Genomic DNA, 115,343 nt, shown 5'->3' on the forward strand with positions numbered 1-115,343 from the left:
ATACGCTTTGTAGCGCGTATGAACACTGAAAAGTGCGCATAACAAGAAAGCGTCTTTTCCAATGGCATCAGGAGATGACCGACAATGACTGTAGATCACCAAACGTTATGACGTCGTCGTAGTTGGCGGCGGCGTAAATGGTACAGGCATCGCAATGGACGCCGCCGGCCGAGGCTTGAAAGTACTGCTTTGCGAAATGAATGATTTAGCTTCGGCAACGTCATCCAGCAGCAGCAAGCTTATTCACGGCGGACTGCGTTATCTGGAACACTATGAATTTCGCCTGGTGCAAAAAGCACTGGCCGAGCGCGAGTCTCTTTTGCGCAATTCTCCTCACATCATGTGGCCCATGCGCTTCCGCTTGCCACACCGGTCGCACTTACGCCCCGCGTGGATGATTCGCGCAGGTTTGTTTCTTTATGACCATTTGGCCAAGCGGGAAATTTTGCCCGGCTCCAAGTCAATCCGTTTTGACGAGTCCGGTCCGTTAAAACCGGATATTACCCGCGGCTTTGAATATTCTGATGGCTGGGTAGACGACGCACGGCTGGTGATACTGACCGCTAAAAAAGCCCAGCAGTCCGGCGCCACCATTTTGACTCGCACCAAGTGCGTAAACGCTGAACGCGGTCGCGACGAATGGCAAATTACCCTTCGTGACACCGACACAAACGCAGATCAGATAATTTCTGCCAAGTGCATCGTGAACGCCTCTGGCCCCTGGGTAAGCTCGTTGTTTGGCGAGAGCCTGTCGATGCCGGCACCGAAGATGATCCGCATGGTAAAAGGCAGCCACATTGTTGTACCCCGCCTGAACCAGGAAGAAGAAGCCTATATTCTTCAAAACGAAGACGACCGCATTGTGTTCGTGATTCCTTACGAAGATAACTTCTCGCTGATTGGCACCACTGACGTGGAATACGAAGGCGACCCGAAGAAGGCCAAAATCTCACCGGAAGAAACCACCTATTTGCTAAAAATTGTGAACGAGCACTTCAAGCGACAGCTGAAACCTTCTGACGTGGTCTGGTCTTATTCGGGCGTGCGCCCGCTGATGGACGGCGAAGAAGAGAACGCACAGAAAGCCTCCGCGACTACACCTTTGAAGTCAGCGAAGAGAAAAACAAAGCGCCGTTGATTTCGGTGTTTGGTGGCAAAATCACCACCTATCGCAAACTGGCGGAAGCGGCCACCGATAAAATTTGCCACTTCTTCAAAAACAACCGGGGCCATTGGACAAAGACTGCCGTACTTCCGGGTGGCGACTTTGATAACCAGATTAATCTGGCCGCTGCGCTCAATGAGACCTATCCCTGGTTGCCAGAAAACCTGGTCAGCCGCTACGTGCGCACCTACGGCACAACCTCACGGGATATTCTGAGCAACTGCGCTAGCGTAGACGATCTTGGCAAGCACTTCGTGGGCACGCTCTATGAGAAAGAAGTAGAGCACCTGATCAACAACGAATGGGCCATGACCTCCGAAGACATCCTCTGGCGCCGCACCAAGCAAGGACTCTACGCATCAGACAGCGAAGTTGAGGCATTGGACAGCTACCTGGCAGACAGGGCAGCAGCTTAAAGCAGTAAACCTTCTCCACCACAGTGCCTGGTATTCTTTCAGGCACTTTTCTCCGGCCGGATTGTTCCGCCCGGAGCTTTTTTTTGCCTGATATTCAGACAAAATTCAGGCAAAAAAAAAGACTGAGAACCCCACTCAGTCTTTTTCCACTTCTTTGAAGGGTTCTGATAACAGAACCCTTCCTTCTTCAAACCATCGGCATTAGAACGTTAGCTGTGAGCCAAAGATGATGGCGTTGTATTCGCCTTCACCGTTTCCTGTGCCAAGAGTCGTGTACTCAGCCAACAAAGTGAAGTTGTCCGTAGCTGCGTAGCGAGCGAACAACATGGTCAGATCCGTGTCGTTACCGTTGCCGGCTACGATGTCATCTTCACCTTCACCGTAGCTTACGCCCAGCGTGGTCTTGTTGATCTTATACGTTGTCTCAACGTACCACTGGCTCGCATCTTCTTCGTCAGGATCGAAGCGATTGGCAAATACCGCGTTACCTGTGCCTGAGGTCATCGAGTAGTTACCACGAACGGCCAGGTCCCCCAATGAAACAGAACCACCAAAGTCAATACCGGACATGGTGTAGTCTTTACCACCGGCTCTAAAGTCTATGTCTTGAGTAAAACCGCTAGACCATAACGAGAAGTTGTCTGCAGTGTAAACCACATTGGCCTCAATACGCGGCATGGTGTATTCAGCACTGTTAAACCCATCAATAGCAGCCTGCTCAGCTGGTGTCAGATTATTTGCGTCAAGAGCTGCCGGAACATCCTTATCACCTAACTTCGACGGGCTGAATAAGCCCACTTTAAATTGCAGGCCACCAAAATCATTCGATGTGTAGATCACTCGCGGCGTAAAGTTCGCATAGAAATAGCCGTTACCGATGCGCCCAGCAGTGGCTGTATCTGTGTCCGGGCCACCGATCAAACCGACACCCAAACCGCTGCCGTTATCACCGATAGCTGGTGTTCCGAAAATACCAAAACCCTTACCGATGTTAACGGTACCAAAGTTACCAGCTACAGCAATTTCAGACACCCGGCTACGGAAATCGTCGTCCGCATCACCCGGCGCTAGGTTAGCATTCATCTGGAAGTGGCCAGACACCTGAAGACCGTTCATCTCCGGAGCGTAAATGTTGGTTTGCAGTGTTGCCGGATTAAAACCTGTGGTGATAGTAAATGAATCTTCGTCAGTCGGTTCGTCATAATTGCCAAAAACAGCAAAAACCGGCAAGTGGCCATTAACACCCACTTTCCAACCGTTATCAGATTCAAATGAAACCTCCGCCATTGCCGGTGAGGCCATCCCTGCTACCATAAGTGACAGCGCAGCCGCCAAAGGCGCCTTGCGTAGTGGACGACGGCTGGGAGTATCCGCAAATGCGTTTTTATCGATCATGTCAGCTTCCTGTTGTTATTAGTGCCAGATCTCAAGCTGCTGTACCGTTGCAGCGCCGGCGGCGCTCCCTTGGGTGCAAGCACAACAGCCCGATTCGTGAACGAATATTGTGCTTTCGTTTTTAATCAGAATATTCGGACACAACAAATCTAACCCCTCGAATGACAAAATGGAAAGTTTTTGATCGAAGTTATTTCGCTTTGCGTGACTTTAGATGCGCTAACTGCCCATTGAAATCACATTAAAATATTGTTCTATAAGTACTTATCGAAAACTAAAAAAATTGAAATAAATTCGTTAGCGAACTTACTAATAACGCGTTTTAAATAGTTTTGTGCGAAAACAAACATAGCCGCAGCGCATCCAACCAAACAGTTCACGGGTCATGGCCGTGATGAGATGCTGCCAGGTTCATTTTGATTATTTCGGCTATGAACGTAGTTTTACGTTCGATTTCTAACATTTTACGGGTTTCAGTGTTCATTTTTTTGCGTTTTGTTGATACATTTACTACATCAGGTATATTTCCGAATAAAAACCATCCGTTCAGGAGTAAGAATATGACCATCCGAATCGCAATTAACGGGTTTGGCCGCATTGGCCGCAACACGCTTCGCGCTCTTTACGAGAACAATTATCGCGAGCAGATGCAGGTGGTCGCTATTAATGACCTGGGCGATGCCGAAACCAACGCTCACCTGCTCAAGTATGACAGTGTTCACGGGCGCTTTGCTGCCGACGTAAGCCACGATGCCGACTCCCTCAGCGTAAACGGCGACCGCATTGCCATCAGCGCAATCCGCAACCCCGCCGACCTGCCGTGGAAAGAACTGGGCGTAGACGTAGTACTGGAATGCACGGGGCTGTTCACCCACGAGGAAAAAAGCCGCAAAAGCATTTACAAGCTGGCGCCCGCAAGGTGATTATTTCTGCACCCAGCCAGACGCCGACGCTATGGTGGTTTTCGGTGTAAACGACCAGATTCTGAACGCCGACCATCACATTATTTCCAACGCCTCCTGCACCACTAACTGCCTGGCACCCATCGCCGAAGCTTTGAACAGCGCGGTCGGAATTGAAAGCGGATTGATGACCACCATTCACTCCTACACCAACGACCAGAATCTGAGCGACGTGTACCATTCAGACCTGTACCGCGCGCGCTCGGCCACCCAGTCGATGATCCCTACCAAAACCGGTGCGGCCGCCGCGATGGTAAAATCATTCCGGCACTGAACGGCAAGCTGGACGGCCTGGCGATTCGTGTGCCGACCATTAATGTATCGCTGGTCGACTTTGGTTTTATCGCGAACCGCGACACCTCCGTAGAGGAAGTCAACGCAGCGGTAAAATCCGCGGCTGACAAAAACAGCGTACTGGGGTATAACCAGGAAAAACTGGTCAGCGTTGATTTTAACCACGACGCGCGTTCGAGTATTTTTGATGCCAACCACACGCGCGTGATCGGGCGTCATGTAAAAGTCATGGCTTGGTATGATAATGAGTGGGGTTTCTCGAACCGAATGCTGGATAATGCTGCTGCACTGATCAAAGCCAGCCAGTGAAGCCACAAGCCGACAACCAGCCTGATCGCGGAAGCGAAACACCTTCACATACTAATAGGACACCCACTATGCTCCGGCGTACAAAAATTGTTGCCACCCTTGGTCCCGCTACCGACAGCCCCGAATCTTTGGGCGCTATTATTGCTGCAGGTGTCGACGTTACCCGCCTGAACTTTTCCCACGGCACGGCGGAAGATCATGAAAGCGCGCGCGCCTGGTGCGCGACACCGCCAAGGCCCAGGGCCGTTTTGTCGCTATCATGGCCGACCTGCAAGGGCCAAAATTGCGCATTGCCCGCTTTCGCGACAATAAAGTCACCCTGACCGCCGGCCAAACCTTTGTGCTGGATGCCACCATGGACAAAGACGCTGGCACCTCCGATTGCGTCGGCATCGATTACGAACAGCTGATTCGCGATGTAAAACCCGGTGACATTCTGGTGTTGGACGACGGCCGCATCGAAATGCAAATAGACGCGGTAGACGATCACAGCATCACTTCCACGGTTCTGATCGGTGGGCCCCTATCTAACAACAAGGGTCTGAACAAGCGCGGTGGCGGCCTGTCAGCTGAGGCCCTGACCGAGAAAGACAAGCAAGACATCGTTACCGCCGCCAAACTGGGCGCGGATTATGTTGCTGTTTCTTTCGTTCGCAACGCCGAAGACATGCACACGGCCCGTCGTTTGCTGAAAGAAGTCGGCTCTGAAGCGGGGCTGGTGGCAAAAAATTGAACGCGCCGAGCTGGCCCACGATGACGCCGCACTGGATGCGGTCATCGAAGCGTCTGACGTGGTCATGGTTGCCCGCGCGATCTGGCAGTGGAAATCGGCGATGCCGAACTGGTCGGTGTGCAAAAGCACATTATCAGCGCGCGCGGATTCTTAACCGCGCGGTGATTACCGCCACCCAGATGATGGAGTCGATGATCACCAACCCCATGCCCACCCGCGCCGAAGTGTCGGATGTGGCTAACGCGGTGATGGATTACACAGACGCCGTGATGTTGTCGGCAGAAACCGCTGTGGAGATTATCCGGTGGAAGCGGTATCCGCCATGGTACGAATTTGTATTGGTGCGGAGAAACACCCTTCCATGCACCAGTCCAAACACCGGATGCACGAATCCATGGGTCGGGTAGATGAAGCCATTGCTCTTTCTACTATGTACGCGGCCAATCACCTGAACGGTATAGCCGCGATCATCTGCCTGACCGAAACCGGTGCAACCCCGCGACTGATGTCTCGCATCAAGTCCAGCCTGCCGATTTACGCGTTTTCACGCCATCACAACCACCCAGCACCGGGTAGTAATGTACCGTGGCGTGCAAACCGTGCCCTTTGATGCCGCCAACTTTGCGGCGGAAGACACCATAACCAGGCGGTTGAGGAACTGGTGAAGCAAAGCGTGGTGAAAGGACGGCGATCTGGTTATCATCACCAAAGGCAACTTTACCAATGCCCAAGGCGGCACCAACTCCATGCAAATTCTGCGGGTAGGTGAACACCTGCATTAAAAAATGCGGGTTATTCAGAATTAAAAAACGCCAGCTTGCTGGCGTTTTTAGCGTTTCAAAGTCTTGCCGCGTGAACTTTAAGCGTGAGCTGAGCCTAGTCCGAATTTCTCGGCAATGGGGACACGAGGTTATCCACACACGCCCGATATCCTAAACACCTAATAGCTTCATGAAATACTGTTTCCCAGCGATTGACGCCTACTTATAGAAGAACTATCGTTTGGAATTGAGTAATTTCCCGATTACATTAAATAATGTCTAAAAACGTCAAAAATCGGACCTAAGAGGAAACTCATGAGTGAGTCAACTAATTGCAAGTCCGTGTTGGCCTCCACTGTCAGGCACCCCGCAGTGACGCTGCCACCCCTGAGGGCTCGGTTTGTAGCATTGTTGACAGTGCTAGTATTGGCGACTTTTCCCGCGATCACCTTTGCGCAATCATCGTGCCCTGGCATTCACGTGAAGATTCTGGACATCAGGAACAGCACTGGAGCAGTAGCTTGCGCGCTTTTCAAAACGTCAGAGGGCTTTCCTACTGAGTTTCTGCAGTCAGCGACCAATATCATAATGACGAAGGTGCAGGATACGGAGGCGCGTTGCGATTTGTAGACATACCGCCGGGGACTTATTCCCTTGCCGTCATTCAATGATGAAAATATGGACGGCAAGCTTGGCACCAACGGCATAGGAATCCCCACGGAAGGCTACGGGTTTCAAACGGTGCAAGCGCCTTCATGGGTGCGCCTTCGTTCGAAGCAGCCCGCTTTCCGTACGAAGGGGGAAACTTAGATCTGACCATCAGCTGAATTACTGAGTTACACCTATCGTGTTCCGTGAAATGTGGGGTCTGACCCATTCTCACGTGATGCCCGATCCGACGCTCGCCTCATCAGAGCCCGCGATGGCTGCAGGGAAACTACAGTGCAGACTCCAGCGGCGGTACTTGCTGGTGCAAAAACCACTTTCGGTCACCACTTTGCGTGTAAACCACTGGGACCGCATCAGGCCGCTGGCCAGGGGCAGCTTTACCCAGTCGGGGATTTGCCAGCTGGATTGATCGTTCAGGGCGCGGGTGCCAAAGCGCTCGGAAATCGCCTCGCCGTATCGCTCCAGATTGCGGGCTGATACATCAGACACTTGCCGGATCACGTTTGCGGCTATTAATGCCGATTCAATGGCGGGACGAATACCTTCGCCACTTTGGGTATACGCGAGGCCAGCGGCATCGCCAATCAACATTACGCCGTCATCTACCAACGGCCGCTCTGCGTGCGCATACAACAGGTAGGCATGACCCTTGAACCGCCCTGGGAGGTCTGCGGGAACGCGACCCTGGGCTTTCATGTCGTCAACAAAGTCATTGAGGTGATCCGTCAGCTTGTGACTGTCCTCACGACCAAGGCCGATATTCAGAAAGTTGCCCTTGCGGAATACCCAGGCATAGCCTTTCAGGTCACGGCAGAACCAGAGTTCCGGTGTATCGCCCCGGGCCTGGCAGGCGCTGGCCTGGGCGGGGGTCATTTCGAACTCGATTTCTTTTGCGGCTACCACGGTTTCATGGCTGCCGGGGCCGTGTCCCAGTTTTTTGGCGACGGGACAGAAATGACCGCCCGCTCCAATCAATAGTGGGGCTTCAAAGGTGTCGTTGATCACCCAGTTGCGGCCTTTCTGCTCGATGGATTTAACCGGAGTGTTCAACTGCTTGCTGGCGCTCACCCGGTCCAACAGATAGGCATCGAACTCACAGCGGCGAATACCGTAACTGACCGTTTCACCATGATCGTTGTCGACAGGAGCCTGACCCATCATACCGATTCGGAAAGCACTGATGGGCTGTAAGGTTCGCCCTCGGGCGTAATCGTCCTGATCGATTTCCAGCGTATCCATCACGGCCGGCGTCACCCAGCCAGCACAGGTTTTATCCCGCGGAAAATTCTGCTTGTCGATTATCAGCACCCGTTTACCGCTTTTTTCCAGCGACCAGGCCAGGGTTGATCCCGCAGGGCCGCCGCCAATAACGATGATGTCATAGTGATCCATGGATGGGCTCCATATCTGCTAGGCCTCCGGCGCAGCGGGAAAGCTGTAGAGATGTTTGCGGGTCGGGAGCAGGTTGTTGTTATCCCCGTGGGTGAACACAACCTGGAACAGTTGCAGAGAGCCCGCCCGGAAGGCCGCAGTAGAGCCCGCCAGATACATGTGCCACGCCCTGGTGAAGTGCGCGTCATACAGCTCGGTGACCTGGTCCTGAACACTTTCAAATCGTTTCATCCAGTGCTCCAGGGTGGCGGCGTAGTGCAACCGCAGGTTCTCTACGTCCAGCACCGAGAAATCGCCGCTCTCACAAATGCTCATGAACTCGCCGATGCTGGGTGGGTAGGCGCCGGGGAAAATACGCTTCTCAATCCAGGCATTCATCAACATCGGGCGGTTTCGACGATACTGTGCAGCAGCGCCATACCCTCTGGTTTAAGGGAACGACGAATCACCCGGGCCATCTCGCCGTAATGGTCCTTGCCCACATGCTCCAGCATGCCGATAGAAACAAACGCGTCGTACTGGCCCTCGATGTTACGGTAGTCGTCCTCAATGTATTCGATCAGATGGCTCAGGCCTTGTTTTTCAGCCTCCGCGCGCGCAAAGGCCAATTGCTCCCGAGAGATGTTGTAGGCGTGGACTTTGACACCGTATTGGCGGGCCATATACCGTGCCAGGCCGCCCCATCCACAGCCAGCCTCGACCACGGTCTGGCCGGGTTGGAGCCGCAACTTCCGGCAAACGTGTTCCAGCTTTGCCAGCTGTGCCTGCTCCAGGGACAGGTCCGGGCTTTCGTAGTAGGCGCAGGTGTACTGCATTTCGGCGTGGTCGAGCCAGAGCTTATAAAACTCGTTGCCAAGGTCGTAGTGGTGGTGAATGTTCTCCCTGGCATCTGAAACGCTGGTAGAGCGGGGGTTATGGTTGCGCCATGCAGCTTCAAGCCATTTTGGCCACTTTTCCCTGGCTTTGTGCACAGTTCGATACAGCGCTGTCATCAGGTCTGACAGATCCCCTTCAACTTTTAACCGCCCGGAGCTGTAGAGGTCACCGAAGGCGAGGTTGGGGTTGCTGACCAATTGATAGAGGGCTTTGGGATCGGCCAGCCGGAGGGTAAAACTGGCGATGATGAGGTCCGATTCAATGATTTCGTCATTCCAAAGCTGAAAGCGAACGGGCGGATTGCCTGCCATTCTCAACAACTTCGCGATCAGCCAGCGTTCGTAACTGTGGGGCTTGCGATCCGTGCCTTCCTCTGGAACCGCTATAGATAACTTATGGGGCCGGTTAGACGGTTGCTCCTGCAGGGTGTCTGCTTTCCTGGTGCTCTGGCTCATAGATCCTCTCGCTCCCTGATGCTTGCTGGCATTCACTTGTTCGGTACGTCTCACGTAAATGCGCCCAATATAGCCACTTCCCGAAACATACCGATGACACCCAGTGTCAGTATAGAAAACAGGCGGGTTTTGTCACGTAATTCCCCTTTTTCAGTTGCTAGGGAAAAGCGACCATTTTCCCCTGGCTTTCATCCCACAGCTTGAGCCCGAAAGCCGCCAGGCTCTGCCTGCTTATACTGTTCTACCGTTAACAACGTACCCGCACCTATAACAGCGTCAGGAAGCGCTTTGCGCAGAGCACGAATCGCATCCAGACCGTATTCACTGCGCAGAGTAATCTCAAACACCGTGAGACCACCCTGCATCAACGCCTCGCATAGGGGCACGGCGGTGCCTGGGTGATTAATGGTGATCACCGGCAGCAACGGCGACAGACGGACGAAGTCGTCTAGCCGTTGGCGCTGTGCGTGAGCTTGGGCATTCATCAATAAAGTCACTGTGCAGGACTCCAAAAAATGTGCAAACCCGACCGCAGAAACGCGCGGATTGGCATTTGCGCCCAGTTATCAGGTTCGGCCAGCGCCTTAGTCAGAGTGGCTAGCTTGTCGTCGCCCTGAATGTGCAGAAAGCAATCACAGGCGCCGGCAATGGCGCTTCGGGTCAGGGTGATTCGCGCCTGGGCTTGTTGGGGTGGTGTTATCGCGGCCAATTTGCTGCCGTTTTGCTCCGCCATGGCGGCGGCCAGTTCCGGCGCATCAGGAAACAAGGACGCAGTATGGCCGTCGTTGCCCATTCCCAGCACCACCACGTCCAGCGGCCAGCTCACGGCTTCAAGGCGTTGGCAAACTGCTCCCAGGCCAGCCGACGGGCTTGGGGCGTTATCATACAGTGGGTGAAAACGCGCCACCGCAGCCCTCCCCTGCAACATATGCTGGCGTATCTGGGCGCTGTTGCTGTCGGGGTGCGACGGCTCAACACAACGTTCGTCTACCTGCACGATGTCTATCCGCTGCCAGTCCAGTTCTTGCTGGGCCAAAGCCTTAAACAGCAAAACCGGTGTACTGCCGCCAGACAACGCCAAACTGGCCCGCGGCGCTGCGTGAAGACGTTGGCGAAGAAGCAACGCAATCTGCTCTGCCAGTTTCCGGGCAAGGTCGGCGGGCGTTGCCGCCGAATGCCAAAATACGCCATTGGGTAATAAGGGTTTAGACATCTTCATACCAGCTTCGTCCGTCACGGGTTATTAACGCTACCGACGCCACCGGCCCCCAACCACCTGCAGCGTAACGTTTTGGTGGCTCGCCACTGTCTTGCCAGTTGGTGATGATCTGGTCTATCCAGCGCCAGGCGTGTTCAACTTCGTCGCGGCGCACAAACAGGTACTGGTGGCCTTTCATGACTTCCCACAGCAGCCGCTCATAGGCTTCAGGGATACGAACCTTGGCAAACGTTTCGGCGAAGGTCAGTTCCAGCGGCCCTTGGCGCAGGCGCATGCCTTTATCAAGGCCCTGGTCTTTGGTCAATATTTTCAGCGCCATACCTTCGTCTGGCTGCAGGCGAATAATCAATTTATTGTTGGCCAGATGTTTCTGGTCCGGGTCAAATATGTAATGCGGTGCCGGTTTGAAATGAATCACAATCTGGGAAAATTTTTCCGGCAGCCGTTTACCGGTGCGGATATAAAATGGTACTCCGGACCAGCGCCAGTTATCGATTTCTACTTTCAAGGCGACAAAGGTTTCAGTGTCACTGGATTTATCGGCGCCTTGTTCATCAAGGTATCCCGGCACCGCTTTACCCTCGCTGGAGCCTGCGGTGTACTGCCCGCGCACCGCATAATGTTCCATCATGGCGGGCGTGATTTTGCGCAGGGCTTTCAGCACTTTCACTTTTTCATCGCGAATGCTGTCTGCTGACAAATCAGACGGCGGATCCATGGCAATCAGACACAGCAGCTGCAACAGATGGTTCTGAATCATGTCGCGCAGCTGCCCGGCCTTGTCAAAATAGCCCCAGCGCCCTTCAATACCCAGGCTTTCTGCCACGGTGATTTCCACGTGGGAAATGTGGTTCTGATCCCACTGGGAGGCAAAAAGATTGTTGGCGAAACGCAGGGCAATCAGATTTTGTACGGTCTCTTTGCCCAGATAATGGTCAATGCGGAACAGCTCGCTTTCAGAGTACACCTCGGCCAAGGCATCGTTAATGACCCGCGACGATTGCAAGTCATGGCCAATGGGCTTCTCAACCACCACCCGAATGTTCTCACTGCAACAGTCGGAATCTCGCAGATTGCGCGCAATCACCCCGTACAACGACGGTGGTGTAGCCATGTACACAATCAGATTGTTATTGACGCTGTCACGCCAACCGTTCAATTCCGGGTAACTCTCGCGGCAACTGAAATCAAGGCTGCGGTATTCCACCCGCTGTAACAGGCGCTCTACAATTGCCTGTTCAAACTCTTCATCCGGAACCCGCTGGCGCAAGTTATCGGCAATCTGCTGGCGTACGTCGGCGCTGCTGTGTTCGCGCCGGGCCAGTGCAAGAATACGACTCCCTTCAGCCAGTAATTCCGCGCGCTCAAGCTGGTAGAGCGCCGGAAACAGCTTGCGGTTGGCCAGGTCGCCCAGAGCACCAAAAATCATCAAGTCGCAGCGAGTAGGGTCTGATTTGGTCATTGTAGTAATTTTATCCAATAATCGTCGCTAAAATCGGAGCATCTGATCATTTAACCCCACTTCCGACACTTTTACTACACTACCATTCTGTCAAACAGGGTATAATTTTTAAAATTTGGCATCAAACATTTCGTATCAAACATTTCGCGTTAAACAACGTATTCAGGGAGCTTCAGGCATGGCTGCAACTACCCTCACCCATTCCCGCCGGGATGATAATCTGCTTGAGGATATTCAACAGAGGCTGGAGCAGCTCAACAAATCCGAGCGCAAGGTGGCCGAGGCCATCTTGCGCGACCCCAGCGCCGCAACCCGTTACAGCATTGCCGCGCTGGCGCGGGCGTCTGACGTCAGCGAACCGACGGTAAACCGTTTTTGCCGCGGGTTTTCCGCCACCGGTTTTCCCGACTTCAAGATTCGCTTGGCACAAAGCATTGCCACCGGCACGCCTTATGTTGGCCAGAACGTTGAGCCTGACGACACAGTGGCACAGTTTGCCGACAAGATCATACTCAGTACCATGGCGAGCCTGGATAAGGCGCGCCAGACGCTGGATGCCAAGGCGCTGGCCCAGGCCATCGATTCGCTGATTCAAGCCAAGCAGATCAGCTTTTTTGGTATGGGAGCCTCGGCGTCGGTGGCGATGGACGCCCAGCACAAGTTTTTCCGTTTCAACATACCCGTTACCACCTACGACGACGCCTTGATTCAGCGCATGGTGGCTGCAGGCTCCCACGTGGGCGATGTAATTGTGGCTATCTCTTACACCGGCCGCACCCGGGAAACCGTGGAAATAGCGCAAATTGCCCGGGATAACGGCGCCACGGTCATTGGCATCACCAACCCTCAATCGCCTCTGGCGGCAGTGTCCAGCGTGGTGTTGCCGGTGATTTCGCCGGAAGATACCGAAGTGTATATGCCCATGTCGTCCCGTATTATCCAGCTTACCGTCATCGACATTCTGGCCACCGGGGTGACCTTAAAGCGCGGCCCGGATTTTCTCAGCCACCTGAAAAAAATCAAGGAAAGCCTGCGCCCTACCCGCCTGCCCCTGACGCAACCCTGACCGCCCATGCCCTAAAGCTACTTTGACGTCAGAAACAAAAAAGCCCGAACCGGTTGTCCGGTTCGGGCTTTTTACTGGCCTTAGGCGTCATCCTGCCCTGGCTTTTTCCTGACGTTATTCTAGCTGTGCACTAAACCTGCACTACGGACGCTCCACCTCGGCGTTGTTCCGCAGCCACTGCTGGTAGGCCGTATATTCGCGCTGGCCGTCAAGCGAGGCCAGAAACTCCTGCAGTTGCACGTATTCGGTGCTGTCGGTGTCTACCTCGCCTTCATTCACCTTATCCAGAGCGATGACCACCGCATTGTTACCGCTAACAGTGTGGCCATAACTGACTGTGCCTTCCTGCGGGCGGGGCATCGCATAGACCGTCTGCATAACCCCACCACCCAGCTCCGGCGCACTGCGGGGCTGTTCGCTGTAGGCAGTCCAGCTATCGCCAGCGATATCCTGCAACGACTCACCAGCCTGAAGCTGCGCAGCTATTTCGCTGGCACGGGCAACAAGCGCGGTTCGGGTTTGCTCGGCCTCGAGATTGCCTCGAATAGCGTCTTCTACGCCAACTAGCGGCAGCACCTCGGCCCCGCGATAAACCCGCACGCGGGCAACTACAGCACGATTTTCGGCAACTTCAATCAGCTCGGTGTTGTAGCCACCGTTCAATACGTCTTCCGAAAACAACTGGCGTACCAGTCCGGCATGGTCAAACGGCTCACCGCCGCCGTTGCGGGTAATCTTGTCCGCCTGGCGAAGCTCAAGGCCAAGGTCTGTCGCAGGCCCTTCCAGATTGTCGGCCGCGTAAGCCAAGTCTGCCAGTGTTGTACGTGCCTTGGCATAGGCTTCGCGTGCCTGCTCGCGGGACAAGTCGTCACGCAGCTGCGCGGCAACGTCATCCAGCGCTGGCACGTCTGAACGACGAACGTCGTTCAGCTTGATCAGGTGCACACCAAAGCTGGTGCGCACTGGCTCTGAAACAACGCCGGGTTCGAGGCTGAACAGCGCTTCATCGAAGGCCGGATCGTAAACACCGCGACCGGCAAAGCCGAGATCGCCGCCCTGCTCGCCAGAAACCGTATCAATCGACAGCTCCTGCGCCAGCGCTGCAAAGTCTTCACCGTCAGCCAGGCGCTGCTGGATACTCTCAATAGCGGCGTCCGCATCGGCGGTGTCTTCAATCAGGATATGGGCCGCCCGGCGCTCTTCGCGAGCCAGATCGGCTTCGCGGCTTTGGTAATAAGTCAGGAGCTCTTCGTCACTAATGACGATGGCGTCAGCCAGCGCGTTCAGTGATAACACAACATAACTGACATCGACTTGCTCGGGCTGCTGAAACAGGTTCGGATTGCTGTCGTAAAACGCCTGTATGTCATCGGCGCTGACGTTTACCTGGTCCGCCACGGCACTGGCAGAAATGTTGAGCAGGCGGAAATCACGGGTCTGATTTTGAATCTGCATCAGCCGCGTAATGTTACTGCTGGTGGCAACGCCACTGGCAACGATACCGGCGCGAATCTGGTTTACCACGGTTTGCTCGCGTATGGCGTCGCGGAATTCGCCAACACCCATACCCACATTGCGCACGGTAGCCACAAACTGATCGCGATTGAACTGGCCGTCTACCTGAAACTGGGGCATCTGGGTAATCAGCGCATCAATATCGGCATCAGACAAAGCCAGGCCCTGCCTGTCTGCATCTTGCGCCAACACCTGTTCTTCAATCAGTGCCTGCAGTACGTCGACACGAATCTGATCTTCGTTTAACAACGAAGGATCCGGCCGCTCCATACGGGACAGACGGTTCTGGCTTTCCAGCTGCACCACCCGCAAAAATTCGCGCTCGGTAATGTCTTGGCCATTCACCGTAGCCACTTCCGGTTCGCCACCGAAGCCGCCAATAATGGCGTCCATTCCCCAAACGGAAAGCGATAAAATCAGCAAGCCGATAATAACCTTGGCAATGGTGCCCTGGGCGTTTTCCCGCATATCTTGAAGCATGTGTCTCCCGAATCCCTGTTCAAGGTCGTACTGTGCCAGCGAATGCCGGCGAATTTTTTATCGTCATTGACGCAGATCTGGCGTTGTTAACGTAAATCTTGCGTGGCTAACGTAAAAAGGCGCATTCAGTGTGGAATGCGCCTTTAATATTTCTGGCGCAGCTCCAAAACGCGGAGCTGCCGACGAAAAACCCGTTACTTAACGGCGTCTTTCAGGGCCTTACCTGCTTTGAAGCCAGGCACTTTAGAGGCCTTAATCTGAATCTCGGCGCCTGTCTGCGGGTTACGGCCAGTGCGGGCAGCTCGCTCTTTCACGGAGAATGTGCCAAAACCAATCAACGTTACCTGGTCGTCCTTTTTCAGGGCACTGGTGATGGAGGTGGTCATGGCATCCAGAGCACGGCCAGCGGCGGCTTTGGAAATATCAGCGGACTCTGCAATTGCATCAATAAGTTCGGACTTGTTCACACTAAACCCCTTCGATTTCAGGTTGAAGATGTCATAGGTCGGTGGATCTCAAACGCAGAGACTATTGCACATACGTTTACAGAATTCCATTCGGCAATTATTTTTATTCCTTGCGGCAACAATCCGTTAGTCGGAGCGGTAAACCGTTAGTCGGAATAGCTTTATAAAACGCGGGAGCCCTTGATACAGGCTGCTTCACGGCGAAACAGTTATACCAATGGGCTCTTCCGTGTGTCAACAATTCATGTCGGGTTTAGTGCGTATTTGGGCGTTCCTTCGCTTCTGCGTCGTCATCACAACCGGCCTTGGCGGCTGTTTTTTCGGCAATATCACCCGCCATTACCTCCGGCGCATACACCAACGCAATGTCCAGCACTTCGTCAATCCATTTAACCGGACGGATCTCCAGAGACTCTTTGATGTTTTCAGGTATCTCCTTGATATCCCTGACATTTTCATCAGGAATTATAACCGTTTTGATGCCTCCCCGGTGCGCTGCCAGCAGCTTTTCCTTCAACCCGCCAATGGGCAGAACCCGGCCCCGCAGGGTTATTTCACCGGTCATGGCAACATCGCTACGCACCGGGTTACGGGTTAACGCCGACACCAGTGCTGTACACATACCTATACCGGCGCTGGGGCCGTCTTTTGGCGTCGCGCCCTCGGGCACATGCACGTGCAAATCGTGTTTTTCGTGGAAATCGTCGGCAATACCCAGCGCCTTAGCGCGACTGCGGACGACGGTTAATGCCGTCTGGATCGACTCTTGCATAACGTCGCCCAGGGAGCCGGTTTTCACCACCCGACCTTTACCCGGCGTAAGCGCACACTCAATGGTCAACAATTCGCCGCCCACCTGAGTCCAGGCCAGACCGGTCACCTGGCCAATTTCGTTACTGTCTTCTGCCAGGCCGTATTTGAATTTCTGTACGCCAGAATAGTCTTCCAGCATCGCCGGCGTTATCGCCACCTGGCTCTTATCGCCGCTTGAGACGTGCTCACGCACCACCTTACGGCAGATCTTGGCAATCTCGCGCTCCAGGCCACGTACGCCAGCTTCGCGGGTGTAGTAACGCACCAGGTCGCGCAGGGTTTCTTCTGGCAGATCCAGTTCTTTGTCGCGCAGGCCGTTGGCTTTTATCTGCTTGGGCAGCAGGTAACGCAGAGCAATATTCACTTTTTCATCTTCGGTGTAACCCGGAATGCGGATAATTTCCATCCGGTCCAGCAGCGCCGACGGAATATTCATCGAGTTCGAGGTGCACACGAACATCACATCCGACAGATCGTAATCCACTTCCAGATAGTGATCGTTGAAGGTGTGATTCTGTTCCGGGTCCAGCACTTCCAGTAACGCCGAGCCGGGGTCTCCACGTTGGTCCATGCCCATCTTGTCGATTTCATCGAACAGGAACAGCGGATTTTTCACCCCGACTTTGGCCAGTTTCTGCAGCAGCTTGCCAGGCAAAGCGCCGATGTACGTTTTGCGGTGGCCGCGAATTTCGGCTTCGTCACGTACGCCACCCAGGGCCATACGGGTGTACTTGCGATTGGTGGCACGGGCAATGGACTGCCCCAAAGAGGTTTTACCCACGCCAGGAGGCCCTACCAGGCACAACACCGGCCCTTTGATCTTCTTCACCCGGGTTTGTACCGCCAGGTATTCCAGAATGCGGGTTTTTACCTCGTCCAGGCCGTAATGATCTTCGTCGAGTATTTCACGGGCCCTGTCGATATCGTGGCGCACGCGGCTGCGCTTTTTCCAGGGCACCGCCAGCATCCAGTCGATGTAGCCACGAACCACTGTGGCTTCCGCCGACATGGGCGACATCATTTTCAGTTTGTTCAACTCGCTTTCAGTTTTTTTGCGGGCTTCTTCCGGCAGGCCGGCGTCTTCCAGCTTCTGTTCCAACTCCTCGAAGTCGTTATTACCGTCGCCCATCTGGCCCATTTCTTTCTGGATGGCCTTCATCTGTTCGTTCAGGTAATACTCGCGCTGGCTGCGTTCCATCTGCTTTTTGACCCGGCCACGAATGCGCTTTTCCACTTCAATCAGGTCAATTTCGCCGTCCAGCTTGCCCAGCAGCAGTTCAATGCGTTCACGGGTATCCAGCGCTTCAAGCAGCTCCTGCTTTTGCGGAATCTGCAGGTCCAGGTGGGCCGCAATGGTGTCCACCAGGCGTTCTACGCCGGTAATCCCGTTGAGCGCACCAGAAACCTCGGCCGGCACCTTTTTGGACAGCTTTACAAACTTCTCGAACTCTTCCATCAAGGTCTTGCTGAGCACTTCTTCTTCGCGCTCCGGCAAGGGCTCTTCGCGCAGAATCCGGGCGTGTGCTATCAGGTAGTCGCCATCTTCGATCTGTTCCAGGGCGGTACGTTCGTTGCCCTCCACCAGCACTTTCACTGTGCCGTCTGGCAGCCGCAGCATCTGCAATATGGTGGCCAGAGTGCCAATGTTGAAAACGTCGCTTACGCCGGGGTCGTCTGTGGCGGCATCACGCTGGGCAACCAGCAGGATTTCCTTGCCGCGCTCCATCGCGGCTTCCAGCGCCTGAATAGACTTCTCTCGGCCCACAAACAGAGGCACAACCATGTGCGGGAACACCACCACGTCGCGTAACGGGAGCAGTGGGTAAACTTTCACGGTTTCTTCGGGTGTCCGGGTCATAGGGAATCCTCTGACGGGGTATAATTAAAAGTATCAATAAAGAGTTTTAATAAACGTAACATTAATCATTGGGGCATCTGCGACATAAAAAAAGGGGCTAATAAGCCCCTTTTTCAGTCATTACACGGATTTAGCGCATCAATCGTCCGGCGCAACTTTGGCCAGATCGTTGTTTGCGTAAATCTTGAACGGTTCAGAATCACCGCTGATCACGCTTTCATCAACCACCACCTTGCACACATCCTGTTCAGACGGAATCTGATACATGGTGTCCAACAGTGTTGCTTCCATAATAGAGCGTAAACCACGGGCGCCGGTGTTGCGTTCTTTCGCTTTACGGGCAACAGCGCGCAGGGCTTCCTCACGGAAATCCAGTTCCACACCTTCCATTTCGAACAGCTTTTGGTACTGCTTGGTCAAAGCGTTCTTGGGTTCGGTCAGAATCTGGATCAGGGCGTCTTCGTCCAGCTCGGTCAGGGTCGCCACAACCGGCAAACGGCCGACAAACTCCGGAATCAAGCCAAACTTCACCAGATCTTCGGTTTGAACATCTTTGATGATCTCGCCTGCGGATTTGATGTTGTCCTGGCTCGCCACTTCTGCTGAAAAGCCAATGGATGAACGCGCAGAACGCTGCTGTATAACCTTCTCCAAACCAGCAAAAGCGCCGCCACAAATAAACAGTATGTTACTTGTGTTCACCTGCAGGAATTCCTGCTGCGGATGCTTGCGCCCGCCTTGGGGTGGTACCGAAGCCACGGTGCCTTCAATCAGCTTCAAAAGCGCCTGCTGTACACCTTCACCAGACACATCCCGGGTAATGGAGGGATTGTCAGATTTGCGGGAAATTTTGTCGATTTCGTCGATGTAGACAATGCCCCGCTGGGCTTTCTCGACATCATAATCGCATTTCTGCAGCAACTTCTGAATGATGTTCTCGACGTCTTCCCCCACATAACCGGCTTCGGTCAGGGTGGTCGCGTCGGCAATGGTAAAGGGTACATTCAGCACTCGCGCCAGGGTTTCAGCCAGCAAGGTCTTGCCGCTGCCCGTGGGGCCAATCAGCAGGATGTTGCTTTTGCCCAGCTCGACTTCAGCCTTACCCTCACCATAGCGCAAGCGCTTGTAGTGATTATATACCGCAACTGCGAGCACCACTTTAGCTCGGTCCTGACCGATCACGTACTCGTTCAGTGTTTCACGGATCTCGGCCGGTGTCGGCAGACGATCGCTGGCCTCTTCCTGAGCATTTTCCTGAATTTCTTCACGGATAATGTCGTTGCAAAGGTCAACGCATTCGTCACAGACGAACACCGAAGGCCCTGCTATGAGCTTCCGGACTTCGTGCTGGCTCTTTCCACAAAACGAGCAGTACAGCAACTTGCTGCTATCGTCACCTCTGCCGTTTCTTTCGTCTGCCATTGAAATACCTCTGATCTCTGTTTGCCGGCGCCGGTTAAAAACGGAACGCCACGCCGGCCACGGATGGAGCGTGTTACCCAAGTATTATTTATTCGGTACGCGCTTATCAAGTACTGAATCGATCAGGCCATAGGCCTTGGCCTGGGTCGGATCCATAAAGTTGTCGCGATCGGTGTCGCGCGAAATGGTTTCCAGATCCTGGCCGGTATGGTGCGCCAGAATGGAATTCAGGGTGTGGCGAATCTTGAGAATCTCACGGGTGTGAATCTCGATATCCGTTGCCTGGCCCTGATAGCCACCCAACGGCTGGTGAATCATCACCCGCGAGTTGGGCAGGCAGGCGCGCTTGCCCGCGGCGCCGCCCGCCAACAGGAATGCGCCCATGCTGGCCGCCTGGCCCACGCACAGAGTCGCAACATCGGGTTTGATAAACTGCATGGTGTCGTAAATCGACATGCCAGCGCTGACCGAACCGCCCGGGCTATTAATATAAAGATGGATGTCTTTGTCCGGATTTTCTGATTCCAGAAACAGCAACTGTGCCACCACCAGATTGGCCATGTGATCTTCCACCGGGCCTACCATAAATATAACCCGCTCTTTCAGCAGACGGGAGTAAATGTCAAACGAGCGCTCGCCGCGCGCCGTTTGCTCAATAACCATCGGCACCAGGGCGGCACTGGGTGACATTGCGGAACCATCAATTGGTTTTTGCATCATGATGCGCCTGAACTCCTTATGAACAATGGGCATGGGCTGTCCTAGAAAAAACAGCCGGACATGCCGGCTGCTTACACTGATTGCTTGCGCCGGCTGCTAACGTTCGCCGTCGGCCAATCATCAACTCTGGGCTTGACCCGCCTGAATGGCCTCTTCGTACTTCATGGCCTTTTCAGTTATTTGGGCCTGACCGAGCACATATTCAACCACTGCGTCTTCCAGAACGGTAGATTCTATCTGGGACTTCTGTTCCGGACTGCTATTGAAGTGTGCAATCACTTCCTCAGGTTGTTCATACGTAGACGCAATTTCCTGGATCTTTTCTTCCACTTTTTCCGCGTCGGCGGTCAATTCATTCTTCTTGACCACTTCCTGGAATAACAGCCCGGTCTTCACGCGACGCTTGGCCTGCTCTTCAAAGATTTCCTTGGGCAACTGCTGAAAGTCCATCTGGCCGCCGAAGCGCTTAACCGCGTCCTGGCGCAGACGGTCAATTTCCTGATCAATCAGGGACGTTGGTACGTCCAGCTCTGTGCTGTTCAGCAGCGCGTCAACAACGTCATTTTTAACCTTGTTGGAAATCGCTTGTTTGAGCTCTCGCTCCATGTTCTTTTTCACTTCTACGCGGAACGCAGCTTCGTCTTCAGCTTCAATGCCGAACTTCTTGAAGAACTCGGCATCCAACTCTGGCAGCAATGGCTCTTCCACTTCGTGAATCGTGACCTGGAATTTGACTGGCTTACCTTTCAACTCTTCGTTGTGGTAATCCTCGGGGAAAGTGACGTCAATTTCCAACTCATCACCGGCCTTACTGCCCACGATGGCTTTCTCGAAGCCTGGAATCATCTGGCCAGAGCCCAAAGTCAGGCGGTGATTTTCAGCCGCGCCGCCTTCAAATTCTTCACCGTCGATGGTGCCTTTGAAATCAATAACGGCGATGTCTTTGTTCTTGGACTTGCGCTTGACCGACTTCATGGTGGCCTGCTGGGTGCGCAGGTTGTCAATCATGGTGTCAATGTCGGCGTCGGTTACATCAGCCTGGGGCTTTTCGATGGTAACCGCAGACAAGTCGCCCAGCACGATTTCCGGCAGCACTTCAAAGATGGCCACAAACTCAAGGTCTTTGCCTTCTTCCATGGTCTTGGGTTCGAAGCGCGGCCAGCCAGCGGGATTAAGATCCTGCTCCTGCAACGCCTTAACGTAATTGTCGCGCATGATTTCGCCAACAATTTCCTGACGTACGCTGTCACCGAAACGACGCTTTACCACGCTCATAGGCACTTTGCCCGGGCGGAAACCATTCAGGCGTACGGTGCGCGCAGTTTCCTGCAGGCGCTTCTGAACCGCCTGGTCAATTTCCTGGGCGGGCACACCAATCGTCATGTGACGTTCGATGTTGGAAGTCGTTTCAACAGACACTTGCATGTAAGATCCTCAGAATCAGGTTCGGTATGTGAATGAATTTAAACCTAAAAGCCCTTAAGCCATGCATTGCGGCAGAAGGGCTGAAAATTAAAAGCCAGTAGTTTATCACGGTTTACCGTGTGTATAGAATCATCTGTTTGCGACAGATAACAAAAGTCGGATTAGCCAGCCACACCCAGGTCCGCGATCATCTTTTGCGCCTGAGCTTTAAGCTGCTCGGCTTCAACCCGCACGAAGACCGAATCGCCACGACAGGTCAGCACATCGCCGGCCCACACTTCGCAGATGACCCGCGACTTGCGACCCACTTCACCCTCTACCCAAGCCTTGAGCGTCAGCTCGACACCCATCGGCGTAGGCTTCTGGTAACTGACACCCAGCTGCCCGGTAACACATTCAATGGGCTCGCCTTCACCTGGGGTGCGACCGTCCTGATTATAGTGGTATGCAATAACAGTACGATTTGAGTGGCAGTCAATCAGCATAGCAATTAGGCCACCATACACCAGTCCGGGCCACCCGATATAGCGATCATCCGGCGCAAAGCGACATATAACCGCATCACCCTCAGCGCTCCACTCACTTTTGATTTGCAAACCGGATGGATTGGCGGGACCGCAGCCAAAACACATGCCGTTGGGGTTACACATATCTTGCAGTGAAAGGCTTGAATTGGTCATCACAGAATTCCTATAGTCATTGCACCATAAGCTGGCGATATGCCAGGCTACTTGAAGAACAGTTACTATACGAAAAAACCCAGTCTTTTATACCCGATACGTTGGTCTCTATAACTTTTTTCTAAAACCACAAAAAAACCCCGCAGACGCAAACCTGCAGGGTTTTAAAATAGTGGTGCGGGTGGAGGGACTTGAACCCCCACATCTCTCGATACCAGAACCTAAATCTGGCGTGTCTACCAATTCCACCACACCCGCATAATTTTTTCGCGTCTGCCCAAATTCGGCTGCCGCTGATCTAACATTTCTACTAAGACAAAAAAACCGGAAACCCGCTAATGCAAGGTCCGGATCTGGTTCGAAGCAGTAAAATGGGGTGGACGAAGGGGATCGAACCCTCGACCGCAGGAGTCACAATCCTGAGCTCTACCAACTGAGCTACGCCCACCATATACACACGCCGAAGCATGAAACACCGTCAAAACCGCTTAGAAAACTTTGCCGCCCCTGACCGAGGCTAAATGGTGCGCCCGGCAGGACTCGAACCTGCGACCACCGGCTTAGAAGGCCGGTGCTCTATCCAGCTGAGCTACAGGCGCATTAACCGCTTGCCCACCTGAACAGTCAGAAAAGTGGTCGGGGTAGAGAGATTCGAACTCCCGACATCCTGCTCCCAAAGCAGGCGCGCTACCAGGCTGCGCTATACCCCGTCTGAACTGCACAACACGTGTGTCAGCAAAGTTGGCGCAGATATTAGCGGCGGCGGCGGCCTTCGTCAACCATCATTTGGAAAGTTTGTTAAAAAAACGCTCCACGGTTGCGCTCAAGCCTTTAGAATCCGGGCGCTAATTGGCCTGAACCCGGAAGCATGCGACAATACGCAGTTCTTTTAATCGACCAATTCACGCCCAACCCATAAAGACGAACCATGAGCGCCGAACTGATAAATGGAAAACAGATTGCCACCAAGGTTCGCCATCAGGTGGCCGAAGGTGTACAGGCCCGCCTCGACCAAGGCCTACGGGCGCCTGGCCTGGCGGTGGTTCTGGTGGGCAGCGATGCGGCCTCCCAGGTATACGTAGGCAACAAGCGCAAAGCCTGCGAAGCTGCAGGCATTGTGTCGCTGTCTTACGATTTAGCGGCAGACACATCACAACAAGCTCTGGAAAACCTGATCGACGAGCTGAACGACAACCCATTGGTAGACGGCATATTGGTGCAGTTGCCTTTGCCGGCCCAGCTGGACGCCGATCCCATTTTATTGAAGATTCGACCGGATAAAGACGTTGATGGCTTTCATCCGTTCAACGTCGGCCGCCTGAGCCAGCGCAAACCTACCATACGCCCCTGCACACCGGCCGGCATCATTACCCTGCTCGACAGCATAGGTACCCCCTACAAAGGCCAGCACGCGGTCATTGTAGGCGCCTCTAACATCGTCGGCCGCCCCATGAGCATGGAGCTGCTATTGAAAGGCGCAACCATTACCGTGTGCCACCGTTTTACAGCGGATCTGGAGCGTTTTGTGCGTGACGCCGATATATTAATAGCCGCGGTGGGCAAACCCGGGCTGATCAAAGGCGAATGGGTAAAACGGGGTGCGACAGTGATTGATGTTGGCATCAACCGGATGGCAGACGGCACTCTGCAGGGCGACGTGGATTTCGCCGCTGCTTCGGAGCGCGCCGCCTACATTACTCCGGTACCAGGTGGTGTCGGCCCTATGACCATTGCTACTTTGCTGCAGAACACTTTGCATGCGGCGAACATTCTGGACCCTACTCCCAAAAGGGGACAGACCTAAGGTCTGTCCCCGGAGTACCCGAAATCCGGACTTGCGCAAAAACGGGGACAGACCTTAGGTCTGTCCCCGGAGTACCCGAAATCCGGACTTGCGCAAAAACGGGGACAGACCTTAGGTCTGTCCCCTGTGGAAAAAAAAGGGACAGGCTTCAGCAAAAAGGGGACAGACTTGAAGTCTGTCCCCTTTTTGCAATCCCCTCTCGCAACACGGCAGCGAATTACTGGCCGTATTTCGCTTTTGCCTTCAAACGGTATGCATGCAGCAACGGTTCTGTGTAGCCATTCGGCTGCTCGGCGCCTTTCAGCACCAGGTCCAACGCTGCCTGAAACGCAATACTGTCGGCAAAGTTTTCGGCCATTGGGCGATAGGTTGCGTCACCGGCGTTCTGTTTGTCCACGATCAGTGCCATGCGCTTCATGGTCTCTTCAATCTGGTGCTTGTTGCAGATACCGTGATACAGCCAGTTCGCCAGCAACTGCGACGAAATCCGCAGGGTAGCGCGGTCTTCCATCAGGCCCACGTTATTGATGTCGGGCACTTTAGAGCAACCTACGCCGCTGTCGATCCAGCGCACCACATAGCCCAAAATACTTTGCGCGTTGTTGTCCAATTCCTCCTGGATTTCCGCCGCGGTCAGATCTTTCGAATTCAGATTGATGGGCACCGTGAGAATATCATCCACACTTGCACGCTCGCGACTTTCCAGCTTCTGCTGGATATCGGCCACATTCACCTGATGATAATGCGTGGCGTGCAGAGTGGCGGCGGTGGGTGATGGCACCCAGGCGGTATTGGCACCGGCTTTTGGATGGCCAATTTTCTGTTCCAGCATATCGGCCATCAAATCCGGCATGGCCCACATGCCCTTGCCAATTTGCGCCACACCGCGGAATCCGGTCTCCAGGCCGATGTCTACGTTCCACTGCTCGTAAGCGGTGATCCACGTGGCCTGCTTCATTTTTCCTTTGCGGATAAACGGGGCAAGCTTCATGGAGGTATGAATCTCGTCACCGGTGCGGTCCAAAAAGCCGGTGTTAATAAACGCCACGCGATCTTTCGCGGCGTGAATGCAGGCCTTCAAGTTCACCGTGGTGCGGCGTTCTTCATCCATAATGCCCACTTTCAGGGTAAAGCGCGGCAAGCCCAAAACGTCTTCCACCCGGCCAAAAAACTCGTTGGTAAACGCGACTTCTTCCGGGCCGTGCATCTTCGGCTTAACAATATACATCGAGCCTTGGGTGCTGTTCTGAAACCGGCTGTTGCCTTTCAGGTCGTGCATGGCCATCAGCGATGTCATCACACCATCCAGCAGGCCTTCCGGTACTTCGCTGCCATCTGCCAGCAGAATCGCCGGGTTGGTCATCAGGTGGCCCACGTTACGGATGAACATCACGCTGCGGCCTTTCAGTTGCAGTTCGCTACCATCGGCGGCGGTGTAAACGCGATCTGCGTTCATCTTGCGGGTTAATTGCTTACCACCTTTTTCAAAGGTTTCTTCCAGACTGCCATTCATAAGGCCCAGCCAGTTGCGGTAGGCCAGAACTTTGTCGTCAGCGTCTACTGCGGCTACCGAATCTTCACAATCCATAATGGTGGTCAGCGCCGATTCCATCAACACGTCTTTAACGTGGGCACTATCGGTTTTGCCGATGGGATGGGTAGCGTCAATCTGGATTTCAAAGTGCATGCCGTTTTTAACCAGCAGAATGCCTGTCGGGGCGTCTGCCGAACCGGTGTAACCGACAAAACCGGTTTCATCTTTCAAACCGATGCTGTCGCCGTTTTGCAGGTCCACCACCAGCTTGCCACCGGCAACGTGATAGAGCGCTGCGTCTTTGTGACTGCCAGGGGCCAAAGGCGCTGAACTGTCCAGAAGGTCACGGGCAAATTCGATAACGCGTTCACCGCGCTTTGGGTTGTAACCGGCGGTTTTTTCGGCGCCACCTGTTTCAGGAATCGCGTCGGTGCCGTAAAGCGCATCGTACAAACTGCCCCACCGGCTGTTAACCGCGTTCAGGGCAAAGCGGGCGTTCATGATCGGCACAACAAGCTGCGGCCCAGCCATGGTAGCTACTTCAGGATCTACGTTAGCCGTGGAAATGGTAAAATCAGCGGGCTCGTCAACCAGATAGCCGATTTCCTTGAGGAAATCTTTATAGACGTGCATATCCGGAGTCTGGTGCTGGTGGTTATGGTTCCAGGCGTCCAGTTTATCCTGCAGGGAATCGCGTTTGGCTAGCAGCTCACGATTGCGGGGCGCAAGATCGTTGACGATTTTGGCGAAGTCTGCCCAGAATTTGTCTGCATCCAGACCCGTTCCAAGGATCGCTTCATTATTAATAAAGTCGTATAAATTCCCGGCAACCTGAAGACCGTCAAGCTGTACGCGTGATGTCATCGTATTTCCCTCAGTAAGTTAAGAAATTCCTGAACGCAACATTCTACGTGATATCGCGTATCGGATCATACCCCAAATGAATCCTTCGCTTGGGGTGTTTTCTTAATAAACCGAGGCTTATACGGCGTTTTAGGCGGCTTAACCCCGCCGCCAGCTGGTACCCTCGCGGGAGTCGTCCAGAATAACCCCCTGCTCTAGTAGCTCGTCACGAATGCGATCTGCGCCGGCAAAGTCGCGGGCCTTGCGGGCATCCGCGCGGGCCTGAATCATCGTTTCGATTTGCTCGGCATTCAACTCACCGCCCTGCCCGCTGCCACTGCTGCCCTGAAAAAACAGCTCCGGGTCTTGCTGCAACAAACCCAGCACCGAACCCAGGCGCACCAGTACCGTAGCGCTGGCCGCAGCGGCTTGTTCGTCGCCGTCACGGCGCTGCTGATTTATCTCGCCCGCGATGGCGTGCAGAATCGCCATTGCACCCGCGCAGTTAAAATCGTCATCCATGCGCTCGGCGAACTGCGTGTCGTGTGCAGTCTGCTCCACTGCATCGCTGGCCAGCGGGGTGACACCGCGTAGCGCATTGTAAAGCTTGGTCAGGCTACGACCGGATTCAATCAGATTGTCTTCGGAATAGTCCACCTGGCTGCGGTAATGGCTGGACACTAAAAAGTAGCGCACCACTTCGGCCGGATAGGTTTCCATAATCTCGCGGATGGTGAAAAAATTACCCAATGACTTGGACATTTTTTCTTTGTTCACCCGAATGGCGCCGGCGTGCATCCAGGTATTCACAAACCTGTGACCGGTGGCGCATTCTGACTGGGCAATTTCGTTTTCGTGATGGGGGAACAACAGGTCTGGCCCACCACCGTGAATATCAAAGGTGTCACCCAGGCAGTGATTGGCCATGGCCGAGCACTCAATGTGCCAACCCGGGCGGCCATTGCCCCAGGGCGACGGCCAGAATACTTCACCCGGCTTCGCCGCTTTCCACAGGGCGAAATCCGCCGGGCTGCGTTTAGCTTGCTCTACATCCACCCGGGCGCCCGCCAGCAGGTCTTCCAGCTTTTTCTTGCTGAGCTTGCCGTAATCCGCAAACGAGGATACCGAAAAATACACATCGCCGTTGCCCGCCGCGTAGGCGTGGTCGCCGGCAATCAGCGTTTCGATCATTGCAATCATGTCGCTGATAAACGCCGTAGCTCGGGGTTCAGCGTTGGGCGACAGCACACCCAGACGGGCTTCGTCTTCGTGCATGGCGGCAATCATGCGCTCGGTCAGGTCGGTGTACACCTCGCCGTTTTCATCAGCGCGGCGCAGAATCTTGTCGTCAATGTCGGTGATGTTACGCACGTAGTTCACATCAAAACCACTGTGACGCAAATATCGAGTGATCACATCAAACGCTACCAACACCCGAGCGTGGCCCAGATGACAGTAGTCGTACACGGTCATGCCGCACACGTAGATGCCAACTTTGCCCGGTTCTATGGGCTTGAACTCTTCTTTTTTCTGGCTGAGGGTGTTGTAGATTCTGATCAAGATTTACCCCAGGAATCGCGCAGGGTGACGGTGCGATTGAACACCGGCTTGCCGGCGTTGTCCGTCAGCTTCTGGTCGAAGAAAAAGTAACCTTCGCGCTCAAACTGGTACGGCAGATCGCTCGCCGGCGACGCCAGATTGCGTTCGGCGCGGGCGCCTTTCAAAACCACCAAAGACTGCGGGTTCAGGTGCTCCAGCATATCGCCTTCTTTATCGCTGTCTGGCGTTTCCGCGTTGAACAAGCGGTCGTACACATTGATGTCGCACTCCACGCTGTCCGTTGCAGATACCCAGTGAAGCACGCCGTTGGGTTTGTAGCCTTCAGGGTTCACGCCCAGAGTGTTTTCGTCGTATTCGCACTTCAGCTCGACAATTTCGCCATTGTCATCCCGCACGATTTCGCGACAAGTCATCACATAGCCACCGCGCAGGCGTACCGCCTGATCCGGTGCCAGTCGCTTCCACTTGCGTGGCGCTTCCAGAGCAAAATCTTCGCGATCAATAAACAGGGTTTGGCTCCAGGTCACTTCGCGACTGCCCATGTCCGGATTTTGCGGATGCACCGGCAACACCAGGGTTTCGGTTTTGTCAGCCGGGTAGTTGGTCAGCGTGACCTTCAATGGGCGCATCACGCACATGGCGCGGGGCGAACGGATGTTCAAATCTTCGCGAATGGCGAACTCCAGCATGCCCATGTCTACGGTGCCGCCCGCTTTGTTCACACCGATCATGTCGCAGAAGGTGCGCAAAGACTCAGGCGTGTAACCGCGGCGGCGCAACCCTGAAATGGTGGGCATGCGCGGGTCGTCCCAACCGTCAACGATGTGCTCGTCCACTAAACGTTTGAGTTTGCGTTTGCTGGTAATGGTGTAGTTCAGGTTCAGCCGCGCAAATTCAATCTGGCGCGGCTGACAAGGTACGCTGATGTTGTCCAGCACCCAGTCATACAGAGGGCGGTGGTCTTCAAATTCCAGCGTACACAGGGAATGGGTAATACCTTCCAGCGCGTCTGAAATCGGATGGGTATAGTCGTACATCGGGTAGATGCACCATTTATTGCCGGTCTGGTGGTGTTCGGCGTAGCGGATGCGGTACAGAATCGGGTCACGCATATTGATGTTGGGCGACGCCATATCAATCTTCGCCCGCAGCACCATTTCGCCGTTTTGAAAATCACCGTCGCGCATCTGGCGGAACAGTTTCAGGTTCTCTTCCACCGCCCGCTCGCGATAAGGGCTGTTGCGCCCAGGCTCTTTAAGGCTGCCGCGGTAGTCCGCCATTTCGTCGGCGCTTAAGGCGCACACGTAAGCATTGCCGCGCTCAATCAGCTCTTCCGCAAAGTTGTACAGGGCATCAAAATAGTCCGAGGCAAAATGCACCTTTCCTTGCCACTGATAACCAAGCCACTCCACATCCGCTTTTATGGCGTTGATGTATTCCTGGCTTTCTTTTTCCGGGTTGGTATCGTCAAAACGCAGATGGCATTCACCGCCAAAAGTGTTGGCAATACCAAAATTCAGGCAAATGGCTTTGGCGTGACCAACGTGCAGGTAACCGTTGGGCTCCGGCGGAAAACGGGTCACTACCGTGCCTGTGTGCGCGCCTTTGGCGACGGCGTCTTCAATCAGGCTCTGAATAAAGTTATGGGCTTTCTTGGGCTCGGCGCTCATACAATCTCTGCAAAAAGGAGGTGGATCTGAGCGGTCATTATACGCATAAAAGCACTGCAGACTCATGCACCGCGCCAAACTCTTGCGTACAATGGCGAACAACATGCGCATTGCGCGCAACCTTCCCTCACAAAACAGGAAAACCCCATGATTCTGCTGACAACCAACCACGGCCCTATCAAGCTGGAACTGGATTATGACAAGGCACCGGAAACCGCTAAAAACTTCGAACAGTATGTGCGCCAGGGCTTTTTTGACGGCCTGATATTTCACCGGGTGATCAGCAACTTCATGGTTCAGGGCGGCGGCTTCGAGCCGGACATGAGCCCGCGCAAAACCCGCGAGACAATCAGGAGTGAAGCCGATAACGGCCTCAGCAATATGATTGGCACCGTTGCCATGGCTCGCACCATGGACCCGCACTCCGCAACCGCGCAGTTTTTCATCAACGTTGAAAACAACGGCTTTCTGGATCATTCCGCCAAAACTGCAGAAGGCTGGGGTTATTGCGTGTTTGGCAAAGTGGCTGAAGGCATGGACGTCGTCGACAAAATTCGCGCAGTGCGCACCACCATGAAAGCCGGCCACCAGGATGTTCCTGCTGAAGACGTGATCATCGAAAAAGCGGAAGTGCTTGAGGACGGAGACGCAGCGTGACCACGCTGTTCATTTCCGATCTGCATCTGGAAGAGTCACGCCCGGACATTACACGGGCGTTTCTTACCTTCTTACAAGATCGCGCGGTGAATGCTCACACACTGTACATTCTGGGCGATTTCTTTGAGGCCTGGATTGGCGACGACGAGCACACGCCCTTGCAGGAGCAGATCGCTGCAGCATTGAAGCAGGTCAGCGACGGCGGCACCGCGGTCTATGTGATGCACGGCAATCGGGACTTTCTGCTGGGTCAGGATTATTGCCAGCGTATTGGAGCAACGCTGCTGGATGACCCAACCGTGATTGACCTTTACGGCACCCCCACCCTGCTGATGCACGGCGACAGTCTGTGCACCGCCGATGTGGAATATCAGAAATTCCGCGCCAACATGCGCAACCCGAAAACCCAGCAAATGCTGCTGGCCCGCCCGCTGAAAGATCGCCAGCTGATGGCTCGCCAACTGCGCGAACTGAGTATGGCCAAGAACAAGGGCAAGACCCAAGCCATTATGGATGTGACGCCAGAAGAAGTGGTGCGGGTAATGGAACAGCATAACGTGCCGCAGCTGATTCACGGCCACACCCACCGCCCGGCCCGACATCCGTTGCAGGTCAGCGGGAAAGCGGCGGAAAGAATTGTTTTGGGGGACTGGGACACGCATGTGTGGTGGCTAGAAACAACCGCGACCAAGCCCATTGAACTCCTCAACAAGCCGGTGTGATCCACGCCCTGAAACCCAGTAGGCTCAAAGGCCTTTCACAACACCCAAAGCGATGGCGATTTGAACCAGCTCGGCGAAGGAGTCGACTTTCATTTTCGACATCATATGGGCGCGATGCCCCTCTACGGTTTTGCGATTGATGACCAGCTCATCGGCGGCTTCCTGATTAGAGAAACCTCTCACAATCAGCCCGAACACCTGCTTTTCACGGCGAGTCAGGCTCTCGTAACGCTGCGTCACCTCGGTGTGGGAGCGCTCGCGCTGACGCCGAATCTTGTCCTGCTGTAACGCATTGTGCACGTGATCAATCAGCACCTGGTCGTCAAACGGCTTTTCAATAAAGGTCATTGCGCCTTGGGTCAGCGCTGTTACAGCCATGTCCACGTTGCCGTGGGCGGAAATCATAATTACCGGCAGACCGATGTGATATTCCGGCAACTTCTGCTGGGCGCTGATACCGCTCAAACCCGGCATGCGCACATCCATCACGATGCAGCCACTGCCATCCCCGGAAAAACCCTCCAGAAAGTCTATGGCGCTGGGGTAACTCATCACCGTTAGCCCAACGGACTCCAGCAGCCACTGTAGTGAATCGCGAACATCTGCGTCGTCGTCGACCACGTAAACCGTTTGCGCCATTGTTTCTTTGTGCATCAGTACTACCTGGCCTTGTTGAGAGTGAATGAAAAACAGGCCCCCGACGGAGTCACGTTCTCCGCCCAAAGCTCGCCACCCAGGGTTTCAACCAGCGACCGGCTGATCGCCAAGCCCATACCCAGGCCCCCAGATTTAGTGGAGTAAAACCGCTCGAAAATACGCTCCAGGTCGCCTGCGGCAATACCTTTGCCCTGGTCTTTAACGTGAACCACCATATTGTTCTGGTCAAATTCTGCCACTTCAACAGCAACCTGTGGCGGGCCGTCACCGGCGTTCTCGCGGGACGCTTCAATGCCGTTAATCAACAAGTTCAGCAGCACCTGTTCCAGTTGTATCTTATCACCGGTCACCGCCGGCAAATCTGAAGCAATGCAGCGTTTTATGGCGACATTGTCGCGTTCCGCTGTGGATTCGCAGAACTCGCACATTTCTTCCACAATGGCGGCGATGTCCAGAGTGGTCACAACCGGCCCCTGGCGCCGGGTGAAATCCATCATTCGATGAATAATATCGCCCGCCCGCAACGCCGTATTAATGCTGCGGGTGATGGGCAGTTCAATCTCTTCCCAACGAATATCCTGCTGGCCGGCAAAACGCCGCTCTACACCACGCAAAAAATTAACCATGGCCGCTAATGGCTGGTTCAGTTCGTGGGCCAGGCCAGAGGCCAATTCGCCCATGGTAATCAGACGGCCAGCGTGCTCAATGTCTTCACGATACTTTTGCAGCTGTTCTTCCGCCAGAATACGGTGGGTAACGTCCCGCGATACCACGAGTATTTCCTGGATCTTACCAGTGCTGTTATCACGAATGGTGCGACTGGTACTTTCCAGCCAGGTGTAGTGGCCGTCTTTGCAGCGAAAGCGATAGGTATGGGTGTACAGCCCCCGGTTGTAATTCACGCTGCGGGCACGGCGCTTGAAATCTTCAACATCGTCTGGGTGATACAGGTCGTAAGCGGACGTTCCGATAATTTCTTCTACCTGATAACCCAGCAGGTGGGTCACCGCAGGCGAAACATAAATGAAGCGCCATTCCTCAGGAGTATGGCGTGAAATCATGTCGGTGGACTGTTCGGCCATTTCCGCCAGCATGCGGTTGCGGTCGGCATCGTCTGCCAGGGCGTTGCAACCTGACGGTCGCGGATGATCAACCATGATTATCGCATCTTCCACCGTTGGCACTCAAAATACAGCTTTGCTTAACGCACGAAGGCCCTGGCGAATAAACACGCACCAGGGCCTGACTATAAAAACATAGTCGATTATTCAGCGTAAAAACTCTTTGCTGAAGGTTCTGAATTCCGGTTCTGAAGAATCGCGCACCCACTCAAAACCCACCATTTCCCGGCTGACCAGAACCACACCGGCCTGCTCCAGGCGACGCAGGGTAATGTCGGTATCAAAGTCGTTGCGGGCGGAAATGGCATCAGCCACCACAAACACCTGTTTTCCGCACTCTTTCAAGCGCAACGCGGTTTGCACCACGCAAGCCTGGGATTCCATACCACACACCACAACTTGGTCGCGATCCAAACTGTTAAAGTGCGCCATAAAACCGGTGTCATCTATGGCCGAAAACTGGGTTTTGCCATGAATCCGCTCTTCCCCGATCAACCTCCGCAGGCTTTCTTCGGTATGGCCCAGGCCATCCGGATACTGTTCAGAGGCAATCACCGGCACCTTCATCAGCTGCGCCAAGCGCACCAGCCAACGGCAATGATTCACCAGCTCTTCACTGCGCTGAATGCCACCCAAGAGCTTAGACTGGACATCCACAACCACCAGGGTTGCTTTGTTACGATCTAATAGCATATGTCTCTCCTGACGGTTACGCCGGACGGCGGTCTACCATATTGGTGGCATAGCCTTCCGCAACCACTTTATCGCCCACCTTGCACACGGTTTTCAACTTCACCCGGCGGCGCTCTACGTTGATTTCCTCAACTTCTGCACTCGCCACCACGGTATCACCAAGAAACACCGGCGCCTTGAAACGGATCTGCTGGTCAATGTAGATAGCACCAGGACCAGGCATACGTGCACCCAGTACCGCAGAAATCAAAGCGGCACTGAACATACCGTGCACGATCCGCGCTTTGAACGGCGTGGTCTTCGCGTACTCGTCATTCAGATGTAACGGGTTGTTGTCACCACTGAGCTCAGCGAACTGTATAACATCCGCCTCGGTGATCGTTTTGGTGTAGCTGTCGGTCATGCCGACTTTTAGGTCTTCCAGGTAATAGCCGTGTAACTCATCCATTGTGCTCTCCTATACCCAATCTTGATGTCGCCGCCATATCGCCCTAATTTTGCACTGACATTATGCAATTTCAGCGTTTATTCTGAATCAACCCTTACAAGCTTAATGGTTTCTATTTTATAAACCAAGTATTTTTACTTGGTTTTTTTGAGGCGCTTTGGTAGCCTCTTCCAATCAGGATAAGACCGCTCCAGGCCAGCCACAAGGACACAATCATGCCACGTCAATCCGCTAATCTGTTCGAACGTGCTTTTAAAAAGCTGCTAGCCGGAGGCACCGATGCCTTAAATGGCTGGCGCCTGAACCAGGGTGATCTGGCCATATCTGCTGATTTGACAGAGCAGGATCTAACGGTGATTGCCGAGTGGATTGACCACTGCCTCGCCGAGAACGGCGGCCAAGTTGTCGCTCGCAAACGCGCTGCAGAATTAGGCCGTGCCTATCTTACATTGACACGCACTGGCCGTATGCGCTTCCTTTGCCTGCTAGCCGAGCAATACGGCATTGACGAAAACGCGGTTAGTCAAGCCATGGAAGACTGGCGCAACGCCGATCCTGACCAGCGCAACCTGAAAGCCCGCCAGCTCCGCAAAAGCCTGGAGCCTAGCCGCACCACTTTACTCAAACAGTTTAACGGCGTTCCGTCTGGCGTAAAGTTCTTGGTAGATATGCGCGAAGAATTGCTGACGCTGATCAAGGAGCAGCCTCTACTGATGCCGCTGGAACAGGATTTAAAAGAGCTGTTGGAGCAGTGGTTCGACATCGGCCTGCTGCAACTGGAAGAAATCAGCTGGAAATCCAGTGCCGTGCTGTTGGAGAAACTGATTGCTTACGAGGCCGTGCACGAAATAAAAAGCTGGAACGACCTGAAAAACCGACTGGACTCAGACCGCCGCTGCTTTGCTTTTATTCATCCTAATATGCCTGACGAGCCGCTGATTTTTGTTGAAGTGGCGCTAGTAAACGGGCTGGCCGGCAACGTACAAAAACTGCTGGACGAAGACGCCCCAACACAAGACATAGACCAGGCCAATACAGCCATTTTCTACTCCATTTCCAACGCCCAAAAAGGCCTGGCCGGTATCAGCTTTGGCAACTTCCTGATTAAACAGGTAGTGGCCAGGCTGAAAGAGGAATTCCCTCACCTGAAGCAGTTTGCCACCCTGTCACCCGTGCCCGGTTTTCGCCGCTGGCTCGATTCCGCTAGCGATGAAGAGATTGCTGCACTGCCCGGTGGCGAGGCTTGGCTGAAAACCCCGCAACCGCGCCTGACCGTGGACGCTGACAGCCTGGCCACTAGCCCTGAACCCGACAAACAGACCCTTTTACGCCTCGCGGCGGCTTACCTGTGCCTGGCTAAACGCAAGGGCACAAACACGCGAGCCAAAGACCCCGTCGCCAACTTCCACCTCAGCAACGGCGCGCAAGTAGCGCGGCTGAACTGGCTGGCCGACAGCTCAGATAAGGGTTTGAAACAGGCTGCCGGGCTAATGGTGAACTATCTGTACGATCTACCCAATATTGAACAGCGCAGCGAGCATTACACCTCGTCTGGAAAGATTGCAAAGTCCGCCGAAATTAAAAAATTAATCAAGTAGCCACAACGGCTTACAACAACCCCAAAGGAGAATAGCATGACCAATCGTATCGCCGTAGTAACCGGAGCCACCGGCGGACTGGGTTCCGCCATGTGCAGGCAATTGGCGAATCAGGGCCGCACGGTAGTAGCCTCCCATTTACCCGCAGACGAGTTCCGCCAGCAGGCCAAAGACTGGCAAAAAACCATGGCCGCCGAAGGCTACGACATAGCCATTATGCCCCTGGATGTAACTGACTTTGAAAACTGTAAAGCCTTTGTCGCCACAGTAGAGCACGACTTCGGCCCGATGGATGTTCTCGTCAACAACGCCGGCATCACTAACGACGCACCGTTGAAAAAAATGGCTCAGGAGCAATGGTCGCAAGTGGTTAACGTAAACCTGAACTCCATGTTCAATATGTGTCGGCAAGTGTTTGAAGGCATGTGCGACCGTGGCTTTGGCCGTATCGTGAACATTTCGTCGTTGAACGGTGAAAAGGGCCAGTTTGGTCAGTGCAACTACGCCGCCACCAAAGCAGGAATTTACGGTTTCACTAAGTCCATCGCACTGGAAGGTGCGCGTAAAGGCGTTACCGTAAATGCCATTTCACCGGGCTACATCGACTCACCCATGGTGCGTCAAGTACCCGAAAAAGTGCTCAACAGCATCATTGCCGGTATTCCCGTTGGTCGTTTAGGCACCCCCGAAGACATCGCCCGTGCAGTAATTTTCCTGACTGCTGAAGACGCCGGCTTTGTGACCGGTACCAACCTGTCAATCAATGGTGGGCAGTTCATGGCCTGATCAGGCCCTAAGGAGCAAAACGATGACAGAGTACAAAGCACCCACCCAGGACATGGCTTTCACTTTGCGAGAAGTGGCCGGTTTTTTTGATATGGCCGAAACCTGCGGTTACAGCGACGTTAGCGACGAGCTGGTAAGCGCCATTCTGGACGAGGCCGCCAAATTCAGCGGCTCTGTTCTGTCGCCACTGAACAAAAGCGGTGACAGAGCTGGCGTACGCCTGAGCACCAGTGGTGAAGTCGTGATACCTGAAGGCTTTGCCAGCGCCTACCAGCACTATGTAGATGGCGGCTGGGGGAGCCTGCAGTTTGATCCGCATTACGGTGGCCAGGGTCTTCCTTTCTCCCTCGCCATTCCGGTGCAGGAAATGCTGCACGCCGCCAATATGGCGTGGGGGCTCTGTCCTTTGTTGTCACAGGGAGCGGTGGAGGCGATTTTTGAAAACGCCAGCACCGAGGTGAAAGACTGCTTTTTACGGCCCATGGTGTCGGGTCGCTGGAGCGGTACTATGAACCTCACCGAACCGCAATCCGGTTCCGACCTCGCCACCCTGCGCACAAGCGCCCGGCAAAACGGTGACCACTATCTAATTAGCGGCAGCAAGATTTTTATTACCTGGGGCGAGCACGATATGGCCGAGAACATCGTGCACCTGGTGCTGGCGCGATTGCCAGGCGCACCAGCTGGGGTAAAAGGAATATCTCTATTTGCTGTGCCCAAATACCTGGTGAACAACGACGGGACCCTAGGCGAGCGCAATGACTGCCGCGCTCTGTCGTTGGAGCACAAGCTGGGCATTCATGCCAGCCCCACCTGCGTGATGGGTTTCGGCGACAACGGCGGCGCTGTGGGTTACCTGGTGGGTGAAGAAAACAAAGGCCTGGACTGTATGTTCACCATGATGAACAACGCACGTCTGACCGTGGGCCTGCAAGGCGTTGCCATTGCCGAGCGCGCCTATCAAGACGCCCGTGCTTACGCCTTTGACCGCGTGCAGGGCATCGCTCCCGGGGATTCAGCGCCCTCGCCCATTGTGCGCCACCCGGATGTTCGGCGCATGTTGATGACGATGAAAGCGCTGACCGAAGCCGGCCGCTGTCTGGCCTACACCGGTTGCACCGCAGTGGATATGGCGAAAAGCGGCAATGAAAATGCCGAAAGCCGCCAGTATTATCAGCGCCGCGCAGATGTGACGACGCCACTGGTAAAAGGCTGGTGTACCGAAATCGCCCAGGAAGTAACCTCATTGGCCATCCAATGCCACGGCGGCATGGGTTTTGTAGAAGAAACCGGCGTTGCCCAGCATTACCGAGACGCCCGCATTCTGCCTATCTATGAAGGCACCAACGGTATTCAGGCATTAGATCTAATCGGCCGCAAAACCCGCCGTGACCAAGGTGCGGGTATCAACGAACTGTTGGCTGACATTAAGCAATTCTGCAACTCTGACCGGGCCCGCCGGGAACTGAAAGCCAGCACTCTGGAGCGCCTGACACAAGCTACCGGATTCGTGGACATCGCGCTGGAACGTGTACTGGAAAATCAGCAGGATGAGGCATTCTGCGGTTCGGTCGCGTTTAGCTATATGATGCTGACGGCCACCACCAACGCCGGATGGCTGTTGACAAAAGCCGCTTTGCGGGCGGCTGAACTGAGCCATCAAAGCAGCCAGCCTGCGCCTTGGTTGAAGGCGAAAGTACAAACTGCCGATTTTTTTGCGGACCATATTCTGCCGCGCTGTTCGGGCTATCTGGCATCTATTGTGGCCGGCAGTGAATCGACTATGGCTCTGGACGCAACCAGCTTCTGACACTGTTCAACAATTCTGATGAACAAGCAAAGCAACTTGTGCATCCTGCACCACCGGGCGTTTTGTTTGCGCACAAAAAACCCCGGCGAACCGGGGTAAAGCATCAGCGCAACTCTCGCAATCAGGCGTTAAGTTCTTCTCTCAGAATGTGCTTCTGAAGCTTTCCAGTGGAAGTTTTTGGCAAAGCATCCACGAACAAGACGCGCTTTGGCGTTTTGTAGCCCGCCAGACTGGCGCGACAATGGGCAATAATGTCATCTTCCGTGGTGTACTCCTGACCATTTTTCAAAGTGATAAAAGCACAGGGAATTTCGCCCCAGTGGTCATCTTTGGCCGCCACAACGGCCGCTTCTAATACTGCCGGATGGTCGTACAACACACTCTCTACCTCCAGCGTGGAAATATTTTCCCCACCGGAAATAATGATGTCTTTCGAGCGGTCTTTAATTTCTACATAGCCGTCAGGATGCCACACTCCCAAGTCACCAGTGTGGAACCAGCCACCCTCGAACGCTTTCCGGGTTTCTTCCGGGTTCTTTAGATAGCCCTTCATTACACTGTTACCACGCACCAGTAACTCGCCAATGCTGTTGCCATCCCGGGCTACAGGTTTCAGGGTAACCGGGTCTGCCACCATCATGTCTGACATCGACAAAGACAGAACGCCCTGACGCGCCATCTTGGCGGCTTTATCTTTCAGACTCAGCTGGTGCCATTCATCCTGAAACTCGCATACCAGACTGGGCCCATAGGTTTCAGTCAGGCCGTACAGGTGCACCACTTTCATGCCCATGGCTTCCATTGCTTCGATCGTGGCTGCCGGGGGCGCTGCGCCGCCGGTCGCCGCGGTTACCAGCTGGTCGAATTGACGCTTCTGCTGATCTGGTGCGTTAATCATCATATTCAATATAATGGGCGCTGCGCAGAAATGAGTAACGCCGTATTCTACCAACGCGTCAAAAATCGGCCCAGGGTGCGGCGCCCGCAGGCACACGTGAGTACCCGCCACCGCCGTAACTGCCCAGGGGTAGCACCAACCGTTACAGTGGAACATCGGCAGCGTCCACAAATACACTGCGCCTGCGGGCAAACCAAAACCAATAACGTTGCTCAGAGCGTTCAGATAAGCACCACGGTGATGATAAACCACCCCCTTCGGCTTACCGGTGGTACCCGAGGTATAGTTCAATGCTATGGCTTGCCATTCATCTTCCGGCCATTGCCACTGAAAATCCAGCGAGCCACTATCCAGAAGCGCTTCGTAGGTCATTTTGCCCAACAATTCACCGCCTTCGTATTGAGGATCGTCTACGTCAATAACGATGGGCGGCGTTTCACAGCCAGCCAGAGCTTCCCGCACTCTGTCTGAGAATTCGCGATCCGTAAACAGCACCTTGGCGCGACCATGGTTGAGCATGAATGTCATGGTATGGGCATCCAAGCGGGTATTCTGTGTATTCAACACCGCACCGACCATGGGCACCGCAAAATGCAGCTCTAGCATTTCCGGCAGATTCGGCAGCAAAACAGCTACCGTATCGCCTTTGCCAACCCCCAGCTGAGTTAACGCAGACGCCATGCGCAAGCAGCGGGCGTAGGTTTCGGACCAGGTACGGCGCACAGGTCCGTGAATTACCGCACAGCGATCCGGGTGAGCAAGTGCCGTGCGTTGCAAAAAAGTAATAGGGGTCAAAGGCGTGTAGTTAGCCACGTTGGTTTCTAGCCCCAGATCGTACATATTTTCCATTATAACAACCTCTTACAACCTTTTGAAATATCTCTTAGCGCTGCGCTAGCTATTGTCGCGCAGCGGTTCGGCGTTGTTTTCTTCGGGCTCTTCTGCTGCTTGGTGGGTGGCACTGTACACATCGGCAAACCAGTTCTTTTCTAGAACCGCCCAAAGCACCAGGCCGGAACCCAAGCCCCAAGCCGCACCCTTCGTTGCCAGAATAGCGCCAACCATCACCGCTACGCCGCGTTCCAGGTTGGTTTGTTTGCTCAGCATTTCTACGGCTAAGTAACCACACAGGTAGCCCTGGATCAGTAGCGTTAACGCCATACCAATATTTAACCCTGGCTTAAGCAACGTTATAACCGGAACCAGAAACAGTGCAATGGTCATACCCCAGTAAATACTGGTGGCGCCACCCCAGTAGCTGTCCATCGCCTTGCGCGGGTTGTTCATATAGCGGTTGATTATCAGTGCCTGACCACCCGTCCAGGCCGGGCCAGACAAGCTAATGAACGGCGCAACCAGTCCGTGAATCAGGTTGCGTATGCCCACGATAATACTATTGCGACGCGGGCTAAAGATCAGCTTTTCATCTTTACGCGCGCCGTCGGCGCTTTTGAATAGAGAATCGACTACCAGGATATCGCCAAATGCGATGATGTAAGCCGCCAGCGCTAAAGGCAAAGCGTCTACAAAATATTGCCAAGGCGGAAGCCCCAAACCAAACACACTGTACTTTTCAATAATTTCCCCGAGCGGAATGCTGGTAAAGCCCCACTCAATCTGCGGCACAGCCACTTCGCCAATCAAAATGCCAAACACATAAGCGATGATGAACGGAATCGCAATACCGTACTGGGCCACAAAGCGAAAGAAACCGTAGCGCGCTCGTAACGGACCTGCGGTTTCAGAAAACAACATAAAAAAGCCCAAAACAGCACCGGTAAGAATAGTGATCGGCATGCTCCACACTCGGCCGCCTTCAGCAAACTCACCCATCACCGCCGAAATACCGGCGCCAATCAGTATGCCGGCTTTCAGGGACATGGGCATGCGTCGCACCAGCGCATCAGCGCCCTTGAACACCCCCAAACCAAGAAACAACGCGGCCACAGTAAGCTGCAGTGCAATGAGCGCCAGAATTCTGGGTTCTCCTTCGGGATACGCTGTGAGAAACGCGATGTAAAGCGGAATGCCCGCGGTAATCCAGCCGGACACAGCAGGGTCACCAAAGTGGGTATGCAGCAGGTACAGAAAGTTGTTGATCAACACAAACGCCACGGCAACTTCAAACGGAATGCCCAGCGTTTGCGTCATCAGTGCGGTAATGCCTAACGGCACCACGCACAAAATCATGCCTTGAAGAATATCGGGGATTTCAAGCTTGTAGTGAACCAGCGGAATACGGAACTTCAGACCGCCCAACGTTGACGGTTGTTCAGCGCCGTCGGGTCTTTTTTGTAACGACATTATTGTTGTTCTCCATCCTGAAATGATGTGTGCAGGCGGCAGAGTAAGCCGCCCCATCAATACTAGGTGGAAATATTCAATCAAGCAAGGGTTTACACTTGCATAAAAGATGATAATTACTGCCTTCGGTGCAAGCGTACATTTCAGGTGTTCAACTAAAGCCCAACAGCACTTTCTTTTTCCACTGCTAGACTACAAAGGTAATTAGGTTTGTATCACTTAAACAGACTCACCAGGCACAGCCCGGAGGACACACATTTACCCTGTGCCGGATTGTGCTGATGGAATACATAACAACACCCAAAGGAGAACTATATGCCAAATCGCGTAGCCGTTGTGACGGGTGCAATCGGAGCCCTAGGCACCGCAATGTGCAAACAGCTAACCGATCAGGATCGTACCGTGATCGCCACTCACCGCCCAGGCGACGAGCCGCGCAAAAAAGCTGAACAGTGGCAAAAAACCATGGCTGAAGCAGGCTACACCGTTAACATTATGCCGGTAGACGTTGCTGACTATGACAGCTGCAAAGTCTTTATGGAAAGCGTGGAAAAAGAGTTCGGCCCTGTGGATGTGCTGGTCAATAATGCCGGCATCACCAACGATGCACCGTTGAAAAGAATGGGGGCAGATCAGTGGACCCAGGTGATCAACGTTAACCTGAACTCCATGTTTAACATGTGCCGCCACGCGTTCGAAGGCATGTGCAACCGTGGCTTTGGCCGCATTGTAAACATATCCTCCATTAATGGTGGCAAAGGCCAGTTCGGGCAGAGCAACTACGCCGCTGCCAAGGCCGGCGTTTACGGCTTCACCAAATCGATCGCACTGGAAGGCGCCCGTAAAGGCGTTACCGTAAACTCGATTTCGCCGGGCTACATCGATTCCCCAATGGTGCGCGCAGTGCCTGAGAAAGTGCTGGAAAGTATTGTTGCGGCCATTCCGGTGGGCCGCCTTGGGCAGCCAGACGACATCGCCCGCGCGGTGGCGTTTTTGACCGCCGAAGACGCTGGCTTTGTGACTGGCGCAGACCTGATGGTTAACGGCGGCCAGTTCATGGGCTAACGCCAAATCCTGAAGAGCCTAACGCGAAAAACAAAAGCCGGAGAAATCTCCGGCTTTTTAATGGTTAGGATATAAAAGCGTACTCAGCTAGCAATTGGCGGCGATCCGATTTCCGGCAGTGTCATTACGTCAGGCTCGCGATAGGTGTTCAAGCGTTTGCGCCAGCCGGGCAACCACTGCTCCCGCTCGCGCGCCTGAGTCGCCAGCTCAGCGCGGCGGGTTAACACTTTGTCGGCCGCTTCGCGAAACTGCTGCAACACCGGATCGGAAGATTGCTCCGGCATGGCTTGAAGAACCTGCAGCAAGCCCCAGCCCTCACCTTTATAACGCTCAGACACTGCTAACCCTTCGCCCTTAAAATTCACATAATCCACCAACGCGTAAACCCCACCCGGTGTTTGGCTGAGCTGCGCCAGATGATTGCGCACCGCAAGCTGCCGTGCTTCCGGTGCCGCCTCAACAACGGTCTTTATAGACGCTTGCGCGCGGCGAAATATAAATTCTGCCTGAATACCTTGGGTGCCTGCCAAAAATTCTCGCAATTCCGCTACCTGGGGTGAATTTTCCACCGCTTCAAAGGCCGCTTTGTCTGCCCAGGGTGCGTCAAGCGGCTTAAGCTCCCGCAGCCAATCCGGTATAGACCGCTGGCGCTGAGCCATGTAATCGATCAGTGTGGGAAAACTCTCGACAAAACCAGCTTCAACGTCTTTCGGATACCAGATAAAATGACCGATACCGAGTGACGGAAACACCTCACCGTCGTTCCAGTGCACCAGGCAGCGAAACTGCCCCGCGCATTCATTCTGGAAAATCTGCTGGCCAATCCAGTCAAGCTGTGCGGGTTTTAGCACCAGGGAAATATCGCTGACGCCCCCTCCTGCCACCTGTTGCTGATTCACATCCAGAGTCTCGGGCTCGGGATTTTCGCCCTGCCCGGCCACCCCGATATCGGCGCTTTGTTCGCAGCCCGCCAAAAGTGCCGCCAGAGCGCCCGCGAGCATCAAGGCCAGAGGAGCTGACACCCGATCACGAGACTTAGGCGGCCCGCCAATACTATTTTTGCCCACCGTTCAGGCGCCCCCACCAGGGTTTATTTTATCTTCAGTGCGCAGTTCAAAATCGCTGGCGTCGTGGCGCTCGCGAAGCTGCTTATGAGGCTCGCCGGTCACTTTATTCACCATACGGCCACGCTGTACCGCCGGGCGCTTTGCCACTTCTGCGGCCCAGCGCAGCACGTGGGTATAGCTTTGCCCGTCCAGAAATTCTGCTGCTTCGTAAACCAGATTGTTTACCAGTGCTCCGTACCAGGGCCAAATCGCAATGTCTGCGATTGTGTAGGTGTCACCCGCAATGTAGCGATTGTGCGCCAGCTGCCGATCCAGCACATCCAGTTGGCGCTTTACTTCCATCGCGTAGCGGTCAATCGGGTACTCGTATTTTTCGGGTGCGTAGGCGTAGAAGTGACCGAAACCTCCGCCCAACATCGGCGTGCTGGCCATCTGCCAAAACAGCCAGTTCAGGGTTTCGGTGCGGCCAGCGGCGTCTTCAGGCAACAGTGCGCCAAATTTTTCGGCCAAGTACAACAGCATGGAGCCTGACTCAAACAGCCGCTGCGGCGGTTGCGCAGAGTGGTCCAGCAGCGCCGGAATTTTGGAGTTGGGATTTATCTCGACAAAACCACTGCCAAACTGATCGCCCTCGCCAATGTTGATCAGCCAGGCGTCGTATTCGGCATCCACAAAACCCAGTTCCAGCAGTTCCTCCAGCATCACGGTTACTTTTACGCCGTTGGGCGTCGCCAATGAATACAGCTGAAACGGATGCTTGCCTATCGGCAACGTCTTATCGTGGGTAGCACCGGCAACCGGCCTGTTAATGTTGGCGAAAGCACCGCCGTTGGCTTTATCCCAAGTCCATACTTTTGGCGGTGTATAACGGTTGTCTGGCATTGCTTACCCTCCGAATTGCGAAGTGAATGTGTGGCGCTGGCAGTCCCAATCTACGGGCAAAGAACGTTACTGCTCCACAAACGCCCGCTCGACAACGTAATGCCCCATATTTGCACCACGAGCTTCTTTAAAGCCCAGGTTATCGAGTATGGCGCAGGTGTCTTTGAGCATACTGGGGCTGCCGCAAATCATAAATCGATCATTCTCGACATCAAACTCTGACAAGCCCAGATCCTGGGTGATTTTGCCGCTTTCCATAGCGTGTGTCAGCCGCCCGGTGTGGCGAAAGGGTTCGCGGGTTACCGTCGGGTAATACAGCAGCTTGCCATCCACCATTTCACCAAAGAACTCGTTCTCTGGCAGAGCCTCGATTTCGTGCTGGTAGGCCAACTCGGAAACGTGGCGCACACCGTGAGTTATGATAACTTTATCAAAGGCTTCATACACTCCGGGGTCTTTTATGATGCTCATGAAGGGCGCCAGACCGGTGCCGGTGGCAATCAGCCACAGCTTTTTTCCTGGTAACAGGTTGTCCAGAATCAGCGTGCCGGTGGGCTTGCGGCTAACAAGAATTTCATCACCCACCTTTATTTTCTGAAGCTTGGACGTCAACGGGCCGTCTTGCACTTTGATGGAGAAAAACTCGAGCTCGTCTTCATAGTTTGCGCTGGCGATACTGTAGGCGCGCATCAACGGTTTGCCTTCAGTTTCCAGACCGATCATCACGAAGTGGCCGTTCTTGAAACGGAAGCTGGGGTCGCGACTGGTTTTGAAGCTGAACAGAGTATCGTTCCAATGGTGCACACTGGTGACGGTTTCTTTAATCAAGTTGCTCATTTCACCCTCTTGCGTCAATTCGCGTTAAATTGGAACAGCGTGTTTATCAGCGACGGGCTGCGTCAGCGGGCCGCTGTGAAAACGAAATTCGGAATCAGGCTGTTCAATCAGCTCTTGCTCGATGGCCAGAAAAACCGCAACTCGGTCCTCAACCGGGCCACCGTTGGCCTGTTCGGCCAGGGCCAGGTAGTCGCGGTAATGGCGAGCTTCGGATTTCAACAAGCCGTTATAAAAATTGGAAAGCTCGGTATCAAGATACGGTGCCAGGGCCGCAAAGCGTTCACAGGAACGTGCTTCAATAATGGCGCCAATCACCAACAGATCAACCAGGCGGCCGGGTTCGGTGCTGCGTACTGCGGCGCGTAAACCTGCGGCATAGCGCGCCGGCGCCAGGTGGCCATAGCTGATCCCCCGTGCCGTCATCAGAGCCAGAACCTGTTCAAAGTGCCTTAACTCCTCCCGCGCCAGTCGCGACATTTTATGCAGCAGGTCGGGATTATCCACGTAGCGATACATCAGGCTAAGCGCTGTGGAGGCTGCTTTTTTCTCGCAGTGGGCGTGGTCAATCAGCAACAAGTCCTGATTCGCCAGAGCATTATCAATCCAGGCCTGAGGCGTCCGGCACGGTAAAAAGGCGTTAATACTATCATGAGCACTTTCGTGAGTACGTTCGTTAATGCTGTCGATATTAGTCTCTATAGTACTATCGATATTGCTCTGCAGGGCATCGTTCATGGCGTTCCGAACATTGGGTTAAAAGTTGATGCGTCAGTATAGCGCAGGTAACAAGTCTCTCCGACCTCTGTCCAATTTAACTTTATAAGGGCTTTCCTATATAATGCAGCGCCAGTTTAAAACCTTTTTAAAATAACATTCCCGCCAGGCGTCTTGCGCCACAAGGGCGGAGCACTTCAACCGATGAGGGTCAAACCGTGTTAGAAGCCTACCGTGAACACGTTGCCGAGCGTGCAGCTCTGGGTATTCCACCCAAGCCGCTGAATGCCGAACAAACCGCCGCACTGGTGGAACTGCTGAAAAAGCCGCCCGCCATTGACAACGAAGACGAAGACACACTGATTGACCTGCTGGAAAACCGTGTTCCGCCCGGGGTCGACGAAGCCGCTTATGTAAAAGCCGCGTTCCTGACTGCCCTTGTGAAAGGCGAAGCCAGCTCCCCGATGATTAATAACGGCAAGGCAATTCAGTTGCTGGGCATGATGCAGGGCGGCTACAACATCACCACCCTGGTAGACCTGTTAGACAATCCTGAACTGGCCGAACCGGCCGGTATCCAGCTCAAGCACACCCTGCTGATGTTCGACGCCTTCAACGATGTGAAGGTGAAAATGGACGCCGGTAACGCCGTCGCCAAAGACGTCATTGAATCCTGGGCTAACGCGGAATGGTTCACCAAGCGTAACAAAGTTGCCGACAGCATCAAAATGGTGGTGTTCAAAGTCACCGGCGAAACCAACACCGACGACCTGTCGCCAGCACCCGATGCCTGGTCACGCCCTGACATCCCGCTGCATGCCCGCGCTGCTTATAAAATGACCCGCGATGGCCTGAAGCCGGAAGAACACGGTGTTACCGGGCCCATGAGCCAGATTGCAGACATCAAGTCCAAAGGCCTGCCCGTTGCTTTCGTAGGCGACGTTGTAGGTACCGGCTCTTCCCGTAAATCCGCCACCAACTCGGTGCTGTGGTTCTTCGGTGACGACATTCCTGGCGTGCCGAACAAGCGCGGCGGCGGTGTGTGTATCGGCAACAAAGTGGCCCCTATCTTCTTCAACACCATGGAAGACGCGGGCGCGCTGGTATTCGAAGCACCGGTTGACGACATGCACATGGGCGATGTGATTGATATTCGCCCGTACGAAGGCAAAATCTACAACGAAAACGGTGATGTGATCTCCGAATTCAGCTTCAAGTCCGACGTGATTCTGGACGAAGTTCAAGCCGGCGGCCGCATTCCCTTGATAATCGGCCGCGGCCTGACCAGCAAGGCCCGTGAAACCCTGGGCCTGGGCGCTACCGATATCTTCCGCCTGCCAAATGACCCTGAAGTCGGCACCAAGGGCTTCACCCTGGCGCAGAAGATGGTCGGCAAAGCCTGCGGCCTGGACGAAGGCCAAGGCGTTCGCCCGGGCACCTATTGCGAACCCAAGATGACCACCGTGGGCTCGCAAGACACCACCGGCCCGATGACCCGTGACGAACTGAAAGACCTGGCTTGCCTGGGTTTCCAGGCTGACCTGGTTATGCAATCATTCTGCCACACAGCCGCTTATCCCAAGCCGATTGATGTGGAAATGCAGCACACCATGCCAGACTTCATGCGTACCCGTGGCGGCGTTTCCTTGCGCCCGGGCGACGGCATCATCCACTCGTGGCTGAATCGCATGCTACTGCCCGATACCGTAGGCACCGGTGGTGATTCCCACACCCGTTTCCCCATGGGCATTTCCTTCCCGGCCGGTTCTGGCCTGGTGGCGTTTGCCGCTGCCACCGGCGTTATGCCGCTGGACATGCCAGAATCGGTACTGGTGCGCTTTAAAGGCGACATGCAGCCTGGCATTACCCTGCGTGACCTGGTACACGCCATTCCTCTTTACGGCATCAAGCAAGGCATGCTGACCGTAGAGAAAAAGGGCAAGGTCAACGAATTCTCTGGCCGCGTGCTGGAAATCGAGGGTCTGGAACACCTGACCGCAGAGCAGGCGTTTGAATTGTCTGACGCCTCTGCCGAGCGCTCCGCTGCAGGCTGCACCATCAACCTGTCAGAAGAGTCGGTGGCCGAGTATCTGCGCTCCAACATCACCATGCTGCGCTGGATGATGGCCGACGGTTACGGCGACGCGCGTACTCTGGAGCGTCGTGCCCAAGGTATGGAAGCCTGGCTGGCCAACCCCAGCCTGATGCGCGCCGATTCCGATGCCGAGTACGCTCACATCATTGAAATTGATCTGGCCGATATCAAAGAGCCGATCGTGTGCTGCCCGAACGATCCGGACGACGCCCGCGTTCTGTCCGAAGTCGCCGGCGACAAGGTCGATGAAGTGTTCATCGGTTCGTGCATGACCAACATCGGTCACTTCCGCGCCGCTGGTAAACTGCTGGAGCAAAACAAAGAGCCCCTCAAAGTTCGCCTGTGGATGTCTCCGCCCACCAAGATGGACGAGTCCCAGCTGATGGAAGAAGGCTACTTCAAAATCTACGGCGACGCCGGTGTGCGCACCGAAATGCCGGGTTGCTCGCTGTGCATGGGTAACCAGGCACGTGTAGGCGCAGGCACCACTGTGCTGTCTACCTCTACTCGCAACTTCCCCAACCGCCTGGGCGATGGTGCGAACGTGTACCTGACCTCTGCGGAACTGGCGTCAGTAGGTGCGATTCTGGGTAAACTGCCGACGCCGGCCGAATACATGGAATACGCCAAAGACCTGAACAGCATGTCGAAAGAAATCTACAAGTACCTGAGCTTCGACAAGATGGACAACTACACCAGCAAAGCTGCAGAAGCCAATGTCGCTTAAGCCTTAGCCAAACCGGAGACCAAGCCAAACCGGGGACAGATTTCAAATCTGTCCCCTATCTAAAAACGCCAGCCCGAGAGCTGGCGTTTTTTTATGCCCAGACACAAAAAAAGAGGCCCCCGAAGGGGCCCCTTTCATCACCAACCGGGGACAGATTTGAAATCTGCCCCCTATCTTCTTCGTTTACCGTTCGATGTGCTGATATTCACCGGCATCAGCCGTCATGCTGCTAACAGCCATGATCGCAATCCAGGAAGCGATAAAGCCAGGAATGATCGCGTAAACGCCCGGACCACCCATGAACTCACTACCCCAGCCCAGTGAAATCCAGACCATAACAGTAACCGCACCCACAACTACACCAGAGATTGCACCGGTACCGTTAGTGCGCGGCCACATCAGCGACAGCAGAATCAGCGGACCAAACGCGGCACCAAAGCCTGCCCAGGCGTTACTGACCAGCCCCAGAACCTGAGAGTCGGGGTCAGATGCGATAACCGCAGCCACCAGACCAACCAGAACCACACAAACACGACCAATGTTCACGCACTCGCGATCAGACGCTTCTTTGCGCAAAAACAGGCGGTAGAAGTCTTCCGTCATAGAAGACGAGGACACCAGAAGCTGACTGGAGATGGTACTCATAACCGCAGCCAAGAGCGCAGCATAGAGGAAGCCCGTAATCAGCGGGTGGAACAACAGGTCAGACAGGATAATAAAGATGGTTTCCGGATCATCAATCGCCATACCGGTGCGCACCGCATAGGCCCGACCAAAGATACCCAGAGAGATGGCACCAATCAGCGAAATAGCCATCCAGCCCATACCGATGTTGCGGGCAACCGGAACCTCTTTAAGAGTACGAATAGCCATAAAGCGCACGATGATGTGAGGCTGACCGAAATAACCCAGGCCCCAGGTGACCGCAGAAAGCCATCCAATAAAGGTCAGCCCCTCTGTCCAGGACAGGAGCGTGGGGTCGATTTCATTCAAGGTCTGAGCCGCCTGCGTATAACCGCCGCCGCCTTCACCAAACAGCACAACCGCCGGCATAAGCACCAGCGCCAGCATCATGATGACGCCCTGAACAAAGTCCGTCATGCTCACTGCTAGAAAACCACCAATAACCGTGTATACCAGTACCACGCCCAGTGTGATGATAATACCCACGGCGTAGTCGCTCAGGCCACCGAAATTGAAAATGCCGGAAAACGCACTTTCGAACAGCTTACCGCCAGCAACCAGGCCAGACGCGGTGTAAACGGCAAAGAAGACAACGATGACGATCGCCGACACCGTGCGCAATGAAAGCGCCTGGGTCGGGAATCGATTTGCCAGAAAGGACGGAATGGTAATAGCATTACCATAATGAACCGTTTGTTCGCGCAGTCGGGGCGCAACAAGCGTCCAGTTTACGAACGCGCCCACAAACAGGCCAATACCGATCCAGGCTGAGGCCAAACCCGATACGTACAACGCACCCGGAAGACCCAGAAGTAACCATCCGCTCATGTCCGAAGCACCAGCCGAAAGCGCCGCCACTTTTGGGCTGAGCGATCGCCCACCCAACATGTAATCTTCGGATGAGGACGTAGATGTGCGCATCGCATAAATGCCGATAGCAATCATAAGCCCAAAGTAACCAATTAGACTGATCCAAACGCCAATAGCCATGAAACTCCTCCAGTTCAAATAGGACGGAACCAACTCCGACCGTTCGGCGCATTCACCCATTAAATTCGGGTGGTCGCACCGTTTGTTGTTTTAACTTTCTTTGATCTCACCTGATAAAGCTCTTCTACTCACAACGCATGCCTCGACATCACAATACTTATTGCCTCCCTACCGTTTCTTTTCGTTTTGTGCAGTTTCCATTCCCTACTGATTTAAGAGGATCGCGCCCTTCAAACTTTTTCAATACCCAACGACAGCAGTGATGCGTTACCGCCCACCGCTGTGGTGTTGATCGTACGGGTGCGCTCGGTCGCGAAACGCAACACGTAGTGTGGGCCACCCGCTTTCGGGCCAGTGCCAGACAATCCGCGTCCACCAAATGGTTGCACCCCTACCACTGCACCAATCTGGTTACGGTTCACGTAGCAATTGCCCACTTTTACCCGGCGCTCGATGTAGGCGGCGGTGGATTCGCTACGGCTGTGAATACCCAGTGTAAGGCCGTAACCGGTGGCGTTTATTTCGTCGATAACTTTGTCGAGTTGCTCCGCCTCATAGCGCACCACGTGCAAAATGGGACCGAAATGCTCACCGTCCAGATCATTAATGCTGTTGATACCGTAAGCAGAAGGAACTACAAAATAACCTGCGGAACAATCGCTTGGCAACTCTCTGCGCCCAATAAACCGAGCGTTGGCTTCAAGATTGGCCAAGTGTTTGTCAAGATTCTCTTTGGCTTTCTGGTCAATCACCGGGCCCACGTCGGTGCTGTGGCTTTCCGGATTGCCGACCACCAGCTCATTCATGGCGCCCGCCAACAGGGTTTCCATGCGATCGGCTACGTCTTGCTGAATGTAAAGAACCCGCAACGCTGAACAGCGCTGACCGGCACTGGCAAACGCAGACTGCACCACATCGCGCACAACCTGTTCGGGTAAGGCGCTGCTGTCAACAATCATCGCGTTCTGGCCGCCGGTTTCGGCGATTAGCGGCACAATAGCACCGGGGCGTTCCGCCAAGGTGCGGTTCAAAACATGTGCAACCTGGGTTGAACCGGTAAAGCAGACGCCAGCGATGCGCGGATCCGGAGTCAGCACCTTACCGAGCCTGGCGCCGTCGCCCGGCAGGAACTGCAGCACATCGGCCGGGAAGCCGGCTTCCAGCATCAGCTCCATACCGCGCATGGCCACCAGGCTGGTCTGCTCTGCGGGTTTTGCAATCACGGTGTTACCTGCTACCAGGGCCGCCATAATCTGGCCCGCGTAAATAGCCAGCGGAAAGTTCCAGGGGCTTATGCACAGGAAAACGCCCCGGCCTTCCATGTACAACTCGTTGCTTTCGCCAGTGGGACCGGGCAACGCAATGGCCTTGGCAAAGCGGGCACGGCCATCGTTGGCGTAATAGCGGCAGAAATCGACGGCTTCGCGCACTTCGTCAATACCGTCCTGCATGGTTTTCCCGGCTTCCTGGCAGCACAGAGCCATCAGCTCTTCCATGTGCCTTTCCATCAGGTTCGCGAACCTCTCAAGACACACAGCACGGTCTTCAACCGGGCGCTCACTCCAATCGCGGAAGCCGGCAGAGGCGGCTTTTAAGGCGTCTTCGGCGTGTCTTTCATCCGCCCAAGCCACGTCACCTACCCGTTTGCTTTGGTCATAGGGCGCGCGCACTTCCGTCTTTTCGCCGTCGCTGCGGCGCTCACCGTTAATAACCGGGCACGCGTGCCAGCGGGTGCTGTTCCACTTCTGCAGATTTTTTATTAACGGCTCCAGCTGGGATGCCACGTGAATATTCATGCCGCGGGAATTACGGCGCTGCTCGCCAAAAATATTCGCAGGCCCCGGAATGCGGCTGTTCGCCAGCGAGTCGTATTTCTGCAGTTCCTGCACCGGGTTTTGCACCAGGTCTTCAATCGGCGTGTCGGCATCCACCAAGCGATGAACAAACGACGAGTTGGCGCCATTTTCCAACAAACGGCGAACCAGATACGGCAGCAGATCTTTGTGGGCACCCACCGGTGCATAAATACGAACCGGAATGTCGTGTTCTTGCAGGATGCTGTTGTACAGAGCGTCGCCCATACCGTGCAAGCGCTGGAACTCAATTTTGCGATTGCGTTTCCTGGCCATAACCAGAACCGACGCCACTGTGTGTGCGTTATGACTCGCAAGCTGTGGGTACAGAGCACCCTGAGTGTAATCGCTCAGCAAGAAGCGCAGGCACGCCAGGTAAGACGTATCGGTGGCTTCTTTGCGAGTGAATACCGGGTAGCTTGCAATGCCCATCTGCTGGCACATCTTGATTTCGGTGTCCCAGTAAGCGCCTTTCACCAAGCGAATGGGAATTTCGTCACCGGTTTCCTTTGCCAGCTTGGTCAGCCAGCACAGCGCCGGTAGAGCGCGCTTCGAGTAGGCCTGAATAACCAAGCCGAAACCGCCCCAGCCTGATGCGGCCGGTGACGTCAGGACTTTCTCGAACAGCTTCAGCGACAGCTCCAAACGGTCCATTTCTTCGGCGTCTATGGTGATAGACACGTCTTTGTCACGGGCGAACTGCACAAGGTCACACACGGTACTGTATAGCTCGGTGAGCACCCGGTGTTCCTGGGAAACTTCATAACGGGGGTGCAGAGCTGACAGCTTGATGGAAATCGATGGCCGCGGGGCGTTATTTTGCGGAAAAGTATCGTTACCTACCGCCTCAATCGCCTGTAAATAGTCTTTCAGGTAGCAGCCAGCGTCATCTTGCGTCATCGCCGCTTCGCCGAGCATATCGAAGGAATAGCTGTAACCCATTTTGCGGTAATCACGGGCCTGTTTGAGGGCTTCGTTGATGTCACGGCCCAATACAAACTGCTGGCCCATAATGGCCATGGCCTGGTTCATGGCGCCGCGAATGACCGGCTCGCCGCTGCGTTTAACCAAGCGGTTCCAGACATTCGACGGCGAGCCATCAAGGCGTTTGTCCATCTTCACCACACGACCGGTGAGCATCAGGCCCCAGGTGGAGGCGTTAACCAGGGTCGATTCACTGCGGCCAACGTGTTTTTTCCAGTCAGCGCTCGACATTTTGTCTCTGATCAGTGCGTCAGCGGTGTGCTTGTCCGGGATACGCATTAGCGCCTCGGCCAAACACATCAACAAAATGCCTTCCTGGGTATCCAAGCTGTATTCCTGCAACAGCGCGTCAATCATGTGCACGGAGTCGTCTTGCACGCGTACTTTGGCAATCAGCGAACTGGCGGTATCGGTTATCGCTTTGTGCTCGGAGGCGTCACTCTGTGCAAGCGGTATCAGCTCTTTCAGATAAGCGGCTTCGTCTACCTGATAGTTTTCCGTTAATCCCTGCCAGAAGAAGGAACGCGGCTGCTCTTGAAACGCCGGCTCCAGAACCTTGCTCGCACGAAACATAAAGACACCTCTGTCAAACGGACACCCAGGGAGCAAGTCTGTCTCCAATGCAGGCACACCAAGAAAATCGCCACACCATTTATTGATGCCAGTCCTCATACATTAGTATTACTACGGATCTCGATCTTGCAAATTCCTACTGTTTATTTGCAAATTCCTGCGGAAATTGAATTTACCCGCTTAAACCCCGAAAAATCAGACGCAATTGGAAGAAATCGAAAGAAAAACGGAAGGAAATCGGAGCTTAACAGCGAGCACGCAGAGCACTCGCGGTCGTTCCGCGGTACTTTCGCAGCGCGTTGGCCAATGCGCTTTGAGAAGAAAATCCGGTACGGTGGCTAATTTCAGACACTGACAGCGACGTTCTCTCAAGCAGTTTCGAAGCCTGCTCGATTCGGGTTTGCAGAAGAAATTGATGGGGTGTGGTGCCGGTGCTCTGGCGAAACAGATCGTGAAAACGGCTGACGCTCAGGCAAGAAACGGCAGCCATGTCCTGAACGCCGATGTCGCGGTGCAGGTTTTCAAGCAAAAAACGACGCACCGTCTCGGGGTTCACAGTGTTGCGCAGGGGCGCGGGATGCTGCGGCACTTCTGCCAGGCGCTGGGCCAGACAATGCAGAATGGTCCCCGCCAGGTGCTGGTGCAGCGAGCTGTTCTCCGGAGCCCGGTCAAACTCGTCGGCGGCAAACTGCACCAGGCCCTGAAGCCGGTTGTCCAGGCGCAAGGTACTCGATTGCCGGAACAGAGGTTTCAGGCGCTGATAGTGGCTGTGGGCACTGCTGCCAGCGCTGGGCATGTAGGGGTCGACATCAATCACCAATACATGATTACGCTGGTCGCCACTGTAATCATGGCGCGCATCGGTGGGAACCAGGCACGCACGCCAGGCATCCAGATGGGAAGCATTGCCATCAACGAACAAATCGGCCTCACCCTGCACACCCACAACCACCTGATGGTGTTCGTGGCGATGCTGGTGCGAAGCGGTAGGCAGTTTCAACAGCTTTGCGTTCAGCATAAGTTCCGCTCTTTGACGCGGACAAGCGCCATTCAGGATTCACTCGTGTGCACGGAGAATCCGCGTACTACTAAAGTAAAGCAGTCATCGCGCAAATATTCAAAGATTGACGATCGCGAGAAGCAAGCGCTCCACATCTGCACTTACCCGCGCCAGCGGTTGGCTGGCATCTATAATGTGGTAACGCTGAGGATCGCGACGGGCACGCTGTAAATAGGTTGCGCGAATACGGGCGAAAAATTCCACGGTTTCCTGCTCAAAGCGATCCAGCTCTCCGCGCTTGCGGGCGCGAGCCATGCCGGTTTCCACCGGCGCATCCAGCAGCACAATATGGTCAGGGCGAAGATCGCCCTGCACCAGCGTTTCCAGCAACTCTATACGCTCGGCGGGCGTGCCGCGGCCACCGCCCTGGTAAGCAAAAGTTGCATCGGTAAAACGGTCACACAACACCCACTGGCCAGCAGTCAGCGCCGGCAAAATGCGGGTATGCAGGTGCTGGGCACGGGCGGCGAACATCAGTAGCAGCTCGGTCAGCTCATGCACTGGTTCGTCTCGCGGCGCCAGAAGGAGCTCGCGAATCGCCTCGGCCATAGGTGTACCGCCAGGCTCGCGGGTGACCAGAACGTTGATACCCGCAGCGCGCAAGCTGGCCGCAGCAGTAGCCAACTGGGTGGACTTTCCCACCCCTTCGGTGCCTTCAAAGGTTATAAAACGGCCCCGCTGACTCATGGCTGTTTTTCCGGTACTTCCTGCTGCGCGGAACTGCTCTCGGCGGCGTCCTCCGCGGGCACAACGGGCGCCGGAGACGACCGGTAATCACTGCGCCGGTTCAGTTGGAACTGCCGAACCGCCCGCTGGTGTTGATCCAGGGTATTGGAAAACGTGTGCGTGCCATCACCGCGAGCCACAAAAAACAGCGCTTTACCGTCAGCGGGGTGCAGGGCTGCATGAATGGCTTCGCGACCGGCCAGGGCGATGGGCGTGGGCGGCAGACCGTCAATTCGGTAAGTGTTGTAAGGCGTGTGCGTCTGCAGATTTTTACGGGTAATGCGGCCTGTATACTGGTCACCCATGCCGTAAATCACCGTTGGGTCGGTTTGCAGGCGCATGCCCTTGTGCATACGCCGCACAAACACGCCGGCTACCTGCTCACGCTCGTGCGCTGCGCCGGTTTCACGCTCGACAATAGACGCCATAATCAGCGCTTCGTAAGGCGTTTTGTAGGGCAAATCCGCGGCCCGGGCAGCCCACTCTTCCGCCAGCACGCTCTGCATACGGTCGAACGAGCGCTGCAGCACATCAAGGTCGGAGTTGCTGCTGATAAACAGATAGGTATCGGGGAAAAACCAACCTTCGGGATGCTTGCCCTCGGCACCTACCGCCGTCATGATTTCGGCGCTGCTCCAGTCTGCGGTTATTTGTTGCAGGCGCGGAGCCGCGGCCAACGCCTTGCGCACCTCGGCAAAGGTCCAGCCTTCGATGAATTGCAGCGCCCAGTGCTTGGTGTCGCCGTCGATCATCATTTGCAGCATGTTTTTCGGGCTTTGGCCGTCTATAAATTCATACTCACCGGCCTTAACCAGGGTTTGCTGCGGATGCAGCCTGCCGTATACCCGCAACCACAGGCTATCGGGCACCAGGTTCTGTTGCTCCAACTGCCGGGCAACCTGGCTAAAAGCGGTACCCTGGGGCACGGCGAACAATTGCGGCTGTTCCAGCTGGCCTGGCATATCCAGCGTTTTCAGGCCCTGGGACACCCACAGTGCCGTTCCAGCCGCCATCAGCAGCGCCGCTCCCAGCATCATTAGAATTAATTTATTCAACAAGGACAGTTTTTTAAACAAGGAGTCTATTCCAGAGTGGTCAGCAGGTCACAGATTGTCGCAAGTCCGCCGGTGACAGGCAAATGAGCATTAGCCAATTGATAAACCGGCACCACACCCAGCACGCTACTGAGCAAATACAGACCTTCACAGGCTGGCACCCTAAGGTCAGCCAGTTTGAGCGAACGCTCCAATACCGGTTCACCGCGGCGGCGCAGGCAATCAAGCACCCACTGGCGCATCACACCGTCTACCGCCAGAGCCGTTGCCGGCGGTGTTATCCATCCGGCCGTGGTTTTTACCAGTACATTGGTTCTGGTGCCCTCTACCAGGCAATCATTGTGGTCACACATGATCAACTCAAAAACCCCATCGGTCAGTTCACGAGCCGCCATCACCTGCTCCAGGCGATTCAGGGTTTTCATACCGGCCAGCTGCGGGTTAACCGTTAATCTTTGCCGTGCAATATCCGCGACCACACCCGTTGCCGGCGGCAGTGGCGGCAAAGGCCCGGCGCTGATCAGCAACTGCGGGCGGCTCTTATTGTCTGGGCGATAGCCGCGCCCGCCCGGGCCACGGCTAAGAATCAGCTTCAACACCCAACCGCCTTTCCCGGGCCAGCGGTCTGTCCCGGAATAGGCGTTAGATTTTTCGCCAAAACCCGGAGCATAGCGTTCCGCCGCTAATTGGCAGGCGCGGCTCAGGGCATCGTGGCCAACCGTGATACCCAGGCGTTCGGCATCGGCTAGCAGTCGGCGCTGGTGGCGGCCCAGCAGGGCACCCCGCCGGCCCTGCATGCGAATGGTTTCAAACAGTCCGTCACCATAGGCCAACCCGCGGTCATTCGCTGCCAGTCCGCCCTCTTCCGCCCACACAACATTCACCACCTTCCCGCTCCCACTTTCGATTCCTTTAACACTTCTAACACGTCTAACACTTCAGCGTTCGAGCCGATTTTTGCCAATAAAAAAGCCGCACCTTGAATGACCAAGGGCGGCTTTTTTATTGCCTACTAAACGTCAGCGTATCAGGTATGCGATACGATGTAGTCGATGGCATTCTGAACGCTGGCCAGTTTTTCGGCTTCTTCGTCAGGAATTTCAGTTTCGAATTCCTCTTCCAACGCCATAACCAGCTCAACGGTGTCCAGTGAGTCAGCGCCCAAATCTTCAACAAAAGAAGATGAGTTTTGAACTTCGGACTCTTTAACGCCCAACTGCTCGCAAACAATCTTCTTAACGCGCTCTTCAACTGTACTCATAATGTCCTCACTTTGTGTGTCAACCAAGCAACCAATTGCTGCCAGTTTAGTGTAAAGCCTAACTGCAAACAAGCAGCGGCTGTTGGTAACCAATTGTGCGCCAAGGGTTTACCGCACATGCCCGCCTGCGGGCTTACCCCATGTACATACCGCCGTTTACGTGAATGGTTTCACCCGTCACATAGGCAGCTGCATTCGATGCCAGAAACGCAACAACTGCCGCGACTTCTTCCGGCTCACCCAAACGACCCGCAGGAATAACGTTCAACATAGCGTCACGCTGACCGTCGTCCAGTTTACGGGTCATATCAGTATCAATAAACCCTGGAGCCACACAGTTGGCGGTAATTCCACGGGCAGACATTTCTTTTGCCAGGCTCCTGGTAAACCCTTCAACGCCGGCCTTGGCCGCGCAGTAGTTACCTTGGCCCGCGTTACCCATGCTGGCAACGACCGAGCTGATATTAATCACCCGGCCCCAGCGCGCTTTTGCCATGCCACGCAGTACCGCTTTACTGGTGCGGTATACGCTGGTCAGATTGGTTTCCAAAACATCGGCCCAGTCATCATCTTTTAAACGTAGTAGAAGATTATCACGGGTAATACCGGCGTTATTGACCAGAATCAGCGGAGCGCCAGATTTTTCGGCGATCGTTTTCAGACCGTCTTCAATGCTCTTCGGGTCGGCAACGTTCATTACCAAACCGTAGCCTTTGAAGCCACCGGCCTGCAATTCGGCGCTGATCGATTCAGCACCTGCGGCGCTGGTGGCGGTACCGATCACTTCGGCACCCTGCTCTGCCAAAGCCCGGGCCACGGCTTTACCAATCCCCCGGGTAGCACCGGTAACCAGTGCAACTTTGCCTTCCAGAGACATGCAATGCATCCTTATTCCGTTCAAATTTATTGTTGAATAATCAACAGATTTTGCCTGATTTCAGGCTTTAGGAAACGCTGCCAGTGCTTTTTTCAAGCTGGCTTCGTCTTCAATATGGTATACCGCCAGGTCGCGCTCTATACGCTTGACCAGCCCTGCCAGTACTTTTCCGCTGCCGCATTCAACAGCCACTTCTACACCATTATCAACCAGAGTGCGCACCGAATCTATCCAGAGTACCGGCGAATACAGCTGCTGCAAAAGGTTTGACTTAAGTTTAGCGGAATCTGTCTCGGCCGCGGCGTTAACATTTTGTATAACAGGTACGTGGGCGTCGCTGAACCTTACGGCGTCTAAAGCGTCTGCCAGCTCTTCAGCCGCGCCTTTCATCAGCGCACAATGTGACGGCACGCTGACCGGCAGCGCCATGACTTTACGCGCGCCTTTCTCTTTACAGGCTTCAATCGCGCGATCGACAGCGGCGGTATCGCCAGCAATCACCACCTGGCCCGGGGCGTTAAAGTTCACCGCCGACACCACATGCCCTTGCGCCGCGCTGGCACAAGCTGCAATCACGTCGGCAGCCTCCAGGCCAAGAATGGCGGCCATTTTACCTTCACCGGCGGGCACCGCTTCTTGCATCAGTTCGCCGCGCAGCCGCACCAGCTTCACTGCTTCCACAAAATCCAGGCTCTCGGCAGCAACCAGTGCGCTGTACTCACCCAAGCTATGGCCGGCGAAAAAGTCCGGCAGAACTCCCCCTTCGACACACCACTGGCGCCACAGAGCCACGCTGGCTGTTAATAAGGCGGGCTGGGTAATCATAGTCTGATTCAGCTCTTCAACCGGGCCTTTCTGGCACATCTGCCACAGGTCATAACCCAACACACTAGAGGCATCGGCAAACGTTTTGTTGATAATGGGCCAAGTCTCGGCAGCTGAAGACAACATGCCGATAGACTGAGAACCCTGGCCGGGGAAAATAAAGGCTGATTTCATAGGTCGAATCTTATCGTCTTTAAAGGTTTGCGGAAGCTAGCCAATAGTACATGCCAGCACAGGTACTGCGCACCCCGATCATAACAGGATTTCATCAAGTCGTTCGTTAATGCGCCGGGGCACCTCGCACTCAACCTCACGCACTGCCAGGCGGACCGCTGCCAACACACCATGCTCATTGGCATTACCGTGGCTTTTAACCACCACCCCCTGCAGGCCAAGCAAACTCGCTCCGTTATGACGCGACGGATCAATCAGCCGCAACAGTTTCCGCAGCAGCGGTTTGGCCAGCAAGCCCACAAAACGCCCATACAGCGAGCGCGTGAACGCCTGCTCCAACAGCTCAATTAACAGCCCGGCCACACCTTCGCCGGTTTTTAGAGCGATATTACCGACAAAACCGTCGCACACCACTACATCGGCCACATCACTGAACAGATCGCTGCCCTCTACATAGCCAATGTAGTTAATCGTATCGCTCTGGGCCAGTAAGTGGGATGCAAGGCGCACCTGCTCATTGCCTTTGTTCTCTTCTTCACCCACGTTCAAAAGTGCCACACGGGGTTCAGACTTGCCGGCTACAGCGGTGGCCAACAAAGACCCCATAAGCGCGTACTGGTAAAGATTTTCAGCGCTGGCATCCACGTTGGCGCCCAGGTCCAGCACGTGGCAGCGGCCCCTTAACGACGGTATGAGTTTAGCGATCGCGGGGCGCTCGATACCCGGATACATACGGATGATGCTGCGCCCGAAACCCATGAGAGCTCCGGTGTTGCCGGCACTGATGCAACCGCCGGCTTTACCATCGGCAACCAGGCGCACAGCCACCGCCATCGATGAATTGCGTTTGTGGCGCAGGGCGAACGACGGGCGGTCATTCATTCGCACCACGTCGGCCGCTTCCTCAATACGAATACGGCTGTGACCCTGAGGCGCGCTCTTTAACAACAAAGCCTCAAGCTCGCTCCGGATTCCCACCAGAATGATGCTCAAGGCTTTATTTTCGTGCACTGCCTGAACCGCTGCTGAAACAGTCACTGAAGGCCCACGATCGCCGCTCATGGCGTCGATCGCAATTGTGACAGGCTTCACCGTGTGTGTTTCAGGCATAGATCAAAGCAATTCCGTAACGGAATTACTCGTCGCGCGCTTCAATGACCTGCTTGCCACGATAGAAGCCATCAGGCGACACGTGGTGGCGGCGATGTACTTCACCGGTAGTTACGTCAGTAGACAGTGCAGCGGCGCTCAGCGCGTCGTGTGAACGACGCATGCCACGCCTGGAACGGGTTTTACGACTCTTCTGTACAGCCATGGTTCAACTCCTGACCTGTAAACGCAATCCTGAGCTAAAACGCTGCAAGTCATGCGTATGGTTATTGATAAAAATGAAACGCTCTGAAAACCGATTTTGAAACCATAGTTCGAAAACACAGCTCAAAAAAAGCCTTCAGTGCTTCGTGTTTTTAAGGCCCGCCAGCACGCTGAACGGGTTCTCGGCGGATTTCCCGGCCGGCTCTTCTGCATTACTGCCAGGCTCCAGGGCTTCCAGATCTTCTCGCGCCGGGCACTCGTCGCGCTCATGAAGCGGGAACGGCGGCAGCACCAACAACAGCTCGTCTTCAACCATCAACCATAAGTTGGCGTTGAAGTCGTCTGTCAAAAACGGTTCAAGGCTCTGCGGTAGACGTTGCGCCTGCTCGTCACTGGTGACTAGCCCCAGCTCAAAGTGTGAACGCAAAGTTACCTGCATTGGCCCCATGCAACGCTGACACTGCAGTTGCACCGGAGCCGCCAGCTCACCGCTTACAACACGGCGACGTTCAGGATCCATCCAAAAGGACAGACGAACGCTACAAACGGCGTTGTCATCCAGGCCCATGACGGCATCGCGGAAACGAGCTAAAGCCCCAGTAGGCACATCGCCTTCCAGAACCGTATGCTGTTCCGCCAGCTTGTATGGATCGACGGATTTGGGTAGCTTGGGATTTATCGCATTTGACATAGGCGCGCAATTCTAGGGGCGACACGGCCCCGTGTCAAAGACTTCATCGGCTTTTGGCCGGGTTTTACGGATAACCCTACAAGGATACACCATGGCAGACACATCTTTGCCCCGCAGCGGCCACGCCAAACAAACCGATAATGGCACTTCACCCACTCTGTTGCTGGCGTCGTCTTCACCCTGGCGGCGCGAGCTACTTCAGCGCCTGGGCCTGAACTTCGACTGCGCCAGCCCGAATATTGATGAAAGCCCGGCCAGAGGCGAGGCGCCGCAAGAACTGGCCTTGCGCCTGGCCCGGCAAAAAGCCGAGGCCCTGGCTGAACAATACCCGCAACACTGGATTATCGGCTCGGACCAGGTCGCCTGCCTGGCCAATGGCGAATTTCTCGACAAACCCGGAACACACAGCAATGCCGTGAGCCAGCTCACCCGCAGCAGCGGGCAACAGGTATACTTCTATACCAGCCTCTATTTACTAAACAGCTCTACGGGTGCCAGCCAGCAGCACTGTGAACCTTTCAACGTGCAGTTCCGTTCCCTGAGCCAGGCCGAAATAGAAGCCTACCTGCGGCGCGAACAGCCCTATCAGTGCGCCGGCGCTTTCATGATGGAAGGCCTCGGAATCACTCTGTTTGACAGCCTGCAGGGGCAAGACCCGAACGCACTGATTGGTCTGCCCCTGATTGCCCTCAATCGAATGCTCATTAACTGGGACTGCAACCCGCTTCTTCAAGGCGCCCGCTAACGCAATTCCAGACGCTGCTCGCTGACGTATTGCGCCACACCATGGCCTACCGAAACGCCAAGCTGATCCATCAGATTCCGAAGCGGTGAGCGCGCGCGACTGTAGTCAACCAGATTCTCGTGGCCGACAATCTGCCGCGCCACATAGGAGGTACTGCCAAGACCATCAATCAAGCCAAGCTCCAGCGCCTGTTCGCCACTCCAGATCAGGCCGCTGAACACTCTTGGATCGTCTGCCAGGCGATCACCCCGTCCCTGCTGCACAGCCGCAATGAACTGCCCGTGCGTGTTCTCCAGAACACTTTGCCAGAACGCCACTTCTTCTGGCTTCTCGGCAGAGAACGGGTCCAGGAAGCCCTTGCTGTCACCGGCGGTGTATAACCTGCGCTCGACCCCCAGTTTCTCCATCACTTCGGTAAAGCCAAATCCACCCGCCACCACACCAATGGAACCCACCAGACTGGCGCGATTGGCGTATATTTCATCGGCCGCAGATGCAATGTAGTAAGCACCCGAGGCGCCGACGTCAGAAATCACCGCGTACACTTTCTTGTCGGGATATTCAGCCCGCAGGCGCTTGATTTCATCGTACACGTAACCGGATTGCACCGGACTGCCACCCGGGCTGTTGATGCGCAAGATCACCGCAGCGGCGTCAGGCTCTTCAAACGCCGAGCGCAACGAACTGACAATATTATCGGCGCTGGCCAACTCATCAGCTGCAATGGGGCCATCCACGCCTATCACCGCGGTGTGCATGCCACCGGTCGCACTTTCGATCCCCTGCCCCAGCGGAAACTTGAACAGCAACACAATCCCGAACAGATAGGCAAACGTCAGTAACTTGAAAAATATGCCCCAACGTCGACTGCGGCGCTGCTCCACCTGCATCGACATGACCAGTTTTTCAATCAGTTTACGGTCCTGGCGACTCTGCTTTCCTTCGCTTGCGCCGGCTACCGCCGCTGGCTGATCATTCCAGCCCGGCTTGCCGTCGTTTTTGCCTGAATCCCATTCGCTCATTACACATCCTCTATGGTGACTGACCTATTCTTACAAACCCAAAACCTGACGTAAATCTGTGACCGTTTCAACAATGGCGTGGGGTGCATACTGGCCCAGCACGTCACGTTTGTGCACACCCCACTCCACGCCGATAGAGGGCATGCCAATCCGTTGCGCCATGTCCAGGTCGTAGCGAGTATCGCCAATCATCACCGCCTGTTCGGGCTTGATGCCATAAAACTCCAGAATCCGCGCCAACATCGCAGGGTCTGGCTTTGAGCGGGTCTCATCGGCGCACTGGGTGATTCCGAAATGCGGCCCCAGACCGCTGGAACTCAAGGCAAAATCCAGCCCGCTGCGATTCTTACCAGTAGCGACGGCACAGTGACGCCCGGCTCCGCGCAAATCTGTCAAGGTATCGGCAATACCGGCAAACACATTTTGTGGCGTGGTGGTTTTCTTGAAGAAGTGCTCGCGATAGCCCTCACGCATTCCAGTGATGTCTGCCGTGCTAATACCGGGGTACAGCTGCTGCAGTGCCTCTTCAATGCCCAGCCCGATAATATCCCGGTAAGCCTCACGCGCAAGCGCGGGGAAACCCAGGGCGGTCGAGGCCAGGTGCAAACTCTCGGCAATGTGCTCTACGGAATCGACCAGGGTGCCGTCCCAATCGAAAATAACCACTTTTACGTTCATTCATTGCGTCCTGTGCGGGCTGCAAGTTTCTGTAAAGCCGCCGTGAAGGCGTTGTCATAAGGTGCTTCCAGCTTCAGCGCCGGGCTGTGACCGTCGCCGTCTGGCGGCAAGCTCAGCTCCAGCGCCTGCGCGTGAAGCATCAGGCGCGAGCCCCCCAGGGCGCGAAACGCCTTCAGGCTGGCATCGTCCATATATTTGTCGTCACCGGCAATAGGATGACCGGCAAAAGCGGCGTGCACGCGAATCTGATGAGTACGGCCGGTGACCGGTGATGCCTCTACCAGGCTGTAACCGTCGTAACGCTCCAGGCAGCGAAACAGCGTCAGCGATTCTTTGCCGGCGTCGTCCACTTTTACCCGGCGTTCGCCGTTGGGCATTTCATAGCGCAACAGCGGCTGGGCCACTTTACTCACCCCTGCCAGCCAATGGCCGGATACCAGGGCATGGTAGTGTTTACGAATGCGCCTGTGCCGCAGTTCATCCTGCAGGTAACGCAGGGCCGAGCGCTTCTTCGCCACCATCACCAATCCCGAGGTATCCCGGTCAAGCCGGTGCACCAATTCCAGAAATCGCGCCTGTGGTCGCCCGGCCCGCAGCACCTCAATCAGCCCGAAGCTCAAGCCACTGCCGCCATGAACCGCAATACCGGACGGCTTATTCACCACCAGCAGCTGTTCGTTCTCAAACACGACAGCTGCCTCTACCACCGCCTGCACCCTGTCGCCGGGCGCGACCTGAGGTGCTTTTTCTTTACGCACCACCGGAGGAATGCGCACCTGATCACCGGTTTTTACCCGGGTATCAGGCTTTGCACGGCCCTTGTTAATTCGAACCTCGCCTTTGCGAACAATGCGGTAAATGATACTTCTAGGAACGCCCCGCAGCTGCGCCATCAGGAAATTATCCAGACGCTGGCCGTGATTGTCTTCGTCTACCGTTACCCACAGCACAGCCGGGCGCGGGATTTCAGGAGACGGATTTTTCTGCGACATGAAATTCCTTTAGAATGAAGCGGGCTTCGTTGCTTGGCCCGGGGAATACTGTTATATTTCGATGTGCTACGCCGTTTGTTTACGGCCTGACAGACTCCAGTCAGAAGCCGGAGCGGTTGCAGTATACCGACACTACTTGCGAGTTTGAATTGAAGTGGCTCGCAAGCTTGAAATGAAGCAGCTCTTAAGTTTGAAGTGCAACAGCAATGCCGGGCTCTTAATTGTTACAGCCGCGGCGACGAAAGACTCCCCACATCCCGGCGCAGGACCAACATTGGCTGCTAACCGGCACGGGAGCCGAAACAAACCTTGCGGAATACCGCCGGGGACGACATAACGAAGATTCATTGCCACGCAAGGCCGGGCCGTCCAGTTTACGAATACGACGTAAGACCAAGCACTTGTGTGAACCTGAAAACGGATAACATGCGCCTACAGACAATCACCTTAACCGATCCTTTCCTGCCCGCGGGCACCGGAATCATTGATGGTGGTCTAGAACAAACAGAGTTGCGCCCCATAAGGGCTTGATTCGTCTGGCAGCCTCCACTTCGCTAATGCCTTTCTCGATGGTTTTCTGTTTAAAATCAAACGACAGGAATTCATCCTTTCCATGAAAAGAATGCTTATAAATGCAACTCACCCCGAAGAGTTGCGCGTCGCCCTGGTTGACGGCCAGCGCCTATTTGACCTCGATATCGAATCCAGCTCACGGGAGCAAAAAAAGGCCAACATCTACAAGGGTAAAATCACCCGGGTAGAACCCAGCCTGGAAGCCGCCTTTGTGGATTTTGGTGCTGATCGTCACGGTTTTCTTCCGTTAAAAGAAATCTCCAAGGAATACTTCAAAAAATCTCCCGGCCAGATCGAAGGCAAGGTCAACATCAAAGATGTGATCGCCGAAGGCCAGGAAGTGATTGTTCAGGTGGATAAAGAAGAACGCGGCAACAAAGGCGCAGCGCTAACCACCTATATTTCGCTGGCTGGCCGTTACCTGGTTCTGATGCCCAACAACGCCCGTGCCGGTGGCATCTCCCGCCGCATTGAAGGCGAAGAACGGGCCCAGCTTAAAGAAGCCATGAACCAGGTTCAGGTACCCAAGTCTATGGGTATCATTGTTCGCACCGCGGGCATTGGCCGCAACAGCGAAGAACTGCAATGGGACCTGGACTACCTGGTACAGTTCTGGGAAGCCATCACCCAGGCCGCTGGCGAACGTAAAGCACCTTTCCTGATTCATCAGGAAAGCAACGTGATTATCCGGGCCGTGCGCGATTATCTGCGCCAGGACATCGGCGAAGTGCTGATTGACGCCGCCGCCGTGCACGAAGACGTGCTGAATTTTGTGCGCGCCGTCATGCCTACCTTTGAAAACAAAATCAAACTGTACAGCGACGAAATCCCGCTGTTCAGCCGTTACCAGATCGAAGGCCAAATCGAAACCGCCTTCCAGCGTGAAGTAAAACTGCCGTCTGGCGGCTCTATCGTGATTGACCCGACCGAAGCGCTGGTGTCCATCGACATCAACTCCTCGCGGGCTACAAAAGGCCACGATATAGAAGAAACCGCGCTGCAAACCAACTTGGAAGCCGCCGAAGAAATCGGCCGCCAGCTGCGTCTGCGGGATATGGGCGGATTGATTGTTATCGACTTCATTGATATGACCCCGGCCCGTAACCAGCGCGAAGTAGAAAACAAAATGCGCGAAGCCCTGGAAATCGACCGCGCCCGTGTTCAGGTCGGCAAGATTTCCCGCTTTGGTTTGCTGGAAATGTCGCGCCAGCGCCTGCGCCCGTCGCTGGGTGAAACCCGCAGCGAAGTATGCCCGCGCTGTGAAGGCCAGGGCACCATTCGCGGTATCGAATCCTTGGCGCTGAGCATCATGCGCCTGATTTACGAAGAGTCTTCCAAAGACAAAACCGGCGAAGTACGTGCCGTTGTGCCGGTATCCGTGGCTACCTTCCTGCTGAACGAAAAGCGCAAGCAGCTGGCGACGATTGAAGCCAATCAGGAAGTGTCGATTGTGATTGTGCCGGTTCCGCAAATGGAAACCCCGCACTTTGAAATCATCCGCATGCGCGACGACGAAACCGGTTCCGAGCACATATCCAGCCACCAGGTGGCTCAGGAATACAGTGAGCGCGAAGAAGAAGTCGCTGACGTAACCGTGCAAGAAAAACCCGTGCGCGAACAGGCCGCCGTAAAATCCGTGCGCCCCACCGCACCCGTGCCTGCGGCGACACCGGCAGCAGCACCCGCTAAAGCCGCAGCCGCAGCCGTGCAAGCCCGCGACGAAGGCATGTTCAGCCGTTTGGGTCGTAAAATTGCGCTTTTCTTCAACGGTGAAGAAGAAAGCCAGCCCGCTGCTAATAGCAGCAGTAGCCGCAATGCCAAACCGGCAGGCAATAGCGACAGCTCCAAGCAGCGCCCCACCACAAGCCGCAATGAGCGCCAGGACCGTCGCAAAACCCGCGTCGCCCGTGACGACCAGCAAGACAGCCGCGGCAGTGGCGAACGTAGTAGTAGCTCTAGCTCTAGCTCTAGCTCTAGCTCTAGCTCCAGTAATCGTAACGACGATAACCGAAGCAATCGCACCGACGACAGCCGCAGCCGCAGCAACCGCGGACGCGCTCGCAGCGAAGACAAAACCAACACAGGCAGCCAGAACAGCAGTGCTCAAAGCAGCAACTCCCAGAGCAGCAATTCACAAAGCAGCGGCGCCCAGAGCAACAATGTACAGAACGGCAACACCCAAAGCAGTGGCAACGACACACGCCGGGATGGTCGCCGCGACAACCAGAATCGCAGCCGCTCCAACCGCGATTCAACTCGTGACACAAGCCGCGATGGCAATAAGCCGAACGCTGAACAGGCGGATCAGAAGCCGGCTATAGAGCAAAAAGCTGCAGAACTCCGCAGCTCAAGCCCTAACCCAAGCCCAAGTCCAAGCTATAACGACCAGAACGATGCGCAGAGCCCCGCAGTTGCAGGCAGAGCCGGTGGTGACGAAAAACGCCGCAGCAAGCCTCGCCGCAGCCGTGGCCGTGATGGTTCACCGGCTGAGAATCCGGTATCAAACCCGGCCGAGCGCAAGGCAGCTCGCAGTGAAATTCATCAGCAAGACACCCAGTCGGAAACCCGTGACGCCGAAGACCGCGCCAAAGCGAAGGCCAAGGCCGCTGACAAGCCCGCAGATGCTCAGGTACAGCCTGCAGTAGCTGCAAAACCTGCCGAGCAAGCAGCGCCGCAGGTTGCACAAAATACGGCAGACGCGTCGTCTGAAACAACCCGCGAGCAGCCTGTTGCAGCAAAGCCGGTAGAAAAAGCGCCGGAGCCAGAAGTAGCCAAAACCGCTGCGCCTGCATCCGAAGCGCCTGCTGAAGCAGCCCCGGAAAGCGCAACGGTTTCTGCGGCCAAAGCAGCACCTTCCAGAATAGATGCCTACAATGGCGGCACCCGAAAGGCGGCAGACAAGCCCGCAAAAGCCAACACACCTGAGGTAGATAGCCCGAAGGTAGATAGCCCGAAGGTAGACAGCCCGGAGGTAGCGAGCCCAAAGCTGGATAGCGTGGAAGCTGAAAGCTCCACTGCTGAAGCCACGCCAGCCGACGCAGAGGACGAAAACGCGGATAAGCCAACCAAGCCAACCCGCAAGCGCACCCCTGCCCGCAAAGCCAAAGCGGCGAAAACAGAACCCGCTAACGAGCAAGAGCCGCAGCCCGCAAACAACGGCGCCAGCAACAACAACGCCGCTAAGGCCGACGTTGCTACAGAGCAGCCAACGGCAGCGCAGGTAGCCGACGCAGCGCCCGAAACTCCGGCAGCACCAGTAGCGCCGGGCCGGGCTTATAACGACCCACGTGAAGTACGTAAGCGCCAGCGCGCAGCGGAAACTGCCAAAAATGGCGGAGGCGAGTAATTATGCTAACCGACGCTGACATTGAAGCCCTGGAAGAAATTCTGTTTGCAGAGCCCTGGGGCGAAGACGCAGTAGACTTCTTCGGTTTCCACGGTTTGGTGTGTGCCAGCGTTGTGGGGCCAGTAGACTACTCGGTAGACGAGCTGTTCCTGCTGGCCACAGGCGTTGACGCCCTTCCCGGTGGCAAAGTGCCAGACGTGTTCAGTCGCTGCGTGCAGAAACTGAGCGGCGCCATGGCCAACGCGCTGGATATGGGCCTGGCCCTGGAACTGCCCGAGCCTGAAGACGATGACCCCATGAACGCACTGGAAAACTGGTGCGCCGGGTTCATCGAAACCTTTATGGAACGGGAAGACGCCTGGATGGAAGCCGCCAGCGAAGAAGAAGTGGGCGATTTGATTCTGCCCATGCTGGCGCTGTCCGGCTTATTCGAAGATGAAGACTTCCAGAACGTGCGCGACAGCGAAACCCTGTCGACACAGATGGCAGAGGCAATCCCGGATTCACTGACCGACCTGTACCTGTTGTTCCACGCGCCAGACTGATTCGGCGCCTTACCCTATTGCGTTAGCGCGCCCACGCTTATAAAAAGCGGGGCGACGGAATCAAAGCGCGATGGGTTGCCTGAAATGATGCCAGACGGGTGAAAGCCCTTCTGGCATTTTTTGTATCCGCCCCAGCTCCGCCCAAGGCGCCTTAGGCGTATGAAAATCACTGCCTTGGGATGCCCATAAACCCTCGGTCTGGCATAGCTGCACCAAAAAGCCGATGTCTGAAGATGTCAGGCCCGGACTACACACTTCCATTCCCTGGCCACCGGCGCGCCGGAAATCTGCCACCAATGCCCGAAGTTTGGTCGCGCTCAAGTCGTACTTACGCGGGTGCGCCAGCACTGCTATACCGCCAGCGTCGTTTATCCAGCGCACCACTTCTTCCAACTCTGGCCAATAGGCTTTTACATCTCCCGGCTTGCCTGCACCCAAGTGACGCTTGAATGCCTGGGCAATGTTCTTTACCACACCGGCATCCACTAACGCCTGGGCAAAATGCGGGCGCCCCGGCACATCCCCACCGGCGTGTTTGGTCGCGTGTTCTAACAGATTATCAACCTTCAACCTGGCCAGGCGTTCTACAATCACGCCGGCACGGGCGTGGCGATTGGCATTCTGCTGCTGCAACCGCGCCAGAAACTGCGGATCATCTTCGGCAAAATCCAGACCCACAATATGAATGGTGTGGCTTCTCCAGGCGCAAGACAATTCAACGCCGGCAATCAACTCAATATTGTAATCCTGAGCGGCAAGTCGCGCCGGCCCCAAGCCGTTAAGGGTATCGTGATCGGTTAATGCCAGATGGCTAACGCCCTTCTGGTGGGCCCGGGCCAGCAAGTCAGCGGGGCTCAGGGCGCCGTCTGACGCAGTGCTGTGGCAATGCAGGTCGATGCACAACGGCGGGTGTTGCGGTATAGTCGCGTCATGCTGTTGAGCTGACTGATGCTGCATAATAGTCACAAGCATTCCTGATTTCGGGGAAGGGTAAACATTTTAACGTAGCCCACTATAACAGCCATCACCGATACGACCGAGCTTAAAAGCCACACTGAAAAGCCGAACCTAAACGCCGAACCTAAACGAAGAGCGCCCTCTTATGTACTACGCTATCATCAGTGAAGATATCCATAACAGCCTGGCACTTCGCCAAAGCGCCCGCCCGGCTCATCTGGAGCGTTTGCACACATTGGCCAATGAAGGCCGTTTATTGGTTGCTGGCCCACACCCGACCATAGACACCAATGACCCTGGCGATGCCGGCTTCAGTGGCAGCCTGGTAATAGCCGAGTTCGAATCCCTCGAACAAGCACAAAGCTGGGCAGACGCAGATCCCTACGTCAGCGCCGGAGTTTATAGGCAGGTGCAGGTGAAACCGTTCAAGCGGGTATTGCCCTAGTATTCGACAATAGGTACCTGATAAAAGTCGCCATGAGCGTTTGGTAATGAATACGCGCTTGATCGACAAAGCCAGTGTGCCAGAATTACATCCTTATCCATTTTTTGTTCAAACAGAAACTTTCAGGAACCCCGTCCAGTGACCCCTTTTCGTCTGCTTGTTGTCCTCGTTTTTGTGTTCTCGTCCATTGCCGCGGCCCAGGCCCGAACTGTGTGGGTAGACGACAAAATCTACCTGCCAGTGCGCTCTGGCGCAGGCAACCAGTTCCGTATCATTGAGAACGCCGTGCCCAGTGGCACCGCGATGGAGTTGCTGGAATCTGATCAGAATGGCCACAGCAAAGTACGCACGGCCAAAGGCACCGTGGGCTGGGTGGCCAGCCAGTATCTGAGCACAACACCGATTGCCGCAACACAGCTCGCGCAAGTGCGTAAGGAACTGGAAACCGCACAGGCGGAAGTACGCCAAATGCAGGACCTGTTGGCAAACATAACCGGTGAACGCGACAGTCTGCAAAATTCCGAAAGCAGCCTGGCTGACCGCTCGTCCGAACTTATGGCTGAACTCAAACGTATCAAAGATATTGCCTCCAACGCGATTAATCTTGAGCGCCGCAATGGCGAGTTGCTGGAAGAAAATCAAAAAATTCGTAATGAACTGGAAGTACTGACAGCAGAAAACGAGCGCATGGAAGCCGGTAAAGAATCAGACTTCATGCTGCTCGGCGCCGGCTTGGTGCTAGGCGGTGTGTTGTTGGCACTGCTGATACCGATGCTAAAACCCACCCGTAAAAACGACAACTGGGCCTGAATGCTATGAGGGATTATTCAGAAAAGCGTGATTTTCATCGAATGCAGGTGAACACGGATATTGAAATTATAGACAGCAACGGCAATACCTTTGCCGGCGTGTGCCGTGACCTGAGCGCTTCGGGCATGCAGATTCTGGTGGCTCAGCGAATGGCTGTAGGCTCTGAGCTGCGCACCACCCTGCACCCCACCAGCGATAAGTTTCCGCCATTGGAGACCCTGTGCGATGTGTTGCGCTGCGAGCCCGAGGGTGATGGTTTTTTGTTGGGTGTGAATATTGCTGAAGTGACTGACTAAAAGATAGGGGACAGACTTGAAGTCTGTCCCCGGTCCGAGAGAGCAAAGTAGGGGACAGATTTGAAATCTGTCCCCGGTCCGAGGTTCACACCAACGCTTTCTCCGACACAATAATGCCGTTGTTATCGGCGTACACAAAATGCCCCGGGTGGAAGGTAACCCCACCGAAGGTCACGGCAATGTTCAGGTCACCCACATCATGCTTTTCTGTTTTGCGCGGATGGGTTCCCAATGCCTGCACGCCAAGAGCGGTTTTGGCGATCACATCGGCGTCGCGAATACAGCCATAAATAATCAGCCCGGCCCAACCGTTACTGGCCGCTTTTTCCGCCAGCATATCCCCCAGCAGTGCGTTGCGTTTTGACCCACCACCGTCGACGACCATTACCCGGCCAAGGCCCGGCAAGCCTACCTGCTGTTTCACCACCGAGTTATCTTCAAAACACTTCACGGTCACAATCTCCCCGCCAAAGTTGTCAATGGCGCCAAAGTTGCGAAACCCCGGTTCAACAACCTGCACTTCTGGAAATTCGTCGCACAGGTCAGGGGTTATGACCGTTCTTACCGTCAGGCCGGCAGCATCAGACACGTTCTTCTCGGACACAGCGTAATCACTCCTTTTATCAGCACCGGGAAATAGGGGACGGATTTGAAATCCGTCCCCGGTCGGTGGTTTAGGTTCAGCTTGGGCAAATAGGGGACGGATTTGAAATCCGTCCCCGGTCGGTGCGTCCCCAGTCGGTGGTTTAGGTTCAACCGTATCGTGATAGAACCAGACACGCCGCCTGCATCGATTGCGGGCGCAATGAATGCGATGAAGGCGGCGTCTACTCATCAGTACGGCTTCTGATCTGCCAGAAAGAACCAGGTATCCAGCACCGAATCCGGGTTTAAAGACACGCTGTCGATGCCCTGCTCCATTAGCCACTTGGCCAGGTCCGGATGGTCAGACGGGCCCTGTCCACAAATACCAATGTACTTACCGGCCTTACGGCAGGCCTGAATGGCGCTCGACAAGAGCACTTTAACCGCGTCGTTACGCTCATCAAACAAGTGAGCAATAATGCCGGAATCCCGGTCCAGGCCCAAAGTCAGCTGGGTAAGGTCGTTAGACCCGATAGAAAAGCCGTCGAAGTGCTCCAGGAACTGATCCGCCAGCAGCGCGTTACTGGGCAGCTCGCACATCATGATCACCCGCAGGCCATTCTCGCCCCGCTTCAGACCGTTCTCCGCCAGCAACTCCATAACCTGAGCCGCTTCGCCTACGGTGCGTACAAACGGAATCATCACCTCTACGTTGGTGAAGCCCATTTCGTTGCGCACCCGCTTCATGGCACGGCATTCCAGCTCGAAACAGTCGCGGAAGGTTTCAGAGATGTAGCGCGATGCACCGCGGAACCCCAACATCGGGTTTTCTTCATCCGGCTCGTAAAGCGCGCCGCCAATCAGGTTGGCGTACTCGTTAGACTTAAAGTCTGACATGCGCACAATCACTTTCTTCGGTGCGAACGCCCCTGCCAGGGTCGAAATACCCTCCACCAGCTTGTCCACATAAAAATCCACCGGCGACGAATAACCGGAAATACGCTTGTCGACCGTCTGCTGGATATCACGGGGCAAAGTGTCGTAGTTCAACAGCGCTTTGGGGTGAACACCAATCATCCGGTTGATGATAAATTCCAGACGGGCCAGGCCAACGCCTTCGTTTGGCAGCGCCTGAAAGTCAAAGGCGCGGTCCGGGTTGCCCACGTTCATCATGATCTTGAACGGAATGTTGGGCATGGATTCTATGGTATTTTCGCGTAGTTCAAAGTCCAGCGCGCCCTCATAAATAAACCCGGTGTCGCCTTCAGCGCATGAAACCGTCACTTCCTGGCCGTTGTTCAGCAATTCGGTGGCATCGCCACAGCCAACCACCGCAGGAATACCCAGTTCACGGGCAATAATGGCCGCGTGGCAGGTACGGCCGCCACGATCGGTGACTATGGCGGAGGCGCGCTTCATCACCGGTTCCCAATCTGGGTCGGTCATGTCGGTAACCAATACATCGCCGTCTTGCACCTTGTCCATTTCATTGATGCTGGTGATAATTTTCACCGGGCCGGCACCAATCTTGTGGCCAATGCTGCGGCCTTCCACCAGCACCTTGCCGGTTTCTTTCAGCAGGTAGCGCTCCATCACGTTGGCAGAAGCGCGGCTTTTTACGGTTTCCGGGCGCGCCTGCACAATGTAAATACGGCCGTCGTCGCCGTCTTTGGCCCATTCGATGTCCATCGGGCGCTGGTAGTGATTTTCAATAATCATCGCCTGCTTGGCGAGTTCTTCCACTTCCGCATCGGTGATGCAGAAACGGCCACGTTCGGCGGCGTCGACCTTCACAGTTTCCACAAACTCACCCTCGGTCGGGTTTGTGTGGTAAATCATTTTGATGGCTTTGCTGCCCAGATTGCGGCGTAGCACCGCAGGGCGGCCAGCGGTCAGCGTGGACTTGTGCACGTAAAATTCGTCAGGGTTCACTGCGCCCTGTACCACGGTTTCGCCCAGCCCGTAAGAGCCGGTGATAAACACCACACCGCGGAAACCGGATTCGGTGTCCAGAGTAAACATAACGCCGCTTGCGGCGGTCTCACTGCGCACCATCTTCTGGATGCCTGCCGACAGGGCAACCAGTTTGTGGTCGAAGCCATGGTGAACACGGTACGAAATCGCGCGATCGTTAAACAAAGAAGCAAACACTTCTTTCACCGACGTGCGAATCTTGTCCAGACCAACTACGTTCAGGAAAGTTTCCTGCTGGCCCGCAAAAGAGGCGTCTGGCAGGTCTTCCGCGGTGGCGGAGGAGCGCACCGCAACTGCCATTTTAGGGTTGCCGTTCTGAAGCTGGGTATAGGCTTCAGCCAAGGCGTTGTCAAGCACTGCGGGGAAAGGCGTAGCAATCACCCATTGGCGGATCTTCGCGCCAACGCGAGCCAGTTCGTTAACGTCGTTAACGTCCAGCACGTCCAGGGTTTCATCAATTTTGTCTTTCAGGCCATCGGTCGCCAGAAACTCTCGGTAAGCGTGAGAGGTCGTCGCGAACCCGCCGGGCACAGTCACGCCCGCATTGGCGAGATTACTGATCATTTCACCGAGGGAAGCGTTCTTACCGCCTACCCGGTCCACATCAGACATTCCCAGGTGTTCAAACCAAATGATGTAATCTTGCAAAATGCATCTCCCTTGAGTCGGTTTCGCGGAGTGTCGAATGTGGGGTGTCGGATTTGGAGTGTATAATACTGGAAATTGTGGCAATTACATAGGGAACCGCTCCAACATGAAACGCACCGCATTCTTTCTGTCAGACGGAACAGGCCTGACGGCCGAAGGGCTAGGACACGCGCTGCTGGCTCAGTTCGAAAAAATCGACTTTGAACGCATCACCGTTCCTTACATAGATGATGAGAACAAAGCCCACGAAATTGTGGAGCGCATCAATCTGGCTTCTGAACACGACGATGCCCGCCCGCTGGTATTCGACACCATTGTGAACAACGATATCCGCACAATTGTGTCTACCGCAAACGGCTTTATGGTGGATATATTCGGAACGTTTTTAAACCCGCTGGAACAGGAACTGCAGTCTGCATCGTCCTACACCGTGGGCAAATCACACTCCATTGTAAACGGCGACAATTACGAGCGCCGCATTCACGCAGTGAACTTTGCGCTGGATAACGACGACGGAGCACGCATTCGACATTACGACGAAGCCGACCTGATTCTGGTGGGCGCATCCCGCAGCGGCAAAACACCCACGTGCCTGTACCTGGCCCTGCAATACGGTGTGAAGGCCGCCAATTACCCTATCACCGAAGAAGACCTGACAGACCAGCAGTTACCAAAAGCACTGCGACCCCACAAACAAAAAGTGTTCGGCCTGACCATCGAGCCGGAACGGCTGGCCACCATTCGCAACGAACGCAAGCCAAACTCCCGCTATGCGTCCATTAGCCAATGCATGCATGAAATTGAGGAAATAGAGCTGATATACCGTCGCGAGCGCGTGCCGTTTTTAAACACCACGGCTTACTCGGTGGAAGAAATTTCGACCCGTATTATGGTAGCAACCGGGCTCAAACGAAATCGCTGAGCCCGGGTTGCTTGTTTGCTAAAGCCCGCCTTAAAGCTCCTGAATACCCAGGCCCAACTGCTCCACCAGCGCGCGATTGTCGGCGCTGGTGACCACCGCAGTGCTGGCTTTTTCTGGCGCCAGCCAATCTCCAGCCACCCGTTTCAGGTCGTCAATCGTTGTAGCTAGAACCCGCTCGCGGAAACGCCCACGCTGCTCGGCGCTGCGGCCAAACAACGCACTGTGAAACGCATGGCGCGCTGCGCCGGCCGGTGAATGGGGTTTGTCCAACTGGCCGATCACGCCCAGAATAGACTCTTCCAAATCTTGATAGCTGTGATCAGCTTCCACCAACCACTCCAGAGCCTTGTCAAAATCCGCCAGGGTATCGGCCAGGCGCGGGTCGCGGTAAGAGAAGAACTTGAACGTGCCGTTCACGCTGTCCTGCGCTGCACCGCCGCCGTAAGCGCCGCCTTTCTCGCGGATGGCACGGTGCAAATAACCGTTACGCAAGAATCCGCCCAGCACCGTCAACGCGGCCGCATCCGGGTGATCAACCGCCACCGTGGGATAGGCCTTGGCGCAGAAGTTCACCTGGGTTGAAGTCAGCCAGGCTTCATGGGTGGTGTAGTTCACCGGCTCCATGCGCCACGCGCTGTCTGGCGCAGATTCCGCGTTTTGCCACAGGCCTTTCACATCGTCCAGCATCGGCTGCAGTTGCTCGTCTTCACCAATCAGCAGGAACTGGCGGCTTTGCTTGCCAACCTTCTGATGCAGATCCGTCAGCTTCTGGCAGAACGCTTTCAGCTCAGCCGGCTCTTTCAGGGATTTATCCAATGATTTGGTGCGGCGAATGGCTTCCAGCCCGCCCAGGCGGAAACTCAGCCAGGCGCCCGGGCTCATGCCCTGGGCCGCGGCGCTCATGGCCAAGGCATGGCCACTGCCGGTAACGGCTTGTTCACGGCGGGCGCGAATCTGGGCAATAATTTCCGCAATGCGGCCGGTTTCATCAAAACGGGCGTTGCTGTAAACGTCTTTCAGCAAACGCGCCAGAGCGTCACTGTTGCGCGCCAGAGCCTTGCCGCTGAACACCAGGTAACCGGACATATCCTGCACGTTGTCAATCTTGCCCTTGCTGACAAAGCTGGCCGAAATGCCACCGGTTTCAGCAGAAATGCGGTCCTGCATCTGCAGGTAATCCAGCTCACCACAGCCCACTTCTGAAATCAGCGCGGTGTAATAAGGCATCAGCGCCAGCTCTTCTTCATTCAACGACGGCAGTGGCAATACCACCTGTTGATAAACCAATCCGTTGGTACCGCGGGCATAGACCGTGGCCGACAGGTCGCCATCAAAACGGCCTTCGGGCTCTGGCATCTGCAGGGGCACATCGGTCAAATCCACCTTCGGCAGAATTGAGTCGTCGTCTTTGCGGGTTTGGCGGTCCTCCAGGGCCTGGGCGCGCTCAACGATCTGTGCTGTTTCTTCGTCGCTCAGCTTGGCCTTGCGCTGCGCCAGGGCCGCACGGATAGACTCGGTACGCAGGCCTTCCAGCTTGTCGTCCGGGCGCAGGGTCAAGGTTACCCGGTGCGGGTTGTCCAGCAACTTGCGACGAATCAGGTTCGGCACAAACTGTGGGTCCTGAATTTTTTCCCGCAGACGAGCCAGAACCGGCTCCAGATCCAGCAGATCCACCGGGTCACCGCCGTGCACCATTGGCGAAATGGCGGACATAATCAGCTGCAAACCGTAAGGGAAGCCGTCACCGGAAATTTCGCGCTGGTGCAATTCCAACTGATGCAAAATCGCTTCCAGCCGTTCACTGCTAACGCCGTCTTCAACAACCTTCTTCAAGGTTTCTTCAATCAGCTGCTCAAGCGCTTGCTGCTGCGCAGGCTCGCTGCCTTCTATACCGCACACGAACGTCATTTCACGGTTGGAATCTTCCAGCCCGCACAAAGGCGAAGGCGCCTGGCCCAGCTCGGTGGTTTCCAAAGCGCGCATCAGCGGTGACGCGCTGTTATCCAGTAGCACCGAAGACAACAACTGGCCTTCCAGGTTTTCTTCCAAGTCAAAACTGTGGCCTAACAGCCAACCCACAACAATGTGGGTTTTGGCTTCCGTTGGTTCGCCTTCGTTAACGGCGTAAGCCTGCTCTACCCGCAGCGGCGCAAACATTCGTTTTTCATCATAAACCGGCAGTTTTACATCCAGCTTGTCAAAACGCTTGAGCACCAGCTTTTCGAAGCGCTCCTGGTGTTCAACGGCCGGAATATTGCCGTAGGTCGCAAAAATCGCGTTGCTGGGGTGATAATGATGCTTGTAGAACGCCAACAGGTCGTCATAGGACAAATCGGTAATGTGATCCGGCTCGCCACCGCTGTTGTAATGGTAAGTGGTCGTAGGAAACAGATGGCTGGACAGGTTCTGCCATAGCTGAGACGTGGCCGAACTCATAGCGCCCTTCATCTCGTTGTACACCACGCCGCGGTATACCAAATCGCTGGTCGGATCTTCCGGCTTGTCGAACTCCAGGCGATGGCCTTCCTGGGCAAAATCCAGTTTGTCCAGCTTGGAGAAAAACACCGAATCCAGATACACGTCCAGCAGGTTGTCAAAATCTTTGCGGTTCATGCTGGCGAACGGATAGGCGGTCCAGTCGCTGCTGGTGAACGCGTTCATAAAGGTATTCAGCGAACGGCGAATCATCATAAAGAACGGATCGCGTACCGGATAACGCTCGCTACCGCACAGTGCGGTATGCTCCAGAATGTGAGCCACGCCGGATGAATCCATCGGAAACGTACGCAAGGCCACAAAGAACACGTTTTCGTCGTTGTCTGCAGCCAGGTGCAAGTGGCGCGCACCCGTCTTTATATGGCGATATTCTTCAACATCCAGATTCAGGGTGCCGATGTGGTGGGAACGAATTTTTTCAAACGCCGGATGCATTGCGTTGTCAGATGTTGCAGCCATTCAAACTGTCCTGTTGTTAATTCGAGAGATAACTCGAGGGATGACTCGAGAGATGATTCAATAACGGGTTGCGCGGTAAAATCGTTACGCCCTGACACTGCGGCAAGGTGATGCGTTATAAACAGATACGATGCGGAAAGCGCAAAGGTACAGCGTAACACGGGTTATCCGTTATCATGCAGCACACCCGGTGCAACAAGGTAATTGCTATCACTATGAGCACAATAGAAAATACCCCCGGCAACCTCGCAAATTCAAAAGCGCCAACCCCGTCCCCGACACTGAGCACCAGCCAGGCGCCTGGCGACCCGGTTCCGGCACGTGAAGTCGCCGCTTACTGGGATGAACGCAGGCGCTACCTCAAAAGCATCCGCAAAACGCCGGCTGTGCGCAATCACTACTGGCGAGCCATGACGGTTTATCTGTTGCGGCGGGTATTGTGGTCATTCGGATTTTTTCCGGTGTTTTTCGCCTTCTGGATTCCGCTGGTGCTGGCCCAATTTAATCCGGTTGTGCTGGCCAATGATATGATTGCGCTACTGCAGGACTTCACCGGCAGCAATCCGGAACTTCAGGCCAACACCCTCAGTACCTTGGTGATTGCCTGGGGGTCTATTGGCGGCTTCTTTTTGATCTTTGATTTTGTACTGTCGCCGTTCCGCTCGCCCTATGAATACGAAGCCGACGTTTACATGCGCGCCTGGGAGCATCAATACAGCACAACCGACGCGTCACTCAGCACGTCGCCCACCACATCACCAAGCACACTTTCCAGTAGCACGGCATCTAGTAGCATATTATCTAAAACACCCTCCAACCCTGCGGAAGCTTCATGAATCACCTGTTTGTAGACAACCTCACCGTCATCGACTTCGCCTACCTGGACGCAACCCGCGGCTTAGTGGGTGAAAGCTGGATTGCCGACATTGTTCTGGGCGGCGAGCTGGATGAACAGGGCATGGTGTTCGATTTTTCACACGTAAAACGGGTGATCAAACAAGTGATCGACGCCCAGGTAGACCACCGCCTGGTAGTACCAAAAGGCCACCCGGGGTTGTTGCGAAACGACCAAACACCCCAGCACTTTATATGGCCGCTTACCAACGGCGAACAGATCGCCCACACCGGCCCGGGTGAAGCCGTGCTTTGGCTGGCTGGTGACACCGTCACCAAAGCGGCTGTTGCCACCCTGCTGGAACACGAACTGAAAGCCGTACTGCCCAACAACGTAATATCCGTAGACGTACACCTGCGTGAAGAAGTGCTTGAAGGACCTTACTACCATTATGTGCACGGCCTTAAGAAACACCTGGGCAACTGCCAGCGCATCGCCCACGGCCACCGCTCGCCCATCTGCATCCACCGCAACGAACAGCGCGACACCGGCCTGGAAGCCCTCTGGGCAAAACTCTGGAAAGACATCTACGTAGGCACCGAAGAAGACATCAGCCGCCGCTTTGTCGACGACAATGGCGCCGAATACATCCACTTCGAATACGAAGCCAACCAGGGCGAATTTGCCCTAACCCTACCCGCCAGCCGCGTGTACATGATGGACACAGACACCACCGTAGAGTTAATCGCAGCGCACATTGCGGATCAGCTGAAGCAGGAGTTTCCTGAAGATTCGATTCGGGTGAAGGCGTATGAGGGTGTGGGAAAAGGGGCTATGGCGTCGCGATGAGCCAGACAGGAACAGCCAGACGGGGACAGATTTCAAATCTGTCCCCAAGCTTGACCGACAAAGCCAAACGGGGACGGATTTGAAATCTGTCCCCTTGACCCAATATTACAGACACAAAAAAACCACCCGAAGGTGGTTTTTTTGATGGCTTGACGGTGGACTAAACCTGCAAGCCGTATTGGCGTCCCCTAGGGGGTTCGAACCCCTGTTGCCGCCGTGAAAGGGCGGAGTCCTAGGCCGCTAGACGAAGGGGACTAGAAAAAATTGGTGGAGCCAGACGGGATCGAACCGTCGACCTCAACACTGCCAGTGTTGCGCTCTCCCAGCTGAGCTATGGCCCCCAATCGATGCGTATAGTAAGGATCGACCCCTGGGCCGTCAACCCTTTTCTGCCACTTTCTCCAAGTTCGCCGAAAACTACCTGCATCCCTGCCTTTAGCGCTTAACGATTGAACAGATTGATTATTCAGCCGTCAACGCGGCGTATTCTTTCTCTACCTTTTTGGTTTCCTTCTTGGAAAACCCACCCAAAATTTCCAACCCATGGCGCAAACGCGCACGGGTCATGTCTGGCCCCAACTGTTCCATAGAGTCCATCACCGACCAGGAATTGGGCGTACCGGCAATCGCCACGAACACAGCGAACATGAAATCGCCCATCTTCAGGTCCATCGCCTTGGCCAGGAACTTCACATCGGCAAATATGTTGTCTTTACTCCAGTGGCGCTGAGCCTCCAGGTGCCACAATGTGAACTGCAGTACCCGCTTCACCTGCCCTTCTTCCAATTTGTTGTGGGCGAAGCTCTCTGGCGTCAACGGCAACATGCCGCTGAACATGAACTGGGCAATGGGCGCCACATCCGAGAACACGTCGGCACGGCCCTTCACAAACGGCACCAGCGCCGCCAAATCGTTCTGATTGAACCACCACTGACTCATACGCTGCATAAACTGCTCGTCGCTGAGCTCTTCCCGTAGCCACAGGCCATTCAGCCAGCGCAGTTTCTCAACATCAAACACCGGGCCACCCAGGGACACTCGCTGAATATCAAAATGGCTGATCATCTCATCCAGGGTGAACTTCTCGCGCTCATCCGGCATCGACCAGCCCATGCGGCCCAGGTAATTGGTCACCGCTTCCGGCAAAAAGCCCATGCGTTCATAGAAGTTGATGCTGGTTGGGTTCTTACGTTTCGAGAGCTTGCTCTTGTCGGGGTTACGCAGCAGCGGCAGGTGACACAGTACCGGCATGTCCCAACCAAAGTACTCATACAACAGCTTGTGCTTGGGCGCCGAGTTAATCCACTCCTCACCGCGCAGCACGTGGGTAATTTCCATCAGGTGGTCGTCCACCACGTTCGCCAAGTGGTACGTGGGCATGCCATCAGACTTTAGCAGAATCTGGCAGTCCACCTGGGCCCAGTCGATCTCGATGGTGCCGCGCAGCATGTCGGAAATTTCACACACGCCTTCGCCAGGCACCTTCATGCGGATCACATAGGGGTCGCCCGCTTCCCGGCGACGATGCACCTCTTCCGGTGACAACTCTAGATTGCCCTTAATGCCCGGATTCAGGCCCGCAGCCTTGCGCTCTTCACGAATCACATCCAGCTCTTCCGGCGTACGAAAGCAATAGAACGCGTGACCGGCGGTGACCAAGTCTTCCGCGTACTGGGCGTAGGAGTCTTTGCGTTCCGATTGGCGGTAAGGGCCGTGGGGGCCGCCCACATCGGGGCCTTCATCCCAGTTCAAACCAAGCCAGCGCAGCGCGGTCAGAATTTCCTGTTCGGATTCCGGTGTGCTGCGGGCTTGGTCGGTGTCTTCAATGCGCAGAATAAACTGGCCACCGTGCTGGCGCGCAAAACACAGGTTGAACAAAGCCACGTATGCGGTGCCAACGTGCGGATCGCCGGTGGGTGACGGAGCAATTCGAGTACGTACTACAGTCATGGGTATTTCCTGAAATAAATTCCCGAGAATAGCGTGGCAGTAAGAGCCTTACGGGAATAAAAAGTGGCCATTAATCATTAGTTGTTTCCCATTATAACGGCCAAACCGGCAAACCGCATTGTCACCAACGTTTTCGCTTCAGCATGCATTTGCATCGCAACCCGTTGATGAAATATTATAACATTTCTAAAGCAAGCAACGGCTCATCCGCCGCCCACTCTAATAAACCTGAATGGAACACCAAACTATGAGCACCCAACTGCGCCTGCCCCGTGCTGCTTTTATAACCGGCCTGCTAACACTCGCCGCTGCCCTGCCCGCAGTCGCCGAAACAAATATAGTCACGTCCATCAAACCGCTGGAACTGCTGGTACGCGCCGTGGCCACCGATGACGTCACCGTTACCAGCCTCGTCGCCCCGGGCGGCAGCCCGCACAATTACACCCTGCGCCCGTCCCAACGCCGCGCCCTGGAGCAGGCCGATGCCATCTTCTGGGTAGGGCCGGATATGGAAAGCTTTCTTATCCGCCTGCTGGCCAATGACGAATTCAGCGGCAGAACCCATCAGCTGTCGGGCCAGACGGACAACCACAACGAAGAAGCTCCTCACGCCAACGATAACCAAAGCCGTGAGCATACCGACCATCACGAACACCAAGCTGACGAAGAAAAACACAATGGTCACAGTGACGAGGACGAACACGACAATCACAGCGACAAAGAAGACCACGGCGACCACAGCGACCACAGCGACCACAGCGACCACAGCGACCACAGCGACGAGCATGCTCGGACTGATGATGAACACAACCACGACCACGGCACGGGTGACGACCCACACATTTGGGTAGACCCACAACGCGCCCTCGAGATGGCCCGCGCCATCGCACAAACACTGTCAAAACTGGACAGCACCAACGCCCAGGCCATCCAACAAAACCTGCAAGCGTTTGAACAACGCGTGAATGCCCGCGAAGCCAGCATCCGCGAGCAACTCGAACCGCTGCAAAACCGGAAACTGTTCTCCTACCACAGCGCCTTCACCCGCTTCGCCGAACACTACGGCCTGCAACTGCAAGGCGTACTCACACTGAACCCGGCACTCAGCCCCGGCGCCAAACACATCGCCGAAGTACAAAACCAGCTAAAACAAGCCGGCAGCGCCTGCCTGCTCACCGAACCCCAGTTCAACACTCAATGGTGGAAAAGCATTACAGAGGGCTTAGACATCACCTTCAGCACCTGGGACCCACTGGCCACAGACATACCCGCGACATCCGAAGGCTATGAGCAGTTCCAGCAAAGCATCGCCGATGCCGTGCTGAACTGCCGCTAGGGAGGGGGCCAGGGGACGGATTTCAAATCCGTCCCCGCTTTGGCAGTCCGTCCCCGCTTTGGCATTAAGCTCGTCCTTCGGGACAGATTTGAAATCTGTCCCGGCATTACGCTTTATGAGAAACTGCTCCCCCAAAAAGGAGCCTCAGCCATGTCCGACCACAGCCCATCACCCAATCACCACCCCGCCACCCGCATCATTCACAACCGGCGCCATCGGGACCAGCAAGGCAGCCCTTACTCGCCGATTTACAACACCACCACCTACCGTTTCGACACCACCGCCGAACAGCTGGCCGTGGTAAAAGGTGAAAACGACGGCAACCTGTACACCCGCTGGGGCACCAACCCCACCATTAAAGAGCTGGAACAGGGGCTGGCGCAGCTGGAATCAGCACAGGCAGGTTTAGCGTTTGCCTCCGGCATGGCGGCCATCTCCGCCACCCTGTTTGCCCATGGCCGCAACGGCATAGTGTGCGCAGGCGATCTGTACGGCGGCACCCAGGAACTGCTGGTGAATCATTTTGAGCCCTTGGGCATTCCCGTCATCTTCCTTCTAAACCAACAGCTGGATGAGCTGGAACAGCATCTGACCGAACCCGACATGTTGGTGTACTGCGAAACCCCAGCCAACCCAACCATGGCCATACTAGACATTGCCGACTTGGCCCGCCGTACTCACGCCAAGGGCGCCTTATTGGCCGTTGATAACACCTTCGCCAGCCCCATCAACCAGCGCCCGCTGGAACTGGGCGCCGATCTGGTCATGCACAGCGCCACAAAGTACCTGGCCGGCCACAGCGACTTAACCGCCGGCGCCTTTATGTCCAGCGCAGAACTCGCCAAACCCGTCGCCGCCTGGCGTAAAAGCTTGGGCCAGATACTGGCACCGGAAATGGCCGCACTGCTATCGCGCAGCCTGCGAACCCTGCACGTACGAGTCCGCCAGCACAACGAAAACGCCATGGCCGTGGCCATCGCCATGGAAAAGCACCCGAAAGTCAGCCGCGTACTCTACCCCGGCCTGCCAGATTTCCCCGGCCACCAACTCGCCAAACAGCAAATGCACGGCTTCGGCGGCATGCTTAGTATTGATATCGTAGGCGGCGGAAAAGCCGCAGAATGTGTCGAAGACCACCTGCAAGTCTTCCTGCTAGCCACCAGCCTGGGCGGCGTAGAAAGCCTCGTCAGCCAGCCAATTGCCACCAGCCACTACCGCCTGACACCCGAAGACCGGGCACAAAGGGGCATCACTGATGGCTTACTGCGATTGTCCGTGGGGCTTGAAGATGCGGGGGATTTGATTGCAGATTTAGAGCAGGCGCTGGACAGCTTGGCGGAGTGACCCTGTTCTCAGGGACGGAGCATCGGGGATAGAGCACCGGGGACGGATTTTAAATCCGTCCCCTCTAGATTTTCTTGGGGACAGATTTCAAACCTGTCCCCGGTATCGCTAACAATACGCGAATAAGGAGTAAATCAATGGAACAGCGCGTTATTGAGGGCGACGCCAGATGCCAGACACGCTAGTACTTCATTCGGAAAACTTCGGCTTGCTCTCCAATCTTGCGCATGACATTGCTGACGGTGGCTTGCTCATGGGCATCAGGGCTAAGAAGTGTGATGAGTAGGTAACACTCCCTGTGGATGGCGCCTTGACAATAAACCAGGTGCCGATCACTCGTGCGATTAAATTGCATTAGCCGAACCGGCCAGGCGCCGAATTCTGATAGGTGAACGTGACGAACATCCTCCTGCAGAATTAGCGATGGAGTATGCGGGTGATCATAGGCGACATCCCGCCCAAAATAATCCGGGCAAAAACCACTTTCCTTGTACTTCCGAAAGTCGTTGATGAGATCGTTTAAATCCTCTTCTTTAAACAGTTTTTGGATAGTGACTGACCTGAAAACACGTATCACTCAGAGAAGCCCTCCATGTCCTCTCGGGTCGTTTCCAGCATTAAGTCAGCTCCCTTTTTACAGAGGTCAGCAAGCTCAGAGCCTCGCGGACGAAAACGTCCCACAAACGTACGCGATTCTTCTTGATCCCCAATCAACTGAACCATCTTCTCAAACAGCTCTGCACCAATCATGTAGCCTGCTGGCTTGTTGTGGTTCAAAACCGCAATAGGCTCGTTTTGGAAATACTGCGCCGGATTATTACGCAATGCAGAAATGCTGACCGACTTTTCCGCCAAAATAGAGTTCGTTGTCATAACCCACTCCAACAATAATTTGCACAAAAATTTGTGCTATTTTTTGCACTATATCTCATTAACAGCTCTGCTAGCAAGCGAGCCTGAGCGGCGTAGAAAGCCTGGTCAGTCAGCCAATCGCCACCAGCCACTACCGCCTGACACCCGAAGACCGGGCACAAAGGGGCATCACTGATGGCTTACTGCGATTGTCCGTGGGGCTTGAAGATGCGGGGGATTTGATTGCAGATTTAGAGCAGGCGCTGAACAGCTTGGCGGAGTAACCGTGTTCCCAGGGACGGATTTGAGGACAACGGGGACGGATTTCAAATCCGTCCCCTTTTCAGGTTTCCGGTGTGCCCTAAACATCACTCAGCAATCACCACCCGTGAACCCGGCGTTGCCTTCAAAGCACTTTCCAACACGCTCTTCAACGCCACCTTGGCACCATCATCACCGTGCACTAGCCGAATTTCTTTGGGCGCATCGGCAATACCCATTACAAAATTCAACAAGTCACTTTGCCCTGCGTGGGCGGAATAACCGCCTACTTGATGAATACGGGCGCAAATGGGGTAACGTTTGTCATCAAGTTCTACCCAGCCAGCCTGATCCGGTGTTCGCACACCGGCGTTGCTGCCATATTTCAGAATTTCCCGCCCTGGTGTACCCGCAGCCTGATAGCCCACGAACAACACATCATTACGGGCGTCGCCGAGCATCGCTTTCAAGTAGTTCACCACACGACCACCGGCACACATGCCTGAACCGGCCAACACCACCGCCGGGCGCTTGAAACTGGCCAGATACTCAACGGCGTCAAGGTGACTCGCATGGCTGTTAATCAGCGTAAGCTGATCAAAACCCAACGGGTGTCGCCCCTGGCTCAGCACTTCCTGGGCTTCCGCGTCCCACATGGGTTTTAGCTGGCGATAAATGCGGGTGAACTCTGCCGCCAAGGGCGAATCCACCACAACTTCCAGATCCTGCCACTCCACACCCGGCGCCACCGGCTCAGCGCCAAATTCATGAATCAGGCTTTCAATTTCATACAGCAAATCCTGAGTTCGGCCAATACTGAACGCCGGCACAATCACGGTACCGCCATCGGCCAGGGCGCTTTGCAACACCTGCTTTAAACGCAAACGCCGGGTGGTGCGGTCTTCGTGATCCTTATCGCCATAGGTGCTTTCAATCACCAACCGATCAGCACGTTCCGGCGACACCGGTGCCGTCAGCAGCGGCGCGTGAGCAGCGCCTAAATCACCACTGAACACAATGCGCTCATTAGCCAGCTCGCCCTGTTCCCCGACACGCTCACCTTCGCCTTCTCCAACGTGCGCTCCCTCTTGCCCTGCCGCCGTAACATCACACTCCACATAAGCCGAGCCCAGAATATGCCCTGCCGGCTGAAAGCGAATATCCAGAGAACCGCCGGTTTCATTATCCGCCCCAAACACCGAATGCCACTGCCCATAAGGCACTGGCACCAAGCGCTGGCGAATCAGTCCCAGCACGCGTTCAATCAAAGCCCTATCCCGCGTAAAGCCAATTTTTAGAGCGTCTTCCAGAATCTCCGGCAACATAATGGCGGAAGGCTCAGAGCATATAATCGGCCCGTCAAACCCCGCCGCCAGCAAATAAGGTATGCGGCCAACGTGGTCAATGTGCACGTGGGTAACCACCAGCGCGTGGATGTGATCAAGGGGGAAATCGATAGCAAGGGCGGCAATATTCGCCGAAGCAGGGACAGATTGATGAGCCAAAGCGGGGACAGATTTAGAAATCTGTCCCCGAGCGAGCCTGCCCGCGGCGTCTGCACCCTGAAACAGGCCACAGTCAATCAAGATGCCGGCGGAAGGATGCAACCGACCAGGGGGAGTAATACTCAATTCGTGGCAGGAGCCGGTAACGCCAGAGACGGCGCCGTGGTGGGAAATATTGATCATAACAACCTCCTTGTTGGCGGTTGCAAGGGACAGACTTAAAGTCTGTCCCTTGCAACCGTGATTATCTCCGCAGGATGGAGTAGGATTAAATCCTATCTTATGCGGGAGGCCCGTCATGCGTACCACTCAACAATTCAGCATTACTCTACCCAACCAGATGGCCGACGTAGTAAAAGCCAAGGTTGCCGCTGGCGAATACGCCACTGAAAGCGAAGTGATTCGCGATGGCTTGCGGGCGCTACTGGCCCGTGACCGTGCCTTGGAGAACTGGCTCTTCGGTCAAGTAGCCCCTGCTTACGATGCATTGAAGGCTGACCCAACGCGCGCGCTCAATGTCGACCAAGTGCGCGCCCGGTTATCAGCAGAACACCAGAACTCCACTTCACAAACGTAATGGTGTACACCGTTGAGTTTACACCGGAAGCGATGGAACAGCTGGCGGTGCTCTATCGCTATATTGCCACGAAGGCTTCACCGGAAATTGCTAAACGCTATACAGACGCCATCGTAACCCACTGTGAAGATCTACAGACGTTTCCACATCGAGGAAACCAACGTGACGACATACGGCCCGGACTGCGAATCACAAACTACCGCAAGCGGGCCGTAATTGCATTTGCTGTGGATGACAAGCATGTTTTCATCTTGGGCGTTTTTTACGGCGGACAAGACTTCGAGGTTGCTTTGCAGTTTGAACTGGAGGACTAGCCGTTCAGGACCTTATCCCGTGGGGACAGACTTAAAGTTTGTCCCCGCTTTACTTCAGCTTCCGCCTTCCGGACAGAGTTCAAATCTGTCCCAGTTTCTCCTTTCCCGCCTTCGGGACAGATTTCAAATCTGTCCCGGCTCTATCGACTGTCCCGACTGTCCCGGCCCCAGCTACCACAGGCCGCGGATTCAAATTCCACACCAAATCCTCAACACCCCCATTAGGCGAAAAACCCGTCGGTGATGATGGTTATGAAAGCCCGGTCGCTCATGTAGCGAATAACGGCGCGATACAACCCAAGGCGGACAAACACGCCCAGCGTAAACACCACAGTAAGCAGAGAAATCAGCAGCTGAGCCTTGTTTGGCTCCCACAAGGCCACGTCGAGGCGCAACGCAAAAGAGGGGCTAAGCTCTTTCGTTAATGCCGATTCAGTAATGACTCCAACGTATCCGAGGTCAATATAGCTTCCAGCCAGACCTCCAGTTCTGGAACACCGGCAGATTGAATTTGCGCTTCGGCCCAGCGGGGAAGCTCACCGAATTTCAGGCTGATCAGCTTTTTCAAAGCGGCGGCCTCACCTTGCTGCATGCCTTGCTGCATGCCTTGCTGCATGCCTTGTTGCATGCCTTGTTGCATGCCTTCCGCTCGTAACCGCTCACTCAAGGTGGCCATGGTGTTGCTCTCCTGCGGGTATTGCGCTTTATATTGTTCCATTTCATCATCATATTTTGAGCGAGATACCCCGTCTCTTCAGGTCGGGGAGGGATAGCGCGTCGACGTTAGCCGACCCTGTTCCCGCTTACTCCTTTAATTTTCGCTATCAACAGTTGAATAAGGTGCCGGTCTTTCCCGGCTGTCAACCTGTAAAGGTCTGGTAACGCTTACTTTGCGATAGTCTGCAAAGCAAATCTCCCCTCGCCAATGTCAACGACCGGCTCCCCTTTCGGGTGAAGGCCAGACTAAATTCCGTATGTCCTTCGGATCTGGAGAAAAACATCCTTGGGGGAAACACCTCGGATACCCAGATTTTTGAGCATGTCGGCGGAAATCTCAGGTTCAACTCGCGACAAAAACTCTTCCATATCTGCCTGAACCGTATCCGATAGTTCCACAGGCTCTCCTGGCGGCAACAACTGGTATAAGCGAAGAATATCGCTCCGATGTTTTTTGATATCCCGGCTGTCCACACCAGGCTCGCCTTTGCGAGCGGACAAATCTAGCCACGCCTTTGCCTTAAGTGGAATCAAACACTTTTCGCTAACCAATGTAATACCATCCAACACCTGTCGATGTTGATGCAAAAACTCATAATAGGCATCGTCAAGCAGGATAGCGGACAAACTGGACACACCTTCGGACACCGGTATCGGGGTCAGCTTTGCGCCATCGCCTAACTTTAGTTCGTCCGGCACACGCGAAAACAATTCCAGCATTACCGGATACCCAGCCACTTGGGGTTTCGCGAAGCGATAGAATGTTCGCTCACCATTACCTTTCTGGCAGATTTCGTAATCACCAGCCACAACGAAATCCCAAAAGGCGGCTGCGAAACGGGGATCAAGCACTTCAATCGCCAGAACGATATCCAGATCTTTGGTGGCTCGCGCATCCAGCCCGGCCTCATCCAGTAATAGCCATGCCGCAGCACCGCCTATAAGCAAGTATTGGTCCTGGTAATCTGCGAAGTGCTCTCGAAACTTATCCAGTCCCGCTATCATGTTAATTACTCCATTAACTCATCCAACGACATTTCAATCCGCTCGTCGCGCTCATCCTTCAAGCTCTGATAGAGCGAAAACGGGTCAACGGTCCCATCACTCACAAACAGCCTCGGCTCATACCGCCAGATTTGTACCCTACACGTTCCATCATCCTGTACTGGGATTACATCTGCAGTCCTGGAGATTTGCTTCCATTCTCTTCTACTGGCGGCAAAAACCGGTTCTTGGGGGGCCGTCAACATGGTTCTTCGAGACAATGCAGATTCGCCGGCCAGCGGGAGGTTGCTAGCGTTAATCTCGGCCAAACGAACCCTACGAACCTGTCTTACAGGGGTTCGCAGATATTTGCGGGCTCGTTCCCAAAGTGCCTCCGAGCCCTCGGGAAAGCTCAGCAACCTCTCGCGACCTCGCGTGATAATGCAACCGAGCCCTGCAGATTCCAATTCATCGAAAGCCCTGGAGATTGTCATCGGGGTGTATCCCAAGCGCTTGGACAGTGCCTGAACACTTGCTGGCTCGTCATCAGATTCAATTAAACCATGAAGAACAACGGCCTGAGTGGCTGGCTTGAAGCGATCAGATATCTCTCCCGGCTCCCGCTTCTTCCTGGCCTGAACAGCCATGCCCAGCTCTGGCCAATGCAACTGCCGCCATGGCAACACGAAAGCAAATTGGCGCGCTACAAGACGTCGACGGGTGTAACTGGGAAGATCAGCGGCGATGAGGAGCCAGAATTCCGCTACATCGACAGCGTCCATCAGCTTGCTCATATGTTTTTCAAACGCTACCGGCTTAAAACTTTCCGGAGATTTGAGTGCCACTCCCAGAAATCTCTCTTTACCAATGGAAATCTCATACAGGTCGTAACTGCCGGCCAGGTAGTTGGGCAATGAAACGCTCAAAGGCCCCGACACCAATATGGAGAGACCGGCTACCTCAGAGACGTACTCGCACAGATCTGTGATTAATTTTTCCATGGCAAGACAACCATAACATTTTTAAAAACACTAACATTTTAAATGTTAGTGTGCAAAATAATGTTACGGTAAATTTGCCGCAACAACAGACTGGATACAGCTTGCTTGTCGGACTGGCCAACCAGCAATTTGTGGCAGGAGCCAGTAACGCCAGAAACGGCGCCGTGGTGGGAAATATTGATCATAACAACGTCCTTGTTGCCGACTCCAGAAGCCGGCCAGCCAGGGACAGACTTCAAGTCTGTCCCTGCTTTAAGTGACGGGGACAGATTTCAAATCTGTCCCGGCTTTTGCAACCGTGATTAGACACCATACGTTTGTTACGTTTGTGCGAGCGGGCCACGGCTTTTGAGGCGACTATCGCAAAGAACGCCGACGAGCGGCCTAGCGGCGTACCCGGACGACCCTTTTTTGCTGAACCGGTCTCACGCCTGGGGATTTTGCACCACTACAGGTTCTTGGTGTGGGCGAGTCGTCAAGTCCACGCCCAACGCTCGCGTTACCGCAAGCATGGTTTTCAGCGTAGGGTTGCCCTGCCCACTGAATGAGCGGTATAGCTGTTCACGGGAAAGGCCGGTTTCACGTGCCAGCTCTGCCATACCCTTGGCGCGTGCCACTACCCCCATCGCCTTAGCGATGTAACCAGAATCACCGGTTTCCAGTGCATCAGCAAGAAATATCGCAATGGCATCCTCGCTGTCTAGCGCCGCCGCCGGATCGTAGTCATAAATATTGTCGCTCATAACCCCTCCCATTCAACCACTTCAGTTTACGCTCCCATTTTCGGTAGGTATCAGTCTGTTTAATATCAAGCATCAACACAGTGTAGTTCTTCGACTACAAGGGCACGATGCAAAAAGAAATACGGATTTCTGACCAATACGAGTGCCTGTCCATGAAAATCAGAAAGAACGAGCATGCGTCATGATGCGTTGATGCGTCGTGGTTACCTCTACATAGATACAACAAGGGCAGCCAATAGGCTGCCCTTGTCATGTTTGTAATTCACATTGAATTTCGGTCAGTGCTTGATCTCTGACCTTAACCGACTAACTTCATCAACCGTCAAACCAGCAATCTCTGCAATCTCTGCAATCATCTGATTATCCATTTCGGTGCGGTTGATCAGGTTATGGGCGATTTGTTCAGCCTTCATGTGCTCACCTTCTTGGCGACCTTCTTGACGACCTTCTTGACGCCCTGCCAGCATGCCTTCAAGCCGTTCTTTCTTAACCAGATTTTCCAGATTCTCTGCCAACATATCTCTGTCCTCCACCAAACTGTTGAGCTGATTCAGGTGTACTTCAGCCCCGAGTCGCTGCAAATGGCGCTTAAGCCAGCGGGTAATGATTCTGTCGGTACGATCCTTATTAGGGTCCGACTGTATGATCGCCACAACCCGATCCACCGCCTGCTGCAAAGCCTCCCAGCTGTGGCCGGCATTCTCGACGCCAAAGACCCCACTCAACGGTGTCTAGCGCATCGAACGGGGCAAACCTTTCGATCAACTGCTGAACAAACTCCGGGTGGCTGAACAATTCCTTGTTGCCGGTTTAAAGAGCCGGCTGGGGACAGATTTATAAATCTGTCCCCGCTTTACTTTAGTTTCCTCCTTGGGACAGATTTCAAATCTGTCCCAGCTTCTCTTTTCCCGCCCTCGGGACAGATTTCAAATCTGTCCCGGCTTTACCGGCTGTACCGGCAGCCAACGGCCGCGGATTCAAATTCCACACCAAATCCTCAACACCCCCATTAGGCGAAAAACCCGTCGGTGATGATGGTTATGATAGCCCGGTCGCTCATGTAGCGAATAACGGCGCGATACAACCCAAGGCGGACAAACACGCCCAGCGTAAACACCACAGTAAGCAGAGAAATCAGCAGCTGAGCCTTGTTTGGCTCCCACAAGGCCACGTCGAGGCGCAACGCAAAAGAGGGGCTAAGCTCTTTCGTTAATGCCGATTCAGTAATGACTCCAACGTATCCGAGGTCAATATAGCTTCCAGCCAGACCTCCAGTTCTGGAACACCGGCAGATTGAATTTGCGCTTCGGCCCAGCGGGGAAGCTCACCGAATTTCAGGCTGATCAGCTTTTTCAAAGCGGCGGCCTCACCTTGCTGCATGCCTTGCTGCATGCCTTGTTGCATGCCTTGTTGCATGCCTTGTTGCATGCCTTCCGCTCGTAACCGCTCACTCAAGGTGGCCATGGTGTTGCTCTCCTGCGGGTATTGCGCTTTATATTGTTCCATTTCATTATCATCCAAGGCTGAGTAGATGTCGATGAAGTCAATATACTTCAATTGCTTCTCGGGGTCTGGCTCCAGCGTGCTCAGACCCCGTACGGCGCGGGCGTAGACTTCCAGCTTCTGCTCCTCTTCCCATTTCATCAGGTTCAGACACAGCCGGGCGATCAAATTGCTGCTTTCCCAGTAGTCCTCGGCATTCAATTCCTGCAGGGCACAGCGAATGTAGTGGAATCTCAGGTACTCATGGCAGTCACCACCCAAATTCAGTTGAACAGGTTCGCTGCCGCGAGTGTTCAGGAAAATCACCACTGGCACCACCCGACTGGTCTTACAGAGTTCCGACAAATCCAGGCAATAATGGGCCAGGCGGTGTATCGAAAAGCGGTCGGGGTCGGTTTCCTCCTCAAGCACGAACAATAGCGCTTCACGCTCACCGCCCGGCCATTCCACCATCAACGGGACATCCAGCTCGCGAAAACGCTCACCAAGCCGCTCTTTTAACTGCTCTTGGCGCAAGGGAACAACCCGTGCTTTCGGGCCAATGTGCCTGGCTTCTTCCGGGCTGAAAAGCTCAATGGCTTGCCGTGGATAATCGATGATAAGGTTCTTGAAATTCTGGTCGTGGCTCACTCGCTTGGGTCCATCCATACCTTTCGTCCATTTATTGTATTTAAACAGTAATTTAGTGAACCAACTGAGCGGGGTCAAGCCGAAAGAGAGAGCGCTTAGTCCCTGCCATTGCTCCTGGGGACGGTATTTTCTCATGGGGATAACCTCGTGCCGGGAAATGTAAGGTTACTTTAGAAAGAAATTCACCGGGGTGGCAGGACGTCTTGGAATGAACGGTTACTGCCATGCATGTTTCCATCTTGGGCGTTTTTTACGGCGGACAAGACTTCGAGGTTGCTTTGCAGTTTGAACTGGACGACCAGCCGTTCAGGACCTTATTCCCTGGGGACAGACTTAAAGTCTGTCCCCGCTTTACTTCAGCTTCCGCCTTCGGGACAGATTTTAAATCTGTCCCTGCTTTTCTTCTATTAATGCTTGTCTTCAATTCGCAGCTTGACGATCTCGTCGACCGACAACCCCGTCGCTACCGCAATCTGATCGTTACTCAGCACGCCAAATGACAGAAGATGACGAACGGTTTTACGTTTTTCTTCTAACGCGCGCCTATCACCCTCCTGACGACCCTCTTGGCGACCCTCTTGGCGACCCTCAAGCCGCTCTTTCTTGACCAGATTCTCCAGATTTTCTGCCAACATATTTCTATCCTCCACCAAACTGCTCATCCGATCCAAATTAAGCCTGGCCTTGGGAGCCACCCTCTGTAAATGGCGCTTAATCCAACGAGTAACGATCTTGTCTACGCGATCTTTGTTCGGGTCAGCTTTGACAATTTCTACAATCCGATCCACCGCCTGCTGCAGGGCTTCCCAGCTATGGCCGGCGTTCTCAACCCCAAATATGCCACTTAACGGCGTTTGCTTGCTGATCAATTCTTCATCAGTGTAGCGCCCTTCGTCAATCAGGTAATAACGCAGATGCGGTTGGTACACTCGTAAGAACTCTGGTGGTGCCGGCTGAACCATGTCAGCCTAATTCCTCATCAGTGTAACGCCCCTCGTCAATCAGGTAATAGCGAAGGTGTGGTTGGCTGCTGCAGATCTAAACTGGGGACGGATTTCAAATCCGTCCCCTACTTTGCACCATCTCGTAAATGTCCTGATGGGCTGACCGGCGGAGAGTAAGTGCCTGTCCACGACAATATTTCCACGACTAATGATGAATATTGCACAGAAGGGCTTTGCGGGTTGCTGTGGAGGGCACTGGTAGATGAGATTGGTCATGGGCTGCCTGTTTATGAGCAGCACCCGAAAAAATGGCAAAAATCTTCGTGCAGCCGCTGAAACCGCACATCCGACAACTGACCATACTTTTTTACAATGACCTGCCGCGAAATAACAAACGTTTTACGAACCATGATCTTCGAACGCTTTGGCAAAGCTCCCAGCGCCATATCGGATGGCTCCAGAATAAATTCATCATCATGCAGCCGCAAAGTCTGACTGCTAACCGGTATGCCAACAAAGTCATCAAACGGCAGGTTATCTTTAAACACAATCACTGGCCGACGTTTGCTAGTCTGGAAGTCCGAAAAATAGAACTCACACAGCAACACCTCCCCTGGGGTCAGGTCCATACATCGTCCTCGGCCTCGTCTTGCCATTCCTCGATAGCGTTCGCTGAATGCCGGGAAAACGCCATTACCTCGGCATTCGCCTTTGACTCCCCGACCATCACAACCACTCGGGCATGGATATTTCTGAGACGAGCGTACTCCGGGGGAATTTTAACGACGCCATTCTGAATGTCAGCTTCAAACTCGATTGCGTACATACAAACCTCTTCTTGCCATGAGCAACAAAAAAATATGATAGCACGTAGAGGCTGATGGCCCCGTAGAATGTGCGGATAAACACAGTGTAGTTCTTCGACTACAAGGGCACGATGCAAAAATAAATACGGGTTTCTGACCAATATGAGTGCCTGTCCGCCATGCGTTTGACGTAAAGAACGCCGAGAAAGGAGGGGATGCCTGTCCATGCGCGGCGCGATGCGCGCGTCGTCTGACTATGGCAGAGTTATCAGTGTTTCTGCTCTTTACGAAGTACCTTGACCTCATCATCGGACAAGCCAGAAGCTGTCGCAATTTGAGCATCGGTCAGCAGACCCATCGCAATCAGGTTACGGGCAATTTGTTCAGCCTTCATGTGCTCACCTTCTTGGCGACCTTCTTGGCGACCTTCTTGGCGACCTTCTTGACGCCCTTCTTGACGCCCTGCCAGCATGCCTTCAAACCGTTCTTTCTTAACCAAGTTCTCCAAATTCTCTGCCAACATATCTCTGTCCTCCACCAAACTGTTGAGCTGATCCAGGTGTACTTCAGCCCCGAGTCGCTGCAAATGGCGCTTAAGCCAGCGGGTAATGATTCTGTCGGTACGATCCTTATTAGGGTCCGACTGTATGATCGCCACAACCCGATCCACCGCCTGCTGCAAAGCCTCCCAGCTGTGGCCGGCATTCTCGACGCCAAAGACCCCACTCAACGGTGTCTGGCGCAAGCCCAACTCTTCATCAGTATAACGTCCTTCATCCACCAGGTAATACCGCAAGTGTGGTTGATAGACACGCAAGAAAGCAGGAGGTTCCGGCTGCACCATCTCGTAAACATCCTGCTCTGCGGTCCAGCGCTGCGAACCATTGTAAAGCACGATAGGGAATACTGGCGGCAACCCACCTTTTGGTGTTGTCACCTTGTTCTTCAGCAGGTGGTCGTAGAAACAGGCCACATAGTGCATCAACCGGATTGGCATGGCGCGATCAACCCGGGATTGAAACTCCAGCAGAATATACAAATACACCTGCTGAGGCACGCCCTCCCGAGTGATCTCGACAGACCACACGACGTCTTCGAACTTCTCCTCGAACAGCGGGGTGATGTAATTGCCGCTGTGATTCTTGAGTGTACTGAAGTCCATCAGATCCGCAATCTCGAACGGGGCAAACCCTTCGATCAACTGCTGAACAAACTCCGGGTGGCTGAACAATTCCTTGTAACCGGTGTCGTGGTGATTCGTTGCCATGCGTCCTCCTGACTCAGCAAATTTTACTATACCACGCTCAGGATTTTCAGCAGGTGGAACTGGATGTTCTCGGGGACAGATTTAGAAATCTGTCCCTTGCAACCGTGATTATCTCCGCAGGATGGAGTAGGATTAAATCCTATCTTATGTGGGAGGCCCGTCATGCGTACCACTCAACAATTCAGCATTACTCTACCCAACCAGATGGCCGACGTAGTAAAAGCCAAGGTTGCCGCTGGCGAATACGCCACTGAAAGCGAAGTGATTCGCGATGGCTTGCGGGCGCTCCTGGCCCGTGACAGTGCCTTGGAGAACTGGCTCGTCGGTCAAGTAGCCCCTGCTTACGATGCATTGAAGGCTGACCCAACGCGCGCGCTCAATGTCGACCAAGTGCGCGCCCGGTTATCAGCAGAACACCAGAACTCCACTTCACAAACGTAATGGTGTACACCGTTGAGTTTACACCGGAAGCGATGGAACAGCTGGCGGTGCTCTATCGCTATATTGCCACGAAGGCTTCACCGGAAATTGCTAAACGCTATACAGACGCCATCGTAACCCACTGTGAAGATCTACAGACGTTTCCACATCGAGGAAACCAACGTGACGACATACGGCCCGGACTGCGAATCACAAACTACTGCAAGCGGGCCGTAATCGCATTTGCTGTGGATGACAAGCACGTTTTCATCTTGGGCGTTTTTTACGGCGGACAAGACTTCGAGGTTGCTTTGCAGTTTGAACTGGACGACTAGCCGTTTAGGACCTTATTCCCTGGGGACAGACTTAAAGTCTGTCCCCGCTTTACTTCAGCTTCCGCCTTCGGGACAGATTTCAAATCTGTCCCGGCTGTCCGCTTTACTGTACCTGCCATTAAAGCCGCAAGTCCGCCTCACCCAGTGGCAACACACCTTTGAGGTCATACAGAATTCCCCCTTGTTTCATGTAGCCGCGCAAGTCACCCACACTCATCGCCGCATACTCCCGGTGCGGAACCGCCAGAACCACACCGTCATAACCGCCCTTTTCTGGCTGCGCCGTCAGGCTGACGCCGTATTCGTGCTCAGCTTGCGCGCTGTCGGCCCAACAATCGGTAATATCCACCTGGCAACCAAATTCCTTCAGTTCTTTCACCACGTCAATCACACGGGTGTTGCGCAGATCCGGGCAGTTCTCCTTGAACGCGAAGCCCATCACCAGCACACGAGCATTGGCGACGGTTTGGCCCGCCTTGATCATCGATTTCACCAACCCAGAAGCCACGTACGCGCCCATACCGTCGTTCACCCGTCGGCCTGCCAGAATAACCTCTGGGTGATAGCCAACTGCCTGCGCCTTATGAGTCAGGTAATAAGGATCCACACCGATGCAGTGGCCACCCACCAGGCCCGGCTTGAAGGGCATGAAGTTCCACTTGGTACCAGCTGCTGCCAGCACCTCATGCGTATCAATCCCCAACCGGGCAAAGAGCATCGCCAGCTCATTCATCAAGGCAATGTTCAAATCCCGCTGGGTGTTCTCGATCACCTTGGCCGCCTCCGCCACTCGAATGGAACTGGCTTTATGGGTGCCTGCAGTAATGATGCCCGCATACAGGGCATCCACTTCCCCGGCAATGGCGGGGGTAGAGCCGGAAGTGACCTTCATAATCGTGGTCACCCGATGTTCCTTATCCCCGGGATTGATTCGCTCCGGGCTGTAACCGGCGTAGAAATCCGCATTGAACTTAAGGCCAGACACCCGCTCCAGCACCGGCACACACACTTCCTCAGTGGCGCCAGGATAAACCGTGGATTCATAAATCACGATATCGCCAATTTTTAGCACCTTACCCACGCTCTCACTCGCCTTCACCAGCGGCGTGAGATCCGGCGTTTTGAAGTCATCTATCGGCGTAGGCACGGTTACAATGAATATCGTGCAATCGGAAATATCGTCCAAAGAATTGGAGAATGATAACTGAGCTGCTGCAGCCATCTCCTCCGGAGAAACTTCGCACGTGAAGTCCTTACCGTTTCTAAGCTCGGCAATGCGTTTGGTATTGATGTCGAAACCAACAACCTGGCGTTTCTCACCGAAAGCAACAGCCAGGGGCAGGCCAACATAACCAAGGCCAATGATTGCGATTTTTTTCATGGGGTCAGTCCATTAATTAACATGATTAGTGCTAACCAGCGTGAATTCAGCCGGTGAAATCAGCGTAAGTCACCAAGATACCACGGCATCGCCTTAGCAATACCCGCGCTAATTCGGTAGTCCGGCGCATACCCGAGCTTGTTAGCCGCCTTGCCAATATCTGCCTGAGAGTGACGCACGTCCCCAGGCCGGAAATCACGGTAAACTGGCGGTTTCTCGCACACCACGCCATTCTCAGCCAAAGCACCTTTCAGCGAATTGAACAAGATATTAAGCGTAGTGCGATCCCCAACCGCCACGTTGTAAACCTCATTCTTCGCAGCCTCATCCGCCGTCGCCGCCAGAATGTTGGCCTGAACCGCATTCTCAATGAAACAGAAATCCCGGCTGGTTTCCCCATCGCCATTGATGAACACATCCTCTCCACTCACCATGGCCGCTGTCCACTTAGGGATAACCGCCGCATAGGCGCCGTTGGGATCCTGGCGCTTACCGAACACATTGAAGTAGCGCAGCCCAATCGCTTTAAAGCCGTAAGTTGTGGCGAAAACATCCGCATACAGCTCGTTCACGTACTTGGTCACCGCATAAGGCGACAGCGGTTTGCCAATATTCTCTTCAACCTTTGGCAGCGCCGGATGGTCGCCGTAGGTTGAACTGCTGGCAGCATAAGTGAAGCTCTTCACCTCTGCATCACGCGCAGCAACCAACATATTCAGGAAACCTGAGATATTGGTCGCGTTCGTAGCAACAGGATCATTAATCGAGCGCGGCACCGAACCAAGAGCCGCCTGGTGCAGGACATAATCGACGCCCTCGCAAGCTTTCTGGCAATCTTGCGAGTTACAAATATCACCTTCAATGAAGGTGAATTGCGACCATTGCTCGGCGCCGACCAACGACTTTACTTCATCCAGATTGCGCTGGTGACCCGTTGCGAAATTATCGAGACCTATCACCTTTTGATTAAGCTTTAACAGATGCTCTAAAAGATTAGAGCCTATAAACCCCGCAACTCCCGTTACCAGCCACGTTGATGGAGTAGACGCGAGTTGTTCGCAAATTTTTTGATATCGAATCATAGATCTACCCTATTAAATGTCGTGTTGGCCTCATCCTCGGTGAAGGACGGCCATTGGGGAAAGGGCCCGTTTAGTATAGTAGCTCAATAGAAGGATGAGAGTTTAATCTTCGGGACTGTCTCCACGGCGGTGATGAGGTAGTTGCCAAGCACGAAGAACGACGCGCGGCAGGCGCATGCGCTCACATTGGGAGGATAAAAATTCTCGCCAGTATGGCCATATATGCCAGGGCTAGTGCCTGTCCATGACTTAAGCAAGCTCTGTCGTGCCATTGGATTATAAATGCAGCAAGGGCAACCCGTTGACTGCCCTTGTCATGTTCGTAACTCACATTGAGTTTCGGTCAGTGCTTGATCGCTGAACGCAACTGGCTGACCTCATCAATCGTTAAACCAGCAATCTCTGCGATCATCTGGTCATTCATTTCAGTACGGTTGATCAGGTTACGTGCGGTTTCCTGACGCCCTTCCTGACGTCCTTCAAGCCGTTCTTTCTTCACTAAATTCTCTAAATTGTCTGCCAACATATCTCTGTCCTCCACCAAACTGTTGAGCTGATCCAGGTGTACTTCAGCCCCGAATCGCTGCAAATGGCGCTTGAGCCAGCGGGTAATGATTCTGTCGGTACGATCCTTATTTGGGTCCGACTGTATGATCGCCACAACCCGATCCACCGCCTGCTGCAAAGCCTCCCAGCTGTGGCCGGCATTCTCGACGCCAAATATGCCACTTAACGGTGTCTGGCGCATCGAACGGGGCAAACCCTTCGATCAACTGCTGAACAAACTCCGGGTGGCTGAACAATTCCTTGTTGCCGGTTTCAAGAGCCGGCCGGGGACAGACTTAAAGTCTGTCCCCACTTTGGTGCTGGCTTTACTCCCTGGGGACAGATTTCAAATCTGTCCCTGCTTTTCTTCTATTAATGCTTGTCTTCAATTCGCAGCTTGTCGATCTCGTCGACCGACAACCCCGTCGCTACCGCAATCTGATCGTTACTCAGCACGCCAAATAACAGAAGATGACGAACGGTTTTACGTTTTTCTTCTAACGCGCGCCTATCGCCCTCCTGACGACCCTCTTGGCGGCCCTCAAGCCGCTCTTTCTTGACCAGATTCTCCAGATTTTCTGCCAACATATTTCTATCCTCCACCAAACTGCTCATCCGATCCAAATTAAGCCTGGCCTTGGGAGCCACCCTCTGTAAATGGCGCTTAATCCAACGAGTAATGATCTTGTCTACACGATCTTTGTTCGGGTCAGCTTTGACAATTTCTACAATCCGATCCACCGCCTGCTGCAGGGCTTCCCAGCTATGGCCGGCGTTCTCAACCCCAAATATGCCACTTAACGGCGTTTGCTTGCTGATCAATTCTTCATCAGTGTAGCGCCCTTCGTCAATCAGGTAATAACGAAGGTGTGGCTGGTACGCTCGCAAAAACTCCGGTGGCTCCGGCTGCACCATCTCGTAAATGTCCTGACGGGCTGACCAGCGTTTTGAGCCGTTGTACAGAACCATTGGAAAGATAGGTGGCAAACCCTGTCGCGGCGTTGTTTCACGGGTTTTCAGTAAGTGATCGTAAAAGCAGGCCACGTAGTGCATCAGTCGCAGCGGCATGGTGCTGTCTATTTTGGATTGAAACTCAAGCAAGATGTAAAGAAACACCCGTTGAGTGATGCCCTCCCATGTCACCTCTACCGACCACACCACGTCTTCAAATTTTTCCTCGAACAGCGGGGTGATGTAATTGCCGCTGTGATTCTTGAGTGTACTGAAGTCCATCAGATCCGCAATCTCGATCGGCGCAAAGCCTTCCATCAATTGCTGAACAAATTCCGGATGACTGAACAATTCCTTGTAACCGGTGTCGTGGTGATTCGTTGCCATGCGTCCTCCTGACTCAGCAAATCTTATTATACCACGCTCAGGTTTTTCAGCAGGTTAAAGTCTGTCCCTGCTTTGGTATCTCTGGGACAGATTTCAAATCTGTCCCAGCTTCTCTTTTCCCGCCCTCGGGACAGATTTCAAATCTGTCCCGGCTTTATCGGCTGTCCCGGCCCCGCCTACCACAGGCTGCGGATTCAAATTCCACACCAAATCCTCAACACCCCCATTAGGCGAAAAACCCGTCGGTGATGATGGTTATGAAAGCCCGGTCGCTCATGTAGCGAATAACGGCGCGATACAACCCAAGGCGGACAAACACGCCCAGCGTAAACACCACAGTAAGCAGAGAAATCAGCAGCTGAGCCTTGTTTGGCTCCCACAAGGCCACGTCGAGGCGCAACGCAAAAGAGGGGCTAAGCTCTTTCGTTAATGCCGATTCAGTAATGACTCCAACGTATCCGAGGTCAATATAGCTTCCAGCCAGACCTCCAGTTCTGGAACACCGGCAGATTGAATTTGCGCTTCGGCCCAGCGGGGAAGCTCACCGAATTTCAGGCTGATCAGCTTTTTCAAAGCGGCGGCCTCACCTTGCTGCATGCCTTGCTGCATGCCTTGCTGCATGCCTTGTTGCATGCCTTGTTGCATGCCTTCCGCTCGTAACCGCTCACTCAAGGTGGCCATGGTGTTGCTCTCCTGCGGGTATTGCGCTTTATATTGTTCCATTTCATTATCATCCAAGGCTGAGTAGATGTCGATGAAGTCAATATACTTCAATTGCTTCTCGGGGTCTGGCTCCAGCGTGCTCAGACCCCGTACGGCGCGGGCGTAGACTTCCAGCTTCTGCTCCTCTTCCCATTTCATCAGGTTCAGACACAGCCGGGCGATCAAATTGCTGCTTTCCCAGTAGTCCTCGGCATTCAATTCCTGCAGGGCACAGCGAATGTAGTGGAATCTCAGGTACTCATGGCAGTCACCACCCAAATTCAGTTGAACAGGTTCGCTGCCGCGAGTGTTCAGGAAAATCACCACTGGCACCACCCGACTGGTCTTACAGAGTTCCGACAAATCCAGGCAATAATGGGCCAGGCGGTGTATCGAAAAGCGGTCGGGGTCGGTTTCCTCCTCAAGCACGAACAATAGCGCTTCACGCTCACCGCCCGGCCATTCCACCATCAACGGGACATCCAGCTCGCGAAAACGCTCACCAAGCCGCTCTTTTAACTGCTCTTGGCGCAAGGGAACAACCCGTGCTTTCGGGCCAATGTGCCTGGCTTCTTCCGGGCTGAAAAGCTCAATGGCTTGCCGTGGATAATCGATGATAAGGTTCTTGAAATTCTGGTCGTGGCTCACTCGCTTGGGTCCATCCATACCTTTCGTCCATTTATTGTATTTAAACAGTAATTTAGTGAACCAACTGAGCGGGGTCAAGCCGAAAGAGAGAGCGCTTAGTCCCTGCCATTGCTCCTGGGGACGGTATTTTCTCATTGGGATAACCTCGTGCTGGGAAATGTAAGGTTACTGTAGAAAGAAATTCACCGGGGTGGCAGGACGTCTTGGAATGAACGGTTACTGCCATGCATGTTTCCATCTTGGGCGTTTTTTACGGCGGACAAGACTTCGAGGTTGCTTTGCAGTTTGAACTGGACGACCAGCCGTTCAGGACCTTATTCCCTGGGGACAGACTTAAAGTCTGTCCCCGCTTTACTTCAGCTTCCGCCTTCGGGACAGATTTTAAATCTGTCCCTGCTTTACCGGCTGTACCGGCTTTATCGGCCACCAACGGCCGCGGATTCAAATTCCACACCAAATCCCCAACACCCCCATTAGGCGAAAAACCCGTAGGCGCCGTTTTAAGAATCGACAGCACGCCCTCGCAATCAAACGCCTGACTGGCGTGTTGAAGCTGTTTCAAGGTGTCTTCCACCTCAGGCCATGTCATACACGCTTCCCGAGCCATCATAATGCGCGGGTGTGCAGTACCTTGGGGATCGTCACCAATCAACAGCTCTTCAAACAACTTTTCACCGGGGCGCAGGCCGCTGAACACTAACTCTATCTCGCCATCCGGCTGCTCAGCGGTTCTTTCACGGCGGCCCATCAAGTGCATCATCTTGCGAGCCAAATCGGCAATTTTCACCGGCTCGCCCATATCCAGCACAAACACCTCGCCACCCTGGCCCATACTGCCGGCCTGCAGCACCAGTTGGCTGGCTTCGGGGATGGTCATGAAATAGCGAATAATGTCCGGGTGGGTAACCGTCACCGGGCCCCCGCTGCTAATCTGATCCCGAAACAAAGGCACCACAGAGCCCGATGAGCCCAGCACATTACCAAAACGCACCATAGAGAAAACCGTGTCGCTCTGGCGCTGGGCCAGCCCCTGCAACACCAACTCCGCCATGCGCTTACTGGCACCCATCACGTTGGTGGGCCTTACCGCCTTATCGGTAGAAATCAGCACAAACAACTCAACGCCGGCCGCAACAGCCGCCTCGGCCGTGTGCAATGTTCCAAATACGTTATTCTGCACGCCTTCAATCACGTTGTGCTCTACCAGCGGCACATGCTTGTACGCCGCCGCGTGATATACCGTTTGCACCCCAAACGAGCGCATTACCGCTTCGCAGCGCCGACGGTGCACCACACTGCCCAACAATGGGTGAACACACACATTCAGACCTTCCGCGAGATTAATCTGCTGAAGCTCGCGCTCAATGGCGTACAGGGCAAATTCTGATTGCTCGAACAGCACCAGACATTTGGGCTGATGGCGGATAATCTGCCGGCACAACTCAGAACCAATTGAACCACCGGCGCCGGTGACCATTACCGAACGATCGAACAGCGACGATGCCACCTGAGCGTTGTCTGGCCGCACCGGATCGCGCCCCAGAAGGTCTTCAATTTCCAAATCGCGAATGTCGTTAATGCGCGCCTGGCCAGCGATTACTTCACTGAACGACGGAACGGTTTGTACCGGCAACTCCAGCTTTTCCAGCTGCGTCAGCAACTCGCGACGGTTCACGTCCATATCCGCGTCCACCGCCAACAGCAAGCGCTCAACACGCAGACTGCTCACCGCCTCTTCCAAGTGGCTCAACGCAAACGCCGGCAAACCCACAATCAAGGTTTTGTGGTTAGTGGGTCTGCGCCCTGAAACAAGCCGCAGTCAATCAGAATACCGGAGGAGGGATACGATCGGTTAGAAGGGATAATGCTCAGCTCGTGGCAGGAGCCAGAAACGGCGCCGTGGTGGGAAATATTGATCATAACAACCTCCTTGTTGCCGGTTTCAGAAGCCGGCCAGGGACAGACTTCAAGTCTGTCCCTGGCTGTCCGCTTTATTCCCTGAGGACAGATTTTAAATCTGTCCCCGCTTTTCTTCTGTTAATGCTTGTCTTCAATGCGCAGCTTGACGATCTCGTCAACCGATAACCCCGTCGCTGCCGCAATCTGATCGTTACTGAGCACGCCAAATGAAAGAAGATGACGAACGGTTTTACGTTTTTCTTCTAACGCGCGCCTATCGCCCTCCTGACGACCCTCTTGGCGGCCCTCAAGCCGCTCTTTCTTGACCAGATTCTCCAGATTTTCTGCCAACATATTTCTATCCTCCACCAAACTGCTCATCCGATCCAAATTAAGCCTGGCCTTGGGAGCCACCCTCTGTAAATGGCGCTTAATCCAACGAGTAATGATCTTGTCTACACGATCTTTGTTCGGGTCAGCTTTGACAATTTCTACAATCCGATCCACCGCCTGCTGCAGGGCTTCCCAGCTATGGCCGGCGTTCTCAACCCCAAATATGCCACTTAACGGCGTTTGCTTGCTGATCAATTCTTCATCAGTGTAGCGCCCTTCGTCAATCAGGTAATAACGAAGGTGTGGCTGGTACGCTCGCAAAAACTCCGGTGGCTCCGGCTGCACCATCTCGTAAATGTCCTGACGGGCTGACCAGCGTTTTGAGCCGTTGTACAGAACCATTGGAAAGATAGGTGGCAAACCCTGTCGCGGCGTTGTTTCACGGGTTTTCAGTAAGTGATCGTAAAAGCAGGCCACGTAGTGCATCAGTCGCAGCGGCATGGTGCTGTCTATTTTGGATTGAAACTCAAGCAAGATGTAAAGAAACACCCGTTGAGTGATGCCCTCCCATGTCACCTCTACCGACCACACCACGTCTTCAAATTTTTCCTCGAACAGCGGGGTGATGTAATTGCCGCTGTGATTCTTGAGTGTACTGAAGTCCATCAGATCCGCAATCTCGATCGGCGCAAAGCCTTCCATCAATTGCTGAACAAATTCCGGATGACTGAACAATTCCTTGTAACCGGTGTCGTGGTGATTCGTTGCCATGCGTCCTCCTGACTCAGCAAATCTTATTATACCACGCTCAGGTTTTCAGCAGGTTAAAGTCCGTCCCTGCTTTGGTATCTCTGGGACAGATTTCAAATCTGTCCCAGCTTCTCTTTTCCCGCCCTCGGGACAGATTTCAAATCTGTCCCGGCTTTATCGGCTGTCCCGGCCCCAGCTACCACAGGCCGCGGATTCAAATTCCACACCAAATCCTCAACACCCCCATTAGGCGAAAAACCCGTCGGTGATGATGGTTATGAAAGCCCGGTCGCTCATGTAGCGAATAACGGCGCGATACAACCCAAGGCGGACAAACACGCCCAGCGTAAACACCACAGTAAGCAGAGAAATCAGCAGCTGAGCCTTGTTTGGCTCCCACAAGGCCACGTCGAGGCGCAACGCAAAAGAGGGGCTAAGCTCTTTCGTTAATGCCGATTCAGTAATGACTCCAACGTATCCGAGGTCAATATAGCTTCCAGCCAGACCTCCAGTTCTGGAACACCGGCAGATTGAATTTGCGCTTCGGCCCAGCGGGGAAGCTCACCGAATTTCAGGCTGATCAGCTTTTTCAAAGCGGCGGCCTCACCTTGCTGCATGCCTTGCTGCATGCCTTGCTGCATGCCTTGCTGCATGCCTTGTTGCATGCCTTGTTGCATGCCTTCCGCTCGTAACCGCTCACTCAAGGTGGCCATGGTGTTGCTCTCCTGCGGGTATTGCGCTTTATATTGTTCCATTTCATTATCATCCAAGGCTGAGTAGATGTCGATGAAGTCAATATACTTCAATTGCTTCTCGGGGTCTGGCTCCAGCGTGCTCAGACCCCGTACGGCGCGGGCGTAGACTTCCAGCTTCTGCTCCTCTTCCCATTTCATCAGGTTCAGACACAGCCGGGCGATCAAATTGCTGCTTTCCCAGTAGTCCTCGGCATTCAATTCCTGCAGGGCACAGCGAATGTAGTGGAATCTCAGGTACTCATGGCAGTCACCACCCAAATTCAGTTGAACAGGTTCGCTGCCGCGAGTGTTCAGGAAAATCACCACTGGCACCACCCGACTGGTCTTACAGAGTTCCGACAAATCCAGGCAATAATGGGCCAGGCGGTGTATCGAAAAGCGGTCGGGGTCGGTTTCCTCCTCAAGCACGAACAATAGCGCTTCACGCTCACCGCCCGGCCATTCCACCATCAACGGGACATCCAGCTCGCGAAAACGCTCACCAAGCCGCTCTTTTAACTGCTCTTGGCGCAAGGGAACAACCCGTGCTTTCGGGCCAATGTGCCTGGCTTCTTCCGGGCTGAAAAGCTCAATGGCTTGCCGTGGATAATCGATGATAAGGTTCTTGAAATTCTGGTCGTGGCTCACTCGCTTGGGTCCATCCATACCTTTCGTCCATTTATTGTATTTAAACAGTAATTTAGTGAACCAACTGAGCGGGGTCAAGCCGAAAGAGAGAGCGCTTAGTCCCTGCCATTGCTCCTGGGGACGGTATTTTCTCATTGGGATAACCTCGTGCTGGGAAATGTAAGGTTACTGTAGAAAGAAATTCACCGGGGTGGCAGGACGTCTTGGAATGAACGGTTACTGCCATGCATGTTTCCATCTTGGGCGTTTTTTACGGCGGACAAGACTTCGAGGTTGCTTTGCAGTTTGAACTGGACGACCAGCCGTTCAGGACCTTATTCCCTGGGGACAGACTTAAAGTCTGTCCCCGCTTTACTTCAGCTTTCGCCTTCGGGACAGATTTCAAATCTGTCCCGGCTTTACCGGCTGTACCGGCTTTATCGGCCACCAACGGCCGCGGATTCAAATTCCACACCAAATCCCCAACACCCCCATTAGGCGCAAAACCCGTCGGTGCCGTTTTAAGAACAGACAGCGCACCCTCACAATCAAACGTATGGCTGGCGCGTTGCAGTTGCTTGATGGTGTCGGCTACCTCGGGCCAGGTCATACACACTTCACGGGCCATCATAATGCGCGGGTGCGCAGTGCCCTGTGGGTCGTCACCAATCAACAGCTCTTCAAATAATTTTTCACCGGGGCGCAGGCCGCTGAACACTAACTCTATCTCGCCATCCGGCTGCTCAGCGGTTCTTTCACGGCGGCCCATCAAGTGCATCATCTTGCGAGCCAAATCGGCAATTTTCACCGGCTCGCCCATATCCAGCACAAACACCTCGCCACCCTGGCCCATACTGCCGGCCTGCAGCACCAGTTGGCTGGCTTCGGGGATGGTCATGAAATAGCGAATAATGTCCGGGTGGGTAACCGTCACCGGGCCCCCGCTGCTAATCTGATCCCGAAACAAAGGCACCACAGAGCCCGATGAGCCCAGCACATTACCAAAACGCACCATAGAGAAAACCGTGTCGCTCTGGCGCTGGGCCAGCCCCTGCAACACCAACTCCGCCATGCGCTTACTGGCACCCATCACGTTGGTGGGCCTTACCGCCTTATCGGTAGAAATCAGCACAAACAACTCAACGCCGGCCGCAACAGCCGCCTCGGCCGTGTGCAATGTTCCAAATACGTTATTCTGCACGCCTTCAATCACGTTGTGCTCTACCAGCGGCACATGCTTGTACGCCGCCGCGTGATATACCGTTTGCACCCCAAACGAGCGCATTACCGCTTCGCAGCGCCGACGGTGCACCACACTGCCCAACAATGGGTGAACACACACATTCAGACCTTCCGCGAGATTAATCTGCTGAAGCTCGCGCTCAATGGCGTACAGGGCAAATTCTGATTGCTCGAACAGCACCAGACATTTGGGCTGATGGCGGATAATCTGCCGGCACAACTCAGAACCAATTGAACCACCGGCGCCGGTGACCATTACCGAACGATCGAACAGCGACGATGCCACCTGAGCGTTGTCTGGCCGCACCGGATCGCGCCCCAGAAGGTCTTCAATTTCCAAATCGCGAATGTCGTTAATGCGCGCCTGGCCAGCGATTACTTCACTGAACGACGGAACGGTTTGTACCGGCAACTCCAGCTTTTCCAGCTGCGTCAGCAACTCGCGACGGTTCACGTCCATATCCGCGTCCACCGCCAACAGCAAGCGCTCAACACGCAGACTGCTCACCGCCTCTTCCAAGTGGCTCAACGCAAACGCCGGCAAACCCACAATCAAGGTTTTGTGGTTAGTGGGTCTGCGCCCTGAAACAAGCCGCAGTCAATCAGAATACCGGAGGAGGGATACGATCGGTTAGAAGGGATAATGCTCAGCTCGTGGCAGGAGCCAGAAACGGCGCCGTGGTGGGAAATATTGATCATAACAACCTCCTTGTTGCCGGTTTCAGAAGCCGGCCAGGGACAGACTTCAAGTCTGTCCCTGGCTGTCCGCTTTATTCCCTGAGGACAGATTTTAAATCTGTCCCCGCTTTTCTTCTGTTAATGCTTGTCTTCAATGCGCAGCTTGACGATCTCGTCAACCGATAACCCCGTCGCTGCCGCAATCTGATCGTTACTGAGCACGCCAAATGAAAGAAGATGACGAACGGTTTTACGTTTTTCTTCTAATGCGCGCCAATCGCCCTCCTGACGACCCTTCTGATGCCCCTCCTGACGCCCTTCCTGACGTCCTTCAAGCCGTTCTTTCTTCACTAAATTCTCTAAATTGTCTGCCAACATATCTCTGTCCTCCACCAAACTGTTGAGCTGATCCAGGTGTACTTCAGCTCCAAGTCGCTGCAAATGGCGTTTGAGCCAGCGGGTAATGATTCTGTCGGTACGATCCTTGTTTGGGTCCGACTGTATGATCGCCACAACCCGATCCACTGCCTGCTGCAAAGATTCCCAGCTGTGGCCAGCGTTCTCGACACCAAAAACCCCACTCAACGGTGTTTGGCGCATCGAACGGGGTAAACCCTTCGATCAACTGCTGAACAAACTCCGGGTGGCTGAACAATTCCTTGTTGCCGGTTTCAAGAGCCGGCCGGGGACAGATTTATAAATCTGTCCCCGCTTTACTTCGGCTTCCTCCTTGGGACAGATTTCAAATCTGTCCCAGCTTCTCTTTTCCCGCCCTCGGGACAGATTTTAAATCTGTCCCTGCTTTACCGGCTTTATCGCCTACCAACGGCCGCGGATTCAAATTCCACACCAAATCCCCAACACCCCCATTAGGCGCAAAACCCGTCGGTGCCGTTTTAAGAACAGACAGCGCACCCTCACAATCAAACGTATGGCTGGCGTATTGCAGTTGCTTGATGGTGTCCGCAACCTCCGGCCAGGTCATACACACCTCACGGGCCATCATAATGCGCGGGTGTGCCGTGCCTTGGGGATCGTCACCAATCAGCAGTTCTTCAAACAGTTTCTCACCAGGACGCAAACCACTGAACACCAGCTCTATCTCGCCATTTGGCTGCTCGGCGGTTCTTTCACGGCGGCCCATCAAGTGCATCATCTTGCGAGCCAAATCGGCAATTTTTACCGGTTCGCCCATGTCCAGCACAAACACCTCGCCACCCTGCCCCATACTACCGGCCTGCAGCACCAGCTGGCTGGCTTCGGGAATGGTCATGAAATAGCGAATAATGTCCGGATGGGTGACCGTCACCGGCCCACCGCTGCTAATCTGATCCCGAAACAAAGGCACCACAGAACCTGATGAGCCCAGCACATTACCAAAACGCACCATAGAGAAAACGGTCTCGCTCTGGCGCTGTGCCAGCCCCTGCAATACCAACTCCGCCATACGCTTACTGGCGCCCATCACATTGGTGGGCCGTACCGCCTTATCGGTAGAAATCAACACAAACAACTCAACACCCGCTGCAACAGCGGCCTCGGCCGCGTGCAATGTGCCGAACACATTGTTCTGCACACCTTCAATCACATTGTGCTCTACCAGCGGCACATGCTTGTACGCCGCCGCGTGATACACCGTTTGCACCCCAAACGAAAGCATTACCGCTTCACAACGGCGGCGGTGCACCACACTGCCCAACAGTGGGTGAACACACACATTCAAACCTTCCGCAGCGTTGATCTGCTGAAGCTCGCGCTCAATGGCGTACAAAGCAAACTCAGATTGCTCAAACAACACCAGGCACTTGGGCTGATGGCGAATAATCTGCCGGCACAATTCCGAACCAATCGAGCCACCGGCGCCGGTCACCATCACCGAACGACCAAACAGCGACGACGCCACCTGGGCGTTGTCTGGCCGCACCGGATCACGGCCCAGCAAGTCTTCAATTTCCAGATCACGAATGTCATTAATGCGCGCCTGGCCGGCAATCACTTCGCTAAACGACGGCACGGTTTGTACCGGCAACTCCAGCTTTTCCAGCTGAGTCAGCAACTCACGACGATTGACGTCCATGTCCGCATCCACCGCCAGCAGCAAGCGTTCGACACGCAGACTGCGCACCGCGTCTTTTAAATGGCTCAACGCAAACGCTGGCAAACCCACCACCAAGGTTTTGTGGTTGGCGGGTATCAGACTGATGAACATGACAGGGTGGTATTCGTCACCCTGCTGTAACGCTTTGGCCAACTGAACACCGGTTTTACCGGCACCTATAATCGCCACGCGCTCTTTGTCACGCCCGGAAGAGTATTGCACCAACATGCGCATACTCATGCGGCTACCACCTACAAAAATAAGCGCCAGCGCAGAGTAGATTAGCGGAACAGAACGGGGAACAAACACATTCAAGCTGTAGCTAAGTAACACCAGCAACAGCGTCGAGGCAGCAACGCCGGTGATGATGGTTATAAAAGCCCGGTCACTCATGTAGCGAATAACAGCACGATATAAACCAAGCCGGACGAACACACCCAGCGTAAACACAACAGTAAGCAGAGAAATCAGCAACTGAGCTCTGTTTGGTTCCCACAAGGCCACGTCCAGGCGCAACGCAAAAGACGCCCAGAGCGCAAAAGAAAGCGCGACAAAATCCACAAACAGGGAAATTACGCGTTTTTTGAAGCGAGACAGTTGCAGAAACGAATTAAACATGGTTACTCACGGCGCGCTCCATGACTGCCGCTAATACCCGGCAAGTCTTCTCAATTTCCGCCTTCGTCAGCGTTGGATGTACCAAAAACATCAAGCTGGTTTCACCAAGCTCGCGGGCAATCGGCAAAGGCACATCTGGACGCCAACCGGTGTTGTCGAAAGCCTTCTCAAGATAAACCTCCGAACACGAACCAGAAAAACACGGCACACCTGCTTCGACAATAGCACCCAAAATACGATCGCGATTCCAGCCACCGGTTAACTTTTCGGGCTCCACGAACACATAGCACTTATAGGCGGCGTGCTCCAATTCGTCCGGAACTTGCGGTACGCGTAAACCCGGTAAGCTGCTCGCGGTGTCCCAGATGGCCTGAGCATTTGCCTGCCGAGCACTGCGCCAGTCAGCCATGCGGGTCAGCTGAATGCGGCCAAGTACACCCTGCATTTCTGTCATACGCCAGTTCGTGCCGAAACTCTCGTGCAACCAACGAAATCCGGGCGCGTGCTCGCGCTCATAGATCGCACTCCAGCTTTTTCCATGATCCTTAAACGACCACATGCGGGACCACAAATCACGGTCGTTACAGGTGACGATACCGCCCTCACCGCCCGTGGTCATGATTTTGTCCTGGCAAAATGACCAGGCGCCGGCGTGTCCGATAGAACCGACGGAACGGCCCTTGTATCGAGCACCATGGGCCTGGGCACAATCTTCTATCACGAAAAGATCATGCTGCTTGGCCAATTCCATAATCGGATCCATGTCACAGGGCCAACCTGCCAGGTGAACACAAATAATCGCCCGGGTTTTTGGCGTAATCACAGCGGCAATGGTTTCAGCCGTCACGTTCTGAGAATCTAAATCTACGTCCGCAAACACAGGCGTGGCACCGGCCATAACAATGCTCGAAACCGAGGCCAAAAATGTCCGCGACGTCACCACCACTTCATCACCCGCGCCGACACCCAAGCCCTGAAGAATCAGGTCGAGAGCAACCGTGCCGTTGGCAAGCGCAATGGCGTACTCGCTATCAAAAAAGGCTGCAAATTCCTTCTCGAACTCGCGGCACTCTTGGCCGGTCCAGTAGTTCACCTTATTCGACAATAGAACCTTGGAAACAGCGTCAGCCTCTTCCTGAGTGAAGGACGGCCAGGGCGAAAAAGGAGTGTTCAACATAGTTGCGGCCTTAACGATAAGATAATGATACCTAAAAACTGGTCGAACGCTAACGGGATAAAGGACGAGCGGGGTTGCCAATAACTGTGACGCCTGCCGGTACGTCTTTCGTTACAACTGCGCCCATGCCGACAATAGCGCCCTCACCTATTACAATTGGCTTGTTTGGTTGTCCCTGTTTAATGATTGCCCCGGTGCCAATGTAAGCGTTATTTTCAATCACCACATTGCCATTGCACTTCACAGCAGGCGCAAAAGTAACATAGTCTCCGATCACGCAGTCGTGCGCCACGTAGCTGTATATATTCGCATGGAATGATTGGCCAATTATCACATTGGAAGTCAGCGTTACAAAGGGGCAAAGAATACAGGCAGAGCCAATTTGGACCTCGTCAAGCACCATATTATTCCGGGCATTCACTGACGCTGGCTTCAGACCATCGGAATAACAGCGTTCCTCAATCTTACGGCGAATATTGCCATCGGCAATAGCAACGACGACTCTCTTTTCTTCTGCTTTCTGCTCAAGAAACTCATCGTAAGTCAGGACCTTAATTCCGTTAATCTCTTTAAGATTTGGATTATCGTCGATAAAAAACAACTCGCAATCGTCAGAAGCGTAATTATCGCGAGCAACGGGCATTACCTCGCGACCAAACCCACTAGCTCCGTATATTCCAATTAACTTCTTGGCCATATTATTCTCCTGAT

At 54.4% G+C, this 115,343-nt stretch carries 107 protein-coding genes, 6 tRNA genes and 4 pseudogenes (1 of these 117 running past the window's edge); 30 read left to right on the forward strand and 87 right to left on the reverse strand.

Features of this window, described 5'->3' with window-relative positions:
- The first annotated feature begins 154 nt into the window (after positions 1 to 154).
- Together glpD and ATG98_RS22810 are read left to right on the forward strand one after the other, a co-directional pair.
- On the forward strand, positions 155 to 1,138 hold the full coding sequence (gene glpD, locus ATG98_RS00005; RefSeq protein ID WP_323807745.1) for a glycerol-3-phosphate dehydrogenase: 984 nt from the start codon (positions 155 to 157) through the stop codon (positions 1,136 to 1,138).
- 5 nt (positions 1,139 to 1,143) lie between these two features.
- A complete protein-coding gene (locus tag ATG98_RS22810; protein ID WP_323807758.1) occupies positions 1,144 to 1,581 on the forward strand; it encodes a glycerol-3-phosphate dehydrogenase C-terminal domain-containing protein in 438 nt (145 codons plus the stop codon).
- 201 nt (positions 1,582 to 1,782) lie between these two features.
- On the opposite strand, the gene ATG98_RS00010 is transcribed toward ATG98_RS22810, so the two are convergent.
- Positions 1,783 to 2,976, reverse strand: a complete 1,194-nt coding sequence (locus ATG98_RS00010) for a porin (RefSeq protein WP_098421859.1) — start codon at positions 2,974 to 2,976, stop codon at positions 1,783 to 1,785.
- Positions 2,977 to 3,536: 560 nt separating this feature from the next.
- On the opposite strand from ATG98_RS00010, the pseudogene gap reads away from it, so the two are divergent.
- From gap to ATG98_RS22895, 3 genes and pseudogenes are all read left to right on the forward strand, one after another.
- A pseudogene (gene gap / locus ATG98_RS00015) lies at positions 3,537 to 4,541 on the forward strand (type I glyceraldehyde-3-phosphate dehydrogenase).
- 68 nt (positions 4,542 to 4,609) lie between these two features.
- A pseudogene (gene pyk, locus ATG98_RS00020) lies at positions 4,610 to 6,056 on the forward strand (pyruvate kinase).
- Between the two features lie 657 nt (positions 6,057 to 6,713).
- Positions 6,714 to 6,845, forward strand: coding sequence for a DUF2141 domain-containing protein (locus tag ATG98_RS22895; protein WP_218925819.1), 132 nt, complete (start codon positions 6,714 to 6,716; stop codon positions 6,843 to 6,845).
- A 69-nt stretch (positions 6,846 to 6,914) separates the two neighbouring features.
- Here ATG98_RS22895 and ATG98_RS00030 read toward each other — a convergent pair whose 3' ends face one another.
- From ATG98_RS00030 to zwf, 6 genes are all read right to left on the reverse strand, one after another.
- Complete coding sequence (locus ATG98_RS00030) at positions 6,915 to 8,096, reverse strand: NAD(P)/FAD-dependent oxidoreductase (RefSeq protein ID WP_143751416.1); 1,182 nt, start codon at positions 8,094 to 8,096, stop codon at positions 6,915 to 6,917.
- Between the two features lie 18 nt (positions 8,097 to 8,114).
- A complete protein-coding gene (locus tag ATG98_RS22655) occupies positions 8,115 to 8,480 on the reverse strand; it encodes a class I SAM-dependent methyltransferase (RefSeq protein ID WP_267283821.1) in 366 nt (121 codons plus the stop codon).
- Positions 8,474 to 9,427 (reverse strand): SAM-dependent methyltransferase, encoded by a 954-nt coding sequence (locus ATG98_RS22660; RefSeq protein ID WP_267283822.1) that lies wholly within the window; start codon positions 9,425 to 9,427, stop codon positions 8,474 to 8,476. Before ATG98_RS22660 ends, ATG98_RS22655 begins: the two co-directional genes overlap by 7 nt.
- Before the next feature lie 188 nt (positions 9,428 to 9,615).
- Complete coding sequence (locus ATG98_RS00040) at positions 9,616 to 9,924, reverse strand: hypothetical protein (RefSeq protein ID WP_228705974.1); 309 nt, start codon at positions 9,922 to 9,924, stop codon at positions 9,616 to 9,618.
- Entirely contained in the window at positions 9,921 to 10,646 is a 726-nt protein-coding gene (pgl, locus tag ATG98_RS00045; RefSeq protein WP_098421860.1) for a 6-phosphogluconolactonase, read from the reverse strand. The genes ATG98_RS00040 and pgl overlap by 4 nt, the downstream gene beginning before the upstream one ends.
- On the reverse strand, positions 10,633 to 12,108 hold the full coding sequence (gene zwf / locus ATG98_RS00050; RefSeq protein WP_098421861.1) for a glucose-6-phosphate dehydrogenase: 1,476 nt from the start codon (positions 12,106 to 12,108) through the stop codon (positions 10,633 to 10,635). The genes pgl and zwf overlap by 14 nt, the downstream gene beginning before the upstream one ends.
- Before the next feature lie 178 nt (positions 12,109 to 12,286).
- Here zwf and ATG98_RS00055 point away from each other — a divergent pair, with 178 nt between their 5' ends.
- The gene (locus tag ATG98_RS00055; RefSeq protein ID WP_098418933.1) at positions 12,287 to 13,174 is read left to right on the forward strand and encodes a MurR/RpiR family transcriptional regulator; all 888 of its coding nucleotides are present in this window, start codon (positions 12,287 to 12,289) and stop codon (positions 13,172 to 13,174) included.
- Positions 13,175 to 13,315: 141 nt separating this feature from the next.
- Here ATG98_RS00055 and ATG98_RS00060 read toward each other — a convergent pair whose 3' ends face one another.
- The 11 genes from ATG98_RS00060 to ATG98_RS00110 form a co-directional block, all read right to left on the reverse strand.
- Entirely contained in the window at positions 13,316 to 15,169 is a 1,854-nt protein-coding gene (locus tag ATG98_RS00060; RefSeq protein WP_098421862.1) for a SurA N-terminal domain-containing protein, read from the reverse strand.
- A 194-nt stretch (positions 15,170 to 15,363) separates the two neighbouring features.
- Entirely contained in the window at positions 15,364 to 15,636 is a 273-nt protein-coding gene (locus ATG98_RS00065; RefSeq protein ID WP_007352523.1) for an HU family DNA-binding protein, read from the reverse strand.
- Positions 15,637 to 15,889: 253 nt separating this feature from the next.
- A complete protein-coding gene (gene lon, locus ATG98_RS00070; protein ID WP_098418935.1) occupies positions 15,890 to 18,307 on the reverse strand; it encodes an endopeptidase La in 2,418 nt (805 codons plus the stop codon).
- A gap of 138 nt (positions 18,308 to 18,445) precedes the next feature.
- Complete coding sequence (gene clpX / locus ATG98_RS00075; RefSeq protein WP_098418936.1) at positions 18,446 to 19,729, reverse strand: ATP-dependent Clp protease ATP-binding subunit ClpX; 1,284 nt, start codon at positions 19,727 to 19,729, stop codon at positions 18,446 to 18,448.
- 84 nt (positions 19,730 to 19,813) lie between these two features.
- Positions 19,814 to 20,449, reverse strand: a complete 636-nt coding sequence (clpP, locus tag ATG98_RS00080) for an ATP-dependent Clp endopeptidase proteolytic subunit ClpP (RefSeq protein WP_018403670.1) — start codon at positions 20,447 to 20,449, stop codon at positions 19,814 to 19,816.
- A gap of 120 nt (positions 20,450 to 20,569) precedes the next feature.
- Complete coding sequence (gene tig, locus ATG98_RS00085; protein WP_098418937.1) at positions 20,570 to 21,874, reverse strand: trigger factor; 1,305 nt, start codon at positions 21,872 to 21,874, stop codon at positions 20,570 to 20,572.
- A 161-nt stretch (positions 21,875 to 22,035) separates the two neighbouring features.
- The gene (locus ATG98_RS00090) at positions 22,036 to 22,554 is read right to left on the reverse strand and encodes a PaaI family thioesterase (protein WP_098418938.1); all 519 of its coding nucleotides are present in this window, start codon (positions 22,552 to 22,554) and stop codon (positions 22,036 to 22,038) included.
- A gap of 173 nt (positions 22,555 to 22,727) precedes the next feature.
- Positions 22,728 to 22,812 (reverse strand) — tRNA-Leu (locus ATG98_RS00095).
- 114 nt (positions 22,813 to 22,926) lie between these two features.
- Positions 22,927 to 23,002 (reverse strand) — tRNA-His (locus ATG98_RS00100).
- A 74-nt stretch (positions 23,003 to 23,076) separates the two neighbouring features.
- Positions 23,077 to 23,153 (reverse strand) — tRNA-Arg (locus ATG98_RS00105).
- A gap of 34 nt (positions 23,154 to 23,187) precedes the next feature.
- Positions 23,188 to 23,264: transfer RNA gene (locus tag ATG98_RS00110), tRNA-Pro, on the reverse strand.
- A gap of 218 nt (positions 23,265 to 23,482) precedes the next feature.
- On the opposite strand from ATG98_RS00110, the gene folD reads away from it, so the two are divergent.
- Positions 23,483 to 24,358, forward strand: coding sequence for a bifunctional methylenetetrahydrofolate dehydrogenase/methenyltetrahydrofolate cyclohydrolase FolD (folD, locus tag ATG98_RS00115; RefSeq protein WP_098418939.1), 876 nt, complete (start codon positions 23,483 to 23,485; stop codon positions 24,356 to 24,358).
- 217 nt (positions 24,359 to 24,575) lie between these two features.
- On the opposite strand, the gene ATG98_RS00120 is transcribed toward folD, so the two are convergent.
- The 3 genes from ATG98_RS00120 to ATG98_RS00130 all read right to left on the reverse strand — a co-directional run bounded on the left by ATG98_RS00120 (position 24,576) and on the right by ATG98_RS00130 (position 29,965).
- Positions 24,576 to 26,756 (reverse strand): malate synthase G, encoded by a 2,181-nt coding sequence (locus ATG98_RS00120; RefSeq protein ID WP_098421863.1) that lies wholly within the window; start codon positions 26,754 to 26,756, stop codon positions 24,576 to 24,578.
- Positions 26,757 to 26,894: 138 nt separating this feature from the next.
- Positions 26,895 to 28,298 (reverse strand): cysteine--tRNA ligase, encoded by a 1,404-nt coding sequence (cysS, locus tag ATG98_RS00125; protein WP_218925908.1) that lies wholly within the window; start codon positions 28,296 to 28,298, stop codon positions 26,895 to 26,897.
- Positions 28,292 to 29,965, reverse strand: a complete 1,674-nt coding sequence (locus tag ATG98_RS00130) for a glutamine--tRNA ligase/YqeY domain fusion protein (RefSeq protein ID WP_098418942.1) — start codon at positions 29,963 to 29,965, stop codon at positions 28,292 to 28,294. Before ATG98_RS00130 ends, cysS begins: the two co-directional genes overlap by 7 nt.
- Before the next feature lie 147 nt (positions 29,966 to 30,112).
- On the opposite strand from ATG98_RS00130, the gene ATG98_RS00135 reads away from it, so the two are divergent.
- Together ATG98_RS00135 and lpxH are read left to right on the forward strand one after the other, a co-directional pair.
- Positions 30,113 to 30,622 (forward strand): peptidylprolyl isomerase, encoded by a 510-nt coding sequence (locus ATG98_RS00135; protein WP_098418943.1) that lies wholly within the window; start codon positions 30,113 to 30,115, stop codon positions 30,620 to 30,622.
- Positions 30,619 to 31,344 (forward strand): UDP-2,3-diacylglucosamine diphosphatase, encoded by a 726-nt coding sequence (gene lpxH / locus ATG98_RS00140; RefSeq protein ID WP_098421864.1) that lies wholly within the window; start codon positions 30,619 to 30,621, stop codon positions 31,342 to 31,344. The genes ATG98_RS00135 and lpxH overlap by 4 nt, the downstream gene beginning before the upstream one ends.
- Positions 31,345 to 31,368: 24 nt before the next feature.
- Here the strand turns inward: lpxH and ATG98_RS00145 are convergent, their stop codons facing one another.
- From ATG98_RS00145 to ATG98_RS00160, 4 genes are all read right to left on the reverse strand, one after another.
- Positions 31,369 to 31,998: a response regulator transcription factor gene (locus tag ATG98_RS00145; protein ID WP_218925820.1), complete on the reverse strand. Its 630-nt coding sequence runs from the start codon at positions 31,996 to 31,998 to the stop codon at positions 31,369 to 31,371.
- A 5-nt stretch (positions 31,999 to 32,003) separates the two neighbouring features.
- Positions 32,004 to 33,158: an ATP-binding protein gene (locus ATG98_RS00150; RefSeq protein ID WP_098418945.1), complete on the reverse strand. Its 1,155-nt coding sequence runs from the start codon at positions 33,156 to 33,158 to the stop codon at positions 32,004 to 32,006.
- Between the two features lie 111 nt (positions 33,159 to 33,269).
- Positions 33,270 to 33,815, reverse strand: coding sequence for an isochorismatase family protein (locus ATG98_RS00155; RefSeq protein ID WP_098421865.1), 546 nt, complete (start codon positions 33,813 to 33,815; stop codon positions 33,270 to 33,272).
- A 16-nt stretch (positions 33,816 to 33,831) separates the two neighbouring features.
- Positions 33,832 to 34,263 (reverse strand): MaoC family dehydratase, encoded by a 432-nt coding sequence (locus ATG98_RS00160; protein ID WP_098418947.1) that lies wholly within the window; start codon positions 34,261 to 34,263, stop codon positions 33,832 to 33,834.
- Positions 34,264 to 34,478: 215 nt separating this feature from the next.
- Between ATG98_RS00160 and ATG98_RS00165 the strand changes: the two genes are divergently transcribed.
- The 3 genes from ATG98_RS00165 to ATG98_RS00175 are packed head-to-tail and all read left to right on the forward strand — an operon-like array spanning position 34,479 to position 38,457.
- A complete protein-coding gene (locus tag ATG98_RS00165) occupies positions 34,479 to 35,861 on the forward strand; it encodes a malonyl-CoA decarboxylase (protein ID WP_098418948.1) in 1,383 nt (460 codons plus the stop codon).
- Between the two features lie 36 nt (positions 35,862 to 35,897).
- Positions 35,898 to 36,647, forward strand: coding sequence for an acetoacetyl-CoA reductase (gene phbB / locus ATG98_RS00170; protein WP_098421866.1), 750 nt, complete (start codon positions 35,898 to 35,900; stop codon positions 36,645 to 36,647).
- 22 nt (positions 36,648 to 36,669) lie between these two features.
- Positions 36,670 to 38,457 (forward strand): acyl-CoA dehydrogenase, encoded by a 1,788-nt coding sequence (locus ATG98_RS00175; protein WP_098421867.1) that lies wholly within the window; start codon positions 36,670 to 36,672, stop codon positions 38,455 to 38,457.
- A gap of 121 nt (positions 38,458 to 38,578) precedes the next feature.
- On the opposite strand, the gene ATG98_RS00180 is transcribed toward ATG98_RS00175, so the two are convergent.
- Both ATG98_RS00180 and ATG98_RS00185 read right to left on the reverse strand, forming a co-directional pair.
- Positions 38,579 to 40,204: an AMP-binding protein gene (locus ATG98_RS00180; protein ID WP_098418951.1), complete on the reverse strand. Its 1,626-nt coding sequence runs from the start codon at positions 40,202 to 40,204 to the stop codon at positions 38,579 to 38,581.
- Between the two features lie 45 nt (positions 40,205 to 40,249).
- Positions 40,250 to 41,659: a hypothetical protein gene (locus ATG98_RS00185; RefSeq protein WP_179887993.1), complete on the reverse strand. Its 1,410-nt coding sequence runs from the start codon at positions 41,657 to 41,659 to the stop codon at positions 40,250 to 40,252.
- A gap of 315 nt (positions 41,660 to 41,974) precedes the next feature.
- Between ATG98_RS00185 and phbB (ATG98_RS00190) the strand changes: the two genes are divergently transcribed.
- Positions 41,975 to 42,724: an acetoacetyl-CoA reductase gene (phbB, locus tag ATG98_RS00190; protein ID WP_098418952.1), complete on the forward strand. Its 750-nt coding sequence runs from the start codon at positions 41,975 to 41,977 to the stop codon at positions 42,722 to 42,724.
- An 83-nt stretch (positions 42,725 to 42,807) separates the two neighbouring features.
- Here the strand turns inward: phbB (ATG98_RS00190) and ATG98_RS00195 are convergent, their stop codons facing one another.
- From ATG98_RS00195 to ATG98_RS00210, 4 genes are all read right to left on the reverse strand, one after another.
- Entirely contained in the window at positions 42,808 to 43,791 is a 984-nt protein-coding gene (locus tag ATG98_RS00195) for a hypothetical protein (protein WP_228705975.1), read from the reverse strand.
- 3 nt (positions 43,792 to 43,794) lie between these two features.
- The gene (gene yghU, locus ATG98_RS00200) at positions 43,795 to 44,673 is read right to left on the reverse strand and encodes a glutathione-dependent disulfide-bond oxidoreductase (RefSeq protein ID WP_098421868.1); all 879 of its coding nucleotides are present in this window, start codon (positions 44,671 to 44,673) and stop codon (positions 43,795 to 43,797) included.
- A gap of 66 nt (positions 44,674 to 44,739) precedes the next feature.
- A complete protein-coding gene (locus ATG98_RS00205) occupies positions 44,740 to 45,510 on the reverse strand; it encodes a ferredoxin--NADP reductase (protein WP_098418954.1) in 771 nt (256 codons plus the stop codon).
- A gap of 24 nt (positions 45,511 to 45,534) precedes the next feature.
- Positions 45,535 to 46,245 (reverse strand): tRNA-(ms[2]io[6]A)-hydroxylase, encoded by a 711-nt coding sequence (locus tag ATG98_RS00210; protein ID WP_228705976.1) that lies wholly within the window; start codon positions 46,243 to 46,245, stop codon positions 45,535 to 45,537.
- Between the two features lie 197 nt (positions 46,246 to 46,442).
- On the opposite strand from ATG98_RS00210, the gene acnB reads away from it, so the two are divergent.
- Positions 46,443 to 49,046, forward strand: a complete 2,604-nt coding sequence (gene acnB / locus ATG98_RS00215) for a bifunctional aconitate hydratase 2/2-methylisocitrate dehydratase (protein WP_098421869.1) — start codon at positions 46,443 to 46,445, stop codon at positions 49,044 to 49,046.
- A 183-nt stretch (positions 49,047 to 49,229) separates the two neighbouring features.
- Here the strand turns inward: acnB and putP are convergent, their stop codons facing one another.
- The 12 genes from putP to ATG98_RS00275 all read right to left on the reverse strand — a co-directional run bounded on the left by putP (position 49,230) and on the right by ATG98_RS00275 (position 62,113).
- The gene (gene putP, locus ATG98_RS00220; protein WP_098421870.1) at positions 49,230 to 50,720 is read right to left on the reverse strand and encodes a sodium/proline symporter PutP; all 1,491 of its coding nucleotides are present in this window, start codon (positions 50,718 to 50,720) and stop codon (positions 49,230 to 49,232) included.
- A gap of 230 nt (positions 50,721 to 50,950) precedes the next feature.
- Positions 50,951 to 54,130 carry a bifunctional proline dehydrogenase/L-glutamate gamma-semialdehyde dehydrogenase PutA gene (gene putA / locus ATG98_RS00225; protein ID WP_098418957.1) on the reverse strand — a complete coding sequence of 1,060 codons (3,180 nt, stop codon included), beginning with the start codon at positions 54,128 to 54,130 and terminating at the stop codon, positions 50,951 to 50,953.
- Positions 54,131 to 54,374: 244 nt separating this feature from the next.
- A complete protein-coding gene (locus ATG98_RS00230; RefSeq protein WP_098418958.1) occupies positions 54,375 to 55,148 on the reverse strand; it encodes an AraC family transcriptional regulator in 774 nt (257 codons plus the stop codon).
- A gap of 99 nt (positions 55,149 to 55,247) precedes the next feature.
- The gene (gene tmk / locus ATG98_RS00235; protein WP_098418959.1) at positions 55,248 to 55,877 is read right to left on the reverse strand and encodes a dTMP kinase; all 630 of its coding nucleotides are present in this window, start codon (positions 55,875 to 55,877) and stop codon (positions 55,248 to 55,250) included.
- Positions 55,874 to 56,992: an endolytic transglycosylase MltG gene (gene mltG, locus ATG98_RS00240; RefSeq protein ID WP_098418960.1), complete on the reverse strand. Its 1,119-nt coding sequence runs from the start codon at positions 56,990 to 56,992 to the stop codon at positions 55,874 to 55,876. The genes tmk and mltG overlap by 4 nt, the downstream gene beginning before the upstream one ends.
- 5 nt (positions 56,993 to 56,997) lie before the next feature.
- The gene (locus ATG98_RS00245; RefSeq protein WP_098421871.1) at positions 56,998 to 57,858 is read right to left on the reverse strand and encodes an aminotransferase class IV; all 861 of its coding nucleotides are present in this window, start codon (positions 57,856 to 57,858) and stop codon (positions 56,998 to 57,000) included.
- A 140-nt stretch (positions 57,859 to 57,998) separates the two neighbouring features.
- On the reverse strand, positions 57,999 to 58,232 hold the full coding sequence (acpP, locus tag ATG98_RS00250; protein ID WP_014871749.1) for an acyl carrier protein: 234 nt from the start codon (positions 58,230 to 58,232) through the stop codon (positions 57,999 to 58,001).
- Positions 58,233 to 58,365: 133 nt separating this feature from the next.
- Positions 58,366 to 59,109 (reverse strand): 3-oxoacyl-ACP reductase FabG, encoded by a 744-nt coding sequence (gene fabG, locus ATG98_RS00255; protein WP_098418962.1) that lies wholly within the window; start codon positions 59,107 to 59,109, stop codon positions 58,366 to 58,368.
- Positions 59,110 to 59,169: 60 nt separating this feature from the next.
- Entirely contained in the window at positions 59,170 to 60,108 is a 939-nt protein-coding gene (gene fabD / locus ATG98_RS00260) for an ACP S-malonyltransferase (protein WP_098418963.1), read from the reverse strand.
- A gap of 78 nt (positions 60,109 to 60,186) precedes the next feature.
- Positions 60,187 to 61,218, reverse strand: a complete 1,032-nt coding sequence (gene plsX / locus ATG98_RS00265) for a phosphate acyltransferase PlsX (protein ID WP_098418964.1) — start codon at positions 61,216 to 61,218, stop codon at positions 60,187 to 60,189.
- 25 nt (positions 61,219 to 61,243) lie between these two features.
- Positions 61,244 to 61,423: a 50S ribosomal protein L32 gene (gene rpmF / locus ATG98_RS00270; protein ID WP_098418965.1), complete on the reverse strand. Its 180-nt coding sequence runs from the start codon at positions 61,421 to 61,423 to the stop codon at positions 61,244 to 61,246.
- A gap of 135 nt (positions 61,424 to 61,558) precedes the next feature.
- Positions 61,559 to 62,113 (reverse strand): YceD family protein, encoded by a 555-nt coding sequence (locus ATG98_RS00275; RefSeq protein ID WP_098421872.1) that lies wholly within the window; start codon positions 62,111 to 62,113, stop codon positions 61,559 to 61,561.
- Positions 62,114 to 62,204: 91 nt separating this feature from the next.
- On the opposite strand from ATG98_RS00275, the gene ATG98_RS00280 reads away from it, so the two are divergent.
- Positions 62,205 to 62,858: a Maf family protein gene (locus tag ATG98_RS00280; RefSeq protein ID WP_179887995.1), complete on the forward strand. Its 654-nt coding sequence runs from the start codon at positions 62,205 to 62,207 to the stop codon at positions 62,856 to 62,858.
- Here the strand turns inward: ATG98_RS00280 and ATG98_RS00285 are convergent.
- The 3 genes from ATG98_RS00285 to rluC are packed head-to-tail and all read right to left on the reverse strand — an operon-like array spanning position 62,855 to position 65,550.
- Positions 62,855 to 63,880: a S49 family peptidase gene (locus ATG98_RS00285; RefSeq protein WP_098418967.1), complete on the reverse strand. Its 1,026-nt coding sequence runs from the start codon at positions 63,878 to 63,880 to the stop codon at positions 62,855 to 62,857. The genes ATG98_RS00280 and ATG98_RS00285 overlap by 4 nt on opposite strands.
- 30 nt (positions 63,881 to 63,910) lie before the next feature.
- The gene (locus ATG98_RS00290) at positions 63,911 to 64,558 is read right to left on the reverse strand and encodes an HAD family hydrolase (RefSeq protein ID WP_098418968.1); all 648 of its coding nucleotides are present in this window, start codon (positions 64,556 to 64,558) and stop codon (positions 63,911 to 63,913) included.
- Positions 64,555 to 65,550: a 23S rRNA pseudouridine(955/2504/2580) synthase RluC gene (gene rluC / locus ATG98_RS00295; protein ID WP_098418969.1), complete on the reverse strand. Its 996-nt coding sequence runs from the start codon at positions 65,548 to 65,550 to the stop codon at positions 64,555 to 64,557. The genes ATG98_RS00290 and rluC overlap by 4 nt, the downstream gene beginning before the upstream one ends.
- Positions 65,551 to 66,163: 613 nt before the next feature.
- On the opposite strand from rluC, the gene rne reads away from it, so the two are divergent.
- Together rne and ATG98_RS00305 are read left to right on the forward strand one after the other, a co-directional pair.
- A complete protein-coding gene (gene rne, locus ATG98_RS00300) occupies positions 66,164 to 69,469 on the forward strand; it encodes a ribonuclease E (protein ID WP_098421873.1) in 3,306 nt (1,101 codons plus the stop codon).
- A gap of 2 nt (positions 69,470 to 69,471) precedes the next feature.
- Entirely contained in the window at positions 69,472 to 70,014 is a 543-nt protein-coding gene (locus ATG98_RS00305; protein WP_098418971.1) for a YecA family protein, read from the forward strand.
- A gap of 60 nt (positions 70,015 to 70,074) precedes the next feature.
- Here the strand turns inward: ATG98_RS00305 and ATG98_RS00310 are convergent, their stop codons facing one another.
- Positions 70,075 to 70,986 carry a PHP domain-containing protein gene (locus ATG98_RS00310; protein WP_416376564.1) on the reverse strand — a complete coding sequence of 304 codons (912 nt, stop codon included), beginning with the start codon at positions 70,984 to 70,986 and terminating at the stop codon, positions 70,075 to 70,077.
- Between the two features lie 130 nt (positions 70,987 to 71,116).
- On the opposite strand from ATG98_RS00310, the gene ATG98_RS00315 reads away from it, so the two are divergent.
- From ATG98_RS00315 to ATG98_RS00325, 3 genes are all read left to right on the forward strand, one after another.
- Positions 71,117 to 71,416 carry a YciI family protein gene (locus tag ATG98_RS00315; protein WP_098418973.1) on the forward strand — a complete coding sequence of 100 codons (300 nt, stop codon included), beginning with the start codon at positions 71,117 to 71,119 and terminating at the stop codon, positions 71,414 to 71,416.
- Between the two features lie 138 nt (positions 71,417 to 71,554).
- Complete coding sequence (locus ATG98_RS00320) at positions 71,555 to 72,226, forward strand: TIGR04211 family SH3 domain-containing protein (protein ID WP_098418974.1); 672 nt, start codon at positions 71,555 to 71,557, stop codon at positions 72,224 to 72,226.
- A gap of 5 nt (positions 72,227 to 72,231) precedes the next feature.
- Positions 72,232 to 72,522 (forward strand): PilZ domain-containing protein, encoded by a 291-nt coding sequence (locus tag ATG98_RS00325; protein WP_098418975.1) that lies wholly within the window; start codon positions 72,232 to 72,234, stop codon positions 72,520 to 72,522.
- An 85-nt stretch (positions 72,523 to 72,607) separates the two neighbouring features.
- On the opposite strand, the gene rraA is transcribed toward ATG98_RS00325, so the two are convergent.
- Together rraA and ppsA are read right to left on the reverse strand one after the other, a co-directional pair.
- Positions 72,608 to 73,126 (reverse strand): ribonuclease E activity regulator RraA, encoded by a 519-nt coding sequence (rraA, locus tag ATG98_RS00330; protein ID WP_098418976.1) that lies wholly within the window; start codon positions 73,124 to 73,126, stop codon positions 72,608 to 72,610.
- Between the two features lie 230 nt (positions 73,127 to 73,356).
- Positions 73,357 to 75,729, reverse strand: coding sequence for a phosphoenolpyruvate synthase (ppsA, locus tag ATG98_RS00335; protein WP_098418977.1), 2,373 nt, complete (start codon positions 75,727 to 75,729; stop codon positions 73,357 to 73,359).
- A 106-nt stretch (positions 75,730 to 75,835) separates the two neighbouring features.
- Between ppsA and ATG98_RS00340 the strand changes: the two genes are divergently transcribed.
- Complete coding sequence (locus ATG98_RS00340; protein ID WP_098418978.1) at positions 75,836 to 76,651, forward strand: pyruvate, water dikinase regulatory protein; 816 nt, start codon at positions 75,836 to 75,838, stop codon at positions 76,649 to 76,651.
- 30 nt (positions 76,652 to 76,681) lie between these two features.
- On the opposite strand, the gene ATG98_RS00345 is transcribed toward ATG98_RS00340, so the two are convergent.
- Complete coding sequence (locus ATG98_RS00345; RefSeq protein ID WP_098421874.1) at positions 76,682 to 79,606, reverse strand: insulinase family protein; 2,925 nt, start codon at positions 79,604 to 79,606, stop codon at positions 76,682 to 76,684.
- Between the two features lie 215 nt (positions 79,607 to 79,821).
- On the opposite strand from ATG98_RS00345, the gene ATG98_RS00350 reads away from it, so the two are divergent.
- Together ATG98_RS00350 and ATG98_RS00355 are read left to right on the forward strand one after the other, a co-directional pair.
- A complete protein-coding gene (locus ATG98_RS00350) occupies positions 79,822 to 80,442 on the forward strand; it encodes a hypothetical protein (protein ID WP_228705977.1) in 621 nt (206 codons plus the stop codon).
- Complete coding sequence (locus ATG98_RS00355; RefSeq protein ID WP_098421875.1) at positions 80,439 to 81,290, forward strand: 6-carboxytetrahydropterin synthase; 852 nt, start codon at positions 80,439 to 80,441, stop codon at positions 81,288 to 81,290. The genes ATG98_RS00350 and ATG98_RS00355 overlap by 4 nt, the downstream gene beginning before the upstream one ends.
- 179 nt (positions 81,291 to 81,469) lie before the next feature.
- On the opposite strand, the gene ATG98_RS00360 is transcribed toward ATG98_RS00355, so the two are convergent.
- The 3 genes from ATG98_RS00360 to gltX form a co-directional block, all read right to left on the reverse strand.
- A tRNA-Glu gene (locus tag ATG98_RS00360) sits at positions 81,470 to 81,545 on the reverse strand.
- A 10-nt stretch (positions 81,546 to 81,555) separates the two neighbouring features.
- A tRNA-Ala gene (locus ATG98_RS00365) sits at positions 81,556 to 81,631 on the reverse strand.
- A 121-nt stretch (positions 81,632 to 81,752) separates the two neighbouring features.
- On the reverse strand, positions 81,753 to 83,240 hold the full coding sequence (gene gltX / locus ATG98_RS00370; protein WP_098421876.1) for a glutamate--tRNA ligase: 1,488 nt from the start codon (positions 83,238 to 83,240) through the stop codon (positions 81,753 to 81,755).
- Positions 83,241 to 83,487: 247 nt separating this feature from the next.
- On the opposite strand from gltX, the gene ATG98_RS00375 reads away from it, so the two are divergent.
- Both ATG98_RS00375 and ATG98_RS00380 read left to right on the forward strand, forming a co-directional pair.
- Complete coding sequence (locus ATG98_RS00375) at positions 83,488 to 84,576, forward strand: zinc ABC transporter substrate-binding protein (protein WP_098421877.1); 1,089 nt, start codon at positions 83,488 to 83,490, stop codon at positions 84,574 to 84,576.
- Between the two features lie 150 nt (positions 84,577 to 84,726).
- Entirely contained in the window at positions 84,727 to 85,920 is a 1,194-nt protein-coding gene (locus tag ATG98_RS00380) for a trans-sulfuration enzyme family protein (RefSeq protein WP_098421878.1), read from the forward strand.
- A gap of 181 nt (positions 85,921 to 86,101) precedes the next feature.
- On the opposite strand, the gene ATG98_RS00385 is transcribed toward ATG98_RS00380, so the two are convergent.
- Together ATG98_RS00385 and yafN are read right to left on the reverse strand one after the other, a co-directional pair.
- Positions 86,102 to 86,497, reverse strand: a complete 396-nt coding sequence (locus ATG98_RS00385) for a type II toxin-antitoxin system YafO family toxin (protein ID WP_098421879.1) — start codon at positions 86,495 to 86,497, stop codon at positions 86,102 to 86,104.
- Entirely contained in the window at positions 86,494 to 86,793 is a 300-nt protein-coding gene (yafN, locus tag ATG98_RS00390) for a type I toxin-antitoxin system antitoxin YafN (RefSeq protein WP_098418990.1), read from the reverse strand. The genes ATG98_RS00385 and yafN overlap by 4 nt, the downstream gene beginning before the upstream one ends.
- A gap of 83 nt (positions 86,794 to 86,876) precedes the next feature.
- Between yafN and ATG98_RS00395 the strand changes: the two genes are divergently transcribed.
- A complete protein-coding gene (locus tag ATG98_RS00395; RefSeq protein WP_098421687.1) occupies positions 86,877 to 87,056 on the forward strand; it encodes a trans-sulfuration enzyme family protein in 180 nt (59 codons plus the stop codon).
- 84 nt (positions 87,057 to 87,140) lie between these two features.
- Here ATG98_RS00395 and ATG98_RS00400 read toward each other — a convergent pair whose 3' ends face one another.
- On the reverse strand, positions 87,141 to 88,721 hold the full coding sequence (locus ATG98_RS00400) for an MBL fold metallo-hydrolase RNA specificity domain-containing protein (protein WP_098418991.1): 1,581 nt from the start codon (positions 88,719 to 88,721) through the stop codon (positions 87,141 to 87,143).
- Positions 88,722 to 88,836: 115 nt separating this feature from the next.
- Here ATG98_RS00400 and ATG98_RS00405 point away from each other — a divergent pair, with 115 nt between their 5' ends.
- Together ATG98_RS00405 and ATG98_RS00410 are read left to right on the forward strand one after the other, a co-directional pair.
- Positions 88,837 to 89,115 (forward strand): ribbon-helix-helix domain-containing protein, encoded by a 279-nt coding sequence (locus tag ATG98_RS00405; protein WP_007351639.1) that lies wholly within the window; start codon positions 88,837 to 88,839, stop codon positions 89,113 to 89,115.
- Positions 89,115 to 89,429: a type II toxin-antitoxin system RelE/ParE family toxin gene (locus tag ATG98_RS00410; RefSeq protein ID WP_007351638.1), complete on the forward strand. Its 315-nt coding sequence runs from the start codon at positions 89,115 to 89,117 to the stop codon at positions 89,427 to 89,429. The genes ATG98_RS00405 and ATG98_RS00410 overlap by 1 nt, the downstream gene beginning before the upstream one ends.
- Before the next feature lie 221 nt (positions 89,430 to 89,650).
- On the opposite strand, the gene ATG98_RS21735 is transcribed toward ATG98_RS00410, so the two are convergent.
- The 13 genes from ATG98_RS21735 to ATG98_RS00465 all read right to left on the reverse strand — a co-directional run bounded on the left by ATG98_RS21735 (position 89,651) and on the right by ATG98_RS00465 (position 98,024).
- Positions 89,651 to 89,806: a hypothetical protein gene (locus tag ATG98_RS21735; RefSeq protein WP_179887979.1), complete on the reverse strand. Its 156-nt coding sequence runs from the start codon at positions 89,804 to 89,806 to the stop codon at positions 89,651 to 89,653.
- 44 nt (positions 89,807 to 89,850) lie between these two features.
- On the reverse strand, positions 89,851 to 90,147 hold the full coding sequence (locus ATG98_RS00415) for a DUF4351 domain-containing protein (protein WP_098421880.1): 297 nt from the start codon (positions 90,145 to 90,147) through the stop codon (positions 89,851 to 89,853).
- 245 nt (positions 90,148 to 90,392) lie between these two features.
- Positions 90,393 to 91,151 (reverse strand): hypothetical protein, encoded by a 759-nt coding sequence (locus ATG98_RS00420; protein ID WP_218925821.1) that lies wholly within the window; start codon positions 91,149 to 91,151, stop codon positions 90,393 to 90,395.
- Positions 91,152 to 91,156: 5 nt separating this feature from the next.
- Entirely contained in the window at positions 91,157 to 92,131 is a 975-nt protein-coding gene (locus ATG98_RS00425) for a transcriptional regulator (RefSeq protein ID WP_098418995.1), read from the reverse strand.
- Between the two features lie 38 nt (positions 92,132 to 92,169).
- A complete protein-coding gene (locus ATG98_RS21740; RefSeq protein ID WP_179887997.1) occupies positions 92,170 to 92,316 on the reverse strand; it encodes a hypothetical protein in 147 nt (48 codons plus the stop codon).
- A 240-nt stretch (positions 92,317 to 92,556) separates the two neighbouring features.
- The gene (locus ATG98_RS00430) at positions 92,557 to 92,874 is read right to left on the reverse strand and encodes an addiction module antidote protein (protein WP_098418996.1); all 318 of its coding nucleotides are present in this window, start codon (positions 92,872 to 92,874) and stop codon (positions 92,557 to 92,559) included.
- Positions 92,875 to 93,152: 278 nt separating this feature from the next.
- Entirely contained in the window at positions 93,153 to 93,599 is a 447-nt protein-coding gene (locus ATG98_RS00435) for a hypothetical protein (RefSeq protein ID WP_228705978.1), read from the reverse strand.
- 284 nt (positions 93,600 to 93,883) lie between these two features.
- Positions 93,884 to 94,039 carry a hypothetical protein gene (locus ATG98_RS21745; protein WP_179887981.1) on the reverse strand — a complete coding sequence of 52 codons (156 nt, stop codon included), beginning with the start codon at positions 94,037 to 94,039 and terminating at the stop codon, positions 93,884 to 93,886.
- 44 nt (positions 94,040 to 94,083) lie between these two features.
- Positions 94,084 to 95,025, reverse strand: coding sequence for a hypothetical protein (locus tag ATG98_RS00440; RefSeq protein ID WP_098421881.1), 942 nt, complete (start codon positions 95,023 to 95,025; stop codon positions 94,084 to 94,086).
- A gap of 389 nt (positions 95,026 to 95,414) precedes the next feature.
- The gene (locus ATG98_RS00450; protein ID WP_228705979.1) at positions 95,415 to 95,936 is read right to left on the reverse strand and encodes a hypothetical protein; all 522 of its coding nucleotides are present in this window, start codon (positions 95,934 to 95,936) and stop codon (positions 95,415 to 95,417) included.
- 302 nt (positions 95,937 to 96,238) lie between these two features.
- Entirely contained in the window at positions 96,239 to 96,580 is a 342-nt protein-coding gene (locus ATG98_RS00455; RefSeq protein WP_098418999.1) for a type II toxin-antitoxin system PemK/MazF family toxin, read from the reverse strand.
- A complete protein-coding gene (locus tag ATG98_RS00460; RefSeq protein WP_007351631.1) occupies positions 96,571 to 96,777 on the reverse strand; it encodes a hypothetical protein in 207 nt (68 codons plus the stop codon). Before ATG98_RS00460 ends, ATG98_RS00455 begins: the two co-directional genes overlap by 10 nt.
- 248 nt (positions 96,778 to 97,025) lie before the next feature.
- Positions 97,026 to 98,024 carry an Rpn family recombination-promoting nuclease/putative transposase gene (locus ATG98_RS00465; protein WP_098421882.1) on the reverse strand — a complete coding sequence of 333 codons (999 nt, stop codon included), beginning with the start codon at positions 98,022 to 98,024 and terminating at the stop codon, positions 97,026 to 97,028.
- 162 nt (positions 98,025 to 98,186) lie between these two features.
- On the opposite strand from ATG98_RS00465, the gene ATG98_RS00470 reads away from it, so the two are divergent.
- Together ATG98_RS00470 and ATG98_RS00475 are read left to right on the forward strand one after the other, a co-directional pair.
- On the forward strand, positions 98,187 to 98,465 hold the full coding sequence (locus ATG98_RS00470) for a ribbon-helix-helix domain-containing protein (protein WP_098419001.1): 279 nt from the start codon (positions 98,187 to 98,189) through the stop codon (positions 98,463 to 98,465).
- Complete coding sequence (locus ATG98_RS00475) at positions 98,465 to 98,779, forward strand: type II toxin-antitoxin system RelE/ParE family toxin (protein ID WP_098419002.1); 315 nt, start codon at positions 98,465 to 98,467, stop codon at positions 98,777 to 98,779. Before ATG98_RS00470 ends, ATG98_RS00475 begins: the two co-directional genes overlap by 1 nt.
- A gap of 118 nt (positions 98,780 to 98,897) precedes the next feature.
- Here the strand turns inward: ATG98_RS00475 and tviB are convergent, their stop codons facing one another.
- From tviB to ATG98_RS00560, 18 genes and pseudogenes are all read right to left on the reverse strand, one after another.
- The gene (gene tviB, locus ATG98_RS00480; protein ID WP_098421883.1) at positions 98,898 to 100,160 is read right to left on the reverse strand and encodes a Vi polysaccharide biosynthesis UDP-N-acetylglucosamine C-6 dehydrogenase TviB; all 1,263 of its coding nucleotides are present in this window, start codon (positions 100,158 to 100,160) and stop codon (positions 98,898 to 98,900) included.
- Positions 100,161 to 100,219: 59 nt separating this feature from the next.
- Positions 100,220 to 101,242 (reverse strand): SDR family oxidoreductase, encoded by a 1,023-nt coding sequence (locus ATG98_RS00485; RefSeq protein WP_098421884.1) that lies wholly within the window; start codon positions 101,240 to 101,242, stop codon positions 100,220 to 100,222.
- A 343-nt stretch (positions 101,243 to 101,585) separates the two neighbouring features.
- Positions 101,586 to 101,990 carry a hypothetical protein gene (locus ATG98_RS00495; RefSeq protein WP_098419005.1) on the reverse strand — a complete coding sequence of 135 codons (405 nt, stop codon included), beginning with the start codon at positions 101,988 to 101,990 and terminating at the stop codon, positions 101,586 to 101,588.
- 170 nt (positions 101,991 to 102,160) lie between these two features.
- Complete coding sequence (locus tag ATG98_RS00500; RefSeq protein ID WP_098421885.1) at positions 102,161 to 103,126, reverse strand: Rpn family recombination-promoting nuclease/putative transposase; 966 nt, start codon at positions 103,124 to 103,126, stop codon at positions 102,161 to 102,163.
- 226 nt (positions 103,127 to 103,352) lie between these two features.
- Positions 103,353 to 103,508 carry a hypothetical protein gene (locus tag ATG98_RS21750; RefSeq protein WP_179887979.1) on the reverse strand — a complete coding sequence of 52 codons (156 nt, stop codon included), beginning with the start codon at positions 103,506 to 103,508 and terminating at the stop codon, positions 103,353 to 103,355.
- 44 nt (positions 103,509 to 103,552) lie between these two features.
- Complete coding sequence (locus ATG98_RS00505) at positions 103,553 to 104,494, reverse strand: hypothetical protein (RefSeq protein WP_098421881.1); 942 nt, start codon at positions 104,492 to 104,494, stop codon at positions 103,553 to 103,555.
- 232 nt (positions 104,495 to 104,726) lie between these two features.
- Positions 104,727 to 106,271, reverse strand: a pseudogene (locus tag ATG98_RS00515) (polysaccharide biosynthesis protein); the annotation flags it as partial.
- Entirely contained in the window at positions 106,250 to 106,396 is a 147-nt protein-coding gene (locus tag ATG98_RS21755) for a hypothetical protein (protein ID WP_007351617.1), read from the reverse strand. The pseudogene ATG98_RS00515 and the gene ATG98_RS21755, both read right to left, overlap by 22 nt.
- A 117-nt stretch (positions 106,397 to 106,513) precedes the next feature.
- A complete protein-coding gene (locus tag ATG98_RS00520; protein ID WP_098421886.1) occupies positions 106,514 to 107,479 on the reverse strand; it encodes an Rpn family recombination-promoting nuclease/putative transposase in 966 nt (321 codons plus the stop codon).
- Positions 107,480 to 107,704: 225 nt separating this feature from the next.
- On the reverse strand, positions 107,705 to 107,860 hold the full coding sequence (locus ATG98_RS21760; protein WP_179887979.1) for a hypothetical protein: 156 nt from the start codon (positions 107,858 to 107,860) through the stop codon (positions 107,705 to 107,707).
- A gap of 44 nt (positions 107,861 to 107,904) precedes the next feature.
- Positions 107,905 to 108,858, reverse strand: coding sequence for a hypothetical protein (locus ATG98_RS00525; RefSeq protein ID WP_098421887.1), 954 nt, complete (start codon positions 108,856 to 108,858; stop codon positions 107,905 to 107,907).
- 232 nt (positions 108,859 to 109,090) lie between these two features.
- Positions 109,091 to 110,635 (reverse strand): annotated as a pseudogene (locus tag ATG98_RS00535) (polysaccharide biosynthesis protein); the annotation flags it as partial.
- Complete coding sequence (locus tag ATG98_RS21765; RefSeq protein ID WP_007351617.1) at positions 110,614 to 110,760, reverse strand: hypothetical protein; 147 nt, start codon at positions 110,758 to 110,760, stop codon at positions 110,614 to 110,616. The gene ATG98_RS21765 and the pseudogene ATG98_RS00535, both read right to left, overlap by 22 nt.
- 117 nt (positions 110,761 to 110,877) lie before the next feature.
- The gene (locus tag ATG98_RS00540; protein ID WP_098421888.1) at positions 110,878 to 111,339 is read right to left on the reverse strand and encodes a hypothetical protein; all 462 of its coding nucleotides are present in this window, start codon (positions 111,337 to 111,339) and stop codon (positions 110,878 to 110,880) included.
- A 142-nt stretch (positions 111,340 to 111,481) separates the two neighbouring features.
- On the reverse strand, positions 111,482 to 113,455 hold the full coding sequence (locus ATG98_RS00545; RefSeq protein ID WP_098421889.1) for a nucleoside-diphosphate sugar epimerase/dehydratase: 1,974 nt from the start codon (positions 113,453 to 113,455) through the stop codon (positions 111,482 to 111,484).
- Entirely contained in the window at positions 113,448 to 114,632 is a 1,185-nt protein-coding gene (locus tag ATG98_RS00550; protein WP_098421890.1) for a DegT/DnrJ/EryC1/StrS family aminotransferase, read from the reverse strand. The genes ATG98_RS00545 and ATG98_RS00550 overlap by 8 nt, the downstream gene beginning before the upstream one ends.
- 49 nt (positions 114,633 to 114,681) lie before the next feature.
- Positions 114,682 to 115,329, reverse strand: a complete 648-nt coding sequence (locus tag ATG98_RS00555) for an acetyltransferase (protein WP_098421891.1) — start codon at positions 115,327 to 115,329, stop codon at positions 114,682 to 114,684.
- A gap of 1 nt (position 115,330) precedes the next feature.
- Positions 115,331 to 115,343, reverse strand: partial view of a sugar transferase gene (locus tag ATG98_RS00560; protein ID WP_098421892.1) — the 3' portion only. Its footprint extends 596 nt past the window's final position; 13 of the gene's 609 nt are visible here — the last part of the coding sequence; its start codon lies off the right edge, out of view — the gene reads right to left on this strand; the stop codon is at positions 115,331 to 115,333.

The organism is Marinobacter sp. LV10R520-4 (assembly GCF_002563815.1).
Lineage (GTDB): Bacteria > Pseudomonadota > Gammaproteobacteria > Pseudomonadales > Oleiphilaceae > Marinobacter.

Coding starts and splice junctions, on each gene's coding strand:
- glpD (WP_323807745.1), top strand. CDS start 155: ATGGACGCCGCCGGCCGAGGCTTGAAAGTACTGCTTTGCGAAATGAAT.
- ATG98_RS00010 (WP_098421859.1), bottom strand. CDS start 2,976: ATGATCGATAAAAACGCATTTGCGGATACTCCCAGCCGTCGTCCACTA.
- ATG98_RS22895 (WP_218925819.1), top strand. CDS start 6,714: ATGGACGGCAAGCTTGGCACCAACGGCATAGGAATCCCCACGGAAGGC.
- ATG98_RS00030 (WP_143751416.1), bottom strand. CDS start 8,096: ATGGATCACTATGACATCATCGTTATTGGCGGCGGCCCTGCGGGATCA.
- ATG98_RS22655 (WP_267283821.1), bottom strand. CDS start 8,480: ATGTTGATGAATGCCTGGATTGAGAAGCGTATTTTCCCCGGCGCCTAC.
- ATG98_RS22660 (WP_267283822.1), bottom strand. CDS start 9,427: ATGAGCCAGAGCACCAGGAAAGCAGACACCCTGCAGGAGCAACCGTCT.
- pgl (WP_098421860.1), bottom strand. CDS start 10,646: ATGAAGATGTCTAAACCCTTATTACCCAATGGCGTATTTTGGCATTCG.
- zwf (WP_098421861.1), bottom strand. CDS start 12,108: ATGACCAAATCAGACCCTACTCGCTGCGACTTGATGATTTTTGGTGCT.
- ATG98_RS00055 (WP_098418933.1), top strand. CDS start 12,287: ATGGCTGCAACTACCCTCACCCATTCCCGCCGGGATGATAATCTGCTT.
- ATG98_RS00060 (WP_098421862.1), bottom strand. CDS start 15,169: ATGCTTCAAGATATGCGGGAAAACGCCCAGGGCACCATTGCCAAGGTT.
- lon (WP_098418935.1), bottom strand. CDS start 18,307: ATGACCCGGACACCCGAAGAAACCGTGAAAGTTTACCCACTGCTCCCG.
- clpX (WP_098418936.1), bottom strand. CDS start 19,729: ATGGCAGACGAAAGAAACGGCAGAGGTGACGATAGCAGCAAGTTGCTG.
- clpP (WP_018403670.1), bottom strand. CDS start 20,449: ATGATGCAAAAACCAATTGATGGTTCCGCAATGTCACCCAGTGCCGCC.
- tig (WP_098418937.1), bottom strand. CDS start 21,874: ATGCAAGTGTCTGTTGAAACGACTTCCAACATCGAACGTCACATGACG.
- ATG98_RS00090 (WP_098418938.1), bottom strand. CDS start 22,554: ATGACCAATTCAAGCCTTTCACTGCAAGATATGTGTAACCCCAACGGC.
- folD (WP_098418939.1), top strand. CDS start 23,483: ATGAGCGCCGAACTGATAAATGGAAAACAGATTGCCACCAAGGTTCGC.
- ATG98_RS00120 (WP_098421863.1), bottom strand. CDS start 26,756: ATGACATCACGCGTACAGCTTGACGGTCTTCAGGTTGCCGGGAATTTA.
- ATG98_RS00130 (WP_098418942.1), bottom strand. CDS start 29,965: ATGAGCGCCGAGCCCAAGAAAGCCCATAACTTTATTCAGAGCCTGATT.
- ATG98_RS00135 (WP_098418943.1), top strand. CDS start 30,113: ATGATTCTGCTGACAACCAACCACGGCCCTATCAAGCTGGAACTGGAT.
- ATG98_RS00145 (WP_218925820.1), bottom strand. CDS start 31,998: ATGCACAAAGAAACAATGGCGCAAACGGTTTACGTGGTCGACGACGAC.
- ATG98_RS00150 (WP_098418945.1), bottom strand. CDS start 33,158: ATGGTTGATCATCCGCGACCGTCAGGTTGCAACGCCCTGGCAGACGAT.
- ATG98_RS00155 (WP_098421865.1), bottom strand. CDS start 33,815: ATGCTATTAGATCGTAACAAAGCAACCCTGGTGGTTGTGGATGTCCAG.
- ATG98_RS00160 (WP_098418947.1), bottom strand. CDS start 34,263: ATGGATGAGTTACACGGCTATTACCTGGAAGACCTAAAAGTCGGCATG.
- ATG98_RS00165 (WP_098418948.1), top strand. CDS start 34,479: ATGCCACGTCAATCCGCTAATCTGTTCGAACGTGCTTTTAAAAAGCTG.
- phbB (WP_098421866.1), top strand. CDS start 35,898: ATGACCAATCGTATCGCCGTAGTAACCGGAGCCACCGGCGGACTGGGT.
- ATG98_RS00175 (WP_098421867.1), top strand. CDS start 36,670: ATGACAGAGTACAAAGCACCCACCCAGGACATGGCTTTCACTTTGCGA.
- ATG98_RS00180 (WP_098418951.1), bottom strand. CDS start 40,204: ATGGAAAATATGTACGATCTGGGGCTAGAAACCAACGTGGCTAACTAC.
- ATG98_RS00185 (WP_179887993.1), bottom strand. CDS start 41,659: ATGTCGTTACAAAAAAGACCCGACGGCGCTGAACAACCGTCAACGTTG.
- phbB (WP_098418952.1), top strand. CDS start 41,975: ATGCCAAATCGCGTAGCCGTTGTGACGGGTGCAATCGGAGCCCTAGGC.
- yghU (WP_098421868.1), bottom strand. CDS start 44,673: ATGCCAGACAACCGTTATACACCGCCAAAAGTATGGACTTGGGATAAA.
- ATG98_RS00205 (WP_098418954.1), bottom strand. CDS start 45,510: ATGAGCAACTTGATTAAAGAAACCGTCACCAGTGTGCACCATTGGAAC.
- ATG98_RS00210 (WP_228705976.1), bottom strand. CDS start 46,245: ATGAACGATGCCCTGCAGAGCAATATCGATAGTACTATAGAGACTAAT.
- putP (WP_098421870.1), bottom strand. CDS start 50,720: ATGGCTATTGGCGTTTGGATCAGTCTAATTGGTTACTTTGGGCTTATG.
- putA (WP_098418957.1), bottom strand. CDS start 54,130: ATGTTTCGTGCGAGCAAGGTTCTGGAGCCGGCGTTTCAAGAGCAGCCG.
- ATG98_RS00230 (WP_098418958.1), bottom strand. CDS start 55,148: ATGCTGAACGCAAAGCTGTTGAAACTGCCTACCGCTTCGCACCAGCAT.
- tmk (WP_098418959.1), bottom strand. CDS start 55,877: ATGAGTCAGCGGGGCCGTTTTATAACCTTTGAAGGCACCGAAGGGGTG.
- acpP (WP_014871749.1), bottom strand. CDS start 58,232: ATGAGTACAGTTGAAGAGCGCGTTAAGAAGATTGTTTGCGAGCAGTTG.
- fabG (WP_098418962.1), bottom strand. CDS start 59,109: ATGTCTCTGGAAGGCAAAGTTGCACTGGTTACCGGTGCTACCCGGGGG.
- fabD (WP_098418963.1), bottom strand. CDS start 60,108: ATGAAATCAGCCTTTATTTTCCCCGGCCAGGGTTCTCAGTCTATCGGC.
- plsX (WP_098418964.1), bottom strand. CDS start 61,218: ATGCCTGAAACACACACGGTGAAGCCTGTCACAATTGCGATCGACGCC.
- rpmF (WP_098418965.1), bottom strand. CDS start 61,423: ATGGCTGTACAGAAGAGTCGTAAAACCCGTTCCAGGCGTGGCATGCGT.
- ATG98_RS00275 (WP_098421872.1), bottom strand. CDS start 62,113: ATGTCAAATGCGATAAATCCCAAGCTACCCAAATCCGTCGATCCATAC.
- ATG98_RS00280 (WP_179887995.1), top strand. CDS start 62,205: ATGGCAGACACATCTTTGCCCCGCAGCGGCCACGCCAAACAAACCGAT.
- ATG98_RS00285 (WP_098418967.1), bottom strand. CDS start 63,880: ATGAGCGAATGGGATTCAGGCAAAAACGACGGCAAGCCGGGCTGGAAT.
- ATG98_RS00290 (WP_098418968.1), bottom strand. CDS start 64,558: ATGAACGTAAAAGTGGTTATTTTCGATTGGGACGGCACCCTGGTCGAT.
- rluC (WP_098418969.1), bottom strand. CDS start 65,550: ATGTCGCAGAAAAATCCGTCTCCTGAAATCCCGCGCCCGGCTGTGCTG.
- rne (WP_098421873.1), top strand. CDS start 66,164: ATGAAAAGAATGCTTATAAATGCAACTCACCCCGAAGAGTTGCGCGTC.
- ATG98_RS00305 (WP_098418971.1), top strand. CDS start 69,472: ATGCTAACCGACGCTGACATTGAAGCCCTGGAAGAAATTCTGTTTGCA.
- ATG98_RS00310 (WP_416376564.1), bottom strand. CDS start 70,986: ATGCTTGTGACTATTATGCAGCATCAGTCAGCTCAACAGCATGACGCG.
- ATG98_RS00315 (WP_098418973.1), top strand. CDS start 71,117: ATGTACTACGCTATCATCAGTGAAGATATCCATAACAGCCTGGCACTT.
- ATG98_RS00325 (WP_098418975.1), top strand. CDS start 72,232: ATGAGGGATTATTCAGAAAAGCGTGATTTTCATCGAATGCAGGTGAAC.
- ATG98_RS00340 (WP_098418978.1), top strand. CDS start 75,836: ATGAAACGCACCGCATTCTTTCTGTCAGACGGAACAGGCCTGACGGCC.
- ATG98_RS00345 (WP_098421874.1), bottom strand. CDS start 79,606: ATGGCTGCAACATCTGACAACGCAATGCATCCGGCGTTTGAAAAAATT.
- ATG98_RS00350 (WP_228705977.1), top strand. CDS start 79,822: ATGAGCACAATAGAAAATACCCCCGGCAACCTCGCAAATTCAAAAGCG.
- ATG98_RS00355 (WP_098421875.1), top strand. CDS start 80,439: ATGAATCACCTGTTTGTAGACAACCTCACCGTCATCGACTTCGCCTAC.
- gltX (WP_098421876.1), bottom strand. CDS start 83,240: ATGACTGTAGTACGTACTCGAATTGCTCCGTCACCCACCGGCGATCCG.
- ATG98_RS00375 (WP_098421877.1), top strand. CDS start 83,488: ATGAGCACCCAACTGCGCCTGCCCCGTGCTGCTTTTATAACCGGCCTG.
- ATG98_RS00380 (WP_098421878.1), top strand. CDS start 84,727: ATGTCCGACCACAGCCCATCACCCAATCACCACCCCGCCACCCGCATC.
- yafN (WP_098418990.1), bottom strand. CDS start 86,793: ATGACAACGAACTCTATTTTGGCGGAAAAGTCGGTCAGCATTTCTGCA.
- ATG98_RS00400 (WP_098418991.1), bottom strand. CDS start 88,721: ATGATCAATATTTCCCACCACGGCGCCGTCTCTGGCGTTACCGGCTCC.
- ATG98_RS00405 (WP_007351639.1), top strand. CDS start 88,837: ATGCGTACCACTCAACAATTCAGCATTACTCTACCCAACCAGATGGCC.
- ATG98_RS00410 (WP_007351638.1), top strand. CDS start 89,115: ATGGTGTACACCGTTGAGTTTACACCGGAAGCGATGGAACAGCTGGCG.
- ATG98_RS00415 (WP_098421880.1), bottom strand. CDS start 90,147: ATGGAACAATATAAAGCGCAATACCCGCAGGAGAGCAACACCATGGCC.
- ATG98_RS00420 (WP_218925821.1), bottom strand. CDS start 91,151: ATGATAGCGGGACTGGATAAGTTTCGAGAGCACTTCGCAGATTACCAG.
- ATG98_RS00425 (WP_098418995.1), bottom strand. CDS start 92,131: ATGGAAAAATTAATCACAGATCTGTGCGAGTACGTCTCTGAGGTAGCC.
- ATG98_RS21740 (WP_179887997.1), bottom strand. CDS start 92,316: ATGATCAATATTTCCCACCACGGCGCCGTTTCTGGCGTTACTGGCTCC.
- ATG98_RS00430 (WP_098418996.1), bottom strand. CDS start 92,874: ATGAGCGACAATATTTATGACTACGATCCGGCGGCGGCGCTAGACAGC.
- ATG98_RS00440 (WP_098421881.1), bottom strand. CDS start 95,025: ATGGATGGACCCAAGCGAGTGAGCCACGACCAGAATTTCAAGAACCTT.
- ATG98_RS00455 (WP_098418999.1), bottom strand. CDS start 96,580: ATGGACCTGACCCCAGGGGAGGTGTTGCTGTGTGAGTTCTATTTTTCG.
- ATG98_RS00460 (WP_007351631.1), bottom strand. CDS start 96,777: ATGTACGCAATCGAGTTTGAAGCTGACATTCAGAATGGCGTCGTTAAA.
- ATG98_RS00465 (WP_098421882.1), bottom strand. CDS start 98,024: ATGGCAACGAATCACCACGACACCGGTTACAAGGAATTGTTCAGCCAC.
- ATG98_RS00470 (WP_098419001.1), top strand. CDS start 98,187: ATGCGTACCACTCAACAATTCAGCATTACTCTACCCAACCAGATGGCC.
- ATG98_RS00475 (WP_098419002.1), top strand. CDS start 98,465: ATGGTGTACACCGTTGAGTTTACACCGGAAGCGATGGAACAGCTGGCG.
- tviB (WP_098421883.1), bottom strand. CDS start 100,160: ATGAAAAAAATCGCAATCATTGGCCTTGGTTATGTTGGCCTGCCCCTG.
- ATG98_RS00485 (WP_098421884.1), bottom strand. CDS start 101,242: ATGATTCGATATCAAAAAATTTGCGAACAACTCGCGTCTACTCCATCA.
- ATG98_RS00495 (WP_098419005.1), bottom strand. CDS start 101,990: ATGCGCCAGACACCGTTAAGTGGCATATTTGGCGTCGAGAATGCCGGC.
- ATG98_RS00500 (WP_098421885.1), bottom strand. CDS start 103,126: ATGGCAACGAATCACCACGACACCGGTTACAAGGAATTGTTCAGTCAT.
- ATG98_RS00505 (WP_098421881.1), bottom strand. CDS start 104,494: ATGGATGGACCCAAGCGAGTGAGCCACGACCAGAATTTCAAGAACCTT.
- ATG98_RS21755 (WP_007351617.1), bottom strand. CDS start 106,396: ATGATCAATATTTCCCACCACGGCGCCGTTTCTGGCTCCTGCCACGAG.
- ATG98_RS00520 (WP_098421886.1), bottom strand. CDS start 107,479: ATGGCAACGAATCACCACGACACCGGTTACAAGGAATTGTTCAGTCAT.
- ATG98_RS00525 (WP_098421887.1), bottom strand. CDS start 108,858: ATGGATGGACCCAAGCGAGTGAGCCACGACCAGAATTTCAAGAACCTT.
- ATG98_RS21765 (WP_007351617.1), bottom strand. CDS start 110,760: ATGATCAATATTTCCCACCACGGCGCCGTTTCTGGCTCCTGCCACGAG.
- ATG98_RS00540 (WP_098421888.1), bottom strand. CDS start 111,339: ATGCGCCAAACACCGTTGAGTGGGGTTTTTGGTGTCGAGAACGCTGGC.
- ATG98_RS00545 (WP_098421889.1), bottom strand. CDS start 113,455: ATGTTTAATTCGTTTCTGCAACTGTCTCGCTTCAAAAAACGCGTAATT.
- ATG98_RS00550 (WP_098421890.1), bottom strand. CDS start 114,632: ATGTTGAACACTCCTTTTTCGCCCTGGCCGTCCTTCACTCAGGAAGAG.
- ATG98_RS00555 (WP_098421891.1), bottom strand. CDS start 115,329: ATGGCCAAGAAGTTAATTGGAATATACGGAGCTAGTGGGTTTGGTCGC.